Here is a 115,343-nt window from a genome sequence, read left to right as displayed (position 1 = left end):
TCGGTTGTGTGATGAACACTCCAGCAGAGCCGGTCCGCCGCGTGACCGTGCGGCGGAAACTCGCCGGCATGGCCACTCCACGGCAGGCGTTCGCGGCCGGTCCATAGTGGATCTCACCGGCGGTCGTGGCACACCACGCTCCAAGGTGGACGTTACCGTCTGCGAAGTAGTAGCCCTCGGCATAGACCATGCCGCGTGTGCCGCGCGCTTGTGTCGCGGGGCCGCGTAGGTCGTGTCGGAATGCAGGTCGGTGGCGGCGACGAACCAGGCCCCCAAGGTCAGCAGGAGGTCCTGCGCAGAGCCAAAAACCCAACCGGCGCCGGCCTTAGCCCTTGTCCGGCGCGCTTCACGGTCCAACTGGGCAGTCAGCTCATGCCAGCGTGATCACCTGCGCGGGTGACCCCAGGCCACCAGGTGATTCGCTGCCCGGCTGCGCGGAAACGACCCACAGCCACACTCGAGCGACAGACCGCACCACTGGACCCAGCGCCAGCTGCACTCACCGGTGAGCGGTTAGTCTGCCAGGTCGAAGCACCACCCGCCGCCACCAGCGCCGGTCCCCCCAGTGCGGTCCCGCCGCAGGTAGGTCATCCCATCGACCACCACAGAGTCCTCCGGCAGGCCATCCAGCGTCCGCACCCGCACCCGGCCACCGTCGTGCGGGCCGCCCACCAACTCGACCGCAACCCAGCCACACCGAAACTGGTCGGGATCATGAATCGGCGGCACGATACTCTTCACGGTAAACCGGCCGCGGGCCATTACCCAGACCACGATCGGATGACCTGAAGCCATCAACGGCCCAGGCCGAGCATGCTGGCTCAACCGACTGCGTTGATCGCGTTGCCGTCATCGACGACCCGCACCAAGCAGGTCTCGCTCTTTCCTAATCTGGGTTTGCCAAAACTCTGAAAGCAGAACACTCTCGCCCACCGTGCCGACCCTGCCGGACTGCAGGCCGGCCACGCAATTCGATCCGTGCAGAAGCTGCGTCCCACCAGCACGTCGAAGCCATCGGGCAAATCGCGCTGGCACGCCGGCTGCCCGAGCGATACACCACCACGTGACAGCCACAGTAAGCCGGCGATGTCCATGCCCTGCGGGCTGCCCCGCAACCACCCTGACGAGGATCGTGATCACCCCAGTGACAGATCACCCGTCGTACCCAATTACAGAACGCGAACCACGGCCAGCGAATCCGGTACCACAGCATGTGTTTCCGTGCGACGAATACGATCCGATGAGGGATTCCACGCTTCGACGGACCAGGCGTACCGTCCGTCCATTCCCGCGTATCGATCGTGAGTTGGTGTCGACACTGCCTGTGTGGACTCGCTTCCGTGCTGCTTGGAGGATGGTTTGTCATGGCTTCCAGTGATTCCACCGTGCCGTCCAATTCCATCCCGTTCTGTGCGGTCGAGTCCAGCATCGTCCACGTCGTGGCGTTGCGATCCTCGCTGGAAGTCTCGTTCCAGCGCTTACTGGCGGGGTCGCCTATCCGGAATTGGGCCTGATATGGCTGACTAGCGGTAGTCCGGGGCAGTCACCACCCCGTGAGGTGTTCGCTTTTCGGCTGTGAGAACGATCGGACAGGGTGTCGCACAACAGACCAATACTGGGTGTCGGTCACCGCGGGAGGGCCTGGGAGATGCGCCAGAGGCGGCGAGGCAGGTCGCCTTCTTCGAAGGCGTGGACCTCAGTCAGATTCCAGCTGTCGGCGAGGGCGTCGACCAGGTCGCGGCCGAAGAAGTGCACGGCGAAGCCGCCGTGTTCGTAGATGTCGTCTCCGTGGGGGATGCCGGCGCCGTAGTGCGCGTCGCCGGTGTGACGGACGGTGTAGACGAACACCCCGCCGGGCCGTAGGACGCGCTGGACTTCGGCCACCGCAGCGTGGATTTCCTTGGTGGACAAGGCCATGCACAGCAGCATGTGGGCGAAGACAGCGTCGACGGAGGCGTCGGGCAGCGGCAGCGGGTCGCGTACGTCGTGCACCACCGTGGTGACCCGCTGCTCGATGCCTTGATCGCGGGCGGTGTCCTCAAGCTGCTGCAGGCCGGCGGGACTGAAGTCGGTGGCCTGGACGATGAATCCCTCGCGGGCGAAGTGCAGCGCGTCGCGGCCGTGCCCAGTGCCCAGTTCCAGTACATCGCGGGCCTGCGCTGCGCGGAAGACGCCTGCGGCGTGGCGGGCCGGGGCGGATGGCGTCTCGCCGTACATACCGGGATGGGGTGCTGTAAGTGGACTGCCAGTGCGCACGCTGGGCGTGGGCAAGCTGATCGTCCCGCTCGTGTGGCGTCACGGTCTTCACTTCCCATCGGCGGCGCCGGGAGGCCGCGACCCAGCTCGGACGAACGTTCCTGACCCCTATGTCGCGCCCTCGAGCCGCTGTTTCAACGTCGCCAGATTGGCCGGCATCTCCTTGCGTGCTCCGGAGCGAACGACGAGGGGCACGAGGACCTTGCCGATGCCGTGGCCCTCGAAGTCGATCGCGATGGTCAAGCGTGACCGAGTATCGGTCAGCGGCTCGACGGTGACGTCCACAACGGCCCGGATAGGCCCGTCAATACCGCGCACACCCCAGGTTTTCGGTGGGTCGATGTGCGCGAGTTCGGCGGTGACCTGCCGATTGGCGAAGCCGATACGCCGGGTCGTGAGACATCGCGTCCCCACGCTCGGGGTACCAGAGTCGTCCATCCGGCCGTCCACGACACCCTGCTGCCATTCGGAGAAGCGAGTCGGGTCCGTGGCGTAGGCGAAAACGTCCTCCGCCGCCCGGTCCACCTCGGTACTCGTGATGATCGGTGACATTCAGCCGGCCTCCGTCAACAGGGCGGCGTACCGGGCCAGGTACAGCGGCCATCCCGCGTCGCCTGCGATGCCGTCGGTGACAGCCTGCCAACCCGGGCCGTGCCGATCGATGTTGCGGTGCTCCAGCTCCACCCGGGTGCGCTGCGGAGTCTCGGCGACAAACCGGACCTCGACCTCGCTGGTGTTGTCCGGCTCGGTCTCGATCTGCCACTGCGGGCCGATGTCCCAGCTGAACACCACACGGTCCGGTGGCTCGTAAGCGAGAACGCGCGCCCAGCGGCACTCGCTGCCGTCCACGCCGCGATCATAGATATGGCCGCCGACCCGCGGCTCGAACACGGTCTCGGCGATCTCCGCACCGAGCAGGTTGTGCTCCGCCGGTTTGAAGTCCCCGAACCGCTCGGTGAACACCGTGAACGCGCGCTCGAGCGGAGCCTCGACGACGAGCTGCTTGCGGACCACCGCGGTCGCTGCCTGGGTCATGAACTCTCCTCTGTCGGTTGTTCGACGACGTCCTCATAGCCGGTCAGCGCCCGGTTCCAGAATGTGTCGAGTTGATCACGCAACGCGGCCACGCCGGCCGGGTTGAGCCGATAAATCCGGCGGGTGCCAGCCATCCGATCGGTGACCAGCCCCGCGTCCTTGAGCACCTTCAGATGCTGGGACACCGCAGGCCTGCTGACCGGTAACTCGTCGGCAAGTTCACCTACGGCCCGGGGCCGCTCGGCCAGGCACGCGACGATGGCACGCCGGGTGCGATCTCCCAGCGCGTCCCATCCGTCGCCGACTTGGTTAGCGTCCACGAACGGTAAGTATTTACTTACCGAAGCGCTCAGGTCAAGAAGATCGTTCCCTCGAACATCAGCCCGGTTCCCGGCCAGGCAGGTGATCCCCTACGCGTCCACTGTGGCGTGCCCACACTCGGTGCGGTAACCGCGCGTCGTGCGTGGTCACCGGCTGCGTAGCGCTTCCAGGTGGCGCCGGCATCAGCGGCAATGGCCTCAGTGCGCACGACGTGGTAGCCGAGCATCCCGGCCACGACCGGTGCGGGAGCCCGCAGCAGCAGGGCTCCGATGGCGGCGCTGCGGCTGTCCATGTTGGGAATCCCAAGGTTCCGTAGATGTAGCCGCAGGGACGTGGTGTGCATCGGTTGGCCAGCTCGGCGACCGGAGAACAACAGTCGGCTGTTGGGGTTGGTCGCGGTGGTCTGGTTCGAGCGGTGGGCGACGTAGCGGGCCAACACCTCGGCGAACGGCTCCGGTACCGGTGTGAGCGGGTCGCCCAACCGCAGCAGCATGTCGTCCCCGTCGACCAGGACGTCATCGACCGTAAGCCGGGCGATCCGGTTCAGCGGCTGCGCGTAGAGCAGGATCAGCAGCCCAACCACCCGGTCGACGTCGGGCACGGCCGAGTCGATGAGTACCCGCCGGATCAGTGCCAGGCGCTGCTGGTCGATGGGAGCCCCACCGGTGCGCGCGGTGGGCGGCAGCCGGAGCCTGGGCATCCGGCGCTGCTCGACGCACCAGCGCAGGAATGGCCGGACAGGCTCTGATCGGTGGCCGTCGGGTGCCCGGCGAACCACCGGTCGAGTTCGGCCTGGGTGCAGCCGGCCAGATCACGGCCGCGGTCGGCAAGGTCGGTCAGGAACACCGCGGCCATCTTCAGTTGCTGACGCGCGTTGTTGTTGCGGTAACCACCGATCGGCCCGTCGGCAGCGACGCGGCGGAGTTTGCGCAGGACGTGCCACGCGGCGTGGCGGTTCAAGATCTTGCGGTGATCAGGATCGTCGATCGCGGCCAGCCATCCGGGCAGCCACTGCTCGAACAGGAACAGGAACCGGTCGATCGGCGGGAGCACGCCCGCGGCGATGAGCAGGTCCCGGACGTAGATCACAGACCGCCACGGAGTCCGGCGGGGGCGGCGGCGGTGACTTCCTTGTGCCAGCAGGGCTTTGCCGACTCCTCGGCCGCGGTGGCCGTCGGCGACGTAGACGGAGGTCTCGGCGACCCAGCGATGCCCGGACGTATCCCGGCGTTCCGTTGGCCAGTCCACTGTGGTCAGTCCATGCAGCATCGGCAGGACACACGAGAACTCCACCGAGGACAGGGAGTATGACGGCGGCGGAGCCTCGTCAACCACGACTACGTGGGGATCTCGCCCGTCGTGGCGAAGTCCAACCGCCTGGCGACCGAGACGGTCTGGTCGGCGAAGCGTTCGTAGAAGCGGGCCAACAGGGCCAGGCTGGTGGCCGAGCGCACGCCGTGTGGCCAGCCGGAGCCGGTGATCGTGGCCAGCACCTGGGCGTGCAGGGCATCGACGGCGTGGTCGGTCTCGTTGAGCTCGGCGTAGCCCTCGACACCGGGCTGGTCGATCAGTTCACCCAGCCGGTCCGCCATCCCAGCAGCGATCCTGCCCAGTTCGGCGAACGGGTCCTCAAGGTCAGCGGGTACCGCGTGGTTGGGGTGACTGAAGCGGGCGGTATCGGCGACGTGGGCGGCCAGATCGCCCATGCGCTCGATCTTCTCCGCCGAGTAGACCGCGGCCAGGATGCTCCGCAGGTCACCAGCGACCGGGGCCTGCAACGCCAGCAGACTGTGCGCGTTCGCCTCACAGTTACCGCGGGCCTGGTCCAGCGCGGTGTCGCCGCTGATCACCTGCTCGGCCAGGCCGAGGTCAGCGGTCAGCAACGCCTGACTGGCCTGCTGCATCGCCTGGGCGGCCAACGCGCACATCGCGACCAACTGCTCGCGCAGCCGAGTCAACTCGCCGTGGAAGGTCTCTCGCATGGACAATGAGCCTAGCGATGCCCGTTACGTACCTGTCAGAAGAGGCGTGTCAGGGCATAGGTGAGGGCTGCGACGGCGGCAGCGGCGGGCAGGGTGAGTACCCACCCGGCGACGATGTTGCCGGCCACTGCCCAGCGGACGGCGGAGCGACGGCGGGTGGCGCCCACGCCCATGATCGCGGACGTGATCACGTGGGTGGTGGAGATCGGTGCGGCGAACACGAACGCGGTCAGGTAAAGCACTGAGGACGCGGAGATCTCGGCGGCGAAGCCGTACGGCGGCGTGAGCGGGAAGATTCGCCGGCCGAGGGTCCGCATGATCCGCAGACCGCCCGCATATGTTCCGGCGGCGAGTGCGAGCGCGCACAGCGCGATCACCCAGAACGGCACGTCGAATCCCGTCTGCCGGCCGGTGATCACGAGGCCGAGCACGATCACTCCCATGCTCTTCTGCGCGTCCTGCAGGCCGTGCCCGAACGCCAGGCTCGCCGCGGACAGGATCTGTGCCCGGCGCATCCCACGGCTGACGCGATGTGCGTCGGCGGACCGGAACAGCCAGAGCATCCCCGTCATCACCAGGTAGCCGAGGATGAACCCGACAGCGGGCGAGATGACCATCGGCAGCACGACCTTCTCGACCACGCCGCCCCACTGCACGGTCGTCGCCGAGGCCAGTGCGGCGCCGACCAGGCCGCCGATCAACGCGTGCGATGACGACGAGGGCAGGCCGAAGTACCAGGTGATCAGGTTCCAGGTGATCGCCCCGAGCACGGCCGCGATCACCACGGTCACCCCGTGGGTCGGTGTGCTGATCACGCCTTTGGCGACGGTCACCGCCACTCCGGTGCCGGCCAGCGCGCCGGCCAGGTTCATGATTCCGGCCAGCACCAACGCCCCGCGCAGGGACAGCGCCTTGGTCGATACCGCCGAGGCGATCGCGTTCGCGGCGTCGTGGAAACCGTTGGTGAAGTCGAACGCCAGAGAAAGGACAATCAGGACAAGCAGCACCAGATCCGCCGAACTCACCGGTCAGGACTCCTTGACCGCGATCGTGTGCACCACGTCGGCCACGTGCTCGAAGGCGTCCGCGGCCGATTCGAGCTGGTCGACGATCTCCTTGAGTTTCAGTACGGTCAACGTGTCCAGTTCGCCGCTGAACAGCCATGACAGCAGCCGCCGGTAGACTTGGTCGGCTTCGTTCTCCAGGTCGTTCACGCGCACCCAGTAGGTGTCCAGGGTGGATGGTTTGGCCAGTTTCGGCATCGCCTCGACGGTCAGGGCAGCCGCCTGGCACAGCAACTCCACCTGAGTGTGTACCCCGGCGGGCAGGTCTCGCAGTTGGTACAGGGTGGCAAGGTCGACCGCGGCGTCGATGAAGTCGATCACGTCGTCCAGCCGGACGGCGAGCCGATAGATGTCCTCCCGGTCGAACGGGGTGATGAAGGCGCGGTTGAGATGGTCGAGAATGTCGTGCGTCGCCTCGTCCCCGGCGTGCTCGACCTCGTGCATCCGCTGGGATAACTCCTGATGCTGTTCCGGCGGGGCGTTGACGTACTGGCGCAGCACCTCGACGGAGTCGCTGATGTTCGCGCCTGCCTTGACGAACAGCGTGAAGAACGTGGTGTCCCGAGGTCGCAGCCGCAGGCGCATGTTCGGTTCCTTCCGGATGGACTTTGGTAGGCGGACCGTACCCGGGACACGACCGGCCGGAAGTTCGCCCTGAGGTGGGGTTAGGGCGGGCTGGCTTGATCTCGCCCGGCGGACGGGTGATGCTGCTGGGCGCGGTCGAACGTGGATGGAGGCGCGATATGTGGTCCCGGATGGTGCGACGAGGCATGATCGCCGGGTTGGCGGTCCCCGCGCTGGTAGTCAGCGCGGTCCCGGCAGGCGCCTGGCCGGATCGCGGGCATCACGGTGGAATCGACCACATCGTGGTGATCTACGAGGAGAACCACAGCTTCGACAACCTGTTCGGCGGTTGGGAGGGCGTGGACGGGCTGCGTCACGCCCATGCGCAGCGCCAGGTCGCCCCGGACGGCTCGCGGTTGCCGTGCCTGCCGCAGAACGACGTCAACCTGACCTCGCCGCCGCTGCCGGTCACCTGCGGGTCGACCTCGGCGTTCACCAATCGGCCGTTCTCGATCGACACCTACATCCAGCCGCCGGACACGACGTGCCCGAAGCCCGGCCAGTTCGTGCCCAACGGCATCCCGAAAGGACAGGGTTTGCCCGGGGGCTGCACGCGGGATCTGGTGCACCGCTTCTACAACGAGCAGTACCAGATCAACGGCGGGGCGATGAACCGGTACGTGGCCGGCAGTGACGCGGTCGGTCTGGTGATGGGCACGTACGACACCCGGGGTCTGCCGATCTACGAGTACCTGCACGGCAGGCACGCGCCGGACTACGCGATCGCCGACCGGTTGTTCCAAGGCGCGTTCGGCGGGTCGTTCCTCAACCACCAGTGGCTGATCACCCCGTACACCCCGACCTGGCCCGGCGCCGTGCGCGGCGGGCCGGACGACCTGCACTCGGTCGTCGGCCCGGACGGCTTCCCGGCCGGCACACCGCTGCACCCGGCCACCCCGGGCACGGCCGATCGGGCACTGACCCAGGCCGCCAACCCGGACGGGACGTGCCTGGTGCCGGCCGGGATGGCGCCGCCGGCCGGGACGGTGTGCGGGGACTTCGCGATCAACACCATCCAGCCGCCGTATCAGCCCTACGCCCCAGGCACGCCGGTGGCGCGGCGGCTGCCACCGCAGACCACCCCGACCATCGGCGATCGGCTGTCCGCCGCGGGAGTGGACTGGGCGTGGTACTCCGGCGGATGGGACAACGCCAACGGCAACGTCGGCGGACCAGGCTGGACCAACGGCAGCACGCCCGGCACCTGCACCAGCCCACGCACAGCAGCGGGCGCGACGTACCCGAACTGCCCCGACGCCACTTTCCAGTACCACCACCAGCCGTTCAACTACTACGCCACCCTCGCCCCCGGGACCCCGGCCCGCGCCGCCCACTTGCGAGACGAGGTGGAGTTCATCTCCGCCGCCAAGGCCGGGCGACTCAAGCCGGTGAGCTTCATCAAGCCGGTCGGCGAGGAGAACGAGCACCCCGGCTACGCCAGCGAGGACGCCGGCAGCCTGCACCTGGTCGACCTGATCAAGGCCGTCGAGAACGGCCCGGACGCGGCGCACACCCTGATCGTGGTGACCTACGACGAGTTCGGCGGGCAATGGGACCACGTCCCGCCACCGGCCGCGGCCCGGCACGGGGTCGCCGACCAGTGGGGGCCGGGCACCCGCATCCCCGCCCTGCTCATCTCCCCGCAACTGCGCCGATCGTTCAGTGTGGACCACACCGCCCACGACACCACCTCGATCATGGCCACCATCGAACGCCGGTGGAACCTGACACCGCTGGGCAACCGGGACGCCCGGGTCGCCGACCTGTTCACCGCCCTACGCTGACGCCATCCCCGGCGGCAAGGTGAGATCAAGCGGCGAGGCTGTTGGCGTCGTCGCCGGACACGGACAGCACCCCGGGAATCTCAGCGAGTGCGGCGACCAACTCGTTGACCGAACCGGCTCCCTGCACGGTGAGCCACACACCCCACCATCGAAGGCCATTCACACTTCTGTCCTTCCCAGACGATCGCCAACCAGACCTCGCTCACACACGACACCCACTCGGCGCACACCGCACCCACGACCTCCCCACCGTCGCGAACCTCCACCGCACCTTCGACCTACTCGCCAAGACTCCGCACGATTCCCGCAGCTACTTCATGCCCCCGGCGGCACTCGATCGCGTCCACTCAGGGCTGAGATATGCCTGACCACCTGACCGACCTCAAGGGTTCGGGCAGCCATCGGGCTCAGCGTGCTGAACCTCTACTACGCCGCCGCTCTTATCACCGATAGCCGAATCCCTGGCCATGCCCGCACACACCCCTTGCTCGGTCGGCCTCGTTGGCTCAGATCAGATACGCGATCGGCCTGGCCCTTCTCGTTCCGCTCGGCGATTCGGTCAACTGGCGCCGGTTGGTGACCGTTCTGATGTCCGCCACCGCAACGGTGCTGGGCTTGTTGCCGTTACCCTTCTCTTGGTCAGGTTCTCGGTTCCATCCTGGCGGAAATGCTGATCAGTACCCTGCTGCGTCGAATGCTTGCTGGGTTCCGGACACTTGACATGGCCCAGCGAGTGGCCTGGGGGACGCATGCTGGCTCGGGGCTGGCTGCGGAGCAGTGGCGCTCACCGTCCGGTGGGTCATGACCCTGCTACGACGTAATCGCCACCGGAAGGGCGCCGCGACATCTACGCTGCCCTCATGATCGATCGTGCCCGCCTATCGATCGTGCCCGCCTGTGGTGTCTGCGCCATGCCGAGTCCGAGAATGTCATCGGCGGTGTCGCCGGCGCCGTTCCCAGAGCACCGTTGACACCACGGGGCCATGAACAAGCAGCGGCTGCCGCCCGTGCACTCGCACATGAGCCGATCGTCAAAGTCTATGCCAGCACGGCATTGCGCGCACGCCAGACCGCCGACACCATCGCGGCCACAATGAACCTCGACGTCGCCACCATGACCGAGCTGGTCGAGGTCGGGATCGGCACAGCCGAAGGCACGGTTGACCCCGTCATTCGGGCACAGACGGCTGAAGTGCTCCATGCTTGGGTGGTTCATCAAGACCTGGACCGACGAGTCGCCGATGGCGAGACCGGCCACGAGGTCCTTGCCCGGGTGAGTTCGGCCTTTACGGAGATCGCGGCAAGACACTCAGGTACCACCGTCGCGGTAGTCGGTCACGTCGCCACCCTCACGGTCGCGGTGAGTCTGCTCTGTGGTCTCGGCTCACGGGTATGGGGAACACCTCTCGCCCATGCCGAACCCTTCCTCGTCGAGTGGGACGGCCAAGGCTGGTCTTGTTCGGCATGGCCCACCGGGGCGGTCTAGTGCTGCGTCACGCAACGTTGGGTAGGTAATCCGGGCGGCGGATCTTGGAGTTGGACGATGTTGGCCGCCTACTTGGATGGCGCCCACCGAAACTCCCGACACCGCGCGGCAAGGGTCCTCGGTGGCAGCTCGGCGGTGAACGCCTGCGTCGCGCTACGCGCGTCCCACCGACTTCGCCAACTCGGCCAAGCATGGCATCGACGGCTGGTCGTACGAAGACGTGCTACCGACGGTCAAACTGCTGGAGAACACACCTACCCGCGAGGACGCGTATCACGGGCGGACCGGTTCGCTTCCGAACCCAGCAACGCTCGGACGCCGTGACACCGTCGTTGCGGGCGTTCGTCGAGGCCTCGGTCGCGCACGGATACCAGCGGGTGCACGACCTCAACGGCGCCGAGCAGAACGGCGCGGACGGCTACCCGGTGGACGTGGTCGACAGAGTCCGGGTTTCCTCGCGCCGGTCGGGCGGTGTCACGATGGTGACGTCCTGAGGGCGGCCGGGCGATGGGGATAGCGCCCTTTCCCGGCCCACCTAGCCGAGTGGACCGGTGGGTCGGGAAGGCGGTAAGGACCAGCTGGGATCAGACAGTCGCGGCGACTTCGGCTTTGCGGCCTTCGTAGTAGGTCTGCATTTTCTGGTTGGCGGTGGCGATGGTGTTCAGGGAGTCGGTGAAGGTTTCGAGTTCGGTGCCGGGGATGGCGGCGAGGAGTCGGTCGTCGGAGATTTCGGTGTATGTGCGCATGCCCATGCAGCCCAGGGAGATTGTGGCGGTGTGGCTGGACATGGCGGTGGGGAGTGCGGCGCAGGCGGGGCGGCCGTTGGCCCTGGGGGCGTCGGTGGTGGTCCAGCTGGCGCTGCCGGCGGCTTCGTTGTAGAGCATGGCTTGGCGGGGGGTGAGCCAGAGTACGACGACGTCGGGGTCGATGGGTAGGTCGGTGAGTGGGCCGTAGAGGATGCCGGTGCTCGCTTTGGTGTTGGTGGGGATTTTGGCGGGTTCAGCGGCGTCGAGGTAGTTGCAGTCGCATGCGGTGGTGACGACGGCGCCGAGTTCTTGTTGCTGCTGTTCAGGTAGGGCGAAGCCCATTACCATCGCGCCGAGCACGCAGTTGAAGTGTTCTTCGGCGGTGGCGTAGAAGACGCCTTGTTCGGCCATTCGCCAGAACGCGCAGGTTGAGGCGACCGGGTGGGCGGGTGCGGGGACACCGGCGGGTGGGGTGTCGGTGAAGGTGAGCGCGACCGGTGCGGTGTTCAGTGCGAGCGCGGTGCTGATGCGTTCGGCGATGGAACTTCGATCCATGGCGTAGGCACCTCTCGTTGTCTCATTTTGTTTTCGTGGTGGTGAACCTCGTTCGGCTGCGGGAGCGTCGACGCGGGTGCCGGTTAGGCGGCGTGGGCCAGGGCGCGTTGTCCGGGGGCGTCGGTGTCGTCGGGGACTTTGGGGTTGTAGAGGAGGACGAGGGCGGAGTTGAGGACGACGGAGATGAAGCTGGCGGCGTGGAAGAGCACCGCGGTGCCGGGTGAGATCAACCCGGCCAGGGCCAGGATCAGGCCGACGATGTTGTAGCCGGTGGCGAAGAGGATGTTGATCTGGATGGTGCGGATCCCGCGCCGGCACAGGCGGGCGGCGGCCAGCACGCGGGACAGGTGGTCGCCGTGCACGACGATGTCGGCGGCCAGCGCGGCGACTTCGGCGCCGGGGGTGACCATCGCGACCCCGACGTCTGCCGCGGCGAGGGCGGTGGCGTCGTTGATGCCGTCGCCGATCATCGTCACGACGTTGCCCTGGTGTTTCCAGCGTTGGACTTCTTCGAGTTTGGCTTCGGGGGTGGCCTGGGCGCGGTAGTCGATCCCGAGTTGGGTGGCGACGGCTTGGGCGGGGCGGGATCGGTCGCCGGTGACCATGACGATGTCGCGGACCCCGAGCTTGCGTAGCCCGGCGATCACCTGTGCGGCGCTGTTGCGGGGTTGGGCGAGGAACCCGAGAAGCCCGATCACGGTGCGGCCGTCGACGACGTAGGCGACGGTGTACCCGGCTTCTTCGCGGCGGGCGGCTTGGGCGCGCACCGTGGCGGGGATGGGGAAGCTGCGCCGTTGCAGGAAGCGTTCGTTGCCGACGGCCAGATTGTGTCCGGTGTGGACGGCAAGAACGCCGTGGCCGCTGGCGACCTCGAAGTGCTGCGGATCGGGGATGTCCAGGTCCCGTTGGGTGGCCGCGGCGCCGATGGCGCGGGCGAGCGGGTGGGTGGAGGGCTTCTCCGCGATCGCGGCGAGGGTGAGGACCTCGTTCTCGGTGTGGCCGAAGCTGTCGATGGTGACCAGTTGCGGGGTGGAGGCGGTCAGCGTGCCGGTCTTGTCCAGCAACACCACCTGGGTGCGGCTACAAGCCTCGATCGCGGAACCGCCCTTGATGACCAGACCACGGCGGGCGGCGTTGCCGACGGTGGCGATCAACGCCAGCGGTGTGGACGCGGTGAACGCGCAGGGGGTGATGACGAGCAGGATCGCCGCGACTCGTTCCAGTGACCCGGTGAGGATGCCAGCGATCGCGGCGGCGAGCAGGACCAGCGGCAGGAACCAGCGCAGGAACAGGTCGACGGTCCGTTTGGCCGGTACGTGCGCGCGTTGGGCTTGGCGCATGAGCGTGACGATGCGGGCCACCGCGTTGTCCTCGGCGGCGACGGTGGCGCGCACGTGGATGATGCCTTGCAGGTTGGAGGTGCCGGCGTAGACGTGGTCGCCGACACCGTGGTCGGCGGGCACGGATTCCCCGGTGAGCATCGACTCGTCCACCGCGGTCTCGCCGTGTTCGATCACCCCGTCAACGGGGATCCGCTCGTCGGGATGCACCGCGACGAGCTGTCCCACAGCGACTTTCTCGACAGGCACCATTCGGGTGCCGTCTTTGGTGAGCAGCCGCGCCTGGCGGGGCACGAGTTTCATCAGGGCTTCCACGGCGTTGCGGGCGTGGCGGCCGGCCCAGGCCATCAGGGTTTCTCCGAGCCAGAGGATGAACACGACCCAGGAGGCGTACCAGTACTCCTGTTCATAGACGACCGCGATGAGCGCGAGGGTGATGAACACTTCGGTGGTCAGTTTGTTGCGGGCGAACAGCACGGTCTTGGCCGCGATGAGGAACATCGGTGTGCCCAGGGCGAGTCCGATCAGGCTGATCCCGTGGCCGATGGTGGTCCACGGCTCGCTGTGGACCCACAGCATGATCACTAGTCCGCTGAGCATGCAGGTGGCGGCTGCGGCGAAGAAGGACACGTTGCGGCGGAACAGGCGTTCCTGACTCAGATCCGCCTCGCCGAACAGGCCGCCTTCCGCTGGCGCGGGGGTGGCGGTGTCAGTGGTCATGGCAACGATAGTCCTTTGTGGTCGAAAATGTGGTCGGCCGCTGTGGTGGCGGGGCTAGCTGATGGCGTCGACGGGGCATTGCTGCACGCAGGCGAAGCAACTGAGGCAGCCGTCCGGATCGAGCAGCGTGGCCTTGTGGTTGTCCTGCAGCGTCATCGCGCCCTTGGGGCAGATCTTCACGCAGATGTCGCAGCCGTCGACGCAGGCCGGTTCGTCCACTGTGGGCAGGAAACCCGCTGGTGCCAGGGTTGCCGGATACAGGAAGCACAGCAGTTGTTGCTTGCACACATCGGTTGGGGACCAGCTGGGGAAGTCGAGGCCGATCAGCAGTCCCATCAACGCGAGGGTCACTGCCCAGAACACGATGTCGAACACTGTGCCGCCGCTGCCCCAGGCCGTCGCCGCGGCGACCACGCCGAGCACCCCGGCCAGTGGCACGGCTTGCGGTAGACCGGGAGCGGCCGGCAATCGCGGGTAGGCCACCGCGAACAGGACGGACAGGACATAGGCCAAGCCGGCGGTGAGCAGCCCTGCCTGCCAGCCGCCGATGATCGCGGCCGGAACGCCGAGCAGGCCGGCCGGCCACAGCCCGGCGCCGATGCCCATCTCCACCCGCCGCGCGACCGGGAACGTCACGACATCGGCAACCAGGCGGGGGAAGCTCTCGTCCAGCCAGCCGGGTAGCTCGTCGATGTCGATCGGGCCGAACACCACCCGCCAGCCGGTCCGGGACCGCACTTCCTTCGGGTCCACGCCAGGCGCGGTCAGCCGGGGCAGGACCAGCCGGTGGTGATCGACGAGGTCGCCGATGCCGCTGAGTTTGATCGCGGCCTCGACCTCGTCCACCCCGAAATGCCCGCCCGCCGAGGCACACCACACGTTGACCCCGCCGGTGGGGGCAACCAGCAGATAGCAGTCATAGTTCTCCAGCACCCGCGACACCAGCCGCACGGTGTAGTCGAAGTTGCTGGTGACGAACACCGGCGAGGATCGGTCCGGGGTGCCGAAGACCCGCAGGCCCGGTTCGGTGGGGAACGGGAAGGACCGGAACACCAGTTGAGCGGCCGAGCGCACCCCGCCCCCGACGCCGCGGTGGGTTACGGCTGGGGCTGCAGGCGGCATGCCGGTTTCCTTCCCTGCACGATCTGAAACGACTGGCCATGCGAGCGGGTGGCCGCCACGTCCTGCAAGCCCCGATCGGTGACCTTGCCTTCCAGGCCGTGGGCGGCGTGAGTGGTGGTCTGGGTGAGCACGTATGTCAGCGCTGCCATCGGGAATCGTTGGGCTCGGTACGCCCAGCGCCGCAGCCGCCGTTCTGGCACGACCTCGTCAGCCACCACAAGGACGCCACCGGGGCGCAGCAGACCACAGAACACGTCCAGGGCGTAGCATTCCTCGGTCTCGGTGAGCTCGGAGAGCACCAGGCAGCACACCACCGCGTCGAACGACTCCGCCCCGAACACCCGTTCCAGGCCGGTGATGCTCACCGGCTGCAGCCTCACCCGGCCCTGCGTGATCGATGCGGCCAGCTTGCGCTCGGCGACGGCCAACATCTGCGGTGATCGGTCCACCGCCACGATCTCGCGGCTAGGGCTCACCAGCTCGGCAGTCACGCCCCCAGTGCCGCAGCCCACCTCCAGGATCCGTCCCCGCGCAGGGACCTGGGCGGTGACATCGCGGTACAGCTGGGTGATCCGACCGCCGCTGAGCACCCGCATCCCCAGGTCGTAGCGGGTGGAGCTGGTCTCCAGCAGCTTCATGAACACAAACGAGGACATTCCCGGCCCTCAGCCCGGCTGCCCGACAACGGTGGACGTCGAGCCCCCCTGCGGCACGGCCGCTTGCTGGTCGGAGGGACGCAGCACATGTTCGGTCAGGGCGGCGAGCGCGACCAGTGCTGGCACCAGGGGATGCCACACGAACCCGGCCACGACCGCAGCTACACCGACCACCAGCCGCCATGGCACCCGACCCGTCGTCATCGCCGAGCGCGCCCAGCCCAGCAGCACCACGGCAGCACACACCGCGGCAGCCCATTCCAGCCGATACGCCACCGCGGTGGACACCCCCACCACCGACAGCAGCAACGCCACGGCGCACAGCACCGCGCAGGACACCAGCATCGCGCGTCGCAGCAACACCCGCCGTCGTTGCCCGACCTCGACGCGCTGCGCGAACGGAGTCGCGCGCTCCGGGTCTGAGCAACATCCACCTGTCGACCGCTCCGCCATCGTTCCTCCCCGTATTCAGGGCACGAGCGTGTGCAACGCACGGTAAAAGTCCCACTTGTCCTATGTCAATAGGCCAAGTTGGTTAGGGTTGGTGCAGGAGGCGGCGTGCGGATGGAGGCTGGCAGTATGACAATCCGTTCACGACAGGATCGCGACGCAGCGGAGGTGGGCAGCCCGGTGGAGGTCAACATCGCGGTGAGCCGGACTCTCGGCATCCCGCTGGCCACCCAGATCCGCGACCAGATCGTCGCGGCGATCTCGGTGGGCGACCTCCGTCCCGGAGACCGGTTGCCGACCATCCGGCAGCTCGCCGAGTTCCTCGACATCAATCGCAACACCGTCGCCCAGGTGTATCGGTTGCTGGAAGCCGAGGGCTACCTCAGCACCCGGGCCGGGGGCGGCACCACCGTGGCCGCCGGCGCGGCCACCGTCGCCGCTACCGTGGCCGGGGCGCTACGCGAGATCGTCACGCAGGCGCTGCGGCGGGCCGAGGCCGCCGGCTTCACCGCCCGGGAATTCGCCGAGCTGGCCTACTACCAGGCCGCCGCACGGACAGCCGTCCCTGCCGCGCGAATTCTCGTCATCGACGAATACCAAGGCGAACTGGACTTCCTGCGCACCACCGTCAGCCAGACCCTGCCCGACAGCGTCGTCGACGCCGCCCTGCTCGCCCACCTGCAGCGTGCCGACCCCGCCCAGCGGGCGCAGCGGCTGGCCGGTTTTGACTTCGCCGTGGTCGCCTTCTACAGCCTCGATCAGGCCCAGCCCGTCCTCGCTGAGGCTGACCTGCCGCTGCTGGCCGCCGGTATCGGCCCCTCGCTGCACTCCCTGCGCCGCATCACCGAGGAATGCGGCGGCAAGCAGGTGGCCATCGTGTGCACCGAACCCGAAGGCCCTCCGCGGATGGAAGCTTCCCTGCGCCGCGCCGGGATCACGTTCAGCAGTGCCCCTCGGCACGCACACGTGCACCAGGACAACCTCACGGCGGTCCTTGCCTCCTGCGAGGCCATCATCGCCTCGCAAGGATCCACCGACGCCCTCACCGACCTCGCTCCTGGCACGCCGATCATCACCTACTCCCGGCTGCTCAGCGACGAAACCCTCGCTACCCTGCGCACTTACACCGAATACGTCGCCCGCCGCAGAAACCCCACCGACACCGGCACCTGACAAGGGATTCCGCGATGCCGAGACGAGTGATCGCCGGCCGACCGGTCGGCGAGCTGGAGGCCGAGGTCCTGCGGCGGCTGTGGACGATCTCCGCTCCGGTCACCGGCAAGCAGCTGCAGGCGCAGTTCGCCGATCGCGCGCTGGCCTACACAACGCTGATGACCGTGCTGGCCAGGCTGGTCGGCAAGGGACTCGTCGAGCGGGTCCCGGACGGCCGCGTCATGCGGTTCCGGGCGGCCGGCGACCCGGACGAGCTGACCGCCCAGGCGATCGGCCAGCTGCTCGCCTCGGCCCGCGACCCGCGCGCCGTGCTCGCGCACCTGGTCGAGGACATCGACGATCCCGCGCTGGCGGCCGATCTGGCCGCCATCCTGGACCGGGCCCGGCGGACATGACCCACGTCGCGGCCGCCGCGCTGGCGTTGGCCGTCTTCGCCATCATCCCGACCCTGCTGTCCACCCGCCGACTGCGCCAAGCGTCGCCGCGCCTGCTCGCGGTGGGTCACCTGGTCAGCCTCGTCGGCTGGAGCTTGCTGCCGGCAGGGTGGCTGGCCTGCGCCGGGCTCGGCCTGGCCGGCATACTGACTCGGTCGGCATCCGGACCGGCCGCCTGCCGGCTCGGCGAGAGCTGGTTCGGCATCGACGCTGGGCCGTGGCAACTGGCCGGTATCGGGCTCGTGCTGGTCGCGTTGAGCCCGCTGGCCTGGCAGGGCGCCCGCGCTCTGTCCTTTGCGCGGCGCACCGAGCCCCGTGGGCTCGCCTTGGCCGGCGCCACCCAATGCCGCCTGAGCGGGGGCGGCTCGGTGTGGATCGTCCCGGCCGCCGAACCGCTCGCCTACGCCGGCGGCATGCTGCATCCCCGGGCGGTCGTCACCACCGGACTGCTCAACCTGCTCGACCCCGCCGAGCGCCACGCCGTCCTGGAACACGAAGGCGCCCACGTGCGGCTCGGACACCCTCGGCTGCTCCTACTCGCCGCGCCGGTCGCACGCGCCTACCAGTTCCTCCCCCCGGTACGCCGCGCCTGGAACGGATTACGCCAAGAACTGGAAGCGGCGGCCGACGCCGAGGCCGCCCGGCTGGTCGGCACCGCCCCACTGCTCTCCGCCCTGGCCCGCATCGGACTCGCCCGCGTCGCGGCCACTGGATCGGGCTCGGCCGCGTCCTTCGGCGATCCGGAGCACCTGCGCTACCGGATTCGCCGCCTGCAGCAACCCCGTCAACCGGCCCCTGCTGCCGGTGTCGTGGTTGTTGCGCTCGGCATCGTGCTCGCCGCCGCGTTCGCCTGGTGCGCTTGCGCACTCATCACCCCGCACGCCGTCCTGCCCAGCCTGGCCGTGTGCGTAGGCACCTTCGCCGCAGTGGGATCCCGGCCGCTGTGGACCTTGCGCTCGTAGTCGCACGCGGACGATCACCCAACGTTATAACTGGATCTACGAATACGTAGTAGAGTGCCGTGCTGGGTCCGCAGTCCCGGACTTCCTGTCCGGGCGCCACGGCGCAGGAGACATCCCATGACACGTACGCCCACCAGCCCATCCGGGCCGTCGCCGGAGATCCCAGCCGCACCGAGCGCCACCGGCGGGCGCGGCCATCTGAGCACTTGGCTGGCCGCTTACGGGAGCACCTCGCTGATCGGCCTGAGCGCGGTACTGGCCTGCTTCGGGTCGCACCTGCTCGTCGCCGGTGCGGTCACCGCCGGATGGACGCTGTTGGGCGTCGGTGGCGCCGCGACCGTCGCGGCGGCCGGCGTGGGAACCGCGCTGTGGTGGCGGCATCACCACCATCGCCGCTGCGACAGGAGCTGCCCGCAGTGACCGCAACACCGAGCCTCGACGACTCAGCTGGTGAGGACACTCGGCGTTCGGTGCTCGCCACCGCCACGGAGGTCCTCACCTCACCCGGGCGACTGGTCGGCTTCGCTGTAGCGGCCGTGGTGACCGGCGTCGCCTACACGATCCTGCTGCCATTCGGCTACACCCAGCGCTTCTCCACCGCCAACTGGGCCTATCTCACCCCCGCGATGATCGCCTGGAGCGTGATCCTCGGACTGGGGATGGCCTTCGTGCTCGTCGTGCAGATCTACGCGATCCGCCAGGTCGCGGCCGGCCGGTCCGCCGTGACCGCAGGCTGGTTGGCGGTCCTGGGCAGCCTGCTCCCCAGTTTGCTGTGCTGCAGCCCAGTGCTGCCGACCCTGCTGGCGTTTGTCGGGCTGTCCACCGCGCAGGTGTATGGCACGACGGGCGCCTGGCAGTACTTCTTCGCCACCCACCAGACCGAGTTCCTCGCCGGGAGCCTCGCCGTGCTGGTGGCGACCGCATGGTGGGGTCTGCGCCGCATCGCCCGCAGCACCTGCCTGAGCGCGCAGGGCTGTCCCACTACTGACAACGATGCGGCCGGCGACGCCGAGCCCTACGAGACCGCCGCCACCGACCAGGACGGACAACCACGATGAGCCGCACCCCGCCGACCGGTCAAGCGACCCCGAACCGGCGCCGCCGACAGGCAGCCCGTGCCGCAAGCCGCCGACGGCGGCGATGGGGCTGGATCGCCACCACCGCCACGGTTCTCGCCATCGCCGCGACCATCACCGTTGTCCGGCTCGCCAACCACACCACAGCCTCTTCGGCCCCAGCGTCAGCGACCAGCGGTCACCCCGCCCCGGACGGACAGTTCACCACTGTCTCCGGGGCAACCATGACCGTGGCGTCCCTGCGCGGTCGGCCGACCCTGCTGTGGTTCGTAGCCACCTGGTGCCCGTCCTGCCAGGCCGGCACTCCCGCCGTGGCGCACGAGTTCCCCCGGCTTCGGGCCAACAACGTCCGGGTGGTGGAAATCGAGATGTACCAGGACCTGGGGCAACCCGGCCCCAGCATCGCGGACTTCGGCAAAAACCTGGCCGGTGCCTTGTACGGCGACCCGGACTGGATCTTCGGCACCTCCTCCGCCGACCTGACCTACGCCTACAACCCCAAGTCCTACACCGACATCTACTTCCTACTCGACACCAACGGGCGCATCACCTACACCGACGGTGAACCTGCCGGCAGCATGACCACTCTCCTTGAGCAGGTGGACAAACTCGCCTAGAGCGGCTCAGGGCAACACGGCCACAAGCACGCAACGGAACGACCGAAACTGGAGACGATGGTGGGTGTGACACCTGCTGCCCAAAGGGTGCAGTGGACGCGACAGAGGCGAACCCGCATTGCCGTTGCATGCGCCGCGCTCGTGGTGGCTGCCTTGGCGGTGGTCGTGGGTTCCGCACGAGGGACATCAGACGGCGCACGGGTGCAACCCGGGGCCGCTGTCGAGTCGACTCCGGCCGATGGCGTGCAACCGTTCCCGGAGTTCACCCTGACCGGGGCCGATGGCACGTCGATCACGAAGGCATCGCTGGCTGGGAAGAAGTCGCTCATCTGGTTCACCAGATCGACCTGTCCCGACTCGGTCGGCATGCAGCTCATTGCCGGCCTCGATGATAAGTTGGGCGGCAAGGCATTCACTGTCGTCGTGGTGTTGGTTGATGTTGACGAGCCGAGCCCATGGCTGGTCGGATGGCGCGACGGTTTCGGCCGACCGGACTGGAAGGTGGCGCCCAACAAGCCTGGGGACCTGTCGGCCAAGGTCAACTCGCCGTCCCTGGAAACCAAAGTCCTGCTCGACGAGCAAGGCAACGTGATCGACACGACGACGTGGCTCGTGGACGCGGACTATGTCGACTCACTACGAGAGCATGTCGTTGGGCCCTGATGTCCCGCGGCGGCGCTCGCTGATTCCTCGCCACACAAGTGAATCCGGATGGTGCCGCGCTGCAACCCGTTCTGTCGCAGCGATCACCGGCTCGCCTCGCTGGCGCGTTGTGCTCCTCGGCTGCGCAGCCAGCCCGCCAGGTGATTGGCATTGCCGCACTCGGCCGCGTCGAACTGCTCCCAGCTAAGGATGCCGACCGCTCCGCGTCGGCCGACCGCCCCGGGCTGACGTTCAGGATTGGGTCGGAGCAGGTCGTGGGGCTACTTGCTGGTCGTCGATTCGCACACAGGTCGCCAATGCCGCAGTGTTCTCGGCGGCCAGCGAACGGGCCAGTAGTACCAGGTCAGCGACACGCGCGTCGGCCACCCGGTAGTAGGAGAAACGGCCCTCCCTGCGCAGCGCCACGTAGCCGCAGTCGGCCAAGCAACTCAGGTGGCTGGACACCCTGCCCTGCGACAACCCGACCTGGGCCACGCACTCGGTTACTGTGTGCTCGGCGTGCAGCAGGAACTCCAACAGCCGCAGCCGCACCGGGTCCCCCAGCGCCCGGAAGAACTTGGCCACCACCTGCACCCCATCTGCCTCCACTGGCAGCAGCGTCGCGGTCGTCGGGTGAATCTCCGGCATGGCGGCCGTCCCTCGATCGAGTCACATGTATCCGGATATCAGAATGCTACAGTAGGCTCTAGTGTATTCGCCTGGGCGAATACGTCCAGTTTGTCGACTGAGCGGAGTGTGGCATGCCATATGACCTGGCGGTGATTGGTTCGGGTGCGGCTGGATTCGCGGCGGCCATCGCCGCGCGGGCCAAGGGCCGCAGCGTGGTGATGATCGAACGCGGCACCGTCGGCGGGACGTGTGTGAGCACCGGGTGCGTGCCGTCCAAGGCGTTGCTGGCCGCGGCCGAGGCCCGCCACAGCGCCCTCGATGCGTGGTTCCCCGGCATCCACACCAGCGCGGCCAACGTGGACCTGCCTGCCCTGATCGGCGGAAAGCGGGATCTGGTGGAGACACTGCGCGCAGGGAAGTACATCGACCTGGCCGACGAGTACGGCTGGGACATCCTGCCCGGCACCGCTCGGTTCATCGCCACCGGCTCAGGTCCGGCACTGGACGTCGAACCAGCTGGCGGAGAGGTGACCAGGGTGACGGCCGAGCATTACCTGGTCGCCACCGGCTCGGCCCCGTGGGCACCCCCGATCGACGGCCTCACCGAGGCGGGGTATCTGACCTCGACTACGGCGATGGAGCTCGATCGCCTGCCCGCCTCGATGATCGTGCTCGGCGGCAACGCCGTCGGCCTGGAGCAGGCCCAGTTGTGGCAGCGGCTGGGCGTTGAGGTCACCGTGCTGGAGGCATTGCCCCGGCTGGCACCGTTCGAGGAACCCGAGATCAGCGCGGTGCTCGCGGAGGTGTTCCGCGACGAGGGCATCCGGGTCCTGACCGACACCACGACCACCCAGGTCGAGCGCGGCCCGGCCGACTACCAACTCACATTCAGTGCTTCGGATGGCCACCCCCGCGCGCTGCGAGCCGAGCAAGTGCTGGTGGCCACTGGCCGCCGGCCGATCACCGCGGGCCTGAACTTGGACGCGGTCGGAGTGAAGACCGGGGCCCGCGGCGAGGTCATGGTGGACCAGTACCTGCGCACCAGCCATCCACGGATCTGGGCTGCCGGGGACGTCACCGGCCACCCGCAGTTCGTCTACGTCGCCGCCGCCCACGGCACCCTGATGGCCGACAACGCCTTCGACGACGCACATCGCACACTGGACTACCACCCGCTGCCGAAGGTGACATTCACCAGCCCGCAGATCGCATCGGCCGGCCTGACCGACGCCCAGGCCGTCGAACAGGGATACCAGTCTGAGTGTCGTGTGCTGACGCTGGAGTACGTGCCGCGTGCGTTGGTCAACCGGGACGCCCGCGGCCTGATCAAACTCGTCGCCGAACACGGCACCGGACGACTGCTCGGCGCGCACGTGATCGCCGAAAGCGCCGGCGAGGTGATCACCACCGCCGTCACCGCCCTCACCAACCAAATGACGGTGCAGCAGCTGGCCAACCAGTGGTCCCCTTACCTGACCATGGCCGAAGGCCTCAAACTCGCCGCCCAAACCTTCACCCGCGACGTCGCGAAACTGTCCTGCTGCGCCTCCTGAGCTCAGGCAGAAAGGGGCAACGATGACCGGCAGCAGGCAGCAGACCCAGTTGATGACGATCGGCCAGCTGTCCCGGCGCACCGGTGTGCCGATCAAGACCCTGCGGCAGTACACGGACTGGGGGCTGATCTATACCGTCGGCCGCAGTGCCGCGAACTACCGGCTGTTCGACGCCGACGCCCTGTGGTGTGTCCGGCTGATCGGCCAGCTACGGAATGTGGGCCTGACCGTGGCCGAGATCCGCGAGCTGACACGTACCGCAGCACCCATCGGTCCCCGGCTGGCCGAATTACTCCACCACTCGCGACACCGACTCACCGCGCGCGTCGCTGAGCTGCAGCAGACCCTAAGCCGCATAGACGAGTTCGAAGCCACTCACCAGGCCGACCTCGCCGGCCACAGCGACGCCTGCTGGGTAGGCGATCCCCGATGTACTGCGAGCACTTGACCCTCACCCCGGGGGCAGACCATACGGTCGCGACCGAACATCAACCCAGCCGGGAGGTACGACCGTGACCAGCACCCTGACGATCGCGGATCTGACCGAGCCCAGTGGCGTTCTCGATGTCGGCCACGGCAGGGCTCGCGTGCTCATCCGAGTGTTCCACCTGCTCGCCCAGGGCCTGGCCCGGCGTCAACCCCAGACGTTGCGCTACTAGGAGCGGCGCGGGCTGCTACCGCGCCCCCGGCCGGATACCGCGACCATCCTGCCGCGGCTCAATCCGATCCGCAGAACACCGCAGTCACTTTGAAAGCGGGACAACAACCTGCCTGACGAACCCACCGCAAGTGCCGGAGCCGACGCCGTGTGGACGGCCGCCTGTCTGCGAATGCCCGGCGGGAGCTGGCGGCTCCCGGCTGCGGATATCTAGGCCCGCGTGGCCGACCTGGCCCCCATGCGAGAGTCTCTGATCAAGGTGGTGATCCGATTTGATCCACTCGTGGCCCGCCTGTGCCCTGCCGCCAACCCCTGCACAAGCAGACCGGAGAGTCGTGATGAAGCTGCAGATCCTGTCCGTGCCTGACTGCCCGAACGTCGCCCCGCTGCAGCAGCGACTCGCTGCAGTGCTGGCCGGTCGCGAGGACGTCACTGTCACCGCCGAGGTCATCGACACCCCTGAGCAGGCCATCAGAGTCGGCATGAACGGCTCACCGACCGTGCTCGTCAACGGCATCGACCCGTTCGCGGAACCCGGGCACGCGCCGAGCGTGTCGTGCCGGCTCTACCGCGACGAAACCGGCAACCCGACCGGCACACCGTCGGTGGCACAACTCCGCACGGCCCTCAATGTGCCTGGCACACCACCACCCGCAGTCACCGTCGCAGCGGCAGCACTGGCCGAGCAGGATTGCTGCAGCCGACCCGAGAACACGGCCGACACATCGGCGGAGGGCCTGCGGACCCGCATCGCCCCGACCGACCCAGCCGCACGCGCGGTGCATCAGGCGATCCTGCGGGCGTTCGCCACCACCGGCGAACCCCCAACCAACGCGGCACTGCAACAGATCGCGGCGGCCAACGGCGCCACAGCCGACACGATTCTCACGCAGTTGCACGACGCCGACGTGATCCGGCTCAACCCGGCCAGGGCGATCGGTGTCGCCTACCCTTTCTCCGCGGTCCCGACACGTCACCGCGTCCAGCTCACCACCGGGGTCGAGGTGTCCGCGATGTGCGCGATCGACGCCCTCGGAATACCGGCCATGCTCGACACCGACGCCACCGTCATCTCCACCGACCCGGTCACCCACCAACCCGTGACCATCACTGTCCACAAACGACACTACGCCTGGAATCCCGCCACCGCGGTCGTCTTCTACAGCGCGGCCGTCGGTACCGGACCGTCAGCGGACTGTTGCTGCGACGACCTCAATACCTTCACCAGCGCAGCCACCGCCGGGATCTGGATGCGCGAGCACCCGTCCATTCCCGGTGAACTCCTCGACCCCATGACCGCCGAACGCCTCGGTCAGCACATCTTTGGTGCCCTACTCGACCGGCAGACCTTTCTTCCGCGCACAGTTGGAGAACTGGCGTAGCCGTAGCCCATAGCAAATGTGCGGTGCTATCCGATCAGCAGGGCGCCGGCGATGCCGGCGCCGACAAGTGCGGTGACCACACCTTTGCGTAGCACCAGTAGCCAGGCTGCGGTCGCGGCGAGCACGGCGAACTGCCATGGGTGCTGTAGAGCCATGGCGAGTGGGATCGTGGATCCGGCGATGGCTCCGATTGCCGCGGCACCGGCGCCGGTGAGGAAGGCCTGCACCCTGTGGTTGTCCTGTAGGCGATCGAGATATGGGCCGCCGATCAGAACGAAGGCGAACGAGGGAGCGAAGGCGACCAGCGCGGCCAGCAAGCCACCGGCGAGTCCTGCGGCGGCGTAGCCGACGACGGCGACGGTCTGCACGACCGGGCCAGGGGTGATCTGGCCGAGTGCGACGGCGTCGAGGAACTGGGCGTCGGTCATCCAGCCGTAGGTGTGCACCGCGTCGTGCTGCATGAGCGGGATGATCACGAACCCGCCGCCGTAGGACAGTGCGCCGACTTTCGCCGCGACCCAGGCGACAGCGAGCAGCCCGCTGCCAGTCGCCACGGCGGGAGCCGCCACCATCAGCGGCAACGCCGGCAGCCTGCCGGAGAACGGGGCACGAATCCCGGTCTCGATCAGCCCGGAGATGATCAGGACCAGCACCAGCCAGGGACCGGTCAGCGCGGCGGCAGTCGCCCCGGCGACCAGATAGCAGATCCAGCGGGCACGGGCGGCCGTCGCGGCTCCTGCCCGCTTCCAGCTCGCCGGAATCAGTCCCACAGCTGCGTGCATGGCTACTGCCGGGACCGCTGCGCCAGCTCCGGCCGCAGCGCCCACTGCCCACAACGGCGGCTGTGTCGCGAGGAACAGCGTGGCCAGGGCGAGGATCGCGATCAGACCCGGCACGATGAAGCACACGCCGCCGATCAGTGCACCTGATGCTCCCCGCAATCGCCAGGCACACAGGATGGCCAGCTGAGTCGAGGCTGGGCCGGGCAACAGATTGGTCGCCGCGATCCCGTCCTCGAACTCTTTGTCCGACAGCCACTCCCGTCGCTGCACACACAGCTGGCGCAGCAACGCGATGTGGGTAGGTGGACCGCCGAACCCGATGCACCCGATCCGCCCCCACTCGCGAGCGATGACGCCGAGACCGACCCGCTCGGCGTCTGACGTCGGGTTCTGGTCAGGTTGCATGAACACAAGTCCTTGTCCGTGAGCGTGGGAGGAAACCGCGGTCAGCTGGTGAGAGCGGCGAGCGTGCCGATGCGCTCGGTGAGCTGCGCCAGGACGTCCTCGAAGATCTCGTCCGTGTCGACCTGCCCGGGATCCGGGACCGACCAGTGCACATGGCGTCGCACGGAGCCCAGCTCCTCATGAGCGTTGTCGCACACGGCGACGACCAGATCGGTGGGACGCAGCACGTCACGGATGTGAGCCGTACGCCGGGAGCCGAGGTCCAGACCGTGGCGGTCGGCGATGCTGATGGCTCGCGGGTGCAGGCTGGGCCCGGGGTGGGTGCCAGCAGAGGTGACCGGTATCTGGCTGCGGGTCCGCCACACCGCGGCGGCCAGCGGCGAGCGAGCGCCGTTGCGGGTACAGACGAATGCCACCCGAGGCGCTGTCACCTTCGTGGTGGGCCTCAGCGAATCCAATGCCGCCGGGATCAGCCGGACGTAGGCGCGGCGCCCGTCGGCATGCGAGCGTGCTCGGACAACGAGACCGGCGTCTTGCAGCACACCCAAGTGGTGGGCGAGCAGGCTGGACGACAGGCCCAGGGCATGGCCCAGTTCCCCCGGCGACAAGTCCCCCACCAGCAGCGCGTCGACGATCGCCAGCCGGCCGGGGTCGGCCAGGGCGTGATATCGGCGGGCCATTATCTCAATGTCCATTGAGATAATGATGGATCCCGTACGTCCATGAGTCAACGCCGGCTCGCCGGGCGGGTGAGGAGCGCACGTCGACGACCTATCCAGGCAGGTGGACGCGCCGTGGGCAGCCCGGGTCCCACTCCGCGGCTAGCCGTGGATACCGCGCCAGCCGGCGTCGAAACTAGGCAGGGCGGCGCCGACCGTCGCGGCCACGGGGATCTCGAAGATCGCGTCCTCGGTCTGTCCGGCGGCCGTGAGCCGGTCGATGTCGGCGTCGGTTACGCGATAGCTCGGGGATTGAGTCGCCGGTCGCGGCGGCCTTGCGTAGGGCGATGTCAGGTCCGGGGGGCGTACATGATCACGGCGACGCCGATCAAGCAGAGCCCGGCGCCAAGGTAGTCCCAATGGTCGGGGTGGGACTTGTCGACGACGACGCCCCAGGCCAGTGAGCCGGCGACGAAGATGCCGCCGTAGGCGGCGAGGATCCGACCGAAATGCGGCTCGGGTTGGAAGGTGGCGACGAATCCGTAGACGCCGAGCGCGAGGATGCCGGCGGCGATCCACCACAGTCCGCGGTGTTCGCGCCAGCCTTGCCAAACCAGCCAGGCGCCGCCGACCTCGGCGAGCGCGGCCATGACGAACAGCAGCAGCGATCGAACGACGGTCATGATCGCGACGGTAGCTGGCTGCTGGCGGGCTGGCCGGACGCACATCCTGGACCGTCGCCCTCGTCACCGCAGGTGGGAGATGCGGCATACCGTCACGCCGCGGACTGTCCGTGAGGCGCCAAAACATCGCCCTCCGGTGGATCGTCCTGTCGTTGTCCCATGCCTTGCGTCGAGGGCTACGTCGTGCCATTCTCCTGATTGATCGATCAATCAGGAGTTGTGATGCCGGACGACGCGTCCCGTCGAGAGCGGCTGGTGGATGCGGCGCTGGTGGTGTTCGCCCGCCACGGGGTGGAGGGTGCGAGCATCAAGGACATCGGCCGGGAGGCCGGAGTGGCTCCGGCCCTGATCTATCACTACTTCCCCAGCAAGGAAGCCTTGCTGGCGGCCGCGGTCGACAAGCACGGCTTTCTGCCAGAACTTCGAGTCGTGTTGACGATTCCGTCGCGCGAGCCGGCGTCCGAGGTCTTGATGTCGATGGCCCGGGGGCTGTACGAACGGTTGAGCGAGCGGATCGACCTGGTGCGAGTGGTGATGACCCGCTCACAGACCCACCCGGAGATGCGGGCGCGGATGGCGGAGCTGACCGGTGAGGCGGAAACCTTGCTGGCGCGGTATCTGCGGGCCCGGGTCGCAGCGGGCGAGTTGCGCGACCATCCAGCCGAGGTGGCAGCGCGGACGCTGCTGTTCACGGTGGTCATGTGGCGGCTCACGGACGCCCCGGCCGAGGAGCTCGACGCGGCGATCGACGTGATCGTGGCGGGACTGAGTGCGGTTTCACCGCGGTTGTCGAGGGACTAGGTCCATGACGGGAACACCAGCACAAGGCTTGTCGATCACTGCGACCTTGGTCGTGGCGGCCACGGTCGTCGGCGGACTGTTCGGGTCACTGGTGGACCGAGCCCTTGTCGCCACTCCAGCGTGGCGACACCTCGGGGTGGTCGCATGGGCGGACTACAGCCGGCAGGCCGATCTGGGCAACGGGAACATCGTGTACCCCATCGGTGCGATCCTGTTGTGGGGACTGGTTTTCGGGGCCGCGATCGCCTACCGACTCGATCGGACGGCGCCCCGGCAGGCCGTGTGGCCGATCTACCTGGCCGCGGTGTCGGCGCTCGGCGCGATCGTGTCGACGATCATCGCGGCTCCGGTCATGCAGCACGTGGGGACTGTTCCGGACACCGACACCGCCGCGCTGCATACAGCGTTCGAGACCTTCACCCTGTGGGGCGTCTACATTAGGGGCGGCTTCTTCGGATTGGGCTTCGTGTTCATTGTCTGGGCACTCGTTTCGATCCTGCGGCATCCCCGGCGGGCTGGGTAGACGCGCCCTCGTTGCCCGACTCACGCGCCGTCGAGCACCTCACCGTCGACGAGGCCGTCAACAGTGACACCACCACCGGCCCGCCCGTACCCCAGCAACTGGAGTTGGCCGGGGCGTTCTTCGTCTCCCAGGAACCTTATGCCGCAGGCAGCGCGCCGATCGCCACCCGGATCTCCCACGACGGCCAGCCGGTCCGGCTCGCCTTCGGCTACCCGGCTTAACGTCGTAGCAGACGTCGGACGACGTAATGGGCGTCGCGACCGACGCCGCGCAGTGTGGCTGAGGAGAAGCTGCGTTGCCATTCCAATCCCACGTATCCGAGTCTGGGATGCGTTGTGGACGGTCCGCGTCGGTGGCGCGGGGTGCCGTCCATAGCGACAGCGCCCAGGTCGGTGAGGTAGGACAGGTTGGGGCGGTAGCCGGTGGCTAGGATGATCGTGTCGACGTGTTCGCGTGTGCCGTCGGCCCAGGTGAGGTGGGTGCCGTCGATGGTGGTGAACATTCGCCGTTGGTCTGGACGGCCGGCGGTGATGGCGCGGCGGTGGCGGCCGTCGTCGTTGACCGGCACGGGTGGTGGTGTGGACAGCAGTGGCCCGATCGGCGCGGCGTCGAAGCCGGTGATGACTGACCAGAAGTGCACGTCCCGCCCGAACGGGCGTTGTGGTGCGAACTTGACGGGTTTGCGGGTGGCGAGGGTGACGGTGGCGTGCTCGGCGAGTTCGGTGCCGATCTGGACTGCGGAGTTTGCTGCCCCGACTACCACGATCCGCTGCTCGGCGAACGGAGTTGGCTCGTGGTAGTCGGCTGAGTGAAGCAGCGTGCCTGTGAACGAGTCGAGGCCGGGGAGCGTGGGCCGATGGGGTTGGCCGAACGCGCCGGTGGCCGCGATGAGGATCGGTGCGCGCAGCTCGGTGCCATCGGGCAACTCCACCCGGAAGCTGGTGTTCTCGGCGTGCACTGTGTCGACGCGGTGGCCCGTGCGGATGTCGGCGTTGAGGTTCTTGGCGTAGCGGCGTAGGTAGTCGATGACCTCGTCGCGGTGGGGGTAGTGGTCGGGGTCGCCGGGGAAGGTCATGCCCGGCAGGGCCGAGTAGCGGGCTGGGGAGAACAGGGTCAGGCTGTCGTAGTAGGACGGCCACGATCCGACCGGCTCGTCGCCGGCTTCCAGCACGACTGGGTCGAGGCCCGCCACGCGTAGGGCGTGTGCGGCGGCGAGTCCAGCCTGTCCGCCGCCGACGACGAGCGCGTCGATCTCGTTCACGTTCCTGTCCTTCTCAAGGTGGTTTCGGTGTACTGGTAAGGGAAAGCAGGGCGGCGCCGACGGTGATCGCGCCCAGCAGCAGGAAAGTTGTCGCGTAGCCGTCGAGCAGGTCGGCGAGAGCGGCTCCGGCGAACGGCGCGAGGGCCATCATGATCGTCAATGGCGCGGAGAGCAGTCCGGTGAGGTGCCCGTAGTGCGCCGCGCCCCACCGGTCGGTGACCGCGGTGGCCTGCAAGAGGGTAAACACGCCACGCGCCATACCCGCCAGAACTGCCGCGGCCACCAACGCGAGCACGCTGGTGAGCACACCCAGTAGCGCAGTCGTGGCAGCCATCGCGAGCAGGATCAGCGCAGTCCGCGTGCGTACGCTGGTACGGCGGGTGAGGGTGGCGTAGCCGAGGCGGCCGGCGACCTGCCCAGCCCCACCGAGTCCCAGCGCGACCGCGGCCGTGCCGGTGTCGACGCCGCGTTCGGCCAGCAGCGGCACCAGGTTGACCACGATTGCGTACGAGGCGAATGCCGCGACACCGAACGCCACGACCAGGGTGAGGAACGCGCGGCTGCGCGCCACCCGCCCCGGGTCCGCCGCGTGGTGGGGCTCGATAGGTGGGCGCGGTGGCCACGGCAACCGCAGCCCGAACCAGTGTCCAGGAATCGTGACCAGGGCGAGGATCCCGGCGAGCACCAAGTATGTGGCGCGCCAGTCCAAGCTCTCGGACAGCCACGCGGTCAACGGTGCGAACACCGTGCTGGCCAACCCCGCCGCGAGCGTCAGCACGGTCAGTGCGCGAACCCGGCTAGGTCCGTGCCAACGGGTAAGCGCGGCGAACGCGGGCGGGTACAACACCGCGCCCATCGCCACCCCGACCAACAGCCACGCGACCAGGAAGCACACCAGATTCGGCGAGACAGCGACCGCCACGACCGAGGGCACCGCCAGCAGCGAGCCAGCGGTCATCACCCCGCGCGGGCCGCGGTGATCCAGCCACCGCCCGACCGCGATGCCGACCAGTGCCGCGACCAACTGGCTGGCCGACAACGCCGCCGTGATCGCGGTGGTCGACCAGCCGGTCGAAGCGGTGATGTGTCCTGCGAGCACGGGGAAGGCGTAGTAGAGCACGCCCCAACTGGTGATCTCCGTCGCGCACAACACCACCAGCACCCGCCGCAACCCCGTCCGCGTGGCCGCGTCCGGAACGACCACCTCGGGTTAGCGTGCGGATGGTGCGGACAGCGACAGGTCCTGTGCCCCAGAGGGTGTGCCGCAGCAACTGCTCTGGTCATCGGGCTGCGCGTCGAACACACCCGAGCCGCCGCAGACGCCGGTCTCGGGCAGCACCAGCTCCACTCGCTCGGCGGACTCCCGGTCGCCAGCCAGTGCGGCGGCGATCGAGCGGACCTGTTCGTACCCGGTCATCGCCAGGAAGGTCGGTGCGCGGCCGTAGCTCTTCATTCCGGCCAGATAGAGGTTCGGCTCCGGATGCGCGAGTTCCTTGACGCCGTGCGGGTAGACCGTGCCGCAGGAATGTACGTTCGGGTCGACCAGTGGTGCCAGCGCGACCGGCGCCTGCAACGTCGCATCCAGCGCGAGGCGGACTTCGGACAACCACGACAGGTCCGGCCGAAACCCGGCCAGCACCGCCACCTCGTCCACCGCCTCCAGCCGCTGCCCCTCCGACGACAACAGCACCAACCGGCCATCACTGCCGCGCTCAACTGCCTCGGTGCGGAACCCGGTCACCACCGTGATGTATCCCGCCTCGACCGCGGCCTTCGCCCGCATACCCAGGGCGCCGCGGGCAGGGAGTTGGTCGGCCTCCCCGCCGCCGAACACCGCGCCGACGGTTCCTCGCCGCAGGAGCCACGTGATCCGCGTCGACGGATGCCGCTCGGCCAGCCCGGCGAACGCCACAAGTGCCGTCAACGCCGAATGGCCGCTGCCGGCGACCACAACATGTTTGCCCGCATACCGCGCGGCCACTGTCGCGTCGGTGAGGTTCGGCACTTGGTAGACGATCCGGTCCGCGGCCGCGGTTTCACCGATCGCGGGCAGCCCGTCGCCGCCCAGTGGGTTTGGCGACGTCCATGTGCCGGAGGCGTCGATCACCGCCCGCGCGGTGATCCGCTCCTCCCCGCCGTCGACGGTGCGGACGTGCACGGTCAGCGGCTCGGACTCCCGCCCGTCATCCACCACACGATCCCGACCCCGCCGCGCGACCCCAACCACCTCGGCACCAAACCGCACCCGCTCGCCGAGCGCGTCAGCCAACGGACGCAGGTACAGCCGTGCCCACTCCTCTCCGGTCGGGTAGCCGTCGACGTCGGGGTGCTGCCAGCCTTGGGGCTCCAGCAGGCGCCGTGCCGCGGGGGCGACCAGCTCGGCCCAGCGGGAGAACAGCCGCACATGGTGCCACTGCGCCACGGCCGCACCCGCATGGTCGCCGCGTTCGAGCACCAACAGCGTCTGCCCCCGCTCGGCCAGTTCCGCCGCCGCGGCCAGGCCCACCGGCCCCGCACCAACGACCACCACAGGCAAGTCGCTCATCCCGCACCTCTTCCATCGATCCAGCTCGATTGACACGGCCGAGAGTATCGACCCAGATCGATAGACGCAACCATCGATTTCAATCGATACACTGGCCGGTATGCCGATCGCGTTGCCGCAAGCCCAGGTCCTGCCCACCGGCGAGGCCACCACCTACGCCGAATGGTTCGCCTGCCTGGCCGAACCCGTCCGGGTCCGGCTGCTGCATGCGGTCGCCACCACTCCCAAGGGCATCACCGTGGGCGCGCTCACCGAGATCCTCGGCACCAGCCAATCCACCACGTCACACCACGTGCGCAAGCTCGCCGACGTCGGCTTCGTGCGCCTGCACAAGGAGGGCACGGCCACGATCGTCACCGTCAACGAAGCCTGCTGCGCCGGCCTGCCGCACGCCGCCGACGCCGTCATGGGACTGCTCGCCCCGCGTCCGTGCTGCCCGGACAACCTGCCCGCCGGTGTCACCGTGCGAGCCCTGGAAACCGGCGACTGGGCTTCGGTGCGACGCATCTACGGCGAGGGCATCGCCACCGGCCTGGCCACCTTCGAGACCACCGTGCCCAGCCGCGCCAGCCTGGACGCGAAATGGCTGCCGGAGCATCGCTGGGTCGCCGAGATCGACGGTGAGGTCGTCGGCTGGACCGCCGCCAGCCCAATGTCCACACGCGACTGCTATGCCGGCGTCGCCGAAACCTCGGTCTACGTCGCCGACGGACATCGCGGCCGAGGCGTCGGCAAAGCCCTGCTACACAGGCAGGTCACCGCCGCAGACGACGCAGGCATCTGGACCCTGCAAACCTCGATCTTCACCGAGAACCGCACCAGCATCGCCCTGCACCACTCGGCCGGATACCGCACCGTCGGCATCCGCGAACGCATCGCCCAACTCAACGGCGTCTGGCACGACACCGTGCTGATCGAACGCCGCTCACCCGTCCGATAGTGACCGTTCCCTCCACTTGCATCTTGTACGTAGGTACAGGCTTACCGTCCTGGCATGAGCACCGACGCACTCGAGCCGGACGCGGCGTGGACGCCCACATCGTGCACCTTGCCGTCCGCTGACCGCCCGCTGCGCGTGGCGGAGTTCGACGATCTGTTCACGCGGTCGCTACGCGCGCTGGATCGGCACGACCTGACGGGGCTGCGGCTGGATCTGGCCTCCTCCCCGGAGGTGGTCGAGCAGGCGGCCAGCCTGGTTGTCCGGGAGACAGCCTGCTGCTCGTTCTTCACGTTCACCCTGACGGCGACCGGCGGCGAGCTGTGGCTGGAGATCACGGTCCCGCCGAGTCAGGCCGCAGTCCTGGACGCGCTCACGACGCGCGCCTCCGCGGCTGCGGGATTGCCGAGATGACCGGCCTACGCAGCGGACAGCTTGCGGAGGCGGCCGGGGTGAATCCACAGACACTGCGGTACTACGAGCGCCGAGGGCTGCTGCCCGAACCGGACCGGACGCTCGGCGGGCACCGGGTGTATTCGCCCGAGGCGGTGACCGCACTGCGGGTGATCAAGGCCGCGCAGCGGCTCGGGTTCACCCTGGAGGAGATCGCCGACCTGCTCGACCTGGGCCGCCACCGGCACGGTTCCCATCCGCAGGCCGGACTACAGGCCCGAGCGACCGCCAAGCTCGCCGAGATCGACGCCAAGATCGCCAACCTGAACGTCATCCGGGACACGCTGCGCGCCGCGCTTGCCGCTGGTTGCGACGACCTCACGGCGTGCTCGCACACGCCGTCTTGTCCGATTCCGTTCTCCGACCTCGCCGAGGAACGGACCTCCGGTGACTCGTGCTGCCGACCGTGATCGCCCAGGTCACACATCGCCGTCCCGGTTGGCGTGGCTGACTGGCGCGGCCTGTGCGGCTTGCTGCCTGACCCCGCTCCTGGTCGCAGCCGGCGTCCTGGGTGGAGTCGCCGCCGTCGTGGTCGGCCAGGTCCTGTTCGGCGCTGCGGTGGCACTCGCCATGGCCGCAGGCCTGGTGTGGTGGACACGGCGTCGACGCTCCCGCTGTGCCGGAGGCGACAGTTGCAGGTGCGCTGATGACTTATCGTCGCGACCATGACGGTCGTTCGTTCCCTGGTGTTGTTCATGCTGGCCGCGTTTGCCGAGATCGGTGGGGCGTGGCTGGTGTGGCAGGGCCTGCGGGAGCATCGGGGTCTGTTGTGGATCGCAGCGGGTGTGATCTCGCTCGGGGTGTACGGCTTCGTGGCGACGTTGCAGCCTGATGCCCATTTCGGTCGGATACTGGCCGCCTACGGTGGGGTGTTCGTTGCCGGCTCCCTTGCTTGGGGTGTGGTCATGGACAAGTTCCAGCCCGATCGGTGGGACTGTCTCGGGGCAGCGATCTGCCTGATCGGCGTCGCAGTGATCATGTTCGTTCCTCGCGGGTGACGTGCCGTGTTTGCCTGCGTGGTTGACACCAGGCATCGACTCAACAATCATTGACTCAATGAATGTCGAGCGATTGTGGTCGGTGCGGGAACGGGCCGGGGTGCACGCGGCCTTGGGTGAGCCCGCGCGGTTGGCGATCGTCGACCGGTTGGTGCTGGGCGACTTGTCCCCGACCGAGATCGGACGCGAACTGGGCTTGTCCAGCAACCTCCTGGCTCACCACCTGAAGTTGCTGGAACAAGCCGGAGTGGTCGAGCGGTCGAGGTCGGAGGGCGACCACCGGCGTACGTATGTACACCTGCGGCCCCAGTCGCTGACGGGTTTGGCGCCGATGGGTCTGCGGACGGCGCCGAGAGTGGTGTTCGTGTGCACGCACAACTCGGCGCGGTCGCAGTTGGCCGCAGCGTTATGGGCGCGGCTGAGCCCGGTCCCAGCGACCTCAGCGGGAACCCATCCGGCGGCACGGGTACATCCACGCGCAGTGGCGATCGCACGAAACCGTGGCCTGTCGCTGGCACGGGCCCGTACTTCCCGCGTCGACAAAGTCCTGAACGACGGGGACCTGGTGGTCGCGGTGTGCGACAACGCCCACGAAGAGCTAGGCCCACAGGCCGATGACCGGCTGCACTGGTCGGTCCCGGACCCGGCCCGCGTGGACACCGACGACGCGTTCGAGCAGGCATTCACCGAGATCGCCGACCGAATCGATCGGTTGGCACCCGCCGTCCACCTCCCGGGAGACAGCGATGACTGACACCGAGTCCCATCACCACTCCGACCTGAACATCGACCAGCAACTCGCTCTACGTACCGCGGCGACCCGACTGCGAGGCGAGTTCGACGGCACGTTCGGGCAGGAGACCATCGAGCGGTTCCTCCACTCCAGCTACGACCAGTTCGCCGCCCGCGCCTCGATTCCGAAGTTCCTGCCGCTGCTCGCGGAGCGGTTCGCCCGCCAACGGCTGCGCGCGTTGGCCAAAGTGGAGGGACACACCCACGACGGCAAGCCGACCGTGCTGTTCCTGTGCGTGCACAACGCCGGGCGTAGCCAGATGGCGATGGGTTTCTTCCAGCACCTGGCCGGCAACCAGGCGATGGCCTGGTCCGGTGGTTCCGAGCCGGGCTACGAGATCAACCCCTCGGCGGTCGCCGCGATGCGCGAGCGCGGCATCGACATCACTGATGAGTTCCCGAAACCGTGGACTGAGGAGATCGTCCGTGCGGCCGACGTGGTGATCACGATGGGCTGCGGCGACGCCTGCCCGGTGTTCCCCGGCAAGAAATACCTGGACTGGGAACTGGACGACCCGGCCGGCAAGAGCGTCGAGGATGTCCGCCCGGTGCGGGACGAGATCGAACGCCGGGTCCGAGCGCTGCTCGACGAGTTGGGCGTGCCCGTCGCCTGAGTCGAAATCCACTGTAGCCAGTAGGGAGTCGTTGATGGAGCAGCCGTTGCCCCGCAAGTTGGTAGCCGAGTGCCTCGGCAGCTTGCTGCTGGCCGCGCTGGTGATCGGCTCGGGGATCGCCGCCCAACGCCTCTACCCCGATGACACAGGCTTGCAATTGACCGAGAACGCGGCAGCCACCGCGGCTGGTCTGTTCGCGGTCATCCTGATGTTCGGTCCCGTCAGCGGGGCACACTTCAACCCCGTCGTGTCCTTTGTGGATGCCGCTTTTGGTGGCCTGCCGTGGCGGCAAGCGTTCGCCTATCTGCCGGTACAGGTCACCGGGTGTGTCAGCGGCGCCGTGCTCGCGAACCTCATGTTCTCCGGCAGCGCGGTGACCATCAGCGCCACTCACCGGGCCACAGTGGCGCATGGACTGTCCGAGGTCGTCGCGACGGTCGGGCTGATCCTGGTGATCTTCTCGCTGGCCCGGTCCGGACGGACTGAACGGGCACCAGCCGCCGTGGGCGCGTACATCGGGGCGGCGTACTGGTTCACCAGCTCCACCAGCTTCGCCAACCCCGCGATCACCGTCGGCCGCATGTTCAGCGACACCTTCGCCGGCATCGCGCCGTCCTCGGCCCCGGCGTTCATCGCCGCCCAACTCGTCGGCGGTGGGCTCGCGTTCCTCCTCGTCCGCGTGCTCTACCCCGGAGTCCCGCCCAGCCAGGCGGCGGACGTCCTGGTCCCACCCGCTAACCGCGTCGGCATCTCGTGATCGAGGCGGTGGTGTTCGACGTTGGTGAGACCTTGCTGGACGACTCCCGCGAATGGGGGCGCAGCGCGATGGACGGTCAGGCGGACGAACTGGTGGTGCTGCGGAGCACGAAGGGGATCAGGGCGAGGTGAATGTCCCGCTCGGGATCGTCCTGGGCGTGCATCGTGAACTCGAACTGCTCGTGGTCACCATGCCGAGGACGGCTGCGTTTGTGGTTCGGGTGTTCCTCGATCTTGGCTATGGCCTTCTCGATGACCGCGGTCACGTCCTTCCTGCGGATGAACAGCAAGATCGCGGCTTTGGTGTCGCGCCAGACCAGGTATCGGAAGAGCTGGCCCAATGCCTCGTCCATGGTCTTGGGGCCTGCCCACACCTTGCACTCACCAATGAAGATGTTGCGATCATCGACGCGAACGAGGATGTCGGTCTTGCCCTCCCCGTTGAACAACTCACCGCCGACATCGCCCTCGAACTGCGCGTTGAGACCGACGAGCAGCAGGTCCCGGATCTCCTCTTCTTTGAGTTTGGCCGCGAGCGAGGGGGTGCGCTCAAGCGCGTTGCGCTGATTGCGCAGGACCCGCAACGCGGCGTTGTAATCCTCGTCGTTCATGGCCGGCTCGGGCTTGAACGACGCCCGAGGGTTCGCCGGGCGCTGCTGGACCGGCCTGACCGTGCGGCGATGAATCGGAACGCTGAAGGTGTCTGCGTCCGCGCGTCGGCGGATCGGATAGCCGATCTCCGCCTGCAGATTGCGGGTGGCCAGCAGCTGGTCGCGCCGCTTGGCCACCATCGCCGGAAGTTCGGCTTGAACCTGCTGGTTGTGCTGTTCGATCTGCTCCCGCGACCAAGACAGGTGCTGCTCGATCTTCTCGATCTGCTCGTCGAAGGCTTCCTTGACTTGGACCGGGTTGTCCGGTGGGCCGTCGATGACGAGGTGTAGCTCATGGTCGGCGAGCCGGAGCACCCGGGGCGGGTTTGACGACCACCGGTTCGCGCGCAGGGTGAACACGATCTTCTCGCCGTCGAACGGGACGACCAGCACGAGCCTGGTCACCCGACGCGTGTAGTGCCGTCCAAAGTTGACGAAGTCCTGGTTGACCTCGGTCGGCTCCGGCATCCATGCTTGGTCGACGAGGAGCGTGGGGCATCGCACCGAGCCGTTGTCCAGAAGCCGCTCGATGACATCCTCGACGGGGGTCTTCAGCAGGTTGTCGGGATCCCAGTTCTGCAGGAGCTCGACCATGGCTTGTGTTGTGCTGCGTAGCCCGTCATCGAGGTTGCCACCCGGATAGAACAGGAGATCGTCGTCCATCTTCATATGGTCGCCGCAGAGGCCGACCAATGTGACTTGACACGCCCACCCGCCGCCAGCTGCTCCGGCCGTCGCGGTTGATGAACACGCCGAGGTCAGTGGCTGGTCCCACGACCGCCCGCCGTTCGTCTACCTGGTGGCGATGGCTGCCCAGGTGGTTTGGTGGAACTGCTGGCCGGTGATCGGCGGACGGGACGAGACATTCCAGACCAGGGCGGCCTTCTGCGGTGTCGCGGCGACGCCCATGTAGTCCCCGTAGAAGATCGCGGTCAGGGACTGGGCGGCCCACTGGACCTGGCTGGGTGGGCCGACCGTGTGCTCGAAGCCGAATGTCCTTCCGTTGTCGGTGGAGGCGATGTAGTTCTGGTCCACTGTGGGCGCGGTTCCGCCGGCGGCCCGGGTGCGGTAGGTGACGTGCACCGAGCCACCGGCCGCGGCGACGTCCGGTGTGAACCGGTCCAGCCCGGCGACCTTGGGATCGACCTGGGTCGGGGAGCTCCAGGTCTGGCCGCCGTCCCGGGACACCGACAACACGATGTTGTTGAGGCCGTCCGGGTTGAACCGGGTGTCGTTCCATGTCACGTAGATCCGGCCGGTGTTCGCGTCGATCGCCGCGGCCGGCAGCCCTCCAGTGCGAGTCCCAGGCACAACCGCCCCGAGGAACTCCCCCACGGTTACCGGCGCGGACCAGGTGAGCCCGCCGTCATGGGAGGTCTGCGCGGTCACGAAGTCGCGCATGTTCGCGGCGAGGTTGTAGACGACGGTGACTGAGCCGTCGCGTTGCACCACGGGGAGCAATCCTTCGGTGTCAACGGTGCCGGACGTGATGTTGGTCGGACGGGTCCAGGTCTGGCCACGGTCGTCAGAGAAGCTGACAACGCCAGGTGCGTGTATCACGTCACCGGTGGGGACGAGCCTCGTCCACACCGAGTAGAGCCGGCCGCGGTGCGGGCTCGCCGGGGACGTGTCGGCCACGATCCAGTTCTTGTCGTTGAAGATGTTGATGTCGTTGTCGTCCACGACCAGGACTGGCGGTCCGAAACTGAGCCCGCCGTCGTCCGAGCGCTGGACGGACACCGCGCTGCGCGGGTGGTTCTGGTCGAACGGGATTGTCTGCAGGTATACCGCGCCGTCCGGGCCGATCGTGACCGCAGCGTCCGACGCTCGGTCGAACGGGCCGCCCACTGCCTTGGTCAGCAGCGGCATGTTCCCCGCGGCCCAGGTTTTCCCGCCGTCCTGCGAGGTCGCGTACCCGGGGTCGGCACTTCCTCCGTCCTGGTAACGACCTTGCTGGAAGGTTGTCACAATCACGTTGGGATTGTTCGGATCGATCGCGATGTCCGGCTCGGTCTGCGTGTCCGGCTCGGCTCCGGCGAACGGTCCCAGCGTGTCTCTGCTCACCTGTTTGATTCTCGCTGATCCGGTCGAACCCACCGGCCCGCGCACCGGCAAGTGGCACCGCCGTCACCGCGCTGTGGGCGTGCCGCCTGGCGGCCATCCGCTGGTCGAACGCGGCGTGCGCCCGTTCGGCCGCTACTCGTGCCGGGACCACCGCAGCCGTTGCCGGCGCGGTAAAAGCGACCATTGCGACAGGAATGAGCAGGATCACCAGGCGCATGCCACCCAGTCTGGCCCGCACCGCCATTCGCAGCGACCCGCCATCAGGAGGAACCCGAACACGTCCCAGGGGCGGATGTTCGTTACTCCTGTTTGTTTACAATGGACAAAGCAAATCCGTCGCCCGCTCCGCCCGAGAGCCACCTCTTGTCACGTGGTGCTTGGTGAGCACAATGTTGAGTGACGAGGCCGCGCATGGCTGCTCGCCGGGAAGGGGCGGTGATGGGCCGTCGGTACTGGGTCGTCGCGGTTCGGTGGGCGCGCTGGCGATCGCCCCAAGCAACGACAAGATCATCTACGCCGGTTCCGGCGAGGGCGCGCTGTCCGGCGACAGCTACTACGGCGACGGCGTCTACAAGTCCACGGACGGCGGCGTGAGCTGGGCCCGGGTCTCCAGTGACCAGTTCAACGGCCAGGCCAGCTCGGCCATCGAGGTCGACCCGACCAACCCCGACCACGTCTACCTCGCGACCCTGCGCGGCCGGGGCGGGGCGAAGCGCATGACGCATCCCACCGACGCCCAGTTCGGCGTGTGGGAGTCCCGGGACGGCGGCCGGAACTGGACCTTGAAGAGGGGCACCAAGGACGAACTGCACGGCGCGACCGATCTGGTGATGGACCCACGCAACCCCAGGATGCTGTGGGCGTCCTTCTGGGGCGACGCGATCTACCGTTCCACCGACGGCGGCGCGACCTGGACCAGCACGTTGGGCACCCTGCCGGCCGGCAACTTCCTGGAAGGCGGCACCCGGTTCGCGCTGGGTCTGTCGCACCCGAACGGCGCGGCCAACCCCACGATCTACACCAACTTCGACTACTTCGATCTGTCCGACACCTACCACCCCTCGCAGGTGTGGAAGACCGTCGACGGCGGCACGACGTGGACGGTGACCGCACCCGGCTCAGGGCCGGACGCGGTCGCTGGTTCCTGTGGCACGCAATGCTTCTACGACAACTTCGTCAAACCCGACCCGACCAACCCGAACGTCGTCTACGTCGGCGGCAGCTACGGCTACAACAACTCGCCGCAGTCCGGCGGCGTCTTCCGGAGCACCGACGGCGGGGCGACCTGGAAGAGCCTCGGCTACGACCTGCACCCGGACTTCCACGCCTTCGCCTTCCAACCCACCAACACCCAGCACGTCGTGATCGGCAACGACGGCGGCATCTGGCAGTCGTTCACCGGCGGCGGACGCAACGGCGCCGCGGATCCTCTTTCCGCCGCACAGTGGGAAAACCTCAACGGCACAGTCGACCCCACCAGCGGCGCCCTGATCCACTCCACCGGGCTGCGGATCACCCAGTACACCAGCATCGCCACCGTGCCTCAGGTCCCCGGCCAGTACTGGGGCGGCACCCAGGACAACGGGACGCTCCGCCGGTCGCTGGCCAACAGCCGCTGGTTCGACCAAGCCGGTGGGGACGGCGGCCAGGTGCTCGTCGACCGGACCACCACCAACCCGCTCAACCCGAACCTGCCCGCGTACGTGTTCGGGACCTTCTTCGGAATCTCGCCGTACCGGTACAACCCGTCCGAGGTGGGCACGTTCTTCGGCAACGAAACCATCGACGGCGGTATCAACCTGACCGACCGCGCCGAGTTCTACGTGCCCTGGGTGCAGAACCAGAGCAACCCCAACCAGATCTTCCTGGGAACCTACCGGCTCTACCGCACCAACAACGCCGAAGCGGCCTCCGCTGGTGACGTGCACTTCGACACGATCAGCCCGGACCTGTCCACCGGCTGTCCGGGCGCGGCGCCCAACGGCGCCCGTGGCTGCTTCATCAGCGCGATCGGCCTCGCCCAAGGCGGCGACGGCGTCTACGTCGGCACAGACGACGGCGTGGTGTCGGTCAGCCCGAACGCGGTGACCTCGAACAATCCAACGTGGACTCGCGTGGGCCAGAAGTCCCTGCCCAACCGGCCGATCACCCAGTTCGCGGTCGACCGGTCCAACTGGCGGGTCGCCTACGCGTCCTACGCCGGCTTCGGCGCCGCCACCCCACGCAACCGCGGCCACGTGTTCAAGACCACCGACGGCGGACAACACTGGGACGACATCAGCGGCCGGCTGCCGGACGTCCCAGTCAACTCCGTGATCCTGGACCCGTCCGACGACAACACGCTGTACATCGGCACTGACGTCGGCCCGTTCAGCAGCAGGAACGGCGGCCGCACCTGGAAACGCCTGGGCACGGACATGCCGAAGGTCGCCGTGTGGCAACTGGACTACGACGCCAGCCACGCCACCCTGGTCGCCGGCACCCACGGCCGCGCCGCGTACACATTGGACACCGGCGTGTCCACACCGGCGCTCGCGGTGTCCACATCAGACAATGGGCTGCCGGTCGGCCCTGGCAGCCAGGTCCACTACACAGTCACCATCCACAATGACGGCAACGCCCCCGCCACGGGTGTCCGGCTGGACGTGCCGCTGCCCGCGCGGACCGGCTTCGTCTCAGCCGACAACGGCGGCACATCGCGCGGTGACTCCATCCGATGGCGTGACCTCACAGTCCAGACCGGCGGCACCACATCCGTCAACTTCACCGCCCAGATCGCCAACCGCCTGCCCAGTTCAGTGACGTCGATCGTCAACGACGGCATCACACTGAGGTCCGACCAAGGCGTTGACGCCTCGGGCAGCCCGCACACCGTGCCGATCGCGCCCGCGCACAGCGTCACCATAACCGCAGCCGAACAGAAGGGCGGCGCCCGGGTCGGCACCGACGCCAGCTACACCGTCCACCTGACCAACAAGGGCTTCCAGCCGGACACCTACACGTTGTCCACGACCAGCGCCTGGCCGGCCAAGACCTTTGACGCCACGTGCACGACGCCCGCACCCACCACACCCACCGTGGCACCGGGCAGCAGCACCGACGTCTGTGTGAAGGTAACCGTGCCCGCCGACGCGGCCAATGCTGCGACCAACGACACCGCACTGACCGTGAAATCCAGCGGAAATGCCACAGTTGGCGGCTCGGGCACCCTGACCACCATCGCGGTGGCCGTCGACACCCTGATTGTCGACCAGGATCTCGGCGCCCCGAACGTTCAGACGGCATACCAGGATGCCCTGACCGCCAACGGAGTGAAGTTCAGCTACTGGGACCTGTCCGCCGACCAAGCGTTGCCAAGGACTTACGTCACGGCACACCGCAACGTGGTCTGGTTCACCGGCAAAACCTTCCCCGCCCCGGTCACACCGTATGAAGGACTGCTCAAGACATTCCTCGACGGCGGCGGACGCCTGTTCCTGTCCGGCCAGGACATCCTGGACCAGGCCGCCGGCACCACCGCGTTCGTGCACGACTACCTGCACATCGCCTGGGACGGCACCGAACGGCAGAACGACAAGGCGACCACCGCCGTGCACGGCGTGCCCGGAAACCCGGTCACCGACGGCATCGCAGCCGTCCCGCTCGACCATTCCGTGCTCAACGCCACCTTCGAGGACGAAGTCACCCCGATCGCACCGGCCACCGCCGCGTTCACCGACGACACCACCGCACCCGACGCACTCACCGTGGCCGCCGGACCGTACAAGGTCGTCTTCCTCGCATTCCCACTGGAGGGATACGGAACCGCCACCCAGAAAGCAGACCTCATGAAACGAGTCCTGACCTACTTCACCACCTGACAATCCTGCTTGCACCCCGGCCCAACGGTCCGGGGTGCAAGCAGGTGTTGTGTCTGGGTGCGGTGTCATGGTACGTCGCCAGGGAGTCTGGTGCTCTGCCTGGCGGCTCCCACAAGTCAGAAGTACTGCTGCGGCGCAGGATTTGGTAGTAGGCGAGGTCCTCTCCCGTGGTCGGCGAGGTCAGCCGGATGCACATCGCGTCGTTGCTGGGGCGACGATCGCGATCTTGGATGCCTCACCGAGGTCGACGCCGGATGTGCTCGCTCGCGGTGCATCTGTCGGCGTGGAGGTTGATGTCGACCGACCCGGCTGGCTGGTGCAGGGCGACGCCGCGAATGCGTCCATCACCTTCTTGCTCGCGGTCGGCATCAGCACGTGGCTATGGGTGGCGTCAGCCACCCACACCCTTCGCGGGCAGTCGACGACCTGCTGCGCGATCGGATTCGACAAGTACCAGCTCAACACCCTCCACTTCGCCACGTCGACCGCGGCATTTCGACTTCCTGCTCGTCCGAGCTGGCTACCTCCGCATGTCAGTCGTCGATACGGACGGCCCAGACGCTGCGGCCGAAGGTGGCGGCGTACAGGGTTCGTCCGTCGCCCGTGATCTTGATATCCAGGATGGACGTGTTGGGCAGTCCTCGACCCAGACGCCGCCAGTTGCGCCGGCCGTCGCGGTTGACGAACACACCGAGGTCAGTGGCGGCGTACAGCCGTTGCCTCGACTGGTCGTAGGCGAGCATCTCGACCGGCGCGTTGGGCAGCCGGCCGCTGATGTTGTCCCAGTTGGTCCCGCCGTCCGTGCTTTCCCAGACGTTCGCGGCGAGATCGCCCTCGCGGTAGCCGGAGAATGCCACGAACACGTGTCGCGCGTCGGTGGGGTCCACCACGACACTGTTGACCCACCGGGTGGGCAGTCCCTTGCCGGTGAACTCGGTCCAGTGCGCCCCGAGGTCGGTCGTCTTCCAGAGGCGACCGGTGTCGGTGCCGAGGTAGATCGTGTTGGGGTCGGTCTTCGCAGGCGCGATCCACGTGATGGTCGCGTACTCGTTGGCGTAGAACGGTCCCTTGTCGTCCTCGTTCGGCGGCACTGGACCGGTCAGGAAGTCGCCGGGTGGGCTGATCTGGGTGAAGGTGGTGCCGCGGTCGGTGGAGCGGTCCAGGACGTTGCCGCCGAAGTACACGATGTTGGGATTGTTCGGGTCCTGGATGATCGGGGCGTCCGTGGTGGTTCTGGTGGAGTGTCGGGCGCCGAAGTTGATCGACTTCGACGTGCCGCTCGAGTCCTCATGCCGGTGGCAGACACCGACCTGTGAGCACTCGTAGTACACGTTGTGGTCGCTGTAGTCGATCAGCACCTCGTGGCCGTCTCCCCCGCCGTACGCGTTCCACTGCGTCAGATCACCCGGCGGGGTCGTGGCCGTCCAGGTCCGGACGCTGCCGTTGTCCTGCAGGCCGGTGGCCAGCCGCGTCGGGTCGTCCCGGGCCACGGCCAGGTGGTAGGACTGGTTGAAGGGCTCGTAAGTGGCATGTACCCAACTGGCCGACGCGCCGTTGGTGTCCGACCGGTAGACACCACCGTCGTTGCCGAGGTAGACCCGGCCGGGCTGGTTCGGGTCCCATTGCATCGCGTGCTGGTCGGCGTGCACACCGGCCGACACGTGCCAGGTGGTGCCGCTGTCGGTGGACTCCCGCAGGTTCACGTCCGCCTCGAACAGATGCGTCTTGTCCTTCGGGTCGACCCACAACTTGCCGAACCACCAGGCGTAGCCACTGTCGCCGCCGGCGTGCCCGCCCGGCGCGAGCGTGGTCCCGCCGTCGTTGGAGTAGTAGAAACCTTTGTCCGGACCGTATTGCGTAGCTGTGATGACGTATACCCGGTTCGGGTCGTTCGGCGCGACTGCGATGCCGATGCGGCCGAGGGTGGCGTCACTGTGCAGCCCGGTGCCGGTCTTGTCGGTCGGCGCGGTGCCGATCACGTTCTCCAGCCTGGTCCACGTGTCGCCGCCGTTGTCGGACCGGAACAGTCCGGAGCCGACACCGCCATAGACGCGAGCGCCGTTGTTGCGCTGGTGATCCCACAGCACGGCGTAGATCCGATTGTGGTTGGTGGGATCCATCGCCAGATCGACGCCACCGGTGGTCTTGTTCGGCGCCGGCAGCACGAGCCGCCAGTCCCGGCCGTTGTTGTCCAGTCGGTAGATGCCACGCTGCTGGGCCGTTCCGGACAGGTTGCCGGTCGCGGCCACGAAGACCCGCCGCGGGTTCACCGGGTCGACCAGGATCCTGCCGATGGAACCGCTGTGGGTAAGGCCCCAGGAGTCCCAGGACCGGCCGCCGTCATCGGACCGGTACACGCCGTTGCCGAAGAACGTCAGCCCGCCGCCGGACGGATTGGCCTCGCCCGTGCCTGCCCACAACGTGCCGTCCCGTCCCATCTCCAGAGCGCCAAGCGCCTGCGGCAGCCTGGACGGCCATGCGGACTGGAAGGTGTTGCCGGCGTCCGTGCTGCGCCACACCCCGCCACCGGCCGCCGCGACGTAGATCGTGTTGGGGCGCCTCGGGTCCACCACGAGACCGGTCACCCGCCCGCCGACGTTGGACGGTCCCACCAGGCGCCAGTTCTCGCCGTTCTCGCCGAACTCGGCGGCCTGCGCCTCGGCCTGCTGGACCTGATCGTCCGTGACTGTCTGGAACGATGAGAACCGGTCGTTCAGAAAGTCCGCCGGTGCTTGCGGACCGCCCACATCCTCATCTTCGTCGACTTGCCCACTGTCCGCGTCCTGATCCACATCCTCGGATCCGGCCACCTGCGCGGCCGCCGAGGTCAACACCCCGGCCGCGACCACCACTGCGGCAACAATCGCCACCAGACGCGCAAAACGCCACGAAGCCCATAACCGACGGAAACCGAACATATCGCACCTCGCCCGCGAATCCCCTGATCAGGAAGGCACGCTAACCCGCGACAAGGTCCAATGTCACCGGACGATCGACGGAAACCAAGCCCAGCACGGAGGCTGGACCGTTCAGCCCACACCGGAAGTAGTGAACCCGCCTTTCCGGCACAGCCACTCTTTTCCGGCATTCCAGGCAGTGCCGGAGAGGGCTGCCCGCGACACCTTCTCGTTCACCGAGGTGTGCCCCTTATGACGTACCAACGGGATCGACTCCGTGGCCGAACTACTGTAGCCGGGTAAGCACTCCTGCCCGAGACATCGTTTCGCGAATACCACGAGAATAGGGCCATTTGGCTCCGCATTGACAGCGACGAGCGCGGGTGAGCAGATTGTCTGCTGTTGCGACTGGGGTTTCGCGTCGCCAGAGGTGAATCGCTGCCGATTCGGAAGATCGCGACTCATAGCTGCTTCTAGGGGAGGACAAGTGATTCTCAAACGTTGGCCCGCAGTATTTGCGGCCACTGTGGTGCCAAGTCTGTTAGTCGCCCCCGTCAGTCTGGCGTCGGCACATACGGACGCTGCGCGGATTCCCGCCGGTGGCACAGGCGCCGCGACGGCACGCGCGGTACAGGTCAAGGACGTGGCCGAGCTTGCCGCCACAACAGCCGGTCCGGAGCATGTCCCGCTCGGACAGGACGGGCGGCCCGCGGGCGCAAGCCTGCCCGCAGCGGCGCCCCGTGGCACCAAACCTGTTGCCGCATCAACCGCCCGTGTGACTGGGGGCCCGAACACCGGCCGTGGCGTGCGACCGTTGACGGCTCCTGGCACGATCAACGCGAATTTCAACGGCATCGATCAGGCCGGTGGCGGTGGCGCGCAACCGTCGGACATCAACGCCGCGTCGGGCGCGACGCAGATCGTGGAGACGGTCAACCGGCGCTTCACCGTCTACGACAAGTCCGGCGGCCAACAGTGCACCGCGACCTTGGCCGGATTCCTTGGGGCCACTGAGGATGTGTTCGATCCGCGAGTGCAGTACGACAACCTCAACGACCGGTTCAGCATGGTGGTGTCGCTGACACCACCATCCGCGACAGGGGCGGCAGCGTTGTATGTCGCGACCAGCCAGAGCGGCAACGCGTGCGGCGGCTGGTGGGTCTTCCGGGTGACCTTCAACGGCAGCCTGTACCCCGCCGGCACCCTGCTGGACTACCCGCAACTGGGGCAGGACAGGGACGCACTGCTGTTGTCCAGCAACAACTTCAACCCCGGCTACATCAACTCGGCGGCGTTCTCGATCCCGAAGTCGGCGGCCTACTCCGGCGCCGGGTTCAGCTTTCCCGCGTTCGCGGTCAGCTTCACCACCCAGCCGGTGACCGTCGGCGGCAACCCGATCCCGCCCACCGCCAACAGCTACTTCCTGTCCTCGGTGAACGGCACCGGATACAACCTCTACCGGATGACCAACAGCGCCGGACCGGGCACCACCCTGACCCTGCAGTCCACGGTGAACTCCGCGTTCAACGGCCCGCCACGGCAGGTCAACCAGCCCGGCACCGCCACCCAGTTGGACCCGCTCGACGGGCGCATCGTATGGTCGCCCTACCAGGTCGGCAACTTCATCTGGTTCACCCACGGCATCGCCATCGCCGGTTTCCCCGGCATCCGCTACGGCGCGATCCGGCTGAGCGACAACGTCCCCTTCGTCGCCATCGCCTACCGCAGCGGCACCAGCGACGACTTCAACCCGTCCATCGGAGTCTCCGACGCCGGCGGTAACGGCAACAACATCTGGCTCAACTGGGCCTACACCGACCCTGCCGCAGGCGTCGCCACCTCAGTCACCGTCGACGGGGTGCTGCCCGGAGGCGGTGTGCCCAACCTGATCGGCACCGGCGCGGTCCTGGTGAACGGCGCCTCCACGTCCACCAACACCCGGTTCGGTGACTACTCCTCGGTGTCGGTGGAGAACACCTGCACCGCCGTCGTCGCGCAGCAGTTCTTCGCGGCTGGTGAAGACTGGAACACCCGGCTGGGGCGGCTCAGCTTCTGCTGACCGGTCAGCCTGACGGGACGCCTCCACGTGGGGCGTCCCGTCGGATTCAACCAACCCGCGTTGGAGGCCCAGGATGCGTCCGGTGTCGACGCTGTGGATGACCGTGCTGCTGCTCGTCGCGGCCGGTTGCGGAGGCAGCCCGCCCTCGGACCAGCCACCGCCACCCACAGGACACGGCACCGGCACCGGCACCGGCACCGGCACAATGCTCACCAATTCGCCCGCGCCGTCGGCAACCTCTGACACCGGCTGCGGCCCGCACACCGTGACCGCCCTGCCGTCCGAGCAACCCGCCCCGGTGTGCCTGACCATCGGCGCCGGCCTGCACATCGCCACGCAGCCGTCACCCAGCCAACCCTGGAGCGTGCCGACCAGCTCCGACGAATCCGTGCTGCGCTGCACCGCCCGTCAGCTCGCCAGCGGCGCAGCCGAGGCGACCTGCACCGCCGTACACGCTGGCACCGCTGTCGTCACCATGACTACCAGTCCGTTCGCCGGTGACCCGCACGGACCACCCCAGCCACAATGGCGGCTGACCGTCACCGTTGTCTGAACCCCAACCATCCGAAGTGGACATATACCTTCGACGTAGGCCACCTGGTGGACTTACCCGCCCTCTCACTGTATGCGAGGCTTTTGGACGCTGACACGAACAGGAGGTTCCTTACTGTGCGACGAAGTATGAGCCGAAGATGCGGCTACGTGATAGCACTCGTGACGAGCATGGTCGCGGTCGCACCGACCGCCACGACACAAGCCGAACCTGTTGTCTCTCAGTCGTTTCGCCTGACCGCAGCGGCGGCGTTCGATGTCTCGCCACCGTTGCGCGACCTCGCCAAGACGACGATCCCGACAACCACCGCCGCTATCTCCGAGCGGGGACCTGTCGTCGCCGACAAGGGGCACAGCGCGGACGGTGCCCTGCAGGACAACGCCCGAAGGGCACAGGACCCACTCGAACAGATCTCCCCGCCCCGCATCAATTTCGAGGGTATCGCGAACTCGGCGAACCCGACCCTGATCTCGCCGCCCGACCCGGACGGCGACGTCGGCCCCAACCACTACGTCCAGGTCGTCAACGTTCAGTACGCGGTCTACAGCAAGACCGGTCTGCGGCTCGCCGGTCCTGCGCAGATCGGCACGCTGTTCGCCGGCTTCCCGATCAACGACTGCACCGGGTTCAACGGCGACGCGATCGTGCTGTACGACCAGCACGCCGACCGATGGCTGATCACCCAGTTCACCGTCACCGGCCCGCAGTACTGGAACTGCGTGGCCGTCTCGACCGGCCCGGACCCGACCGGCACCTACTTCCGGTACGCCTTCTCCACCGGCCCGAACTTCCCGGACTACCCCAAGTACGGCGTCTACCCGGACAGCTACTTCCTGTCCACCCGCGAGTTCGCCCAGGGCACCAGCTTCGTCGGCATTGGCGCGTACGCCCTGGAGAAACACCGGATGCTGGCCGGCGACCCGACCGCCCGCGCGATCAGCTTCGTGCTCCCTCCGGGCGACACCCCGTGGCTCACCGGCGACGGGCTCCTGCCAACCGACTGGGACGGCAACCGCCCACCTGGCCGCGCCACACCGAACTGGTTCGTCGGCAGCCAAGACGACAACGGTCCCTACGGAGCGCCGTCCGACGCGCTGAACGTCTTCGAGTTCAACGTGGACTGGCGACCTTCACCGCGCGCCACGTTCGGCTTGGCCGCGCAACTCCCGGTCGCGTCGTTCGACTCGATCTTCCCCTGCGACCCCGCGCCCAACACGCGGGACTGCATCGCCCAGCCCGGCACGACCAACAAGCTGGACATCCTGTCCTACCGGCAACGGCCGACCTGGCGACTGGCCTACCGCAACTTCGGCGGCTACGAGTCACTGGTCACCAACCAGTCCGTGGAGGCACGCCCTGGTGAAGCAGGCGTGCGCTGGTACGAACTGCGCCGTCCTCGTGGCGCGGCGACGCCGAGCCTGTTCCAGCAAGGCACCTTCGCACCAGGCGACGGCGTGCAACGCTGGATGGGCAGCGTCGCACAGGACAAGAACGGCAACATCGCCCTCGGCTACAGCGTGTCCAACGGGACCGACGTGTTTCCCGGCATCCGCTACACCGGCCGGCTCGCCGGCGACCCCGCCGGAGTGCTCGCCAGGGGCGAGCAGACCCTGATCAACGGCACCGGTTCACAACTGGTCAGTTCCCGCTGGGGCGACTACACCTCGCTGCACGTGGACCCATCCGACGACTGCACCTTCTGGTACACCAACGAATACTTCGCCACATCGTCACCCAACGGCTGCCAGACCAGAATCGGCTCGTTCAAATTCCCCAGCTGTCGATTCTGACCACAGGAGAAACACACCTAGGTACCAGGCCCACTCCAATGGCCTATTGCCGGTCATTCCGGTGCGGCTTAGCGTCGGTGGATTTCGTCCACATAGGATCGGATCGGCCATGAAACGATTAAGACGAATCCCGATCATCCTGGCAGTCACCACGGTCGCGGTCGCTGTAGCGGCCGCACCCCATGCGACGGCGACCCCGTTCGGGTACAGCCACCTGAACAAGATCCAGCAGCGGCACGTGTCCGGACTGCTGGCGGCCAATCTCAACGGCGATGACGCCGCCCGCCAGGCCCGTGCCCCGGTGGCTGTCACACAGCGCCGGGCGGCGACCAGCGCGGCCTGCGCGAACCAGTTCGGCGACAACGTGAAGGTCAACCAGAACTGTCTGAACATCAGTGATCCTGACCTGCAGGGCCGTGGCCAGGCACAGAACGAGACCTGGGTGTCGGTCGACCCCAACAACCCAGCGCACCTGGTGGCCAGCTACAACGACTACCGCCGGGGCGACGGCACGTGCGGTGTGTCCTATTCACTGGACGGCGGCCGGTCCTGGGCGGATTCGACGACGCCCAACGGGTTCACCCGCGGTGACGCGTTCGGCGCGGCCCGCGAGTACTGGCAGGCGGGCGGCGACACGTCGACCGCCTGGGATACCAAGGGAAACGTGTACCTGTCGTGCCAGATGTTCCTCCGCGGCGCGGGCACCTCACCCAACCCGGACCAGTCCAGCGCGTTCTACGTCTACCGTTCCACCGGCAGCAACGGCGCGTCCTTCAACTTCCCCGGACGCCCCGCGGCGGTGCACAACGACACCGCTGGCGCCGGTGATTTCCTGCTGGACAAGCAGTTGCTGACCGTGGACAACCATCACGGCAGCCGGTTCGCCGACCGGGTGTACCTGACCTGGACCACGTTCGCCGCGGACGGCACCGGATACATCTACTCGGCACACTCAGCCGACTATGGTGAGACGTTCACCGCGCCAGTGTTGGTGAGTACGACCAGTCTCTTGTGTGACAACACCTTGGGGTTGCCGACACCGGCCGGCACCTGTAACCAGAACCAGGACTCCCAGCCGTTCACCGGCCCGGACGGCACGCTGTACGTGGTGTTCAACAACTTCAACAGTGCTGTAACCGGCACAGAGAACCGCAGCCAGGTGTTGCTGACTCGCTCGACCGACGGCGGCCAGACGTTCTCCGCCCCGGTGCGGGTCGGTTTCTTCTACGAGCTGCCCGACTGCGCGACCTACCAGAACGGCCAGGACCCGGGCCGAGCGTGCGTGCCGGAGAAGGGACCGTCGGCGAACTCGATCTTCCGGGCCAGCCAGTACCCGATCGGCGCGGTCGACCCGAACCGACCGAACCGGGTGGTGGTCACCTACGGGTCGTACATCAACCGCGACTCCAACGAGACCACCGGCTGCACACCCGCTGGCCTGGACCCCAACTCCGGCGGCAATCTCTACACCGGCGTGAAGAACGGCACCTGCAACAACGACATCGTACTGTCGGTGTCCACCAACTCCGGCGCCAGCTTCCCCGGCACCGACCCACGCCAACTGCCCGTCGTCACCACGGCGCCCGGACAGGCCCGCACGGACCAGTTCTGGCAAGGCGCGGCGTTCGCTCCGGACGGCACGTTCGCGGTGAGCTACTACGACCGTCAATACGGCGCGGACGAGAACATCGGATTCTCTGACATCACCGTGTCCACGTCCAGCAACCTCACCGCGTTCCGGCACACCCGGGTGACGTCGACGAGCATGCCACCGCCGACTGGATTCAGTGGTCTGTTCTACGGTGACTACGCGGGTATCGCGGTCACCGACCGGGCCGCCTTCCCAGTCTGGTCGGACACCCGGCCGGTGGACCTGTTCCTGTGCCCCGGCACCGGAACACCCACCACTGCGCCGGCGGTATGCGAAGGCGGCGCCCCGAACGCGTCTGTCGCCAACGACCAAGACATCTACACCAAAGCGATTTCCCTGCGATAGCTGAGAGACGAGGTTGCCGGGCGCTGCCCGGCATCCTCGTGTCGGGGTCGAATATGAGATCACAGGACCATTCCCTCGATCCTGTCCTTGTTATGCACCATTTCGCCACTTTGAGACGATTCTGTCCACCCCGCTACTTTCGAGGTGAGCCGTCCGGCGGATTTACCTCGTCTCGGTGTGTGTGGCTGGATGAGGGCCCGAGTTCCCTGCCTTGTCGCTCACTGACGAAAGCTGACAGTGCCATGTCTGTGACTGCACGCACTCTGATCACCGCAGCACTACTTCCACCCGCCGTCGTCGCCGGGATGTTCCTCGCCGCCGGACCGGCTGCCGCGAATGTCGCGGTCACACAAGTCAGTTCCGACCCGTTCACCGACGCCCAAGCGCAGCACCGTACCGAGGTCGAACCGGACACATTCTCCTTCGGCACCACGATCGTCTCGGCGTTCCAGGTCGGCCGGGTGTCCGGCGGCGGTGCCTCCAATGTCGGATTCGCCACGTCCACCAACGGCGGCGCGACCTGGACCCAGGGCTTTCTTCCTGGCACCACAGGAAACTCCGGCGGCCCCTGCGGGTCGCTCAGTGACGCCTCGGTGGCCTTCGACGCCAAACACAACGTCTGGCTGATCTCCACCCTGGGCGTCACCTGCCCGAACACCCCGGTGTTCACCAGCCGGTCCACCGACGGCGGACTGACCTGGAGCAACCCCGTCACCACCGCCACAGGGTCCAACGACAAGAACTGGATCGTCTGCGACAACACGACGACCAGCCAGTTCTTCGGCAACTGCTACACCGAGTACGACGTCACCAGCAACGGGAACGCCCTGCGCATGACGACATCCAGCAACGGCGGCGCGACCTGGGGTCCGGCCCGCGCTACCGGCGACAATGCCAGCGGTCTGGGCGGCCAGCCGGTTGTGCGTCCTAACGGGACGGTTCTGGTGCCGTACTTGTCCGGCAACGGCCAGATCCGGTCGTTCCGTTCGATCGATGGCGGCAACAGTTGGCGTTCCACCGTGCTCGTGTCGGCCGTCAGCCATCACGACGCGGCCGGTGGCCTGCGCGAGGAGTCCCTGCCCAGCGCTGAGATCGATGCGGCCGGCACCGCGTACGTCGTCTGGGCCGACTGCCGGTTCCGGTCCGGCTGCCCCAGCAACGACATCGTGCTGAGCAAGTCCACCAGCGAGACCACCTGGGCAGCGCCGGTTCGGGTGCCGATCGACGCCACCACCAGCACGGTCGACCACTTCGTGCCTGGCATCGGCATCGACCCGTCCACCTCCGGCGCCACCGCCCGGATCGGTCTGACGTACTACTTCTACCCCACCGCGAACTGCACCGCGGCCACCTGCCAGCTGACCGTCGGCTTCGTGTCGTCCACCAACGGCGGCACCAGCTGGAGCGCCGCCACCCAGGTCGCCGGGCCGATGTCGTTGTCCTGGATCCCCAACACCTCCCAGGGCCGGATGTTCGGCGACTACATCTCCACCTCGGTTCGGTCCGGCGGTAACGCCTTCCCGGTGATCCCGATCGGCACCGCGCCCACCGGCAGCACCTTCAACCTGGGCATGAACGCGCCCACCGGAGGGCTTCCGGTGACCGGAGGCGCCATCCGAGCGTCAGCCGACGTGCTCGGCACAGCGAGCAACCAGAAGGCCAGTTTGGTCACCGCGTTCTGACAGAACGGCCCCGGCGTTCACGACTAGAACGCCGGGGCTCGGCATTGCAATAGCCAGCGCACAGGACTATCCAAGGGACGTGTCCCGGCCGACGCCTGATCTTGATCACCGCCGCAGTGATCGCGGTGGCGCTCGCCGGCGGCATCGTGCTGATCCTCACCATCCGCACCCCAGACGCGCCCGTCGCCGCCGAGCAGCCACACCCCGGCGCATCGGCGGCGACCGGGTCTGAATCCACGACGGCATCCGCAACGCCGACATCCGCCACTTCAACCCAGCCGCCCGGACCGCCCATCAGCCCCACCGCCGCACCATCGCAGAACCCCGGCCCGTGCACCAACGGCACGATCACCCTGACGTGGACACCGAAGCGACCGACAGATCAACTTTGCGTCCACGTCACCAGCGAGATCATCTTGTCGATGCCGCCCATCGACCCTGACCGGTGGCTGCAACCCACCAGCTCCGACCCGCGCGTGGCCACTGTCGGACCGCTCGGGTTCGACCAGGAGGGCGTCACGTACACCACCGTGACTGCCAGAACCCCTGGCACGGCCACCGTCCGGGCCACCGCACGCCCACAGGATTCCCACGACCTGCCGCGAGGCGGCCAGCCACGACAGCTGTGGCTACTTGTCATCACCGTTATCACGTGACACCAAGGAAACTGGCCGCTCATGCTGACCACCGCACAACCGGTACGGTGCGTGGGCATCGGATTGATCATTGTTGTCGGGTTGTTGGGGTTGCATCTCCCGCACTATCTCGTCGAAACCGCGTCGTTCACCATGTACGCCGCCTATCCGGCGGTTATCCTGGTCGTCGCGATGATGGGATCCCTCGCCGCGGCGGTGAACATCGCACGCAACCGCCGGTTCGGCTGGCGTTTGGGGATCTGGGTGGCTGTCCTGTCGTGGGTGCTCTACGTCGTCCAGGAAACGCTCGGCTTTCCTGGCCTCTCGCAAACTTGGTGGGAACCAACCAGATTGCTGTCACTCCTGCTGGCCGCACTGTTCGTGCCGCTCGCACACCACCAACTCGCACGCGTCACTAGGTAATGGCCGACGTCGACCACAGGTGATCGAGGCTGTGTTCCCGCCGTTCGGGGGGTGTTGTGGCCGGTCGGGCTGGGGCCAGGGTGGGGTATTGGCGCCTGTGGGAGGTCATGACCATGCCCCTGATGCCCAGGCACGCACTCGTGCTGTTCACCGCGCTCGCCTCGGCGCTGCTGACCGCTCCGGCGGCGACTGCCGCCCCTGGCAGGGACGTCAACCCCGCGCTGTTCCAGAACCTGGTGTGGCGCAACATCGGGCCGAACCTGGGTGGGCGGTCGCTCGCCGTGGCGGGCAGTGCGGCCCGCCCGAACGAGTACTACTTCGGCGCCACCGGCGGCGGGTTGTGGAAGAGCACCAACGGCGGCACCGACTGGGCGCCGGTCACCGACCACCAGATCTCCAGCTCGTCGGTGGGCGCGATCGCGGTCTGCCCGACCAACCCGGATGTGGTGTACATCGGGATGGGTGAGGTCGACCTGCGCGGGGACGTGATCCCGGGCGACGGGGTGTACAAGACCACCGACGGCGGCCGGACCTGGCAGCACATGGGGCTGACCGACGCGCAGATGATCGGCAAAATCCGGGTCGACCCGACCCACTGCGACACGCTGTACGTCGCCGCGCTGGGGCACGCGTTCGGCCCCAACGCCGAACGTGGCGTGTTTCGGTCCACCGACGGCGGCGCGAACTGGCAGCGGGTGCTGTTCCGGGACGCGCTCGCCGGTGCGGTGGATGTCGAACTGGATCCGGCAAACCCCCACGTTGTGTACGCGTCGTTGTGGCACGCGTTCCGCAAGCCGTGGCTGCTGGAAAGCGGCGGACCAGGCAGCGGACTGTTCACCTCAACCGACGGCGGCGACACCTGGACCGAGCTGACCGGCAAACCGGGACTGCCGGCCGGGCCGATCGGCAAGATCGGGCTCGCGGTGTCCGCCGCGCGACCGAACCGGGTGTACGCGCTTGTGGAGGCCCCGGCGGGCGGACTGTTCCGCTCCGAGGACGCCGGCGCGACCTGGCAGCTGGTCAACAACTCCGCGACGATCCGACAACGTGCGTTCTACTACACGCACGTGTTCGCCGACCCGATCCTGCCCGACCGGGTGTACGTACAGAACGTACAGCTGTTCCGGTCCGACAACGGCGGTACCACGCTGTCCACCGTCCCCACACCACACACTGACAACCACGACCTGTGGATCGCGCCAGACAACAACCAGCGGATGATCGAGGGCAACGACGGCGGCGCGAACGTCACAGTGAACGGCGGCGCTGCCTGGACCGCCCAGGACTTCCCGACCGGGCAGTTCTACCGGCTCACCACCACCAACGACAAGCCCTACTTGGTGTGCGGCGAGCAACAGGACCGGGATTCGGTCTGCGTGTCGTCCACCGGCGGCTCGGACAGCTTCGGTGTCGGCGGTGGGGAAAGTGGTCCGATCGCGGTGGATCCGCGTGATTCCAACGTCTTCTACGCCGGCAACTACGACTGGCTGCTCACCCGGTTCGACCGCGGCGGAGTGGGCGAGCGAGACATCACGCCGTGGCCGGACAACCCTATGGGCCACCCGGCGCGCGACCTGCTGCACCGTCCGCAGTGGACGTTCCCGCTGGTGACCACCCCGGCCGAACCGGACGCCGTGTACGCCGGCTCGCAGTTCGTGATGAAGTCCACCAACGGCGGCCAGAGCTGGCAGCAGATCAGCCCCGACCTCACCTGGCACGACCCGACCACGCTCGGCGACTCCGGCGGCCCGATCACCAAGGACCAGACCAGCATCGAGTACTACGCCACCGTGTTCGCCATCGCACCATCCACAGTGGACAAACGGATCATCTGGGCGGGCTCGGACGACGGCCTGGTGCACGTGACCGACCAAGGGGGCACCTGGCACCCGGTGACCCCGCTGGAGATGACCAAGTTCAGCCGGGTGAGCATGATCGACGCCGGGCACTTCGACACCGGCACCGCCTACCTCGCCGTGCACCGCTACCGAATGGACGACACCACCCCACTGGCCTTCCGCACCCACAACGGCGGGCGCACCTGGACACGGATCAACACCGGCTTCGCCCCCGCTGACTTCCTGTGGTCCATCCGCGAGGACCCGGTCCGTCCCGGCCTGCTCTACGCCGCCACCCAGCACGGGGTGTACGTGTCGTTCAACGACGGCACCACCTGGCAGTCACTGCGCACCAACCTGCCGGACACCTCCGTCCAGGACATTACAGTCAAGGATGGCGACCTGGTGATCGCCACCCACGGCCGCGGCTTCTACGTCCTCGACGACGGCGCCACCCTGCTGCGCCGTCTCACCCCGAAGACCACACCGAAGGACATCAAGGACTTCCACCAAACCGTGCCACCGGTCACCCCCATCCCGCCCGTCGCGCCATCGCCCGCCGTCGTCCCGCCGACCACGCATGCTCCCGACGCGGAGAACGCCGTGGCCATTCTGCGCGACCCGAACAACCCGGTGCGCTCGGTCAGTCCTAACGCGACTATCAGCTACACGCTCAAACGGGACGCGGGTTCGGCAACCGCCACCATCCTCGACCCGGCCGGCACACCGGTCACCGCGTTCACCCTGCCCACCACCGCCGGCGACCGGACCGTCACCTGGAACCTGCGCTGGCCCAACGCGGTCGGCTTCCCGGGCCTGATCTACTGGGCCGGCAGCAACACCGGCCCCAAAGCCGACCTCGGCAGCTACATCATCCGACTCACCGTCAACGGCCAAACCCTCCAGCAGACCTTCGACCTGCTCAAGGACTCTCGACTCACCACCGTCACCGACGCCGACATCCACACCCAGTTCACCCTGGACCTCGCCGTCCGCGACCGCACCACCGACGCCAACACCGGGGTGATCAACATCCGCGGCTGCACGTCCCAGGTGGATGACCGGGTCAGCAAGGCGGCCGATCCAGCGGTCACCCAGGCGGGCGTGGATCTCGACCACTCACTGTCCACAGTGGAGAACGCGCTCTACCAGACCAAACTCCGCGCCGCCCAGGACCCACTGAACTTCCCGATCAAGCTCAACGACAAGATCGCCGGCCTGCACGACGTGATCGAAAGCGTCGACAACCGCCCCACCGACCAGACCACCCAGGTCTTCACCCTGCTCACCAGCCAACTCCGCACCCAACTCGACAACCTCGCCCACATCATCAGCAGCACCGTGCCCACCTTCAACCAGCTCATCCAGACCAAGGGACTGCCACCGATCACCTGCGCCGCGGTCAACCAATCCAGCTAGGACAACGCTGAGGTCAGCGTCTATCGGGAACAGGCCGGGTTGCTGCCGGCCGCCCGGACCAGGTCGAACTACCGGGTCTACGACGAGTCGTCAGCCAAACGAACCAGGACGATCAACGTCAGCGGACCGAGAAGGCACGCGTTGGCACGCGTGGTTCGGGGCGAATCGCGGGGACACGAATGGCGGATCTTGGTACCCCGGGCATGAGAGTCAGGAGGTCATGGCGTAGGACTTTGTGCGTGATCGAGGCCGTGGTGTTCGACGTCGGTGAGACCTTGCTGGACGACTCCCGCGAATGGGGAGCATGGGCGGACTGGATCGGCGTGCCGCGGCACACGTTCTCGGCCGTCCTCGGTGCCGTCACCGCAGAGGGCCGGGACAACGCCGAAACTTTCCAGTACTTTCGCCCTGGCTTTGACGTCGCCCACGAACGCCGCCTCCGCGAAGAGGCCGGCCGTGGCGAACACATCAGTGATGAAGACCTCTACGCGGATGCCCGGCCAGCCCTCGCAGCCTTGCGGGAACAAGGCATGTGGATCGGCATTGCCGGCAACCAGACCCCGCTCGTCGCCGAGCTGCTACGCGCGATGCACCTGCCAGTGGATCAGATCGCGACATCAGGCGAGTGGGGTGTGGCGAAACCAGCCGCGCCGTTCTTCGAGAACGTGATCGCGATGGCGTCCACAGCTCCGAACAAAACCCTCTACGTCGGTGATCACCGAGACAACGACATCGTCCCAGCCAAAGCCGCCGGCCTTCGCACCGCGCTGATCCGGCGAGGGCCATGGGGCTATCTTTGGGCGAACGATCCTGCGATGGTCGAGTCCGCCGACTGGATCATCGACTCGCTCGCCGAGCTGCCCGAGTTGCTGGCTAACGCACGCTGAGCCCGGCCCAACCCGCGAAGTTTCGCACGTCGGCGTCGCGACCCAGGCGTGTTCGCATCAGGGCTGCCAGCGACTGCCGAACATGGGGGTGGTGCCGCACCTGTTGGGGCGCGATCTGCCGCGCGGTCCGCAATCCGTCGTACGCATCGCCGTAGAGGCCCACTTGGGCCTGTGCTCGGGCCCTGTCGATGAAGTAGTGCGAACGGCGTTCTGCGGGAAGCTGCTGCGGGGGCTGCCATACACCTGTCCGCTCAAGCGCGGTCGGCGCGTCGCCGAGGTCGATGTGGACGGCGACCTCGTGGATTCTCACGGAGTCCGGCCCGAAGGCGGTCCCGTAGTACACCCCCTCGGGCGCCTGATCAGCCATCGACTTCGCGTCGACAAGGTGATCGCGGGCGGAGTCGCTCTCTCCCAGTCGGGCTGCGACGACTGCTGCCCTCATGTGCAACGAGCCATTCACGGCCGAACCTGGCGCAGTGACCAGGGCTTTGGTGGGAATGCGATCCAGGGCTTGGGTCAGACTGCATCGAGCTGTTTCGAGGTCATCGGTCGCGAAGAACGTTTCGGTCCGCACGTACGATACGGTCCCAATCAGGAGCTCGTCACCCGATTCTTCCGCCGTGCCGCGCATCAGTTCAATAAGCCGAGCGGACAAATCCGTATAGCCGTACTTGAACGCGAGCCCGTCGGCGGCGCGATACGCCAGGGTCAACGCGCGACTCAAGTTTTGTTGACCTTCTGCCTGAGCCTGCAGAATTTCGGCGATCAGCTCGGGCGCCGTCCGAGCGATCTGCACATAACGGGCTTGCAGCCGCGCCTCTGTCAACTGCACGACCGCCTGATCAAGTACATGGGCCGGTCTCGTGAAACCACCTTGGTACAGATCGCGCGCGTCGAGGACCCTGCGCAGCCGCTGGATGCCCGCGTGTATCTCCTCACCGTGGTCGACTTGGCCTACTTCGACATCAGCGCCGGTGGCATGCCTGCGAGCACGCTGCTCGAGTTGCGCTTGTTCACGGAGTCGAAGGAGCTCTCCACCTGCGGCCAGAGCTAGGTCGAGAGCTTTGACCAGGTCAGCCGAAGGCAGAGGTCGCCCAGAGCGTTCAGCGCGCGACACGTACTGGCGGGTGTAGCCGAGATCAGCGGCAAGCTTCGACTGCGACAGACCAGCTGCCTTCCGGAGGCGCCGGATCTCGCCGGCCAAACGGGCCACGGCCTGGAACTCGTTCTCCTGTGTGGGTGCGTCGTTGCTCACGTCCGGACTCCGGTACGTCACTGCGGTTAGGGAACAGGCCATCCGCGTGTTCCACTCTATTTGGAATCATAGCTTCGCTGATCGCATTCCAGCACCGACGGACGTACCAGCACCCAAAAGGACGAACCGTAATGCTGGAGGTTGCGGATAGACAGAAGGCTCAGTGCCACCCTGATCATCTGCGCTGTCTCGACCGGCGTAGCCACCACACCACAAACTCACGGTCAGTCCGGGCGTCCTGCCACCTGGTCCTGGAGTCACCCTGGGACGTGCACTCCGCCGGAGCCTCACACGCATAGCGTCCAGTCGACTTACCCCGCACACGTCCGTGCTCCGGCCCGATCTCGCTGTCCACTGTCTACAGATCGCTCACTGCGAATCACTGTCACGAGCCTTCGAGACCTCACAGCTCCGATGCGCAAACGCTTCCGAAGTGTCTCGGCCGAGATCGGCCGTTGACGCTCCTCCCGATGTCGCGCGTCCTCTGCCCGTGCCAACGCGACCAACTCCCGCTCTTCACGAGAGTTCACTACGTCACTGTCCCGAGTGGAACGGATGAATGGCTTCGCCGGAGCGGCCTGCGGAAGGCCGCTGTGCCGTGGATCAGTGCTCTTCTGATGATCTGTGTGGTGATCGACCGAGTTGATCGTCTGCAAGAGGCTGGGGCCCACCTCCGCCCAGCCGATCAACAGCAACGGACCCACTGCATCAAACAGAGCCCGCCCAAACCGCCCAGCGAGCAGGGGGGCGGCAACGTTCAACGCCAACGTGACGATGCTCGCGAACAGCAGAAGGCGCCGTGCCGGCCGCAACCGCTGCGCCGGGACGTCGTGCATCGCGAGAACCTGACCGCCCGCAGCAGGCCCAGCACGGACAGGTCCAGTGCTGGGGCGATCAGCGGCGCGATCCACACCGGGACGCCTAGCCGCAGCGCGAGATTCAGGACGTTGCCAAAGCCAAAGAGGAACGTGAGCCCGACGGCGACCCCCATGATCGCCGAGACCGTGCGGATCGGGCTGCTCCCTGCTGAGCGGTCAGACATCGTCGCCGATCCCCATACGAGCGTGTACCTCCTGGGCGCGCTCGGCGGCAGCGCTCTGGCCGTAGTGGCGCGGCATGTCCTCGGATGCCCAGCCCATCAGCATCATCAGATCCCCGGTATCGCCACCCGCGCGTTTCCACTCGTGCGCGAAGTTGTGTCGCCACCGATGTGCGAACACGCCCGGCAGGCCCGCGGCCTTCCCACGGCGCCGCAGCATGATCTTGATCCCATTAGCCTGGAACGGACGAGCACCTCGCTCCGCGACCCACAGTTGGGGCAACGATGCGCCGGCATGCTTCGCGCGGGCCCGCAGGTAGCGGCTGATCGCCCGCGCCGTCTTCGGCCCGTACCGGACACGGCGGTCCTTGCCACCCTTCCCGTGATACCGGACCGACTCAGTGTTCTGATCCACGTCATCCACAGTGAGGTTCGCGACCTCGGACAGGCGGCCACCGGTGTTGCTGTACAGCCGGATGATGGCCTCGTCCCGGATCTGGATGAACTTCTTGCCCTTGCAGGTGTCCAAGACCTTCGTGGTGTCGTGGTTGCGGATGATCGGGATCAGTTTCGTCGGCACCTGCGGCTGGCGCACACGCTCCATCGGCGACCGGGTGATCTCCTCCTCGTCGTCACGCAGCCACTTGAAGAACTGCTGCAGCCCCTTGTGCTTGTTCAACGCGGTCGAGGCAGACCGGGTCTCGATCATCCAGCCCTGGAACGCTTCCACGTGGGCCTTGGTGACCTCGGCGGGGTCTTGGGTCGCGTCGTCGGCGTCCGGGTCCGGCGAGTACTCGGCGAGGTAGCCGGCGAGCTGGCTGGCGGCGAGCAGGTAGTTGTAGCGGGTCGTCTCCGGATAGTTCGCAGAGCGCAGGGAGCGGTCCCAGTCCCGCAGGTAGCCGGCCCACGTCGCGGACAGGTCCGCGGTCAGCTTGGGAAGATCAAGAAGTGGCATTCGGAACCCTCCGGGTCAAGGTGTCGCTGAGCGGCGTGCTTGACCTGGAAGAACCGAACAAGATCATAAAAGAAGGGTTCCCGTAGGCTGTGACCTGCGGAAACCCTTCCCACCGTCGGGACGACAGGATTTGAACCTGCGACCCCTTGACCCCCAGCGGGCCAACGGGTGTCCGCGGGCATCCTGCCCAGTCCATTTCGGCTGGTCGAGTCCGGAGAAAGTCCAGGACAGGGCCTCCAATCCGGCCCCGTCCCACAGGTCTGTGAGACGCGTGTGAGACGGGACCCGAGTCTCAGAGGTCCTGTAGATGAAGAACACCACCCCAAGTTCGGCAGCCGCGGCACCGCTCCAGCAACGCGAGTCGACCACCCACGTGGCCCGTAAGAAGATCCGCAGCCCGCACGACATTCCGCGCCAGTCGGTGGATTCGATGGTGGAGCAGTGGTCGGGGGCCCGCATCCGGGCCTTGCTGGCCAAACACTCTGGCACGGTGGAACTGGATTCCGAGGACTTGTTCGTCGAACTGGCGTATGGAGCGCGGATCGCCCAGGAGGCACTCGCAGGGCGATGGTGCGCGGTGGCCGACTTGTTGCGGGTAGGCGCAGTGGAGTCGTGGATGCAGGTTGGCTTCGCGATGAGTCTGGCGGAAACCGAGGCACGCGACGGGTTCCACGTATGGATTGCCGGGCAGGTTGATCTTCGACGTCACACCGGCTCGATCGGGTTCACCGATACCGAGGCCAGTCAGCTGTCCGCACTGGCCGAGGCGGTGGCCCTGTGACCGGCCAGCACCGTGCGCCGCTTCAGCATGCACCGCACCGAGTTCGACCGCCGTTCAATGTCGCCGAGAACCTGCGCCCACGGAGGACCGTCCACGACGATGGAGACGCCTGGCGTGAGGATCGCGTAGCGGCGTTGCTGGAAGCGTTGGACGGCATCGAGTTGGGCGCTCACGACCGGCGGATCATCGCTTGGCTGGCCGAGTGGGGCACCTCGACCGTGGGCACCGTAGTGTCACTGCTCTACCGCATCCGCACAGCCGGGGCCGACGAATGCGGTGGTGGCCAGTGAGCATCGAAGCCATCCGGTGGGCGCTGAACGCGGCGCCTATCCCCCGCGATCGGCGGGATGCGTCCAGCCTGGCGGTGGTACTGGTCGGGTTGGCCAACCACGCCGACCCCGACGGCCGCAACGCCTTCCCGTCCCTGGCTAGGTTGGCGCAGTACACGCGACTGTCTGAGCGTTCTATCCGCTATGCCCTGCGCGAGCTGGAAAAGCTCGACCTGATCCAGGGGTCGGACCCGGACATCGTGGCCGCCTACGTGAAACGAGCCGACCGCCGACCTAACGGCTACGACCTCGCCATGCACCGACACGACTGTGGACAAAGCGGCTGACGCTGTGGATAACGCGCGTCGCGAGGGGCACAATGTGCCGCCCGTTGACCAGCACGAGGGGCAAACTCGACCGGCACGAGGGGCAAACAACGACACCACGAGGGGCAAAGCCTGCCCCCGAACCGTCCTTAACCATCCAGGGAACCGTCCCACGCGCGAGCGCGCGCCCCGGGCGCGCTCGCCGCTGCCGCCGCCGTGCGGCCAGTGCGATGCCCGGCCCGACGATCCAGTCTCGGCACGGGTGCTGTGGCTCAACGCCGAACGGACGCAGTCGACCAGATGCCTGCGCTGCCATCCGTCCACCGTCGAGGCAGCGGGAGGCCGCCAGTGAGTACACCAAACGCAGAGTTGGCGACCCAGGTACGCCAGGCGATCGAAACCGCGCGGCGGGCAGGCCAGCCAACGCCTGGGCGGCCGACGCTGGTGCGGTTGACCGGGGCCACCGACCACGCGGTGCGCAAGGCCCTGGCGGAACTGGCGACGCAGACCACCAGTGCTGGAGAACTCGACGTTCAGCATGCCGGCGACACTGATGGGTGGCCCATGGGGCAGTCCGGCGCGACCGACTGGCAGACGGCCGGCGGCGGCCTGGTGAACGGGGTGGCCGCCGATGCTGGTGGCCAAAGCGACGTGACCCCGCCAGCAACAGACCAGGCCGCCGCCCCTGGTGGCCGATCGGTCACCAGGACGCCAACATCGGTCCCGCCGGGCGGACGGCTGGTTGCGTGGGCGGGGTTCGTGTTCGGCTCGGCAATGTCCATCGCGGCGAACGTGCTGCACGCCTGGCTTGCTGCCGGACACGAACCAACTGGTTGGTCACCGGGAATCGCGCCGCAGGTCGGAGCGGCGGTGTGGCCGGTTGGGCTGATGCTCGCGGTAGAGGCCCTCTCGCGTATCCGCTGGCCCAAGGGCCTTGGCTGGGGGCTGGCGCGCTTCGGCGGCGCGGGGGCGGTGGCGGTCGGCTCGGCGGTCATCTCCTACGGACATCTGCGGGACGTGCTGCTGGCTTGGCACTACGGCCCGATGGCGGCCGCGGTCAGGCCGCTGGTCCTTGATGGGCTGATGGTGGTGTGCGGCTTCGCGCTGCTGGCGAACAGCCACACCAGCACTAGTGCGCCTGGCGACGGCGGACGCCAACCTACTGCCACCGTGCATGGGCCGGCACACAATGCGCCGCCAGGTCCACACCAACCTGGGTGACCCGTGTCCCGCCGGAAGTCCGCCAGACCAGGTACGGATGACCGCACCTGGCGCTGGGTGTCGCATAATAATCGACCGAAGGCCAACACGCAGCCAGCATCGCCACCCCGTCCATTCTCTACCCAACGAGCGGTCGGTCGTTCTCGCTATAAGCCCCGATCTGGCCTGTGTGCCGGCCACCCGGCCCTGCAACCTCCACCTGACAGCGCAGCCTCCAGCAACGGCCGCCGGTTCAAGCCTGCCACCGCCTACACAGTGAGTACTCATGGGCAGACGCATCCTTCTGTACGGAGACCGCACCGAGTGCCGTCACGAACGCCCTAACGAGGGTCATTTCCGTGTTGGTAGTGGGATTCTCGCCAGGCTTGAATCGTGCTTAGGCGCACTAACTGCCTTGACGTGTCCACTCGACCATAAGTTCTTGTGCCTGGTTGGGATCGACATCGTGGGCAAGGAGCACAAGGTGGAGGATGGTCATCGTGTTGGTTAGCTCCTCGTCCTCTCCGCGAGCCGATGCGGTGACACGCTGGGCGAAACTGCCAGGATTGGTAGCCGCAGGCCCTGCCGGGACTGTAGCGCCGAATTCCCCCTCTACGGCACGGACTTCCGCTTGAACGCCCCGGTACCAGTCGTAGATGACCGCGAAAGCTTGGCCTGGCAGGGTCGAGAACGCCGTCTCCGTGAGCGAGATCGGTCCCGATGTCTCCTCGTTGGCTGGTGGCGGTTCTGTCGCGGCGTTCGCCGTGTTTGCCAAGTGACGGAGCGCGTCTTGTAGTTGAGCAGCCGCCCGATCAGCAAATTCTTGTTCAGTGGGGCAAAGGCTGCGACGCTCGCGGAGCAGATTGAGGGCTGACAGGGTCACCAGTGCTGACTCTGCCTCGATCGCGGCCGTGTAGGTCGGTGCAGCGAGCAGCGGAAGCCCGACATGCACCTGCCACCCATCCACGTGGTCCAGTCTAGGAAGCAGACGCTGCTCGTGGACCTGATAGGTCAACGGAGCGGCCAGCTGATCCCCCAATACACCGAGAAGGGTGAGGCTGGCGGCCAGCGGCAGCACGCTGCCGCGAGCTCGTTGCGCGGCCGGGATCAGCTGGATGATGGCGGACAAACTATCTGAGCGCGCCACAACAGCGAAGTCCTGCGGCGGCCAGGCGACACCATAGCGATCGTCACTGGCGCGAGTGACAACCTGCGTGCGAACCGGCAGCGAGTCGACGATTTCGGCCAGCGCCTGATGCAAACGGCTTGCCATGATGGTCGTTCGCTCAGTAGCCGCCTGTTGCGCTGCGGCCGCGGCAGCCGCCAAGGGGGTAGGACTAGTCGCGGTTTGGCGCAGACGGCCCAGGGAAGGCTGCTCGTCCTCGCTTGCTCCGACTTCGGCTAGAACATCATGAAGTTCGCCCATGAGCGCGGCAAGCGCGGCAAGCTGGTCGTGCGGTGGATCAGCGATGAGCGTCCAGTCTGGCCGCGCGTCAAGCTGATCGATCTGTTTCCGCAGCGTGCCGGTGAAGGCAGCGATGCTCATGAAAGCCCCGAAGGGCTGGAGCAAACGCGGCACGAGATTGGTGATGACCGCGCGGGCAAGATCAGCTGAATTGAAGGTTGGCGGCAGGTCAGGCGCCACGCGTGGGTCTGCGTAACGCCGCAGCTGCACACCGAGACTGACTGGTAGAACCGGTGACGATAGTGCGGCGCTGTCCTGCTGGAGAGTGATCAGCCGAGTATGGGCCCTTCTAGCAGCTGCAGGCGGCGTGGTGCGGTCATAGTCGCCGCGGATCCAGTGAGCCAGGAAGGCGGCCACTACGGCGGTTAGGCGGTCGACGACCGCAGCCTCAGCCATGAGACGGGCGGTGGCAGACATCTCACCCGACATGGCCGCGATCGTCGCAATTTGCACGCGGTTCCAGGCGATGTCGGCAAGAGTCGGCAGATTCTCGCGAGGGATGGCCTTGTTGGCGACCTCAAAGTCGCCGTACCCCGCTGGCCCCTCGTCAGCACCGACGGCCGTCACCTTTGCGATCGTCGCAGACGGTTGCAACGCAAGGAGTGAGCAATAGTCAAGACCTGTGGATGAAGATCTTTTAGGCGGCTGTTTGTGGAGCGTGGTCCTCGGGTCGTTCGACCAGATTGCCGTTGTCGAAGCGGGCGCCTGCTCGCACGAGGGCGACGAGGTGGGGCGCGTTCACGGCGCGCCAGCGGGCTTGTGCGGACTCGATGAGCTTGAATGCCATCGCGAGCCCGGCGGCGCGGGAGCCGGGTCCTTTGGTGACCTTGGTGCGGTGGCGGACAGTGGCGAAGGTGGACTCGATCGGGTTCGTGGTGCGCAGGTGCACCCAGTGTTCGGCCGGATAGTCGAAGAACGCCAACAGTTCCTCTGTGTCATCGGTGATCTTCGCGACGGCCTTGGGGAACTTGGTGCCGTAGGCGGCATCGAAAGCTTTGACTGCCACCAGGGCGTGTCGTTTGTCCTCGGCGTTCCAGATCTCCACGAGGGCTTTCTTCGCGCCAGGGTGCGCGGTCTTGGGCAACGCGGACAGCACGTTGCCGATCTTGTGGAACCAGCAGCGCTGCTCGCGGGTGTCGGGAAAGACCTCGCGTAACGCGCCCCAGAACCCGAGGGCACCGTCGCCGACCGCGAGGACCGGGGCGTGCATCCCGCGTCGGGCGGCGTCGCGCAGCAGATCCGCCCACGACTCAGTGGATTCGCGGTAGCCATCAGCCAACGCGACCAACTCCTTGCGGCCGTCGGCGCGGACGCCGATCAGGACCAGCAGGCAGAGTTTGTGTTCCTCCAAGCGAATGTTGACGTGGATGCCGTCGGCCCACAGATACACGTAGTCCAGATCAGACAGGCCGCGCTGGGCGAAGGCGTGTTGCTCGGCCTTCCACTGCTCGGTCAGCTTGGTGATCACCGGCGCCGACAAGCCTTTGCCCGAGCCGAGGAACTGCCCCAGCGCGGGCACGAAATCGCCCGTGGACAGCCCATGCAGATACAACAGCGGCAGCACCTCAGTGACCTTCGGGGTCTTGCGCGCCCACGGCGGCAGGATCGCCGGGGAGAACCGCTGGCGCTTGCCGGTGTCAGGATCGGTGCGCTTGTCGTTGACTCGCGGCGCGGTCACCTCGACCGCACCCGCGCTGGTCAGCACTTCCCGCGGGGCGTGGTAGCCGTTGCGGACCACCAGTCGGCGGCCCTGTTCGTCGAGCTCACCGGTGAACGCCGAGATGTAGGCGTCCACCTCGGCCCGCAACGCCTCGGCCAGCATCCGCCGGGCACCCTCCCGCACGATCTCGTCAATCAACGAACCCGCCGGTGCCGGCGCGGCACCACCCTCGTCGTTGGAATCATCGCCAGGGACTACGGTGAGCATGGGCGTGCCTTCCCAACCGACGCGCCAACGTCGGCCTTGCTTGAGTGACCTAGCTGATCACCGGGAAGGTACGCCCCTTCCCGGCCGATCCACAGGTATCAAGCATTGCTCTTGCGATCTCCGGCAGATCACCACGGATCTCACCCTCAGCGTCATAGGCCGGCCTCCACACGGGCGCTGTCCTCGTAAGGTCCCGCTGCGTCAACCTCACTCGATAAAGTGGCACCGTGGTAGACGACGAGACGGAGCGGTCAGGCCAGATCGTGGAGATCTACACCGACGACGCGTGCAGCCCCAATCCTGGCCCCGGCGGCTGGGGCGCTGTGCTGCGTTACGGTGTCCACGAAAAGGAGCTCTACGGCGGCGAGGCCACCGAAACTACCAACAACCGCGTGGAATTAACTGCCCCGATCATGGCGCTAGAAAGTCTGAAACGACCGGTGGTCGTACGGCTCCACACCGATAGCGCCTACGTGTGCAACGGCATCACGCAGTGGATGGACCGTTGGAAGAACAACGGCTGGCAAACCTCCGGGAAGACCCCGGTCAAGAACGCTGACCTGTGGCAGCGACTGGCTGCGGCCGCTGAGCGGCACAAGGTGGAATGGGTGTGGATCAAGGGACACGCCGGACATCCGGAAAACGAACGCGCGGACCGATTAGCGGTCAGCGGACTTGAGGAGATCACCGGGACAACCGTCGTTCAACCATCACGACGAACCATCACACCAGGCCACACGACGCGCACCGAGCGATCCGATACCCCACCTGTCCAACGCTGCCGCGAGGTCACCCTCAAAGGCCAGCCCTGCCCGAACAACGCCCGCCCGTCCGGCCTGTGTCACTTGCACGATCCAGCCGTCCAGTGCGGTGCGCCGAAACACAATGGCCAGCGGTGCACGACCGCAACCGGTGGCGGGCTGTGCAAGAAACACCTGCCGCAGACCAGCACAGAACCCGACCTCTTCGGCTGAGCGCAGGATAATGGCCGGCACTCGCGTCGTGTTAACCGAGATCGCCGATCTCTGGAACTCGACCACAGACGAAGACCTGAACGGTCTTGTCCAGGCGATCGCCGAGACCGTTGACATGTGCGAACGCGAGCCTTGACGACTACTCGGCACCGGTGGGCGGGTTGGTGAGGCAGCGACGAGCCAGCCTACCGCGGCCATGGCCGACTCAACCTAACTGGCTGCGCGGCTTGTTCGGGGGCGGGTGCAGCATGACCAGCGGAAATGATCCGACCGGCGTCACGGGTATCGTGCGTTCTCCGGAATTCAGGCGAACACGAGGCGCTACCGCAGACGACGGACCTGGTGCGGGACAATCCTCCGGAACTTCCGGCAGAAGGGAGGTGCAGCACGGGTGCCCATGTCCTTGCCTCCAGACCCCTGGCGCGAAGCCTTGGGCCGGTTTGGCCGTCTACTGCAAGATCTGCGCAAGAAGACACGCCTGACCCAGGAAGATCTCGGCAACAGGATCGGCTACAGCGGCAGGAAGGTGTCCGACCTCGAGCGAGGCATCGGCGAGCGAGTTCCGTCGGAAAGGCTCGTCATTCCCTATATCGATCAGTGCATCGCGGTCTGGAACATCGATAAGGTCATCAAGAACGAACACCGCCAGGTGCTGTTACGCGAGTACGCGGCGCTGGAAATATTGCGTGATCGTCTCCGCCTAAGCCCTCGTGGCACCGGCAGCGCTATCGACGTACCTGCCCTACCCGCCGAGGCCGAGTGGCTCACCGACGATCGTATGGTGCGGCCGTTGTCGGCGCCGCCGCCACGTTCTCGTCCGATTTGTGAAGTGCGGTTTCCGGTGCTGGTTCGACGCATGGCGATTTGGTCAGCCATAGCCTTGATGGGATTGCTGGGCACGGTGCTTCTGGTCCCCGCCACGTTGTCGCCAACACTGCTCGGCCCGGTCGCGGTTTTGTCCGTGTTCGTCGGCTGCTATCTGCTAGTGGCGTCGCTGCTGTTCAGAGTCTTGACTCGGGCATTCTTGGTTGTGGAACGAAAGGCGAGTACACAGACGGGTCTAGAATACGTGCTCCGCGGCGCGGTGTTGGCATTGTTGATGGTTGCTGTTGGCTACGTGGGAATCAGGTACGCCGCCGCTGGGCTGCCTGCTCCCTGGCATGATTACCTACCCCTGGTAATCGCCGGGGTTGTCGCGTGGTGGGCGGCGGGAGCCGGCATGCGCGGATACCGGATCGACCGTGCCGCACGGTCTGCTGGTGTGCCAGGGGTGGTAGCCGGTTGGCGCCGAGATGGCAAACCCGAGGCGTTTGTCTGGCGACGGGCCGCGCAGGGACTCTACGACAGATTGACCGGATCGCCAGAATGGCGGCGACCACGATCTCCGGCGCGCCAAGATCAGGTCACGAAGGAGTATGAGGCTCTCAGCGACGCCCATGCGACCCTCCTGCGCCAGGCGGCCCGGCCATTGCGGCAGTGGCTGGCCGAGGACCATGCCCGCGCCGCCGTACTGGGCACGGTGTGGGCTGTCGGCACAGTCGGACTCGTCCTCATCGTGGTTGTCGAACTTGTACTGGCCGGCCACCCGTTACCGCGCATGGTTGGCGTCGCGGTCGGCGCGATTGTCTTGGTGTGCGGTATGGCGATCGCTGGTGTCCGGCTCGGACACGGCTCGATGCGCCATCGAGATACTCAACTGGCCGCCGAACTGGCCGAGACTCTCGCGACTCTTCAACCATTGATTCAAGACCAGCACACCGACTGACTCCCTCAACAAACTGGCGAGGAACCGGAACGCGATTTTGCCCACCGTCGTCAGATGGCGTAACCACGACATGGGGTTGCTCTAACTGTGGATCGGTCGGCAGTTTCCAACCTGTGCCCGGTCGTATGCGTGAGAGGAACCGCCAGCGTGGTCCATGTCTTGAGGTACATATACAACGTGGGACTGCAGTCTCTAGGGGCGGATGTCTGATGTGGGCACACGGGTGTGGAGTACGGGAGCCAAGCCTGCTCGGCGCCCCACCGGCGGCCTCGTCAAGATCGGTGCTCCGGGCCCTGTAGAACCTGGGATAACGACGCCCAAGCGGAGATCAAGTGTGACAGGGGGCACGATGAGTACCGTGGAACCGGAACCTGTAGAGAAGCTGGCCGTCCTCATCTCCGGCGAGCGTTGGCAGGACGGGGTGGAAGACGAGTTGCACAACGATGTCACCGATCGGCTTGCCGCTTCCGTCGTGGTGAAGGCGTTGACTGACACTTTGCCGCGAGCATTTGTAGCCGCCGGGTGGTACTACTGGCGCCGGTTCGAGTCATCGCGGGGGACGGACATCGACTTGCAAGCTGCGGCAGCTATGTTCGCTCCGTTGTTCGCCCACAGTCCGGAATATGTTCCATTTCCGCTGCAGAAGGCGTTTCAGGATGATCCCGGACGCACCGAAGACACGCCGCAGTGCGCTGCTGACCGCGCCACCGCGCTCCTCATGGTGGCAGCGCGGGCGTCGAGCGCGGAATTGACCAATGCCTGTATCCATATTCTGGAGACAGTTGTAACGGAGTTCATCTCTCTGGAAACCCCGCCGGACGAGCTACCGGACGTCCTACTCGATCTGGCCATGGCGTGTGAACAGCGCTACCGGCACGAAGGGGACGCTGCCGATCTTGATCGGATGATCGATATGGCGTTGGTGGCAGTGGAACGCACGCCGCCCGGCGCGTCACAGTTGCCAGTACGGATGTCAGGGGCGGCTACCGCGCTGTCTGTCCGATACCGTCACAGCCGGGAGCTGTCAGACGCCGACGGTGCTGTGGCGTTGGCGGGCCGCGCGGTCGAACTACTCGACCCCACCGCTCCCTATCAGGCGAAACTGCACGCCAACCTCGCTGCCGCATTGATCCAGCGGTATGAGGGATTCGGCGCTGCGGCAGATCTGCGATCAGCTGTGGCCGCAGCCGAAACCGCGGTACAGACGGGTGCGAACTACGCGGGTCAATCGGCAAGACTCACCCAGTGGTGCTATGCCCTTCGCAGGCTCGCAGAGCTCAACGACGACCGGAATTCACTGGAAGTGGCGCTTGATGCGGCCGTTGAAGCCACAGGACTGGATAAGGAATCGCCAGAACCGCAGATCGCACTGGGCAGCATTCTCACGTCGAAATACGCCTTCGATAAGAACGCGGAAACAGCGGAGGTGGCCGTCGACGCCGCCCGGCGTGGGGTCGAACTCACGTCTCCGCAAGATCCGGAACGCAGCAGGCGGCTGAGCGTGCTATGTCTCGCGCTGCGGTCGCTGTCGGAAGCCACCCGGGCCACGGGGCCGCTTGACGAGGCGATCAGGGCTGGCCGGGTGGCGGTCGAATTGCTGCCCGACGACCATCGCGACCTTGTGCCACGCCGTATAGCGCTGGGGGTTGTTCTGCAGGCTCGCTATGACTTGGCTGGCGGTGTAGCCGACCTCGTCGAGGCTGGCGTCCAGTTCCGGCGTGCGTTGGAGTCCTGTACGTCTGAGGCTCCCGACCGAGCGGCCTGCTTGGACAACCTAGGCCTGAACCTGCGCATACAAGCGTTGCGCACAGGCGACCCTGCGGAACTCGATCAAGCGATAGCGATGGCGCGCGAAGCCGTCCAGGCCACTCCACCAGGCCACCAGGACAGCCCCAGCCGACTCAACAATCTCGGCGTGGCACTGATCGAGCAGGCAGAGCTGTCCGGTGGCTCGGAATACGCCGACGAGGCGGCGAGGGTGCTGCGTGATGCGGCTAGAACTGATCGTCCTGAGCGCTTGGAGTATCTGGCCAACCTGGCGTCCGTGCTCTTGCTCATCACCGCCAGGAACGCCGGACCCGCCGGTGACATGCCGCTGCTGGACGAGGCACAGGAAGTCGCTGAAGCGGCGGTCGTGGGCGGCAGTGCGGCCGCGCATTCGGTCCTTGGCGCGGTCCTGTTGGCTCGTTTCGAACGATCGAACGCCGCCGCCGATCTGAGTGCCGCACTGAACAGCGCGCGAGCCGCAGTGACAGCCGCGCGAACCACGGGTGTGCCCGAATTGGGTCACTACCTGTCGAATCTGGCCGGGCTGCTGGTTCTCCAACTGGACCTCGACCTCGTCGAGGGATCGGCCGACGAGCTGGTCGCCGTCGCTCGGGAGGCCGTGGACGTCGAGCAGAACCAGATCGCTGACCAAGCCCGGCGGCTTGTTCATCTGGCCATCGCCCTACGCCGGATCGACGACCTGCGCGGCGCCCAGGACAGCCGGGCAGAGACGATCAGGCACTGCAGGACCGCGGCGCACCAGCTCTCCGCACCTGTTCCGGTCCGTATCCGCGCCGCGGCCGAATGGGCGCACGCGGCGGTCTCCGCGGGCGACTGGGCCACCGCACACACCGCGCTCCGGCTCGCGGTCGGTCTGCTGGACCGGCTTGCCCCACGGAATCTCAAACGCGATGATCAGCAGCGGCTTCTGGCCGACCTGCCTGGGCTCGCGGTGGACGCCGCAGCGTGCGCGGTCCGTGATGCCGACGCCCGTACAGCTCTCGACCTGCTGGAACAGGGCCGGTGTGTACTGCTTGGCCAGGCGCTGGACACACGTGTCGACCTGAGCGATCTGGCCGCGCACTCACCTCGGGACGCCGCCGAGTTCATTCGCTTGTGCACGCTGCTCGAGTCCACGGACGGCGACCCGCAGGCGGCCGCCCGGCGGAAGTCGTCAGCGATGGAGCTGACCGACTTGATCGAGCGAATCCGGCGGTCCGGATTGAACGACTTCTTGCGGCCTTTCACGGTCGATCCGGCCACAGACGGAGCTGACGGCCCCATCGCCGTATTCAACGTCAGCCGATACGGCTCCGACGCGTTGGTCCTCACGTCGGACGGTGTCACGCGCGTGCCCCTGCCGGATGCGACGCCGGCCTCGGTGCGGGGGCAGACCAGGCTGTTTCTCGCGGCCGTGGAACAGGGCACCGATGAAGTCGCCGAGGACGACCTCAGCACCGTGCTCTCCTGGCTGTGGGAGGCAGTCGTCGGGCCGGTCGTGACGCATCTGGGCTTCGGCGCTCGCACCGATGACGAAGCACCCTTTCCCCGCTTGTGGCTGTGCCCCACCGGATTGCTCTCCTTCTTGCCGCTGCATGCCGCGGGCCACGCCGCAACGCCCGGCGGGACGCTCTTGGACTACGTGGTGCCGTCCTACACAGCGTCTGTACGCGCGCTGCGCCACGCCCGCCGCAAGAGACCGCTTGAATCGGCGGGAACTCCGCGTGCGTTGGTGGTGGAAATGCAGGAGACGGATGACGACGTCATCCTGCCCGGCGTCCGCGTTGACGCCGCACTGCTCGGTGAACTGCTGCCCGAACAGGTCACTCGGCTGAGCGAGCAGGCGGCGACAGCATCAGCGATCCTCGAGAGCCTGACGCACCATCATTGGGTGCATTTCGCATGTCACGCCACAACGGACCTGATCGATCCCTCTCGCAGCAGCATGGCGGTCGTGGGATCGCTGGACATCGCTGCTCTCGGTCGCGCCCGCCTGGACACAGCGGAACTCGCATACTTGTCGGCATGTAGTACAGCGCAGACCACCCCGCCGTTGGCCGACGAGGCGATCCACATGGCGTCAGCCTTCCAGCTTATGGGATACCGTCACGTGATCGCCGCCCTATGGCCGGTGTACGACAGGCACGCGGCCACCATCGCGACCCAGGTGTACAGCGACATCGTTCCTGCCTGGCCCCAAGCGAAGGACAGCCCGGTGGCGCTTCACGCTGCGGTACGAGCACTTCGCCGGATCTGGTCGAAGTATCCGTCCGTATGGGCGAGTTACATCCACATCGGGTGTTAAGGGCCTTGCGATGGTCGGAATTCGCAGCACGCGAGGCCTCATAGACTTGTCGTGCCAGGGTCTGAAGCCGCAGCACGAAAGACAACCGAGTGCTCACCTCCCGCCCGGCTACCACCAGGAGTGTGCGGATGGCTCACTCCCAGAACTGATTAGGACAATGCCGATGTCCCAGCCTCCGGCTCCCGATCCGTGGAAGCACGCGCTGGTCAACTTCGGCCAACGGCTGCGCAAGCTCCGTCTCGGGGGTGATTTCACCCTGGAGGCTCTGGCGAAGGAGATCGGGAGCTCGAAGAGTACGCTGTCAGAACTCGAACGGGGTTCGGGAAGCCTTCCTCCAGCACGGGATACTGTCACTCGGTACATCGACCGATGCTTGCGCAAGCTATCCGCTGGCAAGGCTGTGCCGAGAGAATTTCGACAGAGCCTGCTGGCGGACTATCAACGGCTCGTCGACCTACATGAAATCGTGGCCGACGCCCAGAAGAAGGAACGAGAAGCCGGACGCCGGCTACCGAGCCCAACCACGACTTCGACCACGCCCGTTCAGTTGGCCGACGTCCTACGTGCACCGGTTGGGAGAACTGCCGCAGCACGCATTGCGGCTGAGAACCCGGTGGTCCCGCAAGAAGCGCAGGCGGTCGTGTTCGCCTCCGACGCATTGTCCTATCAGGCATTCGCCGGCCTTTGCACGGGGACTGCGGAAGGCCCTGAGATCCGCGGCACGGTTTTCGAGCATGCCGTGCTGGGGTCGTGGCGGGTGTGGCTCGCCCAAATCGGGTCGGGCGGCCCGTCCGAGGCGCTGCACCTCGAACGGGCGGCCGTTCACCTCGACGCTCGTGTCATGCTCCTGGTCGGTCAGGCGGTGAGCGTTGGAGCGGCCAGATCTGGCGATGTTGTGGTCGCGGACTATGTCTACGACTATGAGGCCGGCAACGACACCGACAACGGACTGTTGGCGTGCATCAAGACGGCGGCTCCTTCGTACCGTCTGATCCAGCGGGCTCAGCAGGTGGCCAGACGCGGGTTCTGGGCGCCTCGCGGCGATACCGTGCCCCGAGCCCTGATCGGACCGATCGCGGCCGGTAACAAGACAGTCACCGGACGCCAGTCCGCCACTCGCCGCTGGATCGACGAGCATTGCGGCGACGCGCTTGCGATAGATCTTGGCGGGCACGGCTTCCTGCACTCCGCGTACGCCGACCCACACGTTGACGCATTGGTGGTACGAGGGATCCGTGCCGTCGTCGGTGAGACCAGCGAGGAAGAGTGTCATGTGGCCGCAAGCAACGCCGCCGCTTTCACGGCTGCCTTGTTGACAAGTATTCCCCCGGCATGAAGGCGAACGACGCAGAACCGTAGGACGCCGGCTTCCGCATCACCACAAGGACCACTGTGGCACGACTATGCTCCACTGTGGATGTGCCCGGCCCAGACGTCGGGGAAGTCTCGCCAGACTTCCCGCAGCTCACGGGTCGCCGTGTGCAAAGCGCGAGCCGCTGCCGCCGCTCCCTGCTTGGAGATCGTGGCGTAGACCTTGTCCGCGATCCACACCGCGTGGCGGTCCATGATCGGCCATAACGTGGCCACCACATGCCGGTACCCCGCCAGCTGAAACGCCGACGCCAGGTGTATCGCCTCATCGGACAGGTGCTCGCCAGTGCGTGCCGTGGAACATGCTGACAGAAAGGCGAACTCGGCGTCCTCCAGTCGCAGGCGGCTGATGTCCGCGACCGCCAACGGCACCCTCTCGTAGTCCATGACCAGCAGCCTGCTGGCGGACGGAGCATCCGGATCGCTGTGCCCATGGCAGCAGAAGTGTGCCCACGGATGGTGTGGCAGGGCGGCCAGTATGTCGTCCCGTCTGGCATCGTTGCCGATGAACTCGGTCCTGGCAGCAACCTGCCGGGCCAGAATGTCCACTTCCGCTGTGGCGTCCCACATCCATTCCAGCGTCCGATGCAGACGCTCGTTGTCTTCGGTTTCGTCTGTGCAGGCGAGAACGGTCGTGACGTGCTCGCGCACCGTTTCCGGTGTGGCGTCGGGCAGGTCGACCACGGCGACACCTTCCGTGGTCAGCACCAAGGCGGCCGAACACAGCTCGCTGACCATGGTCACGACCACCGGTCCCTGCTGAGCCGTCCGCAGCAGATCCCCGATGTCGGGGGGCTGGAGAAAGCCGCGGAACTCGCGCAACTGTCGGATACGCCGCAACAGGTCCTCGAACTGCACGACCAATGCCCTGCGCCGCTCCCCGGTGAGTGCCGTGGCCAGCATTCCTCCGTCCTCAAGCCGGTCGCTCAACTCGACGAACTGCTGGGCCAGCGTGGTGTCGGCGCGAGCCAGGTCTGTGATGTCGGTACGCGCGTCCAGGGCCTGCGCCAGCAGGACACCGACGGCCTGATCCCACAGCGAGACCGCGCGGCCGGCATCGCCCAGGAGCAGACAGCACGCTGCGGCGTCGGCACCCAAGCCGGACAGCGAGCTCAAGGCGTGCTCAGCGTCGATGCGGGCAAGCCCTCGTGGCGCTACCGTGCCGATCAGCTGCACCGCTTCGGAGTAACCCGCAACTGCCCCTGGCCAGTTCTCGAGCACCGTGGCCGCGCGGCCCCAGCTGCGTGCGACGTCCAGGCGTACAGACGGGCTGGCAATCCGCAAGGAGGATGCCCTTCGGTCGGCCGAGACAACCGCCCTCGCGTCGTCGAGATCTCCGGTCAGTTGATGGCGTGCTTGTCGCGCGGCTGCCAGATTGGCCAAGTACATCGCGAGGTTCGCGTCATCGGATGGGCACTCGGCCACGGCTTTCTCGCCGAGCACCACCGCGTCATCAAGGTCTGCCGGGTGGCCGTCGCCGTTGCGGTACCGGCAGAGCAGGGCGTACACGAGATTGGACAGACGCGACGCAAGCCGCGGATGGTCGGCACCCGTGGCTCCGAGAGCTTCGCGCATCAGCGCAACCGCTTCGTCGCCATCGGACGCGCGGGCCGGAGGCACCTGCTGGTAGCGAGTGAGCAGCGCAAGGGCGAGGTTGCTCTGACGCTCGTCCTGCGATGGGTCGGCCGACGGCAGCGCGGCCATGATCCGCCTGGCGACAACAATCGCCTCGTCAACATCCCCGGAATCACGCAGGCGTTCAAACCGGGACAACAGCAAGGCAGACAAGTTCGTTCGGACGATCACAGCATCGACAGGACGATCATCCGCCACTGTCTCGGCTGCCTGCCGGCTCGCCTCAACGGCCTCGTCGAGGTCATTGCGTTCATTGGTGCGGCTGAAGCGAGTGTGCAGGGTGATCGCCAAAGTGCTGAGCAACACCGAGCGATCGACGTCCTCTGGCGGAGTCATGGCGACCATGCGGCGAGCCAGCGCAACCGCTTCGTCGGCGTCTTCGACGCGGCCGGTCCGCTCAGCCCGCACGCGCAGTGCGTCGACGAGGTTCGAAAGCCTTTTGGTCTGTTCCCACGGCTGATCCGTGAGCGCGGCAGCCGCTCGCAAGTACTCGATGGCCTCGTCCAGGTCGGCGATCCTCCCGGTCAGGTCGAACGAGCTCCTCAGCGCGATTCCCAGCCTGGACAACCTGGTGACGCGAGTCGAGTCGTCGGCCGCCGCTGCGAGCGCTGCACGGGACAAGTTGATAGCTTCGGCCAAGTCCGTCAGATCGCCCCGCTGGTCGGAACGCAGGCGCAGCAGCTGCGAGAGCTGGGAGCACAACGCGGACTCATCCGCTGATTCTGGCTTGGCCAGTCCGATCGCCGCACGGACCGCCTCCACGGCCGGGTCGAGATCCTCGTGGTCGCTGCGGTGATCGGCGCGGTCGCCCAGAGCGATCGCCATCTCCTTGAGCCGGTCCATCCGGTCTGGATGATCCGATTCGGTGGCGGACACCGCGGCCTTGAGATGGTCGACGGCGTTGTCGAGGTCCTCGAACACACCTGCGGCGCGGTATCGCCACATGAGGTGCTTGCCCAGGATGAAGGTCCAGTCGACCCAGTTCCGGCTAGCGGGCTCGAGCACGGTGAGCACCGCCCGCGCGGCTCTGATCGATTCGCTCAGATCCTCCAGCGCGTCAGTCTGACGATAGCGAAGCCCCCAGGCTGCATGCAGATTCATGAGGTAGGCGACCCGGTCAGGGCCGTCGTGAGGAGTTGTGCGCAGCGCGAATCGAAGGTAGTCCGACGCCGTGTCGAGCCACACCAACTCGTTGGTGTGACTAGCGTATATCAGCAGCCGTGCCGCTTGGTCACCAACGAACTGCGGTGTGGGCTGGTCCAGATCCTCGTACAGGTGCTCGGGAATGTGCGCTGTTCCCAGGCGCCGCAGCGGGCGGAAGAGCTCGAGCGCCCGTGCGTAGTCGAGACGGTCCTCTTCGTCCGGCAGTACCTGAAAGCGCATGATGCAGAAGTACGCGGCCGCGCGGTTGGCGTCTACGTCATCGGAAGACGTCGACTGGAGCAGCGTCAGCAGATCGGCCACCGCCCCCTCTTCGAGGACGGCATCGTGGTCGTCCTGCTGGGCGAATCGTGCGATCCGGGCCCGCACGGCTGCGAGGCTCATCGTGCCGCACTTTGTTTGACGGGCAAGGTGCCGAGAAGCTCGATGGCGAACGCGGCGGCGTTGGTGGACGCGTCAGTGGCGTCTGGAGGATCAGCGTCGGTCAGCAGTCGCGATACGCCTACGACGACCAGGGCGTCTACTTTGTCGTTGACGTATGCGGCATGCAGGAAACCATAGCTGCCGCGCGTCACTGCGTGCGCGTCCGACGCCGCCGCTTCTAGCAGACGAGCCACGGTGGACGACGGGTGGACGATCACTTTGGATCCCGCCGCCAACGGTCCGACTACAGCCGACGGTTGCCGAGTGCCTTGTAAGCGCTTCTGCCAGAGGTGCTTGCGGGCAACGAACTGCGCCCGTTGGACGAGCCGGTGGGATGCGTGGTGTGTCTTGATCGTCGGCCTGAAACCCGGAACATCGTCCACTCCTGATTCGTAGTCGTAGACGGATGCGGCAGCCACGACGTCCCCCACCTGCACACCAAGCCTTCCACTCGCCGGGCACAAGAACATCACCACTTCCGGGCAGAAGCGGTCGACGGCTCGCTCGAGCTGAACTCCCGCGGCAGACGACGAGCGAGCAACCTGAGCAAGCGCGACACGCCAGGGTCCCTGTGCTCCGGGGAGTTCGCCCAGTTCGTACACAGTGCCGCGCACCTCACACTCGACCACTTCTCCCGTCAGATGTTCGCTGAACGCCGAATAGTCGGCTTCCGTTGCGGTCAGCACCACAGCCCACCGCCCTTTCAGCACAGAGGACGACGGACGGGCGGCGATTCTGCGTGCGTCCGCGAGCGCCTCCGCCAGGCTGTGCTGCTCGTCGGCCAGCCGCTGCGTGAACCAATCGGCCAGCGCCACGTCGTCAGTGAGCGGACCCGTGCCGGTCACCCGGCCGCCCAAGGCTTGGCGCAGGTTCCCCGCCGTGATACCGGCGGCCGATTGCAGACGGGTCAACCTGCTGAGCAACATCTCCACGATATCAACGTCCTCGCGCAGGCCACCTTCGGACACCGAGAACAGCGCACGCTGCACACCTTCGTCGAGCCGACGCCGCGCCTTCCGAGTCACGTGTCCATCCGCGAACCGTCGCACCGAGTCCCGGACTTTGGCGGCGTGCATCAGATGCCTACCGAGCGGCGCGAGTTTGGCGTCCCCGGACGACCACACCAAGCTGTCGATCGTTCCCTCGTGACGAGCGGCCCCGACAGCCGCGAGCCTGCGCACCGGACGGCCGTCCGACGTCAACGGGCCCGCCTCCCATACACGCAGGGTGTCATGCTCCGTGCCTGGCAGAGTCACGTCGTCGTGCCGGGTGTGCCAGCGCACCGCCCACGGCTCGGGAATCGCCGTGCGGACCTCGGTCTCCACACCGTCGGCGTCGGCCTCATCGCCGGTCAACGCGAGAAAGATTCGAACCTCACCGAACAACGTCGACGAATACGGAGAAGCGGCCGACAGCCACCGCCGCTCCAGTGCCTTCCATTCGCCGGAACAGTCAAGCTCCCGTGCCGGTGCCATCATAGCCGCGAGACACACCGTGTCGTGTTCGATACGGGCCACCAACTGCCATACTTCGGGTAATTCACCAGCACTTGCCACTGCCAGCAGTTCGGACGTCTCCCGCGTTTCCGGCGACATGCCAGGCAGTGTGGCCGGCGCATCCAAATTCACCACAGGCCCGGTAATACCCAGGGCGTTCCACAACGCGACGAATTCCGCCCAGGCATCACTCGCCGGATCGAGCGGATGGTATCCGTAGACGAGGAGCGCGGGCGCGAACAAGCCCACGGCCATCAACCCCGCTGGTCGTCCGCGCCGCTCACCGGGCGATCCGGCGGCGGCCAGTCGAGGCGGTCGTTCGCACGATCCCGCAGCGAAGCAGGCATCTCGGTCCTTCCATCATCCGGATCCTGACCGTTCGTGGTCTTTACCCGGCGAGCGAGAAGGTCGAAAGAATGGGCCACTCGTAGCAAGTCATCGGCATTGCGATTCACCAACGCCACGTCGTAGTCGTCAAGCGTTGTGGCCACCTCGCCCCACTCGGCTTCTGTATGCCGCTGTTCGCGTAGCCAGCCGAGTGCCATCAACGCCTGCTGACGGGCTACTTCGAAGTCCGTCACCATGTGCCTCCTCACGCCGTCCGTCAGACAAACGGTATCGCGCCGCGTGTGCCGACGTTCGGCCAGCTGGGACTACTGCTGAACACCATGATCACCTTTTACTGCTTTCCCGTAGCCCAGCTGTTGCCGCAGCCGCTGGCGGTGTCGGTGGACCTCGCCTGTCGAGGCGGGCAGGAGTGGAGGCGCGAGGCCCAAGGTCTTGCCTGAAGTACACCCCTCCGCGAGACATGCAGTTACAGCCCCTTCTCGAGCTCCGCTGGCTGACAAGTTTGCCGCGAATGCGATAGCGACAATGAAGTGCCAAATAGTACCGTACAGATGGCGTGACCATGTGCCATATTGCGGGTTGACGAACCACTGGCGAGTAATCGAGTCGTCGAGCTCACCCTTTGTAGCCACCACAGTCGGATCGGACATGCTATCTAGAAATCTATTAATGTATCTCGTAGTGTTATCCAAAAGTCCAGCTTCAGCAGCGAGGTTGCCACATTGTAGCCACCCTACTTTCACGGCGACACAGAGATCGCTCCCGCTGCATGCCGGTGCTCAGCCATAGCAACTCCGTCCCTCGGGTTATTGGTACTGCGCATCGCTCCGGAGTTCCGGAGCGAACTCCGGAGAGCAAGCCTAGGACCAGGGACAACAGTCCGAGATGCGCCGGAATTCCGGAGAATGATCAAACAGGGTCCGCGTCGGGTCACGATTTCCGCTGTTCAGGCGGCTGCCTCCTCAGGCGGCTCAACGTGTAGCGGAAGGTGCGCGATCGTGTTTCGACGTTTGCTCGATGAGATGCTGAGGCACCGGGCCCGGCGCCAGCGGGATACCCCGCCCCGGGGCCGTCCGATGGACGGCACCATGCCGATGGATCAGCAGGTGATCGCGCCGGGGCATCCAATCGCCGAGCGATGGATCACGCGTCCGGATTGCCGGTTGATCGGAGTCGTGATGCCGCACGACCAAGCAACTGCCCGGATTCTGGACGTGCTGCCCCAAGTGGAGGCCGACCCGCGAGTACAGGCGGTGTTCATCACGCCGGCGACCGGCTTCCAGTGGGCCCGCATGGAAGAATCCGCTCGAAGTCTGGGAGGGCTGTGGGTGCCGTGGCGGCAGGCACTCGAGATGCCGTTTGATCTCGTACTGGCGGCCTGTCACTGGGGCATCCAGGACCTGAGCGGCCCCGTGCTGCTGATGCCGCATGGGGTGGGCTTGGTGCGATCCCGGATCAGCCCGTGGGATGACCAGGCACCACACGACCTCTACCCAGGCAACCTCATGCGCGGAAACGAGGTGATCCCCTCCAGGTTGGCCCTGGCCCACGACGGTGAACTGGCGGCACTGGCAGAGTCCTGCCCGCAGGCCATGCCTCAAGCGATCGTGGCTGGCGATCCCTGTTTCGATCGGATGCTGGCCAGCCAGCCATACCGCCAACTCTACCGCGAGGCGTTGGGCGTGCGGGACGGCCAGCGATTGGTGGTGGTCAGCACGACGTGGTCGCCGCATTCACTGTTCGGCACCGATCCCGGCATCTTCGCCCGGCTGACCGCCGAGTTGCCGGGCAAGGACTATCGCGTCGTGGGCGTGCTGCACCCGTTCATTTGGCGCGGTCACAGCCGCCGCCAGGTCCTCGCCTGGCTCGCCAAGCCTCGCACCGCAGGCCTTCACCTCGTGCCGCCTGAGGAGGGGTGGCGGGCCGCTGTGGTCGGCGCTGACTTGGTCATGGGTGATCACGGATCGGTGACAATGTATGGGGCAGGCCTGGACCGTCCCATCCTGATGAACACCCGCTCCCTGGCCGATGTCCGCCCCGGCAGCCCTGCAGACATTCTGGCCCAGCTGGCGGCTCCGCTGCACGTGGACCGCCCCTTGCTGCCGCAGGTCGAGCGGGCCATCGCCAGCCATGTCCCCCAGCGTTACGCTCGGATCGCTGAAATGATCACCTCCCGCCCAGGACAGTCCGCAACGATCCTGCGGCAGACCATCTACAGGCTGCTGAACCTGCCCGAGCCCAGCCACGACGTCCCGGTATCCGCAGTGCCGCTTCCCAGGCTCACCCCATGACAAACCGCGTCGACCCCGGTGACCCTGCAGGAAGACGCTACACTCACCGGGGTCGCAGCGGGTCTGGACTATGCACCGACTAGCTGCTGCGGGTTATGAGGTTGTTGACGGGGCTGTGTCCGGGGTGGTCAGTGCATGCAGTCGGTCGCGGACACGCTCGGCTTTCGGGTCGCCCATCCGCTCATAGAGATCAAGAGCCTGTTCCCAATTGTGGCGCGCTCCAAGAAGGTCACCGGCCTGTTGACTGACCTCGCCGAGCCGTTCCAAGACGGCAACCCGCAACGCCGGGACCGCCGTAGCGCTGAGCACCTCCAGCCCCGCGGTCATCTCCGCGATAGCCAGGGCGAATTGGCCCTGACGCGCGTACACAGTGCCGATGCCGACGATTGCCTGTGCCCGGCAGTGGTGATCGCTGATCGAAGCCGCTGTCTCAGCAGAGCGCTGGAACGAGTCGATCGCGCTGTCCGGCTCGCCGTGATCGGACAGGGCGTAGCCGAGATAGCACTGCAACAGCGCAACCCCGCGGACCTCATGGTGCTGCTCATTGAGGTCCAGGGAACGCCGGTAGTAGCCGATCGCGTCGGCAAGGCGGCCTTGGGCGTGCGCGGCAGCGCCCAGGTTCTCCAACGCGGTGGCCTGGCTGCGCCCGTCACCCGCCTCCTCAGCTCGCTCCCACGCCTGTTGGCACCAGTGCATGGCTGTGTCCGGTTGGTTGAGTCGCAGGTAGGCCGCTGCCAATTGCACCAGCATGCGCGACTCCGCGACAAGATTCCCGCACTGGGCGGCAGCGCGTGCACCGCGCTCGCAAGCTGCCATCCACTCCGGATAGTGGCTGCGATAGAGAAAAACGCCCCACAACGCCTCGCCCAACTGCCACACCAGCTCATCCCACCCGCAACGGGCCGCGGTGTCCTGGGCGGCCAGCAGGTTGGGCAGTTCGTTCTGAAGCGCGTCCAACGCACGCGAGGTGTCGTTCGGCTGCGGGATCCGCGGAGTCGGGATCATCGCCTGCGGCAGCCGCTGGTAGCGGTCGCCAAAACGTCGTCGCAATGGGGTGATCAACGCATCCGCTGCTACTGCTTGATCGAGATACCACACCACCATCGCGCGTACCGCGTCCTGCCGCGCCCCCTGTGGCTCGTGTACCTCGACGTATCGCCGAGCGTGCAGGCGCAGCAGATCGTGAAAGCGGTAGCAGTCCTCGGCGACATCGACCAGCATACTCGACTGCACCAACACATCCAGCAGCTCGGCGGCCTGCGGCACCGGCATCCCGATGGCCGCGGCCGCGACGCCGCTGCCGAATTGCGCCCCCGGATGCAACGCCAACAACCGATACATCCGGGCGGCCGCGCCCGGTAACTCCCGGTACGACAGGTCGAAGCTTGCCTGGACGGAGACCGAGTCGTCGCTCACAGCCAAGACGTCCAACCGATGCCGCTCGTCGGCAAGCTCACTCACCAGACCGGCGAGACGACGGCGGGGCCGGCTGGTCAGCCGCGCCGCGGCAATCCGCAGCGCGATCGGCATTCCCCCGCATAGCGAGGCCAACTCTCGCGCCGCGGCTGGCTCCGCCGCCACTCGGTCGGGACCGACCGTCGCGCCTATCAGGTCCGCTGCTTCCTGCGGCTGCAACGGCCCCAGCGACACCATGACAGCTCCGTCCACCGCCAGCCCACCGAGCCGCCGTCGACTTGTCACCACCACCACGCAGTGAGCAGAGGCTGGGAGCAGCGCCCGCACCTGTCCGGCAGAGGCGGCATCGTCGAACAACAGTGCCACCGCCTTATCCGCCGTGACCGACCGAAATAACGCTGCCCGCTCCGCCGTCGCGAGCGGAATCGCGTCACCGGACATACCCATGCCCCGCAATAACCTACCGAGGATCTCACCGGGCGTAGCTGGACCTGTCGGGCCGAACGCCGACAAATCGGCGTACAGCTGACCATCGGGGAACCGGTCAGTCCTGCTGTGCAGCCACGACAACGCCAACGCGGTCTTCCCCACGCCAGCAGCCCCGGTCACCACCGCCAACATCGGCCCGCCATGGATAGCCCCGGTCGCCGATGCCTTATCTAAGGCGGCCAACTCGGATGCTCGGTTCGTGAAGTATCGCGGACTTGCAGGCAACTGTCGCGGAATCACCGGCGGGACGACCGCAGGACCTATGTGCACCCCGCCATGAACCACGCCTGCCTGCACTACCGCCCCGGCCGTCGACAGTGACACCTCGTTGCGAACTTCGACATCCCGTTTCACAGCACCACCTCCCACATGACGAACCTGACTCCACCCTGCTTCCAATCCGCCAGAAGGTGAACACTCTTCGTGTCATGACATGGTGGGCATTGACGGCGTGGCCTCCTGACCTGCGGCATCACGCAATAGAGATTCCAGACGGCGGCCATGTCGATAACTGGCATCGGTAGCCCCGTCCGGACCTCACTGAGTGCTGCATTTGCACACGGCGAGGTGCTGGCTGTCAACGGCATGCAGTGCCGTTGCTAGTCCGAGCCCAGCTCCCGGGCCAACTCAGAGGCACTGTCAATCCCCCGGAATCGTGGAGACGGTCTTATGCCACTTTGGCTCTGACCTGTGCTTCCCCTAATGACATCCGAACGGCCACGGTGACCGAAAGATGTCTGTGCTTCCCCTGACCGTGCGAGAGGTCCCCCACGAGATCGACGCCGAGGCCAGCATGGTCGTTCCCGAGTGGGTGGTGGCCTGGCAGGCCAGGTGGACGACTGTCGTGTCCGGGAGCTGTGGAGCCCTGCTGATAGAGCGGCGCCCGCGGCGTGTCGGGTCACCACCTGCACCCTTGATCAACGAGGTTGATGTTCGTGGTTGCAGCCCGTTCGCACGGTCGACACCTCGCTCAACGAGAGCCCGCGAGCTCTGGCGTGCAGACCGGAACCGTGCGGATCGCTGAGATCGCGAACGGCTCAATCGGAGGGAAGGCCATGAGCCTCATCATTAGGGCGCCGCGCGTCCTCATCAGGGGCAGTGACCAGCATAGATACCCCAACGAACGGAGATCGGCACGTGACCGCACGGCCCCGCGCATTCTGCGGCCTGGACTGGAGAGAAGGGCACCACGACGTCGCCATGGTTGACCAGGACGGCAAGCTCATCGCCAAACGACGCATCACCGACGACGCGCAGGGCTTCACCGAACTGCTGGATCTGCTGGCCGAGGCTGGCGACAGCGCCGAGACCCCCATCCCGGTGGTCCTCGAGACCTCGCGCGGGCTGATGGTGGCCGCGCTGCGGGCCACCGGCCGTGCGATCTATGCGCTGACTCTGGCCGGGTCGAACAGCCAGGTCTTGCACCTCCCTCGTTTCACCGGCGGCTCATGGCGCACCGCCCACTCATGCAGCTGATCGAGCGTCACACCGAACCTAATCATCAGCACCCATGTACACTTACCACGATCTGGAGCCGCACTCGCCGCTCCTCCAGGAGAGGCGACCACTTTACCTCGCGGTAAGGTGCAGACTTCTCCCCCAGGGTCGTCCATAAAGGATGGTGACCAGCGGGAACAGAGAATCACCTGCACAACATGCGTCCGTTAAGGACAGTTGAGATCATCTGACGACAGGACAAGTACGTCCACCGCTCCAGTTTCGCTCCTGCTCCTGCACTTCTGTGGTTCACCAACAGCACTGAAGCGGAACGGCTCGCCACACTATCGATCGATCGCTGCAGCGTCACCTTTGCAAGCCTGACCCCGTTCCCTTGACCCCCGGCCAGGCCGGACGCGTCGCGACACGCGGCGGGATCGTCTGGGGCGGAGTTCTTCACAGTACTGCATGCCACTTGACATGCGTTAGTTTCGCCATTCACGGGCTGGCTCAGTTGCCGTTCTGAGCTCCATATAGGAACCGGCTCGGTGCGCCATGCCAGAAGATGGCCAGGTCATCACGAGCACGAGTGGCCGCAACGAATAGCAGCGACCGATCGCGTCGAAACTCTCGCGCGTACCGGGTAGGATCGGTCTTGCGCCGCCTATCGATGGCCGCTCGGGGCAGCAGATCATCTGAAGCACCCGCGATGATCATCCGTTGGAACTCCAGTCCCTTGAAACGGTGCATCGTTCCAATGTGGACACCTTCCCGCCCCTTCGGACCATCGGGCGTGATCTCGACGGTTTGCACCGCCGCTGCGGCCAGCCGCGCAGCGACTCGATCCACCAGATCCTTCGTCGGCACGCACACTGCAATCGCCTCCAGCGGCGTACCGCTGGTGACCCATTCCTCCACCTGCGCGGCTATGCCGTCCAGTTCAGCAGTCAGCGTGTCGAATCCACGCACCGTAGGTACAGCGCCGCGCAGCACGGACCGGTATCCAGCAAGGCTGTCGACACCGCCGTCGAGGTCGTCGTAGCTCTCTTCACTCAGCAACCTCAGCGCTGAGCCGAGAATCTGTTTGGTGGTCCGATAATTGAGAGTCAGACGGGCCGAGCGGCCCCGAATATTGATGCCGAGGCTGCCCAGGGACACCACATTGTCGTAGATCCGTTGGTGGGTGTCACCGACGCAAAAGATATCGTTGCGCGAGCCTTCAGCGACCATCGCGCGCAGCATCTTCCAGTGCGCGGCGTGCAGGTCCTGCGCCTCGTCCACGACGACATGCAGGTAGCGATAACCGCGGCCCCCGACACTGAGCTCGCCTGCGGCGATCCGGGCGGCGCGTTCCGCCTCGATCCGCGCAGCCTGTGCCGCGGTCGCAGCGTGAGTGGTCCAGCCGTTGTCATCCATGCGCTTGGCGAATCGCTCCGCCAACTGCCACACACTCATGCGTTCGGATCGAGTCAACGGGCGGCCGCGTCCGGCTCGGCGAGCCCGCGCGTATTCCGTGAATGACCCCAGTGCCTGGCCAAGAATCACGTGCGACCACTCGTCAGCGAGGAACTCCCCATCCCAGCCCGTGTCGCCCATCTCCGCAAGCAGTGCACGCCACTCATCAATGGCCTGGTGATCAGTTAGGACGACCCGCTGACGACCCGATCGCTCGACGTTGTCCACAACCTTGCGAGCCAGCTTGTCGATGTTGACCACATCAACGCGGTCAGCGACGTCCTTGCCGGCCAGTTCGACCAGCTTGGCCCTAAGGTCGGTAGCCAGGTTGCGGGTATAGGTGGTGAGCAAGATCCGTTTCTCACCATCGTCGGGCAGCTGCGACACCAGGTGCGCGACCCGGTGTAGGGCGACGATGGTCTTGCCTGTGCCTGGGCCGCCACTGACCCTCGCCGGTCCGCTGTAGTCGCGGGCAACGAGTTTGCGTTGAGTGGGGTGCAGGAAGACCTTCCATCGATCGAAGTCGCCTTGTAGCACCGCTTTCAACTGTTCGTCGTCGGTGGTGACCTGGGTGGCTGGGCGAGCCAACGCCTCCACGAGGTTGTCTCGATCCACCGGCCAGTCAGCGGCCTGCGGTTCAACGATCTCGGCGCGCACCTGGTCTACGGACTTGCCGTCGTGCAGAGCGAGCAGGACTTCACCGGTGAGCTGTGGGGCGTACTCGATCAGGCCGAGCAGCTCCTCCTCACTCGTTAACTTAGCGACGATCGGTACCAGTGTTTCGGCAACGCCCAGCTCGACTAGCTGCTTCGCGCTGTAGGCACCGAACAGCGACGGAGTCCCTGTCTCCGGTGGCCGCCGTTCGTTGATGCTGTTCTCGACCGCGAGTACGTCGACGAACTCGATGCCACCGGTCACTGCGTTGACCTCGCACGCGAATCGCTCCGCATACTTCTCCAGGTCGTCGTAGGACTCGCGGCGATGAGCAACGGTCAGCAGTAGCCAGACGTTGTCCTTGACCTTCGCCAGGATGGCCCGGTAGTCGTCCTTGACCCGAGCGGAGAACAGCTTGGAACCCCGGAGCTGTTTGAGTTGCAACCCGGGAGAATCCGGTTCACGCCGGAACTTGCCCTGGAAGTCCCAGACCGCGCCCTTCACATTGCGCTCGAGCTTGGAGATTTCCTTCTCGGCCTTCTCCAGCATGCGCAGGGTGACCGGCATGCTGTTCCGCGTGCTCAACGCAGGTCCTCCTTCGAATCCGCCACGATCCGTCGCACCAAGCCGTCAACCGACCAGTCCTTGGCGAGGCGGGTTTCCCATCCCGCACTGACGTAGGCGGCGTCACGACGGCGCTGTTCGTCCGGCGCCCTGTGCTGAACGAGATCGACCACGACGCCGACCTTCCGGTCAGGCCAAGCGAGTTCGGCTTGCCAGCCTTCACCACCCAGTTCGAAGCCGACGGTGGGCGCGGGTACTCCGCGGGCTGCCAGTGCACGGGCCAGGACGACTAGCTCCGGCTCGTCGGGATCGAGCAACTCCAGTGCTCCCCGCCAGCTGACGTCGACGGGCACCGACGGCGCTGGATCCGGATCGACAACCGGCGTTGTGCCGTGCTCCGCGGCCCGTAGGGCCAGGAAGGCTCCGGTGCCGCCGCTGGCCGCCAACAGCGCGGGGTCGACGAGGTCGATGTCGGTGACGGCGAGCTGCATGCCGTCCCCGCTGTCAGAGCCGAGGAACTGCAGCACGTCACCCCAGCGCAGCCACGCGGCCCAACGCCGCCGATGGGCCTCCTGGTCGGCCTCGATGGTGCCGGTGCGATCGTCGAGCACGGTGAACCCGCTGAGCACCGGCGCTGTCGGGTCACGCCGATCGACGGCGACGACAACCCGGCAGCCCATGCCGTCCACGTGTCGAATCACAGTGATCATGCCTTCGACCGATGCGGGCACCGCCTCGCCATGAAGCGCGGCACGGAGCCGCTCCGGCGCGCCATCGGAATTGGTGGTGACAAGTTCCCGCCGGCTGGGCTCGTGCGCCAGCAGTCCGGTCAGCACGGCTTCCGCGCTCAATCGCCACCGATCGGCGTCGGGATCGCCAAGGAAAGCTAGCAGCGTCTGCATCGGGTTGGTCCAGATGAGCTCATCGAGTTCCTCCCCACGTCCACCGAGCTGTTGATAGCGCTGCCGGGCGACGTGTTGTGCCGAGCCCAGGTATGGCTGCCAGGCATGATCGGCGTGGTGGTCACCGGCCAGGTTGGTCACGTCGTCCCAGGTCAATTGAAAGACGAACATCCCGTCGGCCCGCAATCGCATCCGCTTGCGCGCGTCTGCGGCAATCCGGTTCTTGTCGATGCTGGCGTGGTAGCGGTACCCGTCGAGGTACACCGCGATACGCAGCGGCGGCCCATCGAGCCGGGAGAACATCACGTCAGGGATCTGGTCTTCAAAGTTGTGCTGGAGCTCGACCTGCCAATGGGTGACACGGGTGCGATCCGGCGAGTCGACCCGGAGATCCAGCATCTCCTTGCCGTCCACCTCTGTCACCGGCCCCAGGCTGCCGGGTGTCCGCGGGTTGTTGCACCAGGCGCGCAGCCCCTCGACGAACTGGTTCTCCAGCTCGCTGTCAACCTGCCTCGACAACGGGATCGCCGCGGCATCAGCGACATCGCGAACCACAAAGGCCGCGCCGTCCGGACCGAGCAGGTCATCGAGCATGCGCAGGGCTTCAGACCGGCTCACCAAGGGATGTTCCTCGGCTGGCACGTGGGCCAACAGGCACCGATGGCACGCGGGCTTGCCCTGCTCGACGCACACGCAGCTGTTGATCACAGTGCGGGCGACCTCCAGCACCTCGTGAAACGCCTGCGGCGTGGCCAGGCGGTGCAGGTAGCCAGTGCCCCCTGGCAAGCTGTCGTAGAGCACCAGGAACCTGCGTCGTTCTCCGGTTTCCTGGTCGGGCATCGACGCCTTGGTGACCTTGAGGTGCTCGGGATTGCCTCGGTAGTGGGCGGCGATACCTGCCCGAAGCGCCGCGGCGAATGAGGTTCGGCGCTCGTCCACCATGATCGTGACCGCCGGTAGCAGGATGCGGATGGCCTCGGTGGCCAGCTCGTGCACGAGGATGAGCCGCTCGTCGAAGCCGGCCTTCGGATTGCGTTTGCGTGGGCACCACGGGCGGTGGGGGTTGTCGCTGATCGACGTGGCGGCAAGCTGGCCGGGGTCCTCGGGAGTCGCGTACCCGCATTTCGGACACACCCCGAATCCGGTGATGCGGACCTGCTCGCCGGCCACCGATCCGGTTGGCTGGACGTCGAAACGCTGCCGGCCGAGATTGAACTGCCTGATCACGGCCCGACGAGTGAAGTCCACACCGAATGTGATGCTCTCGTGTCGCCATGCCCCCGGCGCGAGGTGCCTGGTTTCGATGTCCACCGCCGGAGCGACCTCGTAGTACATCCGATCGCGGTCATCGGAGTCATCGCTGACCCGGACGTCCTCGCGGCGGTCCCTGGCGACGACTCGCTGGGGCGCCAGGACCTTGTGCACGCTGCCTTGATCGGCGATGGCACTGCTGTGACAACGCTGGCAGGGGCTGGTGTCCTCGGTTGCGCGATGGGTTCGCACGTGCCCGCAGTCCGGGCACAGCCGCCACACCTGCCACAGTGGCCGGGCTTCGGAACCGACATCCAATCCAGTGATCTTGTGCTTGTATCCATTGACATAGAACGTGTTGCCGGGAGCGAGTTCGGTCAGCGCGAGCTCACCGGCTCGGTCGTACTCGCGCAACTCGCTGTGGTAGCTCGTCTGATCGGCCTCGCTCACCTGCTGCCACGTCAGCGTCGCTTCCAGCTTGGTTCTACTGTCGATCAGGGAGTAGTTGGGCAGGAGGCCAAGTTCGACCAAGGTGCTGTGCGCGTCGGCGCGCACACCGATGTCGTTGACGCGGCGTCTGATCTGGGCTCGCTCAGCATTGAGTTCCCGTTGCAACTGGGCATGTTCGGAGTCCTGTGCGACCAGGCCGGACATCGCTTCCTCAATGGACCGCAGTGTCGCCCGCAGGTCATCCATTCGGCGGGTGAAGCTCGCCCCGGCATCGGCGACCTTCTTTTTCAAGCCGGTGGTGGCGAACTCACGCAGCGCACTGTGCGCCTGGTGGCCCACTTCGTCATCGGGGTGGAGTGGGAAGAGTGCGAGGAACCCGGCGACGAGTTCATCGGCCCGTTCGACGGCCGCGGTCACCAGCTCGGCGAGCCAACCCGAATCGCCGAACAACTGGGAGGTCCGCCTCGGCATCGGCAGAACTCCGGGCAGCCTTCCCCGCGCCGCGGAGTCCACCAGATGGGCAAGGTACTGGCGGTGCAGGATCTCCACCGCGGCTAGGTAGCAGCCGGGCGGGGTGATGCTGCCGGCGATCATCTCGAGGGGGTCGGCGAGGTAGTACAGGTCACGGGGTCGGCGCCCGATCAAGGTGAGCAGCAGCGCATTGCCGGTCCGACGACCGGCGCGGCCAACGCGCTGCACGTAGTTCGCAGGCCGTCGGGGTAGCGAGGCCAAGATCACCGCGGACAGGTCGCCGATGTCGATGCCCAGCTCCAGGGTTGGCGTCGCCGACAGGACATTGGGGTCTGTGTAGGCGGCGCGAGTCCGGAACCCCTCCTCGACCCGTTCCCGCTGGCCCCGAGACAGCATGCCGGTGTGTTCCGCGGCAACCACTTGGTAGGGCCCGGCATTGCGGTACAGCTGTCGGTAGTAGTCGATCTGGAAGTCCCGTCCCGCGCGAGTGCCGGCCGACCGCAAGGTACCGGTGCATCGGAATCGCGGACACGGCTTGTCATGCCAGACAAGCTCGTTGCCAGGAAACAGCGGCTGGTAGCGGTGACATCCATCGCAGACGAGCACCGCGTCGGCGAGCAGGTCGTCAGAGATCAGCTGAACGTGAAGATGACCTGGGAGCAGGCCGAACACGCGGTCGTCATGCTCGGTGGTGTGCGCCGCGATCACCCCCGCGCCGGCGAGTGCGGGCAGCAACTCGGCGAAGTAAGCCGGAGCCGTGGCCCTCGGGATCCCGAGACACCGGATCGCCCAATCGACGTACCAACTACCAGGCGCACCCCCGAAGTCGAACCCACTCCTGCCTCGTGCCTGCTGAAGTAGGAACGTCGGCGCCGACACGCCTTTGGGAAATGCAGGCATCCCCGGGCTGCGCCCGCCCCAGATGAGCCAGCGTCGCACACCGCCATTGTGAATGTACCTGTCGAGCCAGTGGTGCTTGATCGCTCCCGAGGTGCGCAGCCGCTGAAGTAACCCGTGCACGAAGGTGAGGTAGCGATCGAGGTCCGGCAGCGGAGTTGCCGGGGCGAGGACGATCTGCCCGGCCAACCCCTGGTGGATATCCTTGGCCAGGCCAGCTATCCGATGGGGTTCCGGGATCGCGACCTCGATCGCGGCGGTACGGGTCAGTTCCAGGGTGCGGCCTTGGCGGGAACGCAGGCCGAACTCGCAGATCGCCGCGAAGGCCAACCGCTCGCCGATCAGCTCCCAGGTGGCGGGCGACACCGGGGCGCCGGAAAGCAGCTCGTGGACACCGGGCTGGCTGTGCAGGTCGGGCGGCACAACCGCGGCCAGCGTCTGTGCTTCGGTGGCCGCGCCAAGCAGGTCGGCAAGCAGGTCGTTGAGCGCCTTCGGGGCGTCCTCCCTGATCTGGCTGGTGAGCAGGGCACGCAGCGAGAAGGTGTACGCGCGGTCAGCGACGAACCCCGCGCGGTGTGCGGCGTCCTGCACGGAGTCGTTGAACAGCAACGTCTTACGCTCGCCGGCTGCCAGTTCACCGCCGGTGAACAGTTCGGTGATCGCGACGGATGCCAGCGTCGCCAAGCCGGCGCCGAGGAACAGGATGCCGTTCTTCATCCCACATGCGGGGCAGACTCCGTCCGCGGCGGCTTCGTCGGCTGCTTGGTCCGTGCGCATGTCGGCCAGTATCGGAGCGCCGACAAAACCAGCCGGAGTGAGGTCGCGGACCGGGTCGATGGGGCGGAGTCGGTCGCCGTTGGGGTCGAGCACGTACACCGATGTGTCGGCGCCAACATGGGCCAATTCGGCCTCGGTCGCGTACATCAGGGGGCGTTGCCGCCTCCGGTCGGTCGTGAAATTCGCCCGATAGATCCGGTCCAGCTTGGTGATCAGCTCGGTTGGGTTGGCTTCCGGCGAGATGGCCATCCACCCTGAGCGGCCGCAGTGGCGGCAGTACACGGCGGGGAGATAGCGACCTGGCTGCCGGACGACCATAGTGCGGGCCTCGTCGTCATCACCCACGGCGTACACGGTGTTGCCGCCGGAATCAGGCTCCGGTCGGTCATCTGACCACAGGAATGCAGGGGTACCGCTGACTTCACGCAAGAGCCGGGTAACGGCCCTAACCCAAAGGTGGGCCTCGACATTGACCAGCGGTCGCTGCGGGTTGCGGGCATCGCGTGCATGCGAGAGCAGTGCTACGAATCGTGCCAGGGCGGTCGCCGCGGCCCTGGGATGAGTGCGCACGGCGGCACCCCAGGCGTACACGCCGTTACGCGGCAAGCGGGCAAGCATTTCGTCGAGGTCGGCGGGTCGTTCGGACAGCACCGCCAGCACCGCCGACGTGAGGATGTGTCGGCGCAACCGGGCGCCCAACTCGGCGGGGTCCGTGATCGGCTCGCCCAGCACGGCAACACTGATCTGTTCCAGTGCCGCTGGATCGTCTGCGGGGTCAGGCAGAGCGGCGAGCTCCTGCGGACTGGGCACCGGGAGGTGGTAGTCCATCTCCTTGTCAGGGACGAACTCCTCAACAGTCAGTCGATCCTCACCGATGACGGCAGCGTCGGTGAATGGAGTGCCGAACACCTGACCCGCCACGGACAGCAGTTGGGTTCGCGCGTCAAGATCGGTGGCGTCGTTGCTGGCAAGAGTGGCGGAGGTCGCGACCGGGCAGATGCTGCCCAGTGGGCGACCCGGCTCGGAAACACCCAGGGCGGCGGCCAGGCGGCGCAGCAGCATGGCGACATCGGTCCCCTGCGCGCCGTCGTACGTGTGGAACTCGTCAACCACAACGTATGCCGGGGCGGCGTCTTCCCATAGCCGTAGGTCGTCCTCGCGTTGCAGCAACAGGTCGAGCATCTTGTAGTTGGTGATCAGGATGTCCGGCCGCGCCCGTCGGATCTCGCTGCGCCCGGTGAGCACTTTGGGGAACTCGGTCTCCGAGGTGTCACCGATGTAGAGGCCCGCGGTGACTCCGGCGAGCGCCGGATCCTGCAAGCTGTCGCCGATGCGCAGCGCCTGGTCGGTGGCAAGCGCGTTCATCGGGTACAGCAGGATCGCTTTGACGCCGGCCTGCCCGTTGCGGCGGGCACGTGCGCAGTGGTCGAGAATTGGGATCAGGAACGACTCAGTCTTGCCCGAGCCTGTACCCGTGGTGATCAGCGTTGGCTGGGCAGGACCTCGTCGTGTGGACAGCCGCTTGAACGCCTCGGCCTGGTGCCGGTACGGCGTGAACCCCGGTGGAAACCAGTCCAAGTGCTTGCGCCAGCCGCTATCGGCTTCCCGGAACGGAGTGCGGATACGCAGGTAGGGGCCGCGGAAGATGCCGTCGGTCGGATCGGTGAAGAACCGTTCCAGCGCCGCGCGGGTCGTGTCGTCGTCGAGCGCGAAGGTTGTGGTCAGGTACTGTGTGATGTTGCGCCGCAGTTCGTCGGCAGCAAGCGTTGGCCTCATCGAGATTCCTCCAACCGCTTGCTGAACACCGCGTGAGCCAGCTGCATCTCAGCGACCCGGTCCGCCTTGTAGAACGGCGGCCTGTACCCCGTCGGCGGCGGCTCACTGTCCTCCAGGTACGCCATCAACTGCTGGTAGTGCTCCTTGGTTTGACCGTGGCCGAAGGTGTTCCAGTTTCCAGCAATCTTTCTACCGTCAGCGTCGAACCACGTGACATCTTCGTAGTCGGACAGAATCGGGTAGCGAGACCGGTAGATCGCCTCCAAATGATTCGCGGTCAGCCCCAGCCATACTGCAACCAGTGCGTCAACCTCAACCAATGCGGCTCGACGCTCCCGCTCGGTACGCAATGGAGTGTTCGAACCCCATTCACCGGTCACCTTGCCTAGCGGCGCCAACCCTGGCCAGGTGGCCGCCCATTGCTCATTCGGCCAGGCGATGTCGAACAGCTCTGTCCACAATGGAGCATAGGCCGCAGTCAGGCAGTTCAACCGTAGCGTTCTAAGTAGCAGCCCTGAAGCCAGGACATGGTCGGCACTCGAAGCAGGCATGAACCGTGCCGCACCCGGTTGCAAGTCCTTCGTTGCCGTGGCCCGCAACAGATAGTCCAACGGCATTGCTGCCCAGAACCCGGCGGTTAGCGCAGTCTCCCGATTATCCGACAACGCCATGGAGTGCACTGCATGGACATGAGCTGGGCCCGGCGGGATTAATGCGGCAAAAAGGCTACGATCTGTATCGTCCGCGATTCTGCGACGCCAAGCCACACGATAGAAGTCAGTATACGGTCGCTTGGATAGCTCCCGAAGGTGGGCCTCGATCTGCTCATCCGTAACCTCTGCCAGCAGGAGATCATATTGCTCAGCCACAGCGAACCGAGCCTTCTCGACCGCCTGCGCTGAAGCCAACAGCTCGGCGAGCGCTCGATGATCCACCCAACGATCTTGAGCTATCGCAGCCCCGTCAGGTTGCTCGATGCAGCGATAGCTCGTGCCCGGCACCGCATCGACAGGGAGCTCGGTCAAGTCTTGCGGACGTGCACCCGTTCCCGTGTTCGGCGGCTGCTTGAAAAACGGCGTCGCAACACCGAGTTGTGGGCCTTTGAGGATCACATCCGACCAGTCGTCCGACTGACCGATCCACCATTCAATCAGGCCATCCTTCTTTGCATTCGCCTCGTCATAACCACGACTTATCCTCGGCTCCACATCGGCTAGCCTGCACCCGAATCCGCCCAGTGTGACGATCGCCTCATCCTCTGACCGACTGACCGGATACAGCAACTTGGCCTGTTCAACCGGAATACCCGTCTCGCCGGTGAGTCTCGCCCATGCCGACAACATCTCACGATCGACGTTAATGACCCGGCTTCGGTGCGCCTGGACATCCCATGCACCGTCAACCCGAACGCCCACCAACCGATCTTCGCTCTTAGTATCAGCAGCGAGCGAGTCGGTGAGAACGGACGCTCCGAAGAGCCAACTAAGGTGCGAGAATCCAATCTTCTTCGATCTACCGTAGACGTGTAGTCCAAAATGTGAGCTCCGATTTACCGGCGGAGGGAAGAACCTGTTTCCTGCATTGACAAAGTCACCGTGCACACGCAATCGCGCGTAAGCCTCCGCGCGAAGTCGACGTTCCTTGTCGCCACCGAAGTGGGTATCTGGATGTAGCAGCCCAGCGGTGCCACATAGACCAAGGTTAGCCCATGTGCGGATCATGAAGGCTCGATAGAGGTCTGGCTGGGTTCCAACAAGCAACTCGTAGGTTGCCGGCGACCCAAGGTATTCAGCGAGACCAACCTGACTTGCCAGTTCACTGAGGAAGAACTGCTGTGCGCGTACCTCATAAAGCACCGCAGATTTACGATCCCTCCACGCGCTCGCAGCAGGATTTTCGGCAAGCTTGAACCAAGGGTCCAGCTCCGCGAGTACGGTGTTTTCCTCCCAGCGCGGCCGGACCCAAGGTGGATTCCCAAGCTGCAGGTCGAAGCCGCCGGCCTTGAAGATGTGGGCGAAGTCGAGTTCCCAGTGGAAGAACCCGTGCCGCTCGGCGAGGTCCTCCACCGTGCTCAACCATGGGAACCGTTGGGGCAAAAGGAACTCGTTGTCCATGCCCATCTGGCTTGGCAGGTCGTGCTCCAGTTCGTCAAGCTCACGCAGGGTCGTGATATCGCTGTACAGGTGCCCTTCGCCGAGATCGCTGGTACCCAGCAGGGCTTCGGCGAATTCCAGCCAGTCATCGAGGCCAGAGAGCGGAACCACTGGACGACGACGAACCTTGGGTGCGCGAGGCTGCTTGAACGGACGTGCCTCGACTTCGCTCGCCTCGCCGAACAGCGACTCCTGCATCAAGGGCAGCAGGCTCGTCTGTTCAGCAAACGGCACCGGCACAGGTGCCTCAGCGGGCTCGGTGAGCTCGGCCGATTCAGTCTGTTCGGCCACCTGCCGCGAATCCGGGTAGATCGAAGCGGTGCCGTTCAGCAGACCTGCTTGGTGCACTGGCCAGAACCACAGCGCACACCAGGTGTTCATCAGCGTCTTCAGTCGCCAGTATGGCGTTCCCTCAGCATGCAGGTCGTCGTAGACTTCCTGCCGGTCCACCGCCTCGTGCGGATGGTCCAGCTCTTCGGCGCCCCACACGTCGATCCGGCGACTGATCTCACGCTCGGAGATCTCCAGTCGTTGGATCACCAAGTCCCACAGGAACTCTGTCCTTCGGGCCAAGGCCTGCAGGCGTTGGGTCTGCTTGCCCTTCTTCGGTTTGTGATGGATCCTCTTACGCCAAGCCGCAAGTTGGGCGACAGCTTCAGGTGCGAGCGCGCGGGCTTCCTTCTCGCCTGCCACAGCGCCCCAGCCAATCGCCGGCAGCAAAAACTGATGCACCGCACGATCGGGGAGAGCGCCGTCCCGGAACGGAAGGTCGGTCGGAGGCAGCGTGTCCTTCGACCGTAGCCAGTCGCCATGCGGAAGTTGTTCGGCGGAGTAATAGCGTCGGCTGGCGCCGATCAGCGAGTTTCCTCGTCGCAAATGCAGGCCGAACCAGGGCGCGGCCAGACCAGGGTGCATGACGTTCAGCCACAGCGACACTTCGGCCAACTCGACGGCGGTCTCATTGAGATCGACACCGTAGCCGTTGTGCAGCGCGATATATGCCTTGACCTGTCGGAGCCTGGTATCGTACTCCTCCAGCGGAATGTCCTCGTCGAGTTCCTCCTTCTTCCGCCGAAGGTACTCAGTGGCGACCTGGTTGATCGCCTCGTTGAGGAACGCACCCGAGCCGAGCGCCGGCTCACAGATCCGCCAGCGCAGCAGGTCGTTTGCCTTGACGGGTACCGGGTTCTCCTCGATCCGCTGCTTCAGCGCGAGCTGCACGGTGACCTTGGTCAGCGATTCGGGCGTGTAGTAGGAGGCACTGGTCTGACGATCGCGGCCGGCCAGTCGGTACACAAAGGACCCTGCCGGGTAGCGGACCCGCCGCTTGTCACCAGTCTCATCATCGTCACGAGTGACGAAGACGTTGTCCTGAAACTGATCGGCCTTGGCCGCCGGAATCATCCAGCCACCACCCGAGGGGTCGCCACCCTTGGCAACCTCGTACAACTCCTCGGCGGCGATGAATCCCGTGTAGGACATCAGCCCCTCGTATACAGCGCCGAGCTGGTTGATGCCGAGCTGGGCGTAGGAGATGAAGCCGCCGCGCTCCTTTTTCTTGCCACGCACGATCATCAACAGATGCAACACCTGGTGCAGGGTCTCGTTGCGCAGCCGCGTGTCGATGTACTCGGGCACCGCTTCGGGTTGGTCCTCGTCCCAGTCCGGGTGCTTCACGACGCCGATCAACGTGATCCGCTCGGGCCCAAACAGATCAGAGTTCAGCGGCTCGAACCGGATTCCTTCGTCAGCGCTGGTCGAGCCCTCGCCCATCAAGCGCGGCCGGTAGCCCTTGTTGACCCGACTGAACAGCAGGTCGAGCGACTCATAGAGGTGGAAGCCGGTACACGCGGCCTCATCGACAAGTGGATGCGTGACGAGCTCGCCGAGCCGCGCCATGCCGTACCCCTCGGCGTACTCCGGATAGTCGGCGGGCAACACGCCCAGCTCTGGCCGCGCCTCGGCATACAGCAGAAACAAGATCCGGTACAGGTAGCGCAGTGACTCCCGGGTCAACGTACGGGCCAGTGCTCGCACGTCGTCAAGCTGCTCAGGTTGGACGTTCGCGTCCCGGATCCGGTCGAGCACCTCGTTGGCGATCAGCTCCACCGAGCGCTGCAGACCCGTGCGTAGGTCATCGCTCACGCCGACGGCATGTTTCTGCGCGGCGTCAACCAGCGAAGAGAGCGGGTTCTCGCCGCTGTCTGGGGAGTGCAGCGCCTCAGCGGAGAACAGCGCCGCAATGATGTCGAGCTCGCCGGCCAGCGAGGTGTCGTTGCGCCCCAGTGCGGTGTCGAGGTTCGCCGCGAGGTACCGGCCCTCGCTCCAGGCATGGCGATCGGCCAAGATCACGATCGCGCCGACCAGGATCAACACGTATCGGGGTGGCTTCTCCGTACCGAACAGAAACGATGCCAGATCGGCACCGGTCGCCAGTTCCTTGCCCGAACTCAAGGAGATCAGCTGCGGCAATCGTCCGGCGCCAGCAGAGTCTAATGCGGCGTCGAGATCGGTTGCCCAGCCGCATGCGATGACGACTACGTCCCGCTCGTGATGCAGCACCGCCACCTCGTGCTCGGCGCCGCTGTGCTCCACCGTGATGGTCATCGGCTCTGTCACGGCGTCGAACCCCAGGCTGGCCAGCACTTTCTCGCAGTGCAGCTCGTCCAGCGCGCTGCGCCAACTCGGAGAGAACGGTCCTGAACCCTGGTCAAGTTGTGCGCGAGCAGCGAAGAACGGCTGCCGCAGCGCTCGCAGCTGCGTACGCGGGGAAGGCTCCCCTGCCTTCTCCCGCTTCGCCCAGGCCGGCAACCTGTCGCTCTTGAGCGTCTTGGGCATGACCTCGGCTAGGTAGTGCGCCGAAACGTACTCCCCGACGTTGAACAGCGAGTCCATGCTCACGCCCCGGCCTCCAACACCGCAAGCACTCGCAGGAACGGTTGGCCTGAGGTGCGCAGCGAGTTGGCGAGATGACGCTGTTCACTGACTGTGTCCCGGACGATTTCCTGCTTGCGCGCGGTGATCGTGCCGGAGTCGAACAAGCTGAGCTGCTCCCAGCGGTTCAGCCGGTGGAGATGTTCTTGCAGAGGCTGGGCGATCCCGGTATCCCACTCTGCGCGCCGCGCTGCGAGATACCCGCGCGCAGCGGCCACCGCTGGTTTCACCAATCCTTGCAAGGTCGTCATGTCCTCCAGATGTCCCTTATTGATCATGTTCGGCCCGATCTCGGCCTCCGCCAAAACCTCGAACATCGGGCGCACGATCGGCTGGTCCGGCAACCCCGACACGGCCATCCACTCCACGACGGTCGGCCGACCGAACGCGTTGGAATACATGCCCTGTACCAGCACCACTGGCTCGGTCACCCGTGCCGCGAGTACCGGCGCCTCTAACCGGCCGAACCGCACCAGTACCTTGTCGACCAACCACTCGATCATCGGGTGCAGATCGCTGGCAAAGCTCACGGCCGGCCACGTCGTCTTCGCGCCGCTGACGGCCTTGGCCAGTTGGTCGTCCCCGGTGTCTCGGTCGAAAGTGAGCAGCAGTCGCTCGTTGATCCGCTGTTCCTTGAGGTAGGACGGCGGCAGGACTGAAAGCCTGCGCTTCAGGTCGTCCGGTGGGATCAACCTGAGAACGTTATCCTCGCGAGTGACTCCCAGCGGGTTCCCCGTGCCATACAGCTCGCGCAACGCTTCGTCGACGAAGGTCGCGGTGCTGGCGAACAAGCTGGGCTGGGACACCTGTGCTGCCCTCGCGCCTGCTGTTGGCTGAACGGTCGGCGCCAGCAACTCGGCTAGCACGTCGTGCTGCGGCGACTCGTCTAATGACTGCTCCGCCGTCTTTCCGGCAAGCAGATCCCGAACTAGTCGGTCCTCTTCTGCCTTTGCGTCGTAAAGACCGGTCACGGTCTCGGCCGTTCCCAGGCTGAGGTGCGCCGCCTGCTCACGGGCCAGCAGCTTCTCGGCCACCGTGGTGTCGTCCTTGGCGCCAGGCGTGGCAGACGTGAGGATCATGGCGGCGAACTGAGGCTGCTTGCGCTGACCGAATCGGTCGATACGGCCGTTGCGTTGTTCGATGCGGATCAGGCTCCATGGCAGGTCGTAGTGGATCAGGTGGTGGCACTGGTCGTGCAGGTTCACCCCCTCGGAGGCCACGTCGCCGGTGAGCAGGACGCGCACGGGCGTGGACGCGAGACGGAACTGCTCCAGGATCTCCTGCTCCTGCTGATCGGAGACACCGCCGTGAAGCACCTGTACGGCGGTGTTGGCGGATTTGCCGCGGAATCCGAGCCGGCCAGGCAGAGTCTTGGCGAGCCACTTCAGCGTTGGCACGCGCTCGGAGAACACCACCACTCGCGTCGTGCTGCCGGGGCCGACACCGATCTCGGTCAACTTCGTCACCAGCGCGGCTAGCTTCGCCGAACCGTCATCGGTGACGCCGTCGGCGAGATCACGGAGGCGTTCCAAAGCTATCCGTTCTGGCTCCGTGTCCTGCGTCGAAATCCGGCCAGCCAGTGTCTTCAGGCGCGCTGTCACGGTGTCGCTGAGTGCCCGGTGTGAGGACAGGAACGACTTCATCAGGTTGTACGGGAACAGCTTGCGGTCCTTGCCGGTGCCCAGCTGCGAGTCCTTCGCGAGCCAGCGTTCGGTCAGCTCGGCGAAGATCCGTTCCTCGGCGGTGGTCGCTGCGCACCGGATCGGCACGGACGGCCTCCGATCGGCCCAGTTGTCCTTGACGTGGTCGCGCACCTCAGGGCTGATCTTGGTGCGCCGTATGTACAGGTGCTCGATGTCGCCGGGTTTGTAGTTGTCGCGGTCGGCGATCGCAGCCGGGTCCAGCAGGTCGATCAGCTCGGCGAAGGACGCGCGGTCGCCGTTGTGTGGGGTGGCGCTGGCCAGCAGCAGGGCATCGGTGCGTGGGGCGAGCACCTTGGCCAGTTGGGCCCGGAAGCTGGACCCGCCGAACAGGTTGTGCGACTCGTCGATGACGACCGCGTCCCAGTGGATGTTCTCCAGGTGATGCCGGTATTTGCCGACGCTCTTGAGCGTATCGATCGAGATGATGACCCGTTTGAAGTAGGTGAACGGGTTGCGGCCGGCCGGAATCTCCCGCTGAATGCGCTGGATGCCCACCGAGTCCAGCCTGACCAGGGGGATCGAGAACCGGGTCCACAGCTCGCGCTGGAACTGGTCGAGGATCTGTTGTGGCGTGACCACCAGGATCCGCTCGCCCCGACCGCGCCGAATCAGCTCCGCCAGCGCCAGCCCGATCTCCATGGTCTTGCCGAGGCCTACGACATCGGCGATCAGCAGCCTCGGCCGCAGGTTCGCAAGCGCCATCTCCGCTGGACGCTGCTGGTATGGGTTGCGCTTGAGCAGGAACTTCTCGGCCATGGCCAGCCGCCGCTCCGACTGCGGCAGTGGAGTCCGGCGTAATGCGGCCTCCAAGAATAAGCGACTGGCCCTGAACTGCGGGCTGGCGTCCGCCACGAGCCGGGTCTCCTCGGGCTGGAGTAGCTGCACCTTGTCCAGCTCGGTGAAGAAGGTGGCCTCCTGGTCGCGGACCAGCCCGGATATCCCGATGGCGCGAATCTTGTCGCCGTCATGCTCAGTGCGAGTGCAGTTTCGGACCAGCCAAACCTCGTCACGTACGACAATCTGGGCTCCTGGTGCTAACCCACCAGTCTCCGTCTCGGTCACGCACACCCCTCGTCCACGTCACCCCCGCGGTATGTATCCGCCGGGTGGCTCGGAAAGTTAGCTCTACTGCGTTACAACGCTGCATCTCTCGCGTACGCCACGCGCAGCTTGCGCGCGGCGCGCAGCACTCCTTTCGGCGACGGTGTACTGGAATACAGCGGCTCCCTCCCCGTGCGGGGGACGCTCACTTCCTGCTGGTGACTCTCGCTAGCGCTTGCTGTCACGGGCTCGGCTTCCCTCGGCGTCGTCCGCGCCGTTGTGTGCCGCAGCAGCGTGCGCGCGCGTTGAGCGTCAAAACCGGCCGCGTTGACGATTTGGACTAGGGTGGCCGTGACCTGGCTCAGACTCGGACGGTCCGACGGGGTCATTGCCAGCATCGTCGTGATGGGTGGATGCAACGCGGGCGGCAAGAGGGTCACGTTTGGTGCAACCGACGGAGAGTTGATCTGCACCGACAGGGCGAACTGGTTGGGCGCTTCATACGGATAGTTGCCAGTAGCGGCATAAAGCAAGGTCGCGCCGAGCGCATAAACATCAGCTGCTGCTGAGAGGGGCTCCCCTCGCACCTGCTCGGGGGGCATGCACACGAGGGTGCCGACGGTGTCGCCGGGAGCGGTCAGCCTGCCAGCGTCCTCCGCCCTACGGACCTTGGTTTCGGCGAGCAACGCCAGGCCGAAGTCGATCACGAACGGTCCGTCGTGGCCGAGGATGATGTTGCGGGGCTTCAGGTCTCTGTGCAGTAGGTTGGCATTATGGATGGACTGGAGACCCTCCGCCAGTGCGGCGCCCATGATCGCGACGAGCACTGGCTCCAGCGGTCCGTTGGTGTTGACGTACTCCCAGAGGGTGTCACCTGGAATGTACTTGACCGCCAGCCAGGGATCCTCATCGGTTGGGGCACTGTCACCTGCGATAAAGGGCACAACGCGCGCGCCGTAGACGATCTTGAGAGCTTCGATCTCGCTGTGGAATCGAGCCTTGTCATGATCGGTGAGAACGACACCGCGGATCTGCTTGACGGTAACAATCTCGCCAGCTGGGGAAACACCCTGATAGACCACGCCCATGCCGCCCTCACCGAGCAAAACTCGGATCTTGTACGGGCCGATACGTTCCGGTAGCTGCGCGATCTGACTGGGCACAGTGACTCCCTCGGTCGGCGGTCACCAATCTTGCCACGTGATCCACATCTGGTGTGGCGGATTAGAGGCTTTACATTCGACCACTTCTTCGTCCAAGATGGCCGACGTGGTTGAACAAGTTCCACCAGAGGACCAATCTCCGGCGCAGGGTCGGGGGTTGTTTGACGGGTACGAGATGTACCGGACACCCACTGACGCCGAGTACCGAAACGTGCTCACCAGCGGTTTGGTAGTACTGGATACCAATGTGCTGCTCAACCTCTACCGGTACACCGCCCAGGCACGGGCCGACTTCCTGAGCGTATTGCACGCGCTGCAACCCAATCTCTGGATACCCGAACGGGTGATTGACGAGTTCTGGAACAGTCGAGAGGGGGTGTTGCGGAACCCTAGACGGACCGCCGAGACCCTGAAGCAGCTTGACTCACAGCGCAGCAACGCCCTGACGCAAATCAACCAGTGGGCGAAACTCGCATCGCTGTCGAGCGACGACACGGCCACGATGGTCAAGACACTGCGCACCGCCTTCGACTCGATCCGGGACACGATCGAGGAACACGAGGATGACCAGGTCAGCTCGTTCGCTCAGGACACCAACAGCGACTCACTACTCGGCGAGCTCGAGCCGATTCTGGACGGACGAGTTGGCCCGCGCCTCAACGAGGACGAATACCAACGACTGATCGACGAGGGCAAGCGGCGACTCGAAGCAGAGATAGCACCCGGCTTCTGCGACGTCAAGGCCAAGGGGCTCGACGGAGCCGTAGGTGACTACTTAGTGTGGGAACAACTGCTACAGCAAGCGTCAATCGTTCGTCGTGACGTCCTGATCGTGACCGCGGAAAACAAGCCGGACTGGTGGCGGATGGAACGGGGAGAGCTCCGCGGCCCGCACCCTCATCTCATCAACGAGCTTCGAGAGCGCGCAGGAGTGCAGTTGTTCATGCTGCAACCAAATCGCCTGCTCGACTATGCCAAGGCCGCTCTCCAGATTTCAGTGCATGAGGGATCATCGGAATCTGTTGCTCGGGTGAATAGCTCGCTCGCCGACGAGGGCGACTTGCCGACCGGCGGCTGGAATGCCGGGGCTATCAGCGAGCTGCTAACCCGACTCGACCGTGAGGCGCCGGTCCAGGCGGCAGCAATCCGGCAGGCTGCCAAACAAGGCGGCTACATCAGCCGCGACGACGTATACGAGCTCGGCGAATACGATCCGGAGCGACGCCAGCTCAAGGGGTTCACCCGACCCATCAAACGAATCGTCCAGGAACTTCGAGACCGTGGCGTCATACCTGAAGAAGCCCTCGACGTTTTGGGAACCAGGTACGACCACGAGAAGTTCGGATGGGCTTCCGGTTTCACCCTCACTGAGGAATTGGTTCCACTTCTACTCGTCTGACGTCCGCCACTACCCAAGCACGGAGTGATGGCGCGCTTTAGACGCAGAGGTCTTGCCATCACGCCACCTACGACGGTGGTCCGCCTGTCGCGGGAGCCCGGAAACTGTTCCACTGCAGGAAATCCGGACCAACGCTCGAGCCCAACAACAGACAACTGCATGGAAACAGCGCTACGCCCTTCGCGCCGACGCTGAAGCCAGCGCCTCAGAAAACCGTGAATGCCCACGGGTTACGCCAGTGCCGATACTGCGGCCTGGGCGAAGACACACGTCCAGTGATGTCAAACCCACAGCCCAGTGCCAGCCGGACCACAAAGGACCCCCAGAGGTCGGGGAGCCAGACTCCCCCAGGACACAAGACCTCAACCATGACGTATCGATTCGGTCACCTCCAGATTGGACCGTAACACACCGTCCCAGTAGGACGAACTCGTCGAGTACAGCTGAAGACACGCCGAAGCAGACCTGCGACACGCGCTTCTCCGACGTGCCTCCAACAATAGGAGGCGACATGAAAGACGACTTTGTATTCGGTGTTGACCTCGATGGCGTCTGCGCGGATTTCTACGGACGGATGCGAGAGGTCATGGCCGAGTGGCGTGGCGTCGACATCAGCACTCTCACCGAAGAAGTCAGCTACGAGCTGCCGGAATGGGGATTACTGCCGAACGAGTACACAAGACTGCATCGATTTGCGGTAACACAACGTAGCCTGTTCCTGTCATCCAATCCTATTGCCGGAGCTGCCCAATCCATTCGTCGACTCGGCACCGAGGGCGTTCGCATCCGCATCATTACCCACCGCCTGTTTATCCGATACTTCCACAAAGCCGCTGTAGCACAAACGGTCGACTGGCTGGACCAGCATGGTATCCCATATTGGGACCTATGCTTCATGCGCGACAAGGCCCTCGTTGAAGCCGATATATACATCGAAGATACGCCTTCGAACATCGAAACGCTTCAAGCTCGCGGAAAAGCTGTCATCGCATTCACCAACTCCACCAACAAGCACATGGATCCCGCGCCAATCAGACGAGTGGATGATTGGAATCAGGCAGAGGAGACCGTCCGACACCAGTACTACACCTGGCTGCGGGAAAGAGGCCGTCCGCTTCCGCCCGCTCCTGGTCACCAACCTCCAGACGCGGAAGAACCGCCGGACTTCGCCTCACCAAGAGCCGGTTGAGGAGGCGGCTGGAAGTACGGACTCACCGCCGGGCGTTCACTTCATGCCCGAACGGCGTAGGAGAGGCGGGTGGTTTGGATGAACTCAGAGAAACCGCCACCGGTCTGGTCCCACTCCAGCTTGGTTGTTCCGCCAGGGCCGAACCCTGAGCTGGTCTGCCGTGGCGGACTTGCCGGGTTCCATCCGTAGCGAGCCGAATGTTCGCCTCAAGCACATGGCCCGTTCGTGCAGGAGGTTTGTGATGTCTTGGGTAGAGCACACCAGCGGCCAGCACTGGAGAGTCCGTTACCGCCGGCCAGGCGGCTTCGTCGCCTCCGAAGGCGGCTTCACCGACCAGCAAACCGCAGAAACCCGTGCGCATGAAATCGACGACGATCGACAGCGCCGCGCCTTCCGCGGTCTCACAGGCAGTCGCACCACTGTGGACGAGTGGCTGGTCTGTTGGTGGACCACCCTCAACGTCGACGAGACCACGCTCGACAACTACCACTACCTCGTTGGCAAACACATCGCCCCACGCTTTGGCATCCTCCCACTGAGGAACCTGCGCTCCAGCGACATCAACCGATGGTCCATCAAACTGCACGACGCAGGATACGAACACTCCACCGTGGAAGGCATCGTCAGCCTGTTCCGTCGCATCCTCGGCGACGCCGTCGAGGACGGCCTGCTTCCCGTCAACCCGATCCATCCCCACCACAACCGCGGCAAACGCGCCTTCCACATCCAACACGAAATGCTCTGGGCCACACCCGAAGAAGTTCTGCGTGCGGCCCAACAAGCCGAACGACTCCACAACCGCACCAGCGCCCTCCTGATCATCACCGCCGCCTGGACCGGATGCCGCTGGGGTGAACTCGCTGGGCTACAACGTCTCAATACCCACCCCGACGACAGAGTCATCGTCATCGATCCGGATGTCGGAGCACTCAAGGAAACCGCCCACCGTCAATGGCTCGGCCCACCCAAGACACCAGCCAGCGCCCGTACGGTCACACTGCCCGTATTCCTGGCCGTACTGCTCAAACACCACTTGGCCACTCACGACCCACTCGGTCGTCTTTCCCAGCGACTCCGGCGGTTTCCTCTGGCGGCACACGTGGCGCCCACGCACCTTCAACCCTGCCTTCGACGGCAACCTCACCCGACCACACCCCACCGTGCGCCTCTCCCCCATCCGGCCCGGCCTGACATTCCACGAACTCAGACACAGCCACAAGACCTGGCTCATCGCCGCCGACATCCCCGAAATCGCCCAAGCCCGACGACTGGGCCACCGCCTCGACAAGCGTGTCGTGGAGGTCTACAGCCACGTCGCCGACGAAGTCGAAGCCCGCATCCAAGCCGCCCTCAAACACGCCTGGCTCGACGCACGACACGCCCTCGCCGAGCACCCAGCACCACCACCGGTCCCAATGCGTACCGGACGCATCCGCCGACACCTCGACACCGCTGCTGAACCCCGCAGCAACGGTCAAGGACCCACCAGCCACACCAGCTGACACACCACTCCCAGACCAGCACAAACACGAGAGGCGGACCCGCGCCACCATGATCGAATATGGAGCAACCCCGCCCCACAACCGCCCCATATTCGATCACAACCCGGACAACGGAGATCACGATCCGAGCCTCACAAACCCACAAAGAAGCCCTCTGACCTGGTGTTTCAGCCAAGTCAGAGGGCTTCCTCGCAACCGTCGGGACGACAGGATTTGAACCTGCGACCCCTTGACCCCCAGTCAAGTGCGCTACCAAACTGCGCCACGTCCCGGTTGAGGTGCTGGTACAGCTTAGCGCATGGGTGCCAGGGGGTTTGGTGTGGGGTTACTTCTTGCGCTTCTCTCGGACTCTTACCGAGATGCGGACTGGGGAGCCGGTGAAGCCGAACTCTTCGCGGAACTTTCGTTCGATGAAGCGGCGGTAGCCGGCTTCGAGGAAGCCCGTGGTGAAGAGGACCAGTGTGGGGGGGCGGGCTTGGGCTTGGGTGGCGAAGAGGATTTTGGGTTGTTTGCCGCCGCGGACTGGTGGGGGGGTGGCGGCTATCAGGTCGGTGAGCCAGCTGTTGAGTTGGCCGGTGGGGACTCGGGTGTCCCAGGATTTCAGGGCTGTGCGCAGGTGGGGGGCGAGTTTGTGGACCGCGCGGCCGGTCAGGGCCGAGATGTTCACGCGTTCGGCCCAGGGGATGCGGACGAGGCCTCGTTCCAGTTCGCGGACCAGTTGGTGGCGGCGGTCTTCGTCGACCAGGTCCCACTTGTTCATCGCGATCACGCAGGCGCGGCCGGACTCGACCGCCATGGTGAGGACGCGGAGGTCCTGCTCGCTGATGGGTTCGGCGGCGTCGAGCAGGACGATCACGACTTCGGCGGCGTCGATGGCGGCTTTGGTGCGCAGGGAGGCGTAGTACTCGGCTCCGCTGGCTGTGTTCACGCGTTTGCGCAGGCCGGCTGTGTCCACGAAACGCCAGATGTCGCCGTCGAGTTCCACCAGGGAGTCCACTGGGTCCACTGTGGTCCCGGCGACCGCGTCGACCACTGAACGTTCCGAGCCGGTCAGTTTGTTCAGCAGGGAGGACTTGCCCACGTTGGGTTTGCCCACCAGGGCCACGCGGCGGGGTCCGCCCTGGCGGCCGAAGGTGTCCCTGGGGGTTTCCGGGAGGACTTCCAGGATGCGGTCGAGCAGGTCGCCGGAGTTACGTCCGTGCAGCGCCGAGACCGGGAACGGCTCCCCCAGGCCCAACGACCACAGCATGGCCGCTTCGGTGTTGAGCCGGTCGTCGTCGACTTTGTTGGCCACCACCAGGACTGGCTGCTTCGAGCGACGCAGGATCCGTGCGGCGGCTTCCTCGGTCGCGGTCGCGCCGACTGTCGTGTCCACCACCAGCAGGATCGCGTCCGCTGTGGACATCGCGTATTCCGCTTGGGCCGCAACGGATGCCTGCAGGCCGGTGGCTGTCGGCTCCCAGCCGCCGGTGTCCACGACCGTGAACCGGCGGCCGTTCCACAGCGCGTCGTACGCCACCCGGTCCCTGGTCACCCCGGGGACGTCCTGGACCACGGCCTCGCGGCGGCCCAGGATCCGGTTGACCAGGGTCGACTTGCCCACGTTGGGCCGGCCGACCACGGCCAGCACCGGTTGGGGCGCCGGCGCGCCGAGGCCGGAATCGTCGGCGGACGACTCGGTCGACGTCCACTCGGACTCGTCGATCCAGGTACCGTCCAGCTCTGTCATCGCAGATCTCGCATTCGATCAAGTTCACCGACCAGGTCAGCCAACGCGGACCTGATCTGCTCGGTGCCGGCCTCCAGGCCGGCCCGGCCGGGCCCTACCGAGATCTCGAAGGGCTTACCCACCAACACATCCACCACCGGCCGAAAACGACGACCTGACCCCTCGGGTCGCCGTGTCCCACGCACGGCGATGGGTTGCACCAACGCGCCTGACGACCGCACGAGCCACGCCGCGCCTTGTTCGGCGTTCACGACATCACCGGAGCCGCGCGTGCCTTCCGGGAACACGCCGATCAGCCCGCCGCCACGCAGGACGCCCACGGCCGCCAGCAGCGGCTTGCGGTCCGGGACGCCCCGTCGGATCGCCACCTGGCCGATCCACCGCAACAACGGACCGGCGATGCCCTTGAACATTTCCTCCTTGACGAGGAACACCGCCCGGCGCGGCAGCAGTCCGAACAGCACCTGTGGCTCGATCATCGAGCTGTGGTTGGCCACGACCACGACCGGGCCGGCCGGCGGCACGCGGTCCATGTGGTGCACCCGGAACCGGAACGCGGGCACGTACAGGTACCGCCCGACCACCCGGCCGACCTCGTGCAGCCACGGGATCGCCTCCTTGGGCAGATCGCTCACCTGGTCACCGCCTGGCTGACCCGCAGCCCTCGCTTGTCGACCATGGCCAGCAGCTCGGCGAGCACCCCGGCCAGGTCCAGTTCGGTGGTGTCGACCTCGACCGCGTCACTGGCCTGCCGCAGGGGTGACACGGCACGCGTCGAGTCCAGCCGGTCCCGCCGCTGCACGTCGGCCAGCGTCTCTTCCACCGAGGCGGTCCGGCCGGCGGCGACGTCCTGACGGGAGCGTCGCTGCGCGCGGGCGTCCGGCGACGCGGTCAGGTACACCTTCAGTGCGGCGTCCGGGGCCACGACCGTGCCGATGTCACGTCCCTCGACGACGATTCCGCCGATCGAGCGCAGCGCCGAAGCGATCAGGTCACGCTGCTGCCGGACGAGGGCCTGCCGCACCTCCGGCACGGCGGACACGGCGGACACGGCCAGGGTGACCTCAGGCCCGCGGATGTCCGTGGACACGTCGACGCCGTCCAGGCGCACGGTCGGGTTCGTGGGGTCCGTGCTCAGCTCGAGCCGGGCGGACGCGGCCACGGCGGCCGGGTCACCGCCGGTGCGCAGCACGGCGAGGGTCACGGCCCGGTACATCGCCCCCGTGTCCAGGTATCCCGACCGCAGGGAGCCGGCCAGTCGCCGCGCCACGGTGGACTTGCCGGTGCCGGAGGGGCCGTCGAGCGCGACCACCCCACGCAACTCACCTTGTTCCACACGCCTGCCCTTCGCCTCGTCTTCGCCGCCGCCAACGTTCCATTCTGCCTGGTCCGCGGCCGCGTTGAAGCGCATGGTCGGCCGGTGAGGGGATCGCCCAGGCCAGTTGCCGCGTGGGCAGCGGGGGTCAAGGTCAAGGTTAACTCACATCACCCACGGGAAATTTCGCTGTACCAGCGGGCCCGGGGTCCATGTCAAGATCCGTGCCATGCAGACGATGGTTCTGAAGCCTGACGACGCCGCCCTGGTCATCGACATGAACAACGCCGCTGTCCCGAACGTGAACCACGCCGAGGTGGACGAACTGGCCGAGCTGGTCACCATGTCGGAGCTCACGGTGGCGTTGGCCGACGGCGACACTGTGCTGGGCTTCGTGCTGACCCTGCCGCCCGGCGTGAGCTACGGCAGCGACAACTATCGCTGGTTCAGCGAGCACTACGACGAGTTCGTCTACGTCGACCGGATCGTCGTCGCTGAGGAGGCTCGCAGCCGCGGTGTCGGCGCGGAGCTGTACCGGTTGGTGGTCGAGTACGCCGCTGAGAACAAAGTGCCGAGAGTGACGTGTGAGGTGAACCTGGATCCGCCGAACCCGGGCAGTCTGCGGTTCCACAAGCGCCTCGGGTTCGTGGAGGTCGGCGAGCAGGTCAGCGGCAACAGCGGGCACCGCGTCAGCATGCTGGTCAAGGAGCTCACCACGGCGTGAACGGCGCCAGGTCGACCGGGGCCGGGCGGCCCAGCGCGAGCGCGGCCGCGACCAGGCCGGCCATCGGCGCCAGGGTCAGTCCGCTGGCGCCCAGGCCGGTGGCGACGACCAGGCCGGGCATGGGCGAGCCGAGGATGGGCCGGCCGGTGGTGCTCAACGGCCGGAACCCGACCCGCACCGACTCCAGGGTCGCGTCGGCCAGCCCAGGGGCGATGCTCAGGCAGTCCGCCAGGATCTTGTGCACGCCGCCCGCGGTGTGCCGGTAGTCGAATCCGCTGCCGGGTTCCCGGGTGGCGCCGGCGACGATCCGGCCGCCGGGGAACGCCAGCAGGTAGTGGTCCCGCAACGACCTGATCATCGGCCGGTCCGAGGTGTCCACATCGGACACAGTGAGGTGGGCGATCTGGCCGCGCTGCGGCTCGACGGGCACGTCGATCCCCACGGGTGAGCACAACGCGGGTGTCCACGCACCGGCGGCGACGACCACGACGTGCGCGCCGTGCACCTCACCGTCGATCTCCACGCCGGTGACGCGGCCGCCCGCGGTGACCAGCTTGGCGGTGCCGGAGAGGTGGCGGGCGCCGTAACGGTCCGCGGCACGCAGCAGCGCCGCCTGCAGGAGGCGGCCGTCGACCCGGCCCGCTCCCCCGACGAACATGCCGCAGAGGTCGGCACGGAGTCCCGGGAATCGGGCCGCGGGTTCACCTTGCGGCAACGCCTCGATCTCGCCGACCGACGGGTCACGTTCCCGGGCCGCGTACAGCTCCGCCGCATCCAGTGGTTCATCACTGACGGTAATTGCTCCGACACGGGCGAAGCCGGGGTCCGGTTCGCCGTCCGAGGCCAGCTGGCCCAGCAATATCGGATACTGACCGGCCGCCGCCCACCAAAAGTCGGCCCAGGTCTCATCGCCCCGATAAATGGGCCAGGGAAACACCACACCGGCGCCGGCAAACGTGGCCTGCCCGG

The 115,343-nt window shown here is 66.3% G+C and carries 90 protein-coding genes, 1 tRNA gene and 2 pseudogenes (1 of these 93 running past the window's edge); 48 read left to right on the top strand and 45 right to left on the bottom strand.

Annotated features, from left to right (window positions below):
* Positions 1 to 1,626: 1,626 nt before the first annotated feature.
* The 9 genes from EV192_RS18925 to EV192_RS18885 all read right to left on the bottom strand — a co-directional run bounded on the left by EV192_RS18925 (position 1,627) and on the right by EV192_RS18885 (position 7,243).
* The gene (locus tag EV192_RS18925; protein ID WP_243726933.1) at positions 1,627 to 2,217 is read right to left on the bottom strand and encodes a class I SAM-dependent methyltransferase; all 591 of its coding nucleotides are present in this window, start codon (positions 2,215 to 2,217) and stop codon (positions 1,627 to 1,629) included.
* A 147-nt stretch (positions 2,218 to 2,364) separates the two neighbouring features.
* Complete coding sequence (locus EV192_RS18920; RefSeq protein WP_132117122.1) at positions 2,365 to 2,808, bottom strand: SRPBCC family protein; 444 nt, start codon at positions 2,806 to 2,808, stop codon at positions 2,365 to 2,367.
* Entirely contained in the window at positions 2,809 to 3,291 is a 483-nt protein-coding gene (locus tag EV192_RS18915; RefSeq protein ID WP_132117120.1) for an SRPBCC family protein, read from the bottom strand.
* Positions 3,288 to 3,611, bottom strand: a complete 324-nt coding sequence (locus tag EV192_RS18910; protein ID WP_207926130.1) for an ArsR/SmtB family transcription factor — start codon at positions 3,609 to 3,611, stop codon at positions 3,288 to 3,290. Before EV192_RS18910 ends, EV192_RS18915 begins: the two co-directional genes overlap by 4 nt.
* Before the next feature lie 29 nt (positions 3,612 to 3,640).
* Positions 3,641 to 4,312: a hypothetical protein gene (locus EV192_RS18905; protein ID WP_132117118.1), complete on the bottom strand. Its 672-nt coding sequence runs from the start codon at positions 4,310 to 4,312 to the stop codon at positions 3,641 to 3,643.
* Positions 4,240 to 4,947: a GNAT family N-acetyltransferase gene (locus EV192_RS18900; protein WP_132117116.1), complete on the bottom strand. Its 708-nt coding sequence runs from the start codon at positions 4,945 to 4,947 to the stop codon at positions 4,240 to 4,242. The genes EV192_RS18905 and EV192_RS18900 overlap by 73 nt, the downstream gene beginning before the upstream one ends.
* Positions 4,948 to 4,949: 2 nt before the next feature.
* The gene (phoU, locus tag EV192_RS18895; protein WP_132117114.1) at positions 4,950 to 5,594 is read right to left on the bottom strand and encodes a phosphate signaling complex protein PhoU; all 645 of its coding nucleotides are present in this window, start codon (positions 5,592 to 5,594) and stop codon (positions 4,950 to 4,952) included.
* Positions 5,595 to 5,629: 35 nt separating this feature from the next.
* Positions 5,630 to 6,619, bottom strand: coding sequence for an inorganic phosphate transporter (locus EV192_RS18890; RefSeq protein WP_132117112.1), 990 nt, complete (start codon positions 6,617 to 6,619; stop codon positions 5,630 to 5,632).
* Between the two features lie 3 nt (positions 6,620 to 6,622).
* On the bottom strand, positions 6,623 to 7,243 hold the full coding sequence (locus EV192_RS18885) for a DUF47 domain-containing protein (RefSeq protein ID WP_132117110.1): 621 nt from the start codon (positions 7,241 to 7,243) through the stop codon (positions 6,623 to 6,625).
* Between the two features lie 185 nt (positions 7,244 to 7,428).
* Here EV192_RS18885 and acpA point away from each other — a divergent pair, with 185 nt between their 5' ends.
* A complete protein-coding gene (gene acpA, locus EV192_RS18880) occupies positions 7,429 to 9,066 on the top strand; it encodes an acid phosphatase (RefSeq protein WP_165960472.1) in 1,638 nt (545 codons plus the stop codon).
* Between the two features lie 25 nt (positions 9,067 to 9,091).
* On the opposite strand, the gene EV192_RS53910 is transcribed toward acpA, so the two are convergent.
* Positions 9,092 to 9,229: a hypothetical protein gene (locus tag EV192_RS53910; protein WP_165960471.1), complete on the bottom strand. Its 138-nt coding sequence runs from the start codon at positions 9,227 to 9,229 to the stop codon at positions 9,092 to 9,094.
* Between the two features lie 657 nt (positions 9,230 to 9,886).
* Between EV192_RS53910 and EV192_RS18875 the strand changes: the two genes are divergently transcribed.
* Complete coding sequence (locus tag EV192_RS18875; RefSeq protein WP_207926173.1) at positions 9,887 to 10,552, top strand: histidine phosphatase family protein; 666 nt, start codon at positions 9,887 to 9,889, stop codon at positions 10,550 to 10,552.
* 320 nt (positions 10,553 to 10,872) lie between these two features.
* A complete protein-coding gene (locus EV192_RS53905) occupies positions 10,873 to 11,046 on the top strand; it encodes a hypothetical protein (RefSeq protein ID WP_165960470.1) in 174 nt (57 codons plus the stop codon).
* 90 nt (positions 11,047 to 11,136) lie between these two features.
* Here the strand turns inward: EV192_RS53905 and EV192_RS18870 are convergent, their stop codons facing one another.
* The 5 genes from EV192_RS18870 to EV192_RS18850 all read right to left on the bottom strand — a co-directional run bounded on the left by EV192_RS18870 (position 11,137) and on the right by EV192_RS18850 (position 16,144).
* Positions 11,137 to 11,853, bottom strand: coding sequence for a DUF169 domain-containing protein (locus EV192_RS18870; RefSeq protein WP_132117104.1), 717 nt, complete (start codon positions 11,851 to 11,853; stop codon positions 11,137 to 11,139).
* Positions 11,854 to 11,936: 83 nt separating this feature from the next.
* Positions 11,937 to 13,913 carry a heavy metal translocating P-type ATPase gene (locus tag EV192_RS18865; protein ID WP_132117102.1) on the bottom strand — a complete coding sequence of 659 codons (1,977 nt, stop codon included), beginning with the start codon at positions 13,911 to 13,913 and terminating at the stop codon, positions 11,937 to 11,939.
* 54 nt (positions 13,914 to 13,967) lie between these two features.
* Positions 13,968 to 15,035, bottom strand: a complete 1,068-nt coding sequence (locus EV192_RS18860; RefSeq protein WP_132117100.1) for an HgcAB-like fusion protein — start codon at positions 15,033 to 15,035, stop codon at positions 13,968 to 13,970.
* Positions 15,011 to 15,691: a corrinoid protein-associated methyltransferase CpaM gene (gene cpaM, locus EV192_RS18855; protein ID WP_132117098.1), complete on the bottom strand. Its 681-nt coding sequence runs from the start codon at positions 15,689 to 15,691 to the stop codon at positions 15,011 to 15,013. The genes EV192_RS18860 and cpaM overlap by 25 nt, the downstream gene beginning before the upstream one ends.
* Positions 15,692 to 15,700: 9 nt before the next feature.
* Entirely contained in the window at positions 15,701 to 16,144 is a 444-nt protein-coding gene (locus EV192_RS18850) for a hypothetical protein (RefSeq protein ID WP_132117096.1), read from the bottom strand.
* Between the two features lie 126 nt (positions 16,145 to 16,270).
* On the opposite strand from EV192_RS18850, the gene EV192_RS18845 reads away from it, so the two are divergent.
* The 7 genes from EV192_RS18845 (at position 16,271) to EV192_RS18815 (ending at position 21,066) form a co-directional block, all read left to right on the top strand.
* Positions 16,271 to 17,314, top strand: coding sequence for a GntR family transcriptional regulator (locus tag EV192_RS18845; RefSeq protein WP_165960469.1), 1,044 nt, complete (start codon positions 16,271 to 16,273; stop codon positions 17,312 to 17,314).
* Positions 17,315 to 17,328: 14 nt separating this feature from the next.
* Positions 17,329 to 17,709, top strand: a complete 381-nt coding sequence (locus EV192_RS18840; protein ID WP_132117092.1) for a BlaI/MecI/CopY family transcriptional regulator — start codon at positions 17,329 to 17,331, stop codon at positions 17,707 to 17,709.
* Complete coding sequence (locus EV192_RS18835) at positions 17,706 to 18,710, top strand: M56 family metallopeptidase (RefSeq protein ID WP_132117090.1); 1,005 nt, start codon at positions 17,706 to 17,708, stop codon at positions 18,708 to 18,710. The genes EV192_RS18840 and EV192_RS18835 overlap by 4 nt, the downstream gene beginning before the upstream one ends.
* 117 nt (positions 18,711 to 18,827) lie before the next feature.
* The gene (locus tag EV192_RS18830) at positions 18,828 to 19,130 is read left to right on the top strand and encodes a hypothetical protein (protein WP_132117088.1); all 303 of its coding nucleotides are present in this window, start codon (positions 18,828 to 18,830) and stop codon (positions 19,128 to 19,130) included.
* Positions 19,127 to 19,768: a hypothetical protein gene (locus EV192_RS18825; RefSeq protein ID WP_132117086.1), complete on the top strand. Its 642-nt coding sequence runs from the start codon at positions 19,127 to 19,129 to the stop codon at positions 19,766 to 19,768. Before EV192_RS18830 ends, EV192_RS18825 begins: the two co-directional genes overlap by 4 nt.
* Complete coding sequence (locus EV192_RS18820) at positions 19,765 to 20,403, top strand: TlpA family protein disulfide reductase (protein WP_132117084.1); 639 nt, start codon at positions 19,765 to 19,767, stop codon at positions 20,401 to 20,403. The genes EV192_RS18825 and EV192_RS18820 overlap by 4 nt, the downstream gene beginning before the upstream one ends.
* Positions 20,404 to 20,469: 66 nt before the next feature.
* Positions 20,470 to 21,066, top strand: a complete 597-nt coding sequence (locus EV192_RS18815) for a TlpA family protein disulfide reductase (RefSeq protein ID WP_132117082.1) — start codon at positions 20,470 to 20,472, stop codon at positions 21,064 to 21,066.
* A gap of 231 nt (positions 21,067 to 21,297) precedes the next feature.
* On the opposite strand, the gene EV192_RS18810 is transcribed toward EV192_RS18815, so the two are convergent.
* Entirely contained in the window at positions 21,298 to 21,693 is a 396-nt protein-coding gene (locus EV192_RS18810) for an ArsR/SmtB family transcription factor (RefSeq protein ID WP_132117080.1), read from the bottom strand.
* A 113-nt stretch (positions 21,694 to 21,806) separates the two neighbouring features.
* Here EV192_RS18810 and merA point away from each other — a divergent pair, with 113 nt between their 5' ends.
* From merA to EV192_RS18795, 4 genes are all read left to right on the top strand, one after another.
* Positions 21,807 to 23,228, top strand: a complete 1,422-nt coding sequence (gene merA, locus EV192_RS18805; RefSeq protein WP_132117078.1) for a mercury(II) reductase — start codon at positions 21,807 to 21,809, stop codon at positions 23,226 to 23,228.
* A 22-nt stretch (positions 23,229 to 23,250) separates the two neighbouring features.
* Entirely contained in the window at positions 23,251 to 23,676 is a 426-nt protein-coding gene (locus EV192_RS18800; RefSeq protein ID WP_243726932.1) for a MerR family transcriptional regulator, read from the top strand.
* 64 nt (positions 23,677 to 23,740) lie between these two features.
* Positions 23,741 to 23,887, top strand: coding sequence for a hypothetical protein (locus tag EV192_RS53900; protein WP_165960468.1), 147 nt, complete (start codon positions 23,741 to 23,743; stop codon positions 23,885 to 23,887).
* A gap of 337 nt (positions 23,888 to 24,224) precedes the next feature.
* Positions 24,225 to 25,268, top strand: a complete 1,044-nt coding sequence (locus EV192_RS18795; RefSeq protein WP_132117076.1) for an alkylmercury lyase family protein — start codon at positions 24,225 to 24,227, stop codon at positions 25,266 to 25,268.
* Positions 25,269 to 25,294: 26 nt separating this feature from the next.
* Here EV192_RS18795 and chrA read toward each other — a convergent pair whose 3' ends face one another.
* The 3 genes from chrA to EV192_RS18775 form a co-directional block, all read right to left on the bottom strand.
* Positions 25,295 to 26,455, bottom strand: a complete 1,161-nt coding sequence (chrA, locus tag EV192_RS18790) for a chromate efflux transporter (protein WP_132117074.1) — start codon at positions 26,453 to 26,455, stop codon at positions 25,295 to 25,297.
* Between the two features lie 41 nt (positions 26,456 to 26,496).
* Entirely contained in the window at positions 26,497 to 27,150 is a 654-nt protein-coding gene (locus tag EV192_RS18785) for an arsenate reductase/protein-tyrosine-phosphatase family protein (protein ID WP_132117073.1), read from the bottom strand.
* Between the two features lie 314 nt (positions 27,151 to 27,464).
* The gene (locus EV192_RS18775) at positions 27,465 to 27,797 is read right to left on the bottom strand and encodes a YnfA family protein (protein ID WP_132117069.1); all 333 of its coding nucleotides are present in this window, start codon (positions 27,795 to 27,797) and stop codon (positions 27,465 to 27,467) included.
* Between the two features lie 222 nt (positions 27,798 to 28,019).
* Between EV192_RS18775 and EV192_RS18770 the strand changes: the two genes are divergently transcribed.
* From EV192_RS18770 to EV192_RS18760, 3 genes are read left to right on the top strand one after another with little or no spacing between them, the layout of a single operon-like run.
* On the top strand, positions 28,020 to 28,598 hold the full coding sequence (locus EV192_RS18770; protein WP_132117067.1) for a TetR/AcrR family transcriptional regulator: 579 nt from the start codon (positions 28,020 to 28,022) through the stop codon (positions 28,596 to 28,598).
* Positions 28,599 to 28,602: 4 nt separating this feature from the next.
* Positions 28,603 to 29,121 carry a hypothetical protein gene (locus EV192_RS18765; RefSeq protein ID WP_132117065.1) on the top strand — a complete coding sequence of 173 codons (519 nt, stop codon included), beginning with the start codon at positions 28,603 to 28,605 and terminating at the stop codon, positions 29,119 to 29,121.
* Positions 29,122 to 29,132: 11 nt separating this feature from the next.
* Positions 29,133 to 29,342, top strand: a complete 210-nt coding sequence (locus tag EV192_RS18760; protein WP_132117063.1) for a hypothetical protein — start codon at positions 29,133 to 29,135, stop codon at positions 29,340 to 29,342.
* Here EV192_RS18760 and EV192_RS18755 read toward each other — a convergent pair.
* The 3 genes from EV192_RS18755 to EV192_RS18745 are packed head-to-tail and all read right to left on the bottom strand — an operon-like array spanning position 29,339 to position 32,927.
* Positions 29,339 to 30,382, bottom strand: a complete 1,044-nt coding sequence (locus tag EV192_RS18755) for a flavin-containing monooxygenase (RefSeq protein WP_132117061.1) — start codon at positions 30,380 to 30,382, stop codon at positions 29,339 to 29,341. The genes EV192_RS18760 and EV192_RS18755 overlap by 4 nt on opposite strands.
* Positions 30,383 to 30,395: 13 nt before the next feature.
* A complete protein-coding gene (locus EV192_RS18750) occupies positions 30,396 to 31,586 on the bottom strand; it encodes an MFS transporter (protein ID WP_132117059.1) in 1,191 nt (396 codons plus the stop codon).
* Between the two features lie 6 nt (positions 31,587 to 31,592).
* A complete protein-coding gene (locus EV192_RS18745; protein WP_132117057.1) occupies positions 31,593 to 32,927 on the bottom strand; it encodes an FAD-dependent oxidoreductase in 1,335 nt (444 codons plus the stop codon).
* Positions 32,928 to 33,027: 100 nt separating this feature from the next.
* Here EV192_RS18745 and EV192_RS18740 point away from each other — a divergent pair, with 100 nt between their 5' ends.
* The 7 genes from EV192_RS18740 (at position 33,028) to EV192_RS18710 (ending at position 37,478) form a co-directional block, all read left to right on the top strand.
* On the top strand, positions 33,028 to 33,867 hold the full coding sequence (locus EV192_RS18740; RefSeq protein WP_132117055.1) for a helix-turn-helix domain-containing GNAT family N-acetyltransferase: 840 nt from the start codon (positions 33,028 to 33,030) through the stop codon (positions 33,865 to 33,867).
* Between the two features lie 54 nt (positions 33,868 to 33,921).
* Positions 33,922 to 34,278, top strand: a complete 357-nt coding sequence (locus EV192_RS18735) for a hypothetical protein (protein ID WP_132117053.1) — start codon at positions 33,922 to 33,924, stop codon at positions 34,276 to 34,278.
* Entirely contained in the window at positions 34,275 to 34,727 is a 453-nt protein-coding gene (locus EV192_RS18730) for a MerR family transcriptional regulator (RefSeq protein ID WP_132117051.1), read from the top strand. The genes EV192_RS18735 and EV192_RS18730 overlap by 4 nt, the downstream gene beginning before the upstream one ends.
* A gap of 255 nt (positions 34,728 to 34,982) precedes the next feature.
* Positions 34,983 to 35,315, top strand: coding sequence for a YnfA family protein (locus EV192_RS18725; protein ID WP_132117049.1), 333 nt, complete (start codon positions 34,983 to 34,985; stop codon positions 35,313 to 35,315).
* Positions 35,316 to 35,373: 58 nt separating this feature from the next.
* Positions 35,374 to 36,069, top strand: coding sequence for an arsenate reductase/protein-tyrosine-phosphatase family protein (locus tag EV192_RS18720; RefSeq protein WP_132117047.1), 696 nt, complete (start codon positions 35,374 to 35,376; stop codon positions 36,067 to 36,069).
* The gene (locus tag EV192_RS18715; RefSeq protein WP_132117045.1) at positions 36,062 to 36,721 is read left to right on the top strand and encodes an arsenate reductase ArsC; all 660 of its coding nucleotides are present in this window, start codon (positions 36,062 to 36,064) and stop codon (positions 36,719 to 36,721) included. Before EV192_RS18720 ends, EV192_RS18715 begins: the two co-directional genes overlap by 8 nt.
* A gap of 34 nt (positions 36,722 to 36,755) precedes the next feature.
* Positions 36,756 to 37,478: an aquaporin gene (locus tag EV192_RS18710; RefSeq protein ID WP_132117043.1), complete on the top strand. Its 723-nt coding sequence runs from the start codon at positions 36,756 to 36,758 to the stop codon at positions 37,476 to 37,478.
* A 76-nt stretch (positions 37,479 to 37,554) separates the two neighbouring features.
* Here the strand turns inward: EV192_RS18710 and EV192_RS18705 are convergent, their stop codons facing one another.
* Positions 37,555 to 38,790 (bottom strand): hypothetical protein, encoded by a 1,236-nt coding sequence (locus tag EV192_RS18705; RefSeq protein WP_132117041.1) that lies wholly within the window; start codon positions 38,788 to 38,790, stop codon positions 37,555 to 37,557.
* Between the two features lie 129 nt (positions 38,791 to 38,919).
* Positions 38,920 to 40,191, bottom strand: a complete 1,272-nt coding sequence (locus EV192_RS18700) for a sialidase family protein (RefSeq protein ID WP_132117039.1) — start codon at positions 40,189 to 40,191, stop codon at positions 38,920 to 38,922.
* Positions 40,192 to 40,580: 389 nt separating this feature from the next.
* Here EV192_RS18700 and EV192_RS18695 point away from each other — a divergent pair, with 389 nt between their 5' ends.
* The gene (locus EV192_RS18695; protein ID WP_132117037.1) at positions 40,581 to 44,051 is read left to right on the top strand and encodes a FixG Ig-like domain-containing protein; all 3,471 of its coding nucleotides are present in this window, start codon (positions 40,581 to 40,583) and stop codon (positions 44,049 to 44,051) included.
* Between the two features lie 533 nt (positions 44,052 to 44,584).
* Here the strand turns inward: EV192_RS18695 and EV192_RS18690 are convergent.
* On the bottom strand, positions 44,585 to 46,921 hold the full coding sequence (locus tag EV192_RS18690) for a WD40/YVTN/BNR-like repeat-containing protein (RefSeq protein WP_132117035.1): 2,337 nt from the start codon (positions 46,919 to 46,921) through the stop codon (positions 44,585 to 44,587).
* 832 nt (positions 46,922 to 47,753) lie between these two features.
* Here EV192_RS18690 and EV192_RS18685 point away from each other — a divergent pair.
* The 9 genes from EV192_RS18685 (at position 47,754) to EV192_RS18645 (ending at position 60,230) form a co-directional block, all read left to right on the top strand.
* Positions 47,754 to 49,007: a hypothetical protein gene (locus EV192_RS18685; protein WP_132117033.1), complete on the top strand. Its 1,254-nt coding sequence runs from the start codon at positions 47,754 to 47,756 to the stop codon at positions 49,005 to 49,007.
* Between the two features lie 82 nt (positions 49,008 to 49,089).
* A complete protein-coding gene (locus EV192_RS18680; RefSeq protein ID WP_132117031.1) occupies positions 49,090 to 49,560 on the top strand; it encodes a hypothetical protein in 471 nt (156 codons plus the stop codon).
* 149 nt (positions 49,561 to 49,709) lie between these two features.
* Positions 49,710 to 51,350, top strand: coding sequence for a hypothetical protein (locus tag EV192_RS18675; protein WP_132117029.1), 1,641 nt, complete (start codon positions 49,710 to 49,712; stop codon positions 51,348 to 51,350).
* 109 nt (positions 51,351 to 51,459) lie between these two features.
* Entirely contained in the window at positions 51,460 to 53,346 is a 1,887-nt protein-coding gene (locus tag EV192_RS18670) for a sialidase family protein (RefSeq protein ID WP_132117027.1), read from the top strand.
* Between the two features lie 242 nt (positions 53,347 to 53,588).
* The gene (locus EV192_RS18665; RefSeq protein WP_243726931.1) at positions 53,589 to 55,028 is read left to right on the top strand and encodes a sialidase family protein; all 1,440 of its coding nucleotides are present in this window, start codon (positions 53,589 to 53,591) and stop codon (positions 55,026 to 55,028) included.
* A 101-nt stretch (positions 55,029 to 55,129) separates the two neighbouring features.
* On the top strand, positions 55,130 to 55,684 hold the full coding sequence (locus EV192_RS18660) for a hypothetical protein (protein WP_132117025.1): 555 nt from the start codon (positions 55,130 to 55,132) through the stop codon (positions 55,682 to 55,684).
* 21 nt (positions 55,685 to 55,705) lie between these two features.
* Positions 55,706 to 56,086: a hypothetical protein gene (locus EV192_RS18655; protein WP_132117023.1), complete on the top strand. Its 381-nt coding sequence runs from the start codon at positions 55,706 to 55,708 to the stop codon at positions 56,084 to 56,086.
* Positions 56,087 to 56,208: 122 nt separating this feature from the next.
* Positions 56,209 to 59,343, top strand: coding sequence for a WD40/YVTN/BNR-like repeat-containing protein (locus EV192_RS18650; protein WP_132117021.1), 3,135 nt, complete (start codon positions 56,209 to 56,211; stop codon positions 59,341 to 59,343).
* A 239-nt stretch (positions 59,344 to 59,582) separates the two neighbouring features.
* The gene (locus EV192_RS18645; RefSeq protein ID WP_132117019.1) at positions 59,583 to 60,230 is read left to right on the top strand and encodes an HAD family hydrolase; all 648 of its coding nucleotides are present in this window, start codon (positions 59,583 to 59,585) and stop codon (positions 60,228 to 60,230) included.
* On the opposite strand, the gene EV192_RS18640 is transcribed toward EV192_RS18645, so the two are convergent.
* The 3 genes from EV192_RS18640 to EV192_RS18630 all read right to left on the bottom strand — a co-directional run bounded on the left by EV192_RS18640 (position 60,217) and on the right by EV192_RS18630 (position 63,479).
* On the bottom strand, positions 60,217 to 61,485 hold the full coding sequence (locus EV192_RS18640) for a helix-turn-helix domain-containing protein (RefSeq protein WP_165960467.1): 1,269 nt from the start codon (positions 61,483 to 61,485) through the stop codon (positions 60,217 to 60,219). The genes EV192_RS18645 and EV192_RS18640 overlap by 14 nt on opposite strands.
* 757 nt (positions 61,486 to 62,242) lie before the next feature.
* A complete protein-coding gene (locus EV192_RS55865) occupies positions 62,243 to 62,527 on the bottom strand; it encodes a hypothetical protein (protein WP_243726930.1) in 285 nt (94 codons plus the stop codon).
* Positions 62,520 to 63,479: a tyrosine-type recombinase/integrase gene (locus EV192_RS18630; protein ID WP_132117015.1), complete on the bottom strand. Its 960-nt coding sequence runs from the start codon at positions 63,477 to 63,479 to the stop codon at positions 62,520 to 62,522. Before EV192_RS18630 ends, EV192_RS55865 begins: the two co-directional genes overlap by 8 nt.
* Positions 63,480 to 63,786: 307 nt before the next feature.
* Here EV192_RS18630 and EV192_RS18625 point away from each other — a divergent pair, with 307 nt between their 5' ends.
* From EV192_RS18625 to EV192_RS56845, 4 genes are all read left to right on the top strand, one after another.
* Entirely contained in the window at positions 63,787 to 64,260 is a 474-nt protein-coding gene (locus EV192_RS18625) for a hypothetical protein (protein ID WP_132117013.1), read from the top strand.
* A gap of 134 nt (positions 64,261 to 64,394) precedes the next feature.
* A complete protein-coding gene (locus EV192_RS53895) occupies positions 64,395 to 64,550 on the top strand; it encodes a hypothetical protein (protein ID WP_165960466.1) in 156 nt (51 codons plus the stop codon).
* Positions 64,547 to 64,876, top strand: coding sequence for a helix-turn-helix domain-containing protein (locus EV192_RS55860; RefSeq protein ID WP_243726929.1), 330 nt, complete (start codon positions 64,547 to 64,549; stop codon positions 64,874 to 64,876). Before EV192_RS53895 ends, EV192_RS55860 begins: the two co-directional genes overlap by 4 nt.
* A 327-nt stretch (positions 64,877 to 65,203) precedes the next feature.
* Positions 65,204 to 66,076 carry a DUF2637 domain-containing protein gene (locus tag EV192_RS56845; RefSeq protein WP_132117011.1) on the top strand — a complete coding sequence of 291 codons (873 nt, stop codon included), beginning with the start codon at positions 65,204 to 65,206 and terminating at the stop codon, positions 66,074 to 66,076.
* 385 nt (positions 66,077 to 66,461) lie between these two features.
* Here the strand turns inward: EV192_RS56845 and EV192_RS18610 are convergent, their stop codons facing one another.
* Positions 66,462 to 68,087, bottom strand: coding sequence for a hypothetical protein (locus EV192_RS18610; RefSeq protein ID WP_132117009.1), 1,626 nt, complete (start codon positions 68,085 to 68,087; stop codon positions 66,462 to 66,464).
* A gap of 70 nt (positions 68,088 to 68,157) precedes the next feature.
* Positions 68,158 to 69,447: an IS256 family transposase gene (locus tag EV192_RS18605; RefSeq protein ID WP_132117007.1), complete on the bottom strand. Its 1,290-nt coding sequence runs from the start codon at positions 69,445 to 69,447 to the stop codon at positions 68,158 to 68,160.
* Positions 69,448 to 69,707: 260 nt separating this feature from the next.
* On the opposite strand from EV192_RS18605, the pseudogene rnhA reads away from it, so the two are divergent.
* The 4 genes and pseudogenes from rnhA to EV192_RS18585 all read left to right on the top strand — a co-directional run.
* A pseudogene (gene rnhA, locus EV192_RS55850) lies at positions 69,708 to 70,142 on the top strand (ribonuclease HI); the annotation flags it as partial.
* Positions 70,143 to 70,818: 676 nt separating this feature from the next.
* A complete protein-coding gene (locus tag EV192_RS18595; protein ID WP_243726984.1) occupies positions 70,819 to 72,186 on the top strand; it encodes a helix-turn-helix domain-containing protein in 1,368 nt (455 codons plus the stop codon).
* Positions 72,187 to 72,535: 349 nt separating this feature from the next.
* On the top strand, positions 72,536 to 76,258 hold the full coding sequence (locus tag EV192_RS18590) for a CHAT domain-containing protein (RefSeq protein ID WP_165960465.1): 3,723 nt from the start codon (positions 72,536 to 72,538) through the stop codon (positions 76,256 to 76,258).
* Positions 76,259 to 76,421: 163 nt separating this feature from the next.
* Positions 76,422 to 77,594: a phosphorylase family protein gene (locus EV192_RS18585; protein ID WP_165960464.1), complete on the top strand. Its 1,173-nt coding sequence runs from the start codon at positions 76,422 to 76,424 to the stop codon at positions 77,592 to 77,594.
* 65 nt (positions 77,595 to 77,659) lie between these two features.
* Here the strand turns inward: EV192_RS18585 and EV192_RS18580 are convergent, their stop codons facing one another.
* Genes EV192_RS18580 through EV192_RS18570 form a run of 3 tightly spaced genes read right to left on the bottom strand, consistent with a single transcriptional unit; the run spans position 77,660 to position 82,928 of the window.
* Positions 77,660 to 80,809 (bottom strand): CHAT domain-containing protein, encoded by a 3,150-nt coding sequence (locus EV192_RS18580; protein WP_132116997.1) that lies wholly within the window; start codon positions 80,807 to 80,809, stop codon positions 77,660 to 77,662.
* The gene (locus tag EV192_RS18575) at positions 80,806 to 82,593 is read right to left on the bottom strand and encodes a CATRA conflict system CASPASE/TPR repeat-associated protein (RefSeq protein WP_132116995.1); all 1,788 of its coding nucleotides are present in this window, start codon (positions 82,591 to 82,593) and stop codon (positions 80,806 to 80,808) included. The genes EV192_RS18580 and EV192_RS18575 overlap by 4 nt, the downstream gene beginning before the upstream one ends.
* Positions 82,594 to 82,598: 5 nt before the next feature.
* Entirely contained in the window at positions 82,599 to 82,928 is a 330-nt protein-coding gene (locus tag EV192_RS18570) for a CATRA system-associated protein (RefSeq protein ID WP_132116993.1), read from the bottom strand.
* 840 nt (positions 82,929 to 83,768) lie between these two features.
* Between EV192_RS18570 and EV192_RS18565 the strand changes: the two genes are divergently transcribed.
* The gene (locus tag EV192_RS18565; RefSeq protein ID WP_132116991.1) at positions 83,769 to 84,983 is read left to right on the top strand and encodes a hypothetical protein; all 1,215 of its coding nucleotides are present in this window, start codon (positions 83,769 to 83,771) and stop codon (positions 84,981 to 84,983) included.
* 93 nt (positions 84,984 to 85,076) lie between these two features.
* On the opposite strand, the gene EV192_RS18560 is transcribed toward EV192_RS18565, so the two are convergent.
* Positions 85,077 to 87,242, bottom strand: coding sequence for a tetratricopeptide repeat protein (locus tag EV192_RS18560; protein WP_132116989.1), 2,166 nt, complete (start codon positions 87,240 to 87,242; stop codon positions 85,077 to 85,079).
* 783 nt (positions 87,243 to 88,025) lie between these two features.
* Between EV192_RS18560 and EV192_RS55845 the strand changes: the two genes are divergently transcribed.
* A complete protein-coding gene (locus tag EV192_RS55845) occupies positions 88,026 to 88,364 on the top strand; it encodes an IS110 family transposase (RefSeq protein WP_132116987.1) in 339 nt (112 codons plus the stop codon).
* A gap of 471 nt (positions 88,365 to 88,835) precedes the next feature.
* On the opposite strand, the gene EV192_RS18550 is transcribed toward EV192_RS55845, so the two are convergent.
* The 5 genes from EV192_RS18550 to EV192_RS18530 form a co-directional block, all read right to left on the bottom strand.
* The gene (locus EV192_RS18550) at positions 88,836 to 91,019 is read right to left on the bottom strand and encodes a UvrD-helicase domain-containing protein (RefSeq protein WP_243726928.1); all 2,184 of its coding nucleotides are present in this window, start codon (positions 91,017 to 91,019) and stop codon (positions 88,836 to 88,838) included.
* Positions 91,016 to 97,522: a DEAD/DEAH box helicase gene (locus EV192_RS18545; protein ID WP_132116985.1), complete on the bottom strand. Its 6,507-nt coding sequence runs from the start codon at positions 97,520 to 97,522 to the stop codon at positions 91,016 to 91,018. The genes EV192_RS18550 and EV192_RS18545 overlap by 4 nt, the downstream gene beginning before the upstream one ends.
* Positions 97,519 to 102,570 carry a DNA methyltransferase family protein gene (locus tag EV192_RS18540; protein WP_243726983.1) on the bottom strand — a complete coding sequence of 1,684 codons (5,052 nt, stop codon included), beginning with the start codon at positions 102,568 to 102,570 and terminating at the stop codon, positions 97,519 to 97,521. The genes EV192_RS18545 and EV192_RS18540 overlap by 4 nt, the downstream gene beginning before the upstream one ends.
* A 2-nt stretch (positions 102,571 to 102,572) precedes the next feature.
* Positions 102,573 to 105,374 (bottom strand): DEAD/DEAH box helicase, encoded by a 2,802-nt coding sequence (locus EV192_RS18535; RefSeq protein ID WP_132116981.1) that lies wholly within the window; start codon positions 105,372 to 105,374, stop codon positions 102,573 to 102,575.
* A gap of 71 nt (positions 105,375 to 105,445) precedes the next feature.
* Complete coding sequence (locus EV192_RS18530) at positions 105,446 to 106,516, bottom strand: serine/threonine protein kinase (RefSeq protein WP_132116979.1); 1,071 nt, start codon at positions 106,514 to 106,516, stop codon at positions 105,446 to 105,448.
* Between the two features lie 37 nt (positions 106,517 to 106,553).
* On the opposite strand from EV192_RS18530, the gene EV192_RS18525 reads away from it, so the two are divergent.
* From EV192_RS18525 to EV192_RS57400, 3 genes and pseudogenes are all read left to right on the top strand, one after another.
* Positions 106,554 to 107,915: a PIN-like domain-containing protein gene (locus EV192_RS18525; RefSeq protein WP_132116977.1), complete on the top strand. Its 1,362-nt coding sequence runs from the start codon at positions 106,554 to 106,556 to the stop codon at positions 107,913 to 107,915.
* A gap of 511 nt (positions 107,916 to 108,426) precedes the next feature.
* Complete coding sequence (locus EV192_RS18520) at positions 108,427 to 109,104, top strand: 5' nucleotidase, NT5C type (RefSeq protein ID WP_132116975.1); 678 nt, start codon at positions 108,427 to 108,429, stop codon at positions 109,102 to 109,104.
* A gap of 214 nt (positions 109,105 to 109,318) precedes the next feature.
* Positions 109,319 to 109,624, top strand: a pseudogene (locus tag EV192_RS57400) (hypothetical protein); the annotation flags it as partial.
* Between the two features lie 502 nt (positions 109,625 to 110,126).
* On the opposite strand, the gene EV192_RS55835 reads toward EV192_RS57400, so the two are convergent.
* From EV192_RS55835 to cmk, 5 genes are all read right to left on the bottom strand, one after another.
* Positions 110,127 to 110,582: a hypothetical protein gene (locus tag EV192_RS55835; RefSeq protein ID WP_243726926.1), complete on the bottom strand. Its 456-nt coding sequence runs from the start codon at positions 110,580 to 110,582 to the stop codon at positions 110,127 to 110,129.
* A 222-nt stretch (positions 110,583 to 110,804) separates the two neighbouring features.
* Positions 110,805 to 110,878: transfer RNA gene (locus EV192_RS18505), tRNA-Pro, on the bottom strand.
* A 53-nt stretch (positions 110,879 to 110,931) separates the two neighbouring features.
* The gene (der, locus tag EV192_RS18500; RefSeq protein ID WP_132116971.1) at positions 110,932 to 112,335 is read right to left on the bottom strand and encodes a ribosome biogenesis GTPase Der; all 1,404 of its coding nucleotides are present in this window, start codon (positions 112,333 to 112,335) and stop codon (positions 110,932 to 110,934) included.
* Positions 112,332 to 112,970 (bottom strand): lysophospholipid acyltransferase family protein, encoded by a 639-nt coding sequence (locus EV192_RS18495; protein WP_132116969.1) that lies wholly within the window; start codon positions 112,968 to 112,970, stop codon positions 112,332 to 112,334. Before EV192_RS18495 ends, der begins: the two co-directional genes overlap by 4 nt.
* Positions 112,967 to 113,671, bottom strand: coding sequence for a (d)CMP kinase (cmk, locus tag EV192_RS18490; RefSeq protein WP_132118210.1), 705 nt, complete (start codon positions 113,669 to 113,671; stop codon positions 112,967 to 112,969). The genes EV192_RS18495 and cmk overlap by 4 nt, the downstream gene beginning before the upstream one ends.
* A 208-nt stretch (positions 113,672 to 113,879) precedes the next feature.
* Here cmk and EV192_RS18485 point away from each other — a divergent pair, with 208 nt between their 5' ends.
* The gene (locus EV192_RS18485) at positions 113,880 to 114,374 is read left to right on the top strand and encodes a GNAT family N-acetyltransferase (RefSeq protein WP_132116967.1); all 495 of its coding nucleotides are present in this window, start codon (positions 113,880 to 113,882) and stop codon (positions 114,372 to 114,374) included.
* On the opposite strand, the gene EV192_RS18480 is transcribed toward EV192_RS18485, so the two are convergent.
* Positions 114,361 to 115,343, bottom strand: partial view of an NAD(P)/FAD-dependent oxidoreductase gene (locus EV192_RS18480; RefSeq protein WP_132116965.1) — the 3' portion only. Its footprint extends 100 nt past the window's final position; only the last 983 of its 1,083 coding nucleotides appear in the window; the start codon falls outside the window, past its right edge; its stop codon occupies positions 114,361 to 114,363. The genes EV192_RS18485 and EV192_RS18480 overlap by 14 nt on opposite strands.

The sequence above is a fragment of the Actinocrispum wychmicini genome, assembly GCF_004345645.1.
Lineage (GTDB): Bacteria > Actinomycetota > Actinomycetes > Mycobacteriales > Pseudonocardiaceae > Kibdelosporangium > Kibdelosporangium wychmicini.
The sequence above is the reverse complement of the archived record's forward strand: the minus strand, read 5'-3'. Positions and strand labels throughout refer to the sequence as shown.

Bases quoted from the DNA above. Each gene is read 5' to 3' on its own strand.
- EV192_RS18925 (WP_243726933.1), bottom strand. From the start codon at position 2,217: ATGTACGGCGAGACGCCATCCGCCCCGGCCCGCCACGCCGCAGGCGTC.
- EV192_RS18920 (WP_132117122.1), bottom strand. From the start codon at position 2,808: ATGTCACCGATCATCACGAGTACCGAGGTGGACCGGGCGGCGGAGGAC.
- EV192_RS18915 (WP_132117120.1), bottom strand. From the start codon at position 3,291: ATGACCCAGGCAGCGACCGCGGTGGTCCGCAAGCAGCTCGTCGTCGAG.
- EV192_RS18905 (WP_132117118.1), bottom strand. From the start codon at position 4,312: ATGCCCAGGCTCCGGCTGCCGCCCACCGCGCGCACCGGTGGGGCTCCC.
- phoU (WP_132117114.1), bottom strand. From the start codon at position 5,594: ATGCGAGAGACCTTCCACGGCGAGTTGACTCGGCTGCGCGAGCAGTTG.
- EV192_RS18885 (WP_132117110.1), bottom strand. From the start codon at position 7,243: ATGCGCCTGCGGCTGCGACCTCGGGACACCACGTTCTTCACGCTGTTC.
- acpA (WP_165960472.1), top strand. From the start codon at position 7,429: ATGATCGCCGGGTTGGCGGTCCCCGCGCTGGTAGTCAGCGCGGTCCCG.
- EV192_RS18870 (WP_132117104.1), bottom strand. From the start codon at position 11,853: ATGGATCGAAGTTCCATCGCCGAACGCATCAGCACCGCGCTCGCACTG.
- EV192_RS18865 (WP_132117102.1), bottom strand. From the start codon at position 13,913: ATGACCACTGACACCGCCACCCCCGCGCCAGCGGAAGGCGGCCTGTTC.
- EV192_RS18860 (WP_132117100.1), bottom strand. From the start codon at position 15,035: ATGCCGCCTGCAGCCCCAGCCGTAACCCACCGCGGCGTCGGGGGCGGG.
- cpaM (WP_132117098.1), bottom strand. From the start codon at position 15,691: ATGTCCTCGTTTGTGTTCATGAAGCTGCTGGAGACCAGCTCCACCCGC.
- EV192_RS18850 (WP_132117096.1), bottom strand. From the start codon at position 16,144: ATGGCGGAGCGGTCGACAGGTGGATGTTGCTCAGACCCGGAGCGCGCG.
- EV192_RS18845 (WP_165960469.1), top strand. From the start codon at position 16,271: ATGACAATCCGTTCACGACAGGATCGCGACGCAGCGGAGGTGGGCAGC.
- EV192_RS18840 (WP_132117092.1), top strand. From the start codon at position 17,329: ATGCCGAGACGAGTGATCGCCGGCCGACCGGTCGGCGAGCTGGAGGCC.
- EV192_RS18835 (WP_132117090.1), top strand. From the start codon at position 17,706: ATGACCCACGTCGCGGCCGCCGCGCTGGCGTTGGCCGTCTTCGCCATC.
- EV192_RS18830 (WP_132117088.1), top strand. From the start codon at position 18,828: ATGACACGTACGCCCACCAGCCCATCCGGGCCGTCGCCGGAGATCCCA.
- EV192_RS18820 (WP_132117084.1), top strand. From the start codon at position 19,765: ATGAGCCGCACCCCGCCGACCGGTCAAGCGACCCCGAACCGGCGCCGC.
- EV192_RS18810 (WP_132117080.1), bottom strand. From the start codon at position 21,693: ATGCCGGAGATTCACCCGACGACCGCGACGCTGCTGCCAGTGGAGGCA.
- merA (WP_132117078.1), top strand. From the start codon at position 21,807: ATGCCATATGACCTGGCGGTGATTGGTTCGGGTGCGGCTGGATTCGCG.
- EV192_RS18800 (WP_243726932.1), top strand. From the start codon at position 23,251: ATGACCGGCAGCAGGCAGCAGACCCAGTTGATGACGATCGGCCAGCTG.
- EV192_RS18795 (WP_132117076.1), top strand. From the start codon at position 24,225: ATGAAGCTGCAGATCCTGTCCGTGCCTGACTGCCCGAACGTCGCCCCG.
- chrA (WP_132117074.1), bottom strand. From the start codon at position 26,455: ATGCAACCTGACCAGAACCCGACGTCAGACGCCGAGCGGGTCGGTCTC.
- EV192_RS18785 (WP_132117073.1), bottom strand. From the start codon at position 27,150: ATGGACATTGAGATAATGGCCCGCCGATATCACGCCCTGGCCGACCCC.
- EV192_RS18775 (WP_132117069.1), bottom strand. From the start codon at position 27,797: ATGACCGTCGTTCGATCGCTGCTGCTGTTCGTCATGGCCGCGCTCGCC.
- EV192_RS18770 (WP_132117067.1), top strand. From the start codon at position 28,020: ATGCCGGACGACGCGTCCCGTCGAGAGCGGCTGGTGGATGCGGCGCTG.
- EV192_RS18765 (WP_132117065.1), top strand. From the start codon at position 28,603: ATGACGGGAACACCAGCACAAGGCTTGTCGATCACTGCGACCTTGGTC.
- EV192_RS18745 (WP_132117057.1), bottom strand. From the start codon at position 32,927: ATGAGCGACTTGCCTGTGGTGGTCGTTGGTGCGGGGCCGGTGGGCCTG.
- EV192_RS18740 (WP_132117055.1), top strand. From the start codon at position 33,028: ATGCCGATCGCGTTGCCGCAAGCCCAGGTCCTGCCCACCGGCGAGGCC.
- EV192_RS18735 (WP_132117053.1), top strand. From the start codon at position 33,922: ATGAGCACCGACGCACTCGAGCCGGACGCGGCGTGGACGCCCACATCG.
- EV192_RS18730 (WP_132117051.1), top strand. From the start codon at position 34,275: ATGACCGGCCTACGCAGCGGACAGCTTGCGGAGGCGGCCGGGGTGAAT.
- EV192_RS18725 (WP_132117049.1), top strand. From the start codon at position 34,983: ATGACGGTCGTTCGTTCCCTGGTGTTGTTCATGCTGGCCGCGTTTGCC.
- EV192_RS18720 (WP_132117047.1), top strand. From the start codon at position 35,374: ATGAATGTCGAGCGATTGTGGTCGGTGCGGGAACGGGCCGGGGTGCAC.
- EV192_RS18715 (WP_132117045.1), top strand. From the start codon at position 36,062: ATGACTGACACCGAGTCCCATCACCACTCCGACCTGAACATCGACCAG.
- EV192_RS18710 (WP_132117043.1), top strand. From the start codon at position 36,756: ATGGAGCAGCCGTTGCCCCGCAAGTTGGTAGCCGAGTGCCTCGGCAGC.
- EV192_RS18705 (WP_132117041.1), bottom strand. From the start codon at position 38,790: ATGGACGACGATCTCCTGTTCTATCCGGGTGGCAACCTCGATGACGGG.
- EV192_RS18695 (WP_132117037.1), top strand. From the start codon at position 40,581: ATGTTGAGTGACGAGGCCGCGCATGGCTGCTCGCCGGGAAGGGGCGGT.
- EV192_RS18670 (WP_132117027.1), top strand. From the start codon at position 51,460: ATGAAACGATTAAGACGAATCCCGATCATCCTGGCAGTCACCACGGTC.
- EV192_RS18665 (WP_243726931.1), top strand. From the start codon at position 53,589: ATGTCTGTGACTGCACGCACTCTGATCACCGCAGCACTACTTCCACCC.
- EV192_RS18655 (WP_132117023.1), top strand. From the start codon at position 55,706: ATGCTGACCACCGCACAACCGGTACGGTGCGTGGGCATCGGATTGATC.
- EV192_RS18650 (WP_132117021.1), top strand. From the start codon at position 56,209: ATGCCCAGGCACGCACTCGTGCTGTTCACCGCGCTCGCCTCGGCGCTG.
- EV192_RS55865 (WP_243726930.1), bottom strand. From the start codon at position 62,527: ATGTCTGACCGCTCAGCAGGGAGCAGCCCGATCCGCACGGTCTCGGCG.
- EV192_RS18630 (WP_132117015.1), bottom strand. From the start codon at position 63,479: ATGCCACTTCTTGATCTTCCCAAGCTGACCGCGGACCTGTCCGCGACG.
- EV192_RS18625 (WP_132117013.1), top strand. From the start codon at position 63,787: ATGAAGAACACCACCCCAAGTTCGGCAGCCGCGGCACCGCTCCAGCAA.
- EV192_RS18605 (WP_132117007.1), bottom strand. From the start codon at position 69,447: ATGCTCACCGTAGTCCCTGGCGATGATTCCAACGACGAGGGTGGTGCC.
- EV192_RS18595 (WP_243726984.1), top strand. From the start codon at position 70,819: ATGTCCTTGCCTCCAGACCCCTGGCGCGAAGCCTTGGGCCGGTTTGGC.
- EV192_RS18590 (WP_165960465.1), top strand. From the start codon at position 72,536: ATGAGTACCGTGGAACCGGAACCTGTAGAGAAGCTGGCCGTCCTCATC.
- EV192_RS18585 (WP_165960464.1), top strand. From the start codon at position 76,422: ATGTCCCAGCCTCCGGCTCCCGATCCGTGGAAGCACGCGCTGGTCAAC.
- EV192_RS18580 (WP_132116997.1), bottom strand. From the start codon at position 80,809: ATGAGCCTCGCAGCCGTGCGGGCCCGGATCGCACGATTCGCCCAGCAG.
- EV192_RS18570 (WP_132116993.1), bottom strand. From the start codon at position 82,928: ATGGTGACGGACTTCGAAGTAGCCCGTCAGCAGGCGTTGATGGCACTC.
- EV192_RS18565 (WP_132116991.1), top strand. From the start codon at position 83,769: ATGGACGGCACCATGCCGATGGATCAGCAGGTGATCGCGCCGGGGCAT.
- EV192_RS18545 (WP_132116985.1), bottom strand. From the start codon at position 97,522: ATGAGGCCAACGCTTGCTGCCGACGAACTGCGGCGCAACATCACACAG.
- EV192_RS18540 (WP_243726983.1), bottom strand. From the start codon at position 102,570: ATGGACTCGCTGTTCAACGTCGGGGAGTACGTTTCGGCGCACTACCTA.
- EV192_RS18520 (WP_132116975.1), top strand. From the start codon at position 108,427: ATGAAAGACGACTTTGTATTCGGTGTTGACCTCGATGGCGTCTGCGCG.
- der (WP_132116971.1), bottom strand. From the start codon at position 112,335: ATGACAGAGCTGGACGGTACCTGGATCGACGAGTCCGAGTGGACGTCG.
- EV192_RS18485 (WP_132116967.1), top strand. From the start codon at position 113,880: ATGCAGACGATGGTTCTGAAGCCTGACGACGCCGCCCTGGTCATCGAC.